General features: G+C 68.5%; 98 protein-coding genes, 1 other RNA gene, 1 pseudogene and 2 riboswitches (2 of these 102 running past the window's edge). Of the genes and pseudogenes, 68 read left to right on the plus strand and 32 right to left on the minus strand.

Features of this window, described 5'->3' with window-relative positions; all coding sequences use genetic code 11:
- The 15 genes from ACIGII_RS01215 to pncB all read left to right on the plus strand — a co-directional run.
- Positions 1-1,620, plus strand: partial view of a S8 family peptidase gene (locus ACIGII_RS01215; RefSeq protein ID WP_399635539.1) — the 3' portion only. It extends 234 nt beyond the left edge of the window; only the last 1,620 of its 1,854 coding nucleotides appear in the window; its start codon lies off the left edge, out of view; the stop codon is at positions 1,618-1,620.
- Positions 1,621-1,738: 118 nt separating this feature from the next.
- On the plus strand, positions 1,739-3,472 hold the full coding sequence (gspE, locus tag ACIGII_RS01220) for a type II secretion system ATPase GspE (RefSeq protein ID WP_399635537.1): 1,734 nt from the start codon (positions 1,739-1,741) through the stop codon (positions 3,470-3,472).
- A gap of 2 nt (positions 3,473-3,474) precedes the next feature.
- Entirely contained in the window at positions 3,475-4,695 is a 1,221-nt protein-coding gene (locus ACIGII_RS01225) for a type II secretion system F family protein (protein ID WP_399635534.1), read from the plus strand.
- 43 nt (positions 4,696-4,738) lie between these two features.
- Positions 4,739-5,173 (plus strand): type II secretion system major pseudopilin GspG, encoded by a 435-nt coding sequence (gene gspG, locus ACIGII_RS01230; protein WP_399635532.1) that lies wholly within the window; start codon positions 4,739-4,741, stop codon positions 5,171-5,173.
- 93 nt (positions 5,174-5,266) lie between these two features.
- Positions 5,267-5,689: a Tfp pilus assembly protein FimT/FimU gene (locus ACIGII_RS01235; RefSeq protein WP_399635775.1), complete on the plus strand. Its 423-nt coding sequence runs from the start codon at positions 5,267-5,269 to the stop codon at positions 5,687-5,689.
- Positions 5,686-6,108 carry a prepilin-type N-terminal cleavage/methylation domain-containing protein gene (locus ACIGII_RS01240; protein ID WP_399635530.1) on the plus strand — a complete coding sequence of 141 codons (423 nt, stop codon included), beginning with the start codon at positions 5,686-5,688 and terminating at the stop codon, positions 6,106-6,108. Before ACIGII_RS01235 ends, ACIGII_RS01240 begins: the two co-directional genes overlap by 4 nt.
- Positions 6,105-6,737: a type II secretion system protein J gene (locus ACIGII_RS01245; protein ID WP_399635528.1), complete on the plus strand. Its 633-nt coding sequence runs from the start codon at positions 6,105-6,107 to the stop codon at positions 6,735-6,737. Before ACIGII_RS01240 ends, ACIGII_RS01245 begins: the two co-directional genes overlap by 4 nt.
- Complete coding sequence (locus tag ACIGII_RS01250) at positions 6,734-7,594, plus strand: general secretion pathway protein GspK (RefSeq protein ID WP_399635524.1); 861 nt, start codon at positions 6,734-6,736, stop codon at positions 7,592-7,594. Before ACIGII_RS01245 ends, ACIGII_RS01250 begins: the two co-directional genes overlap by 4 nt.
- The gene (locus tag ACIGII_RS01255) at positions 7,591-8,763 is read left to right on the plus strand and encodes a PilN domain-containing protein (RefSeq protein WP_399635522.1); all 1,173 of its coding nucleotides are present in this window, start codon (positions 7,591-7,593) and stop codon (positions 8,761-8,763) included. The genes ACIGII_RS01250 and ACIGII_RS01255 overlap by 4 nt, the downstream gene beginning before the upstream one ends.
- Positions 8,738-9,478 (plus strand): type II secretion system protein GspM, encoded by a 741-nt coding sequence (gene gspM / locus ACIGII_RS01260; RefSeq protein ID WP_399635519.1) that lies wholly within the window; start codon positions 8,738-8,740, stop codon positions 9,476-9,478. Before ACIGII_RS01255 ends, gspM begins: the two co-directional genes overlap by 26 nt.
- Positions 9,468-10,286 carry a hypothetical protein gene (locus ACIGII_RS01265; protein ID WP_399635516.1) on the plus strand — a complete coding sequence of 273 codons (819 nt, stop codon included), beginning with the start codon at positions 9,468-9,470 and terminating at the stop codon, positions 10,284-10,286. The genes gspM and ACIGII_RS01265 overlap by 11 nt, the downstream gene beginning before the upstream one ends.
- Positions 10,287-10,295: 9 nt before the next feature.
- Positions 10,296-12,497 (plus strand): type II secretion system secretin GspD, encoded by a 2,202-nt coding sequence (gspD, locus tag ACIGII_RS01270; RefSeq protein WP_399635513.1) that lies wholly within the window; start codon positions 10,296-10,298, stop codon positions 12,495-12,497.
- Between the two features lie 70 nt (positions 12,498-12,567).
- Positions 12,568-13,428 (plus strand): glycosyltransferase family 2 protein, encoded by an 861-nt coding sequence (locus ACIGII_RS01275; protein ID WP_399635510.1) that lies wholly within the window; start codon positions 12,568-12,570, stop codon positions 13,426-13,428.
- On the plus strand, positions 13,425-14,261 hold the full coding sequence (locus ACIGII_RS01280) for a glycosyltransferase family 2 protein (protein ID WP_399635508.1): 837 nt from the start codon (positions 13,425-13,427) through the stop codon (positions 14,259-14,261). Before ACIGII_RS01275 ends, ACIGII_RS01280 begins: the two co-directional genes overlap by 4 nt.
- A gap of 216 nt (positions 14,262-14,477) precedes the next feature.
- A complete protein-coding gene (gene pncB, locus ACIGII_RS01285) occupies positions 14,478-15,653 on the plus strand; it encodes a nicotinate phosphoribosyltransferase (protein WP_399635507.1) in 1,176 nt (391 codons plus the stop codon).
- A gap of 529 nt (positions 15,654-16,182) precedes the next feature.
- Here the strand turns inward: pncB and ACIGII_RS01290 are convergent.
- The gene (locus tag ACIGII_RS01290; RefSeq protein WP_399635504.1) at positions 16,183-17,499 is read right to left on the minus strand and encodes an NCS2 family permease; all 1,317 of its coding nucleotides are present in this window, start codon (positions 17,497-17,499) and stop codon (positions 16,183-16,185) included.
- A gap of 562 nt (positions 17,500-18,061) precedes the next feature.
- On the minus strand, positions 18,062-19,726 hold the full coding sequence (ettA, locus tag ACIGII_RS01295) for an energy-dependent translational throttle protein EttA (RefSeq protein ID WP_399657377.1): 1,665 nt from the start codon (positions 19,724-19,726) through the stop codon (positions 18,062-18,064).
- A gap of 237 nt (positions 19,727-19,963) precedes the next feature.
- On the opposite strand from ettA, the gene ACIGII_RS01300 reads away from it, so the two are divergent.
- On the plus strand, positions 19,964-20,470 hold the full coding sequence (locus ACIGII_RS01300; RefSeq protein WP_399635499.1) for an RcnB family protein: 507 nt from the start codon (positions 19,964-19,966) through the stop codon (positions 20,468-20,470).
- Positions 20,471-20,549: 79 nt separating this feature from the next.
- Here the strand turns inward: ACIGII_RS01300 and ACIGII_RS01305 are convergent, their stop codons facing one another.
- Positions 20,550-24,458, minus strand: coding sequence for an autotransporter domain-containing protein (locus ACIGII_RS01305; protein WP_399635497.1), 3,909 nt, complete (start codon positions 24,456-24,458; stop codon positions 20,550-20,552).
- A gap of 237 nt (positions 24,459-24,695) precedes the next feature.
- Here ACIGII_RS01305 and glyA point away from each other — a divergent pair, with 237 nt between their 5' ends.
- The 4 genes from glyA (at position 24,696) to ribD (ending at position 28,183) form a co-directional block, all read left to right on the plus strand.
- On the plus strand, positions 24,696-25,949 hold the full coding sequence (glyA, locus tag ACIGII_RS01310; protein ID WP_399635495.1) for a serine hydroxymethyltransferase: 1,254 nt from the start codon (positions 24,696-24,698) through the stop codon (positions 25,947-25,949).
- Positions 25,949-26,392, plus strand: a complete 444-nt coding sequence (locus ACIGII_RS01315; RefSeq protein WP_399635492.1) for a hypothetical protein — start codon at positions 25,949-25,951, stop codon at positions 26,390-26,392. Before glyA ends, ACIGII_RS01315 begins: the two co-directional genes overlap by 1 nt.
- A 93-nt stretch (positions 26,393-26,485) precedes the next feature.
- On the plus strand, positions 26,486-27,007 hold the full coding sequence (nrdR, locus tag ACIGII_RS01320; protein ID WP_068849191.1) for a transcriptional regulator NrdR: 522 nt from the start codon (positions 26,486-26,488) through the stop codon (positions 27,005-27,007).
- A gap of 93 nt (positions 27,008-27,100) precedes the next feature.
- Entirely contained in the window at positions 27,101-28,183 is a 1,083-nt protein-coding gene (ribD, locus tag ACIGII_RS01325) for a bifunctional diaminohydroxyphosphoribosylaminopyrimidine deaminase/5-amino-6-(5-phosphoribosylamino)uracil reductase RibD (protein WP_399635490.1), read from the plus strand.
- Between the two features lie 90 nt (positions 28,184-28,273).
- On the opposite strand, the gene ACIGII_RS01330 is transcribed toward ribD, so the two are convergent.
- The 3 genes from ACIGII_RS01330 to ACIGII_RS01340 form a co-directional block, all read right to left on the minus strand.
- Positions 28,274-28,603 carry a helix-turn-helix domain-containing protein gene (locus ACIGII_RS01330; RefSeq protein WP_399635487.1) on the minus strand — a complete coding sequence of 110 codons (330 nt, stop codon included), beginning with the start codon at positions 28,601-28,603 and terminating at the stop codon, positions 28,274-28,276.
- Positions 28,603-28,944, minus strand: a complete 342-nt coding sequence (locus tag ACIGII_RS01335) for a toxin (RefSeq protein ID WP_093536111.1) — start codon at positions 28,942-28,944, stop codon at positions 28,603-28,605. The genes ACIGII_RS01330 and ACIGII_RS01335 overlap by 1 nt, the downstream gene beginning before the upstream one ends.
- A gap of 208 nt (positions 28,945-29,152) precedes the next feature.
- Positions 29,153-29,785, minus strand: coding sequence for an outer membrane beta-barrel protein (locus ACIGII_RS01340; RefSeq protein WP_399635483.1), 633 nt, complete (start codon positions 29,783-29,785; stop codon positions 29,153-29,155).
- 155 nt (positions 29,786-29,940) lie between these two features.
- Positions 29,941-30,085, plus strand: a riboswitch (FMN riboswitch).
- A 76-nt stretch (positions 30,086-30,161) separates the two neighbouring features.
- Here ACIGII_RS01340 and ACIGII_RS01345 point away from each other — a divergent pair.
- From ACIGII_RS01345 to thiL, 5 genes are all read left to right on the plus strand, one after another.
- Positions 30,162-30,773 (plus strand): riboflavin synthase, encoded by a 612-nt coding sequence (locus ACIGII_RS01345; protein WP_399635480.1) that lies wholly within the window; start codon positions 30,162-30,164, stop codon positions 30,771-30,773.
- Positions 30,770-31,885, plus strand: coding sequence for a 3,4-dihydroxy-2-butanone-4-phosphate synthase (gene ribB / locus ACIGII_RS01350; RefSeq protein ID WP_399635478.1), 1,116 nt, complete (start codon positions 30,770-30,772; stop codon positions 31,883-31,885). Before ACIGII_RS01345 ends, ribB begins: the two co-directional genes overlap by 4 nt.
- Positions 31,886-32,033: 148 nt before the next feature.
- A complete protein-coding gene (ribH, locus tag ACIGII_RS01355; RefSeq protein WP_399635475.1) occupies positions 32,034-32,501 on the plus strand; it encodes a 6,7-dimethyl-8-ribityllumazine synthase in 468 nt (155 codons plus the stop codon).
- Positions 32,498-32,977 (plus strand): transcription antitermination factor NusB, encoded by a 480-nt coding sequence (nusB, locus tag ACIGII_RS01360; RefSeq protein ID WP_399635473.1) that lies wholly within the window; start codon positions 32,498-32,500, stop codon positions 32,975-32,977. The genes ribH and nusB overlap by 4 nt, the downstream gene beginning before the upstream one ends.
- Before the next feature lie 20 nt (positions 32,978-32,997).
- On the plus strand, positions 32,998-33,969 hold the full coding sequence (gene thiL, locus ACIGII_RS01365; protein WP_399635471.1) for a thiamine-phosphate kinase: 972 nt from the start codon (positions 32,998-33,000) through the stop codon (positions 33,967-33,969).
- A 7-nt stretch (positions 33,970-33,976) separates the two neighbouring features.
- Here the strand turns inward: thiL and ACIGII_RS01370 are convergent, their stop codons facing one another.
- The 5 genes from ACIGII_RS01370 to ACIGII_RS01390 form a co-directional block, all read right to left on the minus strand.
- Positions 33,977-36,433 carry an autotransporter outer membrane beta-barrel domain-containing protein gene (locus ACIGII_RS01370; protein ID WP_399635468.1) on the minus strand — a complete coding sequence of 819 codons (2,457 nt, stop codon included), beginning with the start codon at positions 36,431-36,433 and terminating at the stop codon, positions 33,977-33,979.
- 35 nt (positions 36,434-36,468) lie between these two features.
- On the minus strand, positions 36,469-38,877 hold the full coding sequence (locus tag ACIGII_RS01375) for an autotransporter outer membrane beta-barrel domain-containing protein (RefSeq protein WP_399635465.1): 2,409 nt from the start codon (positions 38,875-38,877) through the stop codon (positions 36,469-36,471).
- A gap of 230 nt (positions 38,878-39,107) precedes the next feature.
- Complete coding sequence (locus tag ACIGII_RS01380; RefSeq protein WP_399635462.1) at positions 39,108-40,493, minus strand: FAD-binding oxidoreductase; 1,386 nt, start codon at positions 40,491-40,493, stop codon at positions 39,108-39,110.
- Between the two features lie 45 nt (positions 40,494-40,538).
- Entirely contained in the window at positions 40,539-40,916 is a 378-nt protein-coding gene (locus tag ACIGII_RS01385; protein ID WP_399635459.1) for a YraN family protein, read from the minus strand.
- Positions 40,917-40,920: 4 nt separating this feature from the next.
- Positions 40,921-42,642: a penicillin-binding protein activator gene (locus ACIGII_RS01390; protein ID WP_399635457.1), complete on the minus strand. Its 1,722-nt coding sequence runs from the start codon at positions 42,640-42,642 to the stop codon at positions 40,921-40,923.
- A gap of 68 nt (positions 42,643-42,710) precedes the next feature.
- Here ACIGII_RS01390 and rsmI point away from each other — a divergent pair, with 68 nt between their 5' ends.
- On the plus strand, positions 42,711-43,532 hold the full coding sequence (rsmI, locus tag ACIGII_RS01395) for a 16S rRNA (cytidine(1402)-2'-O)-methyltransferase (protein WP_399635454.1): 822 nt from the start codon (positions 42,711-42,713) through the stop codon (positions 43,530-43,532).
- Here the strand turns inward: rsmI and ACIGII_RS01400 are convergent.
- Entirely contained in the window at positions 43,520-44,428 is a 909-nt protein-coding gene (locus tag ACIGII_RS01400) for a hypothetical protein (RefSeq protein WP_399635451.1), read from the minus strand. The genes rsmI and ACIGII_RS01400 overlap by 13 nt on opposite strands.
- 128 nt (positions 44,429-44,556) lie before the next feature.
- Between ACIGII_RS01400 and rnpB the strand changes: the two genes are divergently transcribed.
- Positions 44,557-44,908: RNase P RNA component class A (gene rnpB / locus ACIGII_RS01405), an RNA gene on the plus strand.
- Positions 44,909-44,941: 33 nt separating this feature from the next.
- Here rnpB and ACIGII_RS01410 read toward each other — a convergent pair.
- Positions 44,942-45,442 carry a DM13 domain-containing protein gene (locus ACIGII_RS01410; protein ID WP_399635448.1) on the minus strand — a complete coding sequence of 167 codons (501 nt, stop codon included), beginning with the start codon at positions 45,440-45,442 and terminating at the stop codon, positions 44,942-44,944.
- A 101-nt stretch (positions 45,443-45,543) separates the two neighbouring features.
- Positions 45,544-46,335, minus strand: a complete 792-nt coding sequence (locus ACIGII_RS01415) for an NRDE family protein (protein WP_399635445.1) — start codon at positions 46,333-46,335, stop codon at positions 45,544-45,546.
- Positions 46,336-46,659: 324 nt separating this feature from the next.
- Here ACIGII_RS01415 and ACIGII_RS01420 point away from each other — a divergent pair, with 324 nt between their 5' ends.
- The 15 genes and pseudogenes from ACIGII_RS01420 (at position 46,660) to lpxC (ending at position 63,458) form a co-directional block, all read left to right on the plus strand.
- Positions 46,660-47,106, plus strand: a complete 447-nt coding sequence (locus tag ACIGII_RS01420) for a division/cell wall cluster transcriptional repressor MraZ (protein WP_214905328.1) — start codon at positions 46,660-46,662, stop codon at positions 47,104-47,106.
- 14 nt (positions 47,107-47,120) lie between these two features.
- Positions 47,121-48,089 carry a 16S rRNA (cytosine(1402)-N(4))-methyltransferase RsmH gene (rsmH, locus tag ACIGII_RS01425; RefSeq protein ID WP_399635441.1) on the plus strand — a complete coding sequence of 323 codons (969 nt, stop codon included), beginning with the start codon at positions 47,121-47,123 and terminating at the stop codon, positions 48,087-48,089.
- The gene (gene ftsL, locus ACIGII_RS01430; protein ID WP_068849221.1) at positions 48,086-48,349 is read left to right on the plus strand and encodes a cell division protein FtsL; all 264 of its coding nucleotides are present in this window, start codon (positions 48,086-48,088) and stop codon (positions 48,347-48,349) included. Before rsmH ends, ftsL begins: the two co-directional genes overlap by 4 nt.
- The gene (locus ACIGII_RS01435) at positions 48,346-50,193 is read left to right on the plus strand and encodes a peptidoglycan D,D-transpeptidase FtsI family protein (protein WP_399635439.1); all 1,848 of its coding nucleotides are present in this window, start codon (positions 48,346-48,348) and stop codon (positions 50,191-50,193) included. Before ftsL ends, ACIGII_RS01435 begins: the two co-directional genes overlap by 4 nt.
- The gene (locus ACIGII_RS01440) at positions 50,190-51,668 is read left to right on the plus strand and encodes a UDP-N-acetylmuramoyl-L-alanyl-D-glutamate--2,6-diaminopimelate ligase (protein ID WP_399635437.1); all 1,479 of its coding nucleotides are present in this window, start codon (positions 50,190-50,192) and stop codon (positions 51,666-51,668) included. Before ACIGII_RS01435 ends, ACIGII_RS01440 begins: the two co-directional genes overlap by 4 nt.
- Positions 51,665-53,059 (plus strand): UDP-N-acetylmuramoyl-tripeptide--D-alanyl-D-alanine ligase, encoded by a 1,395-nt coding sequence (murF, locus tag ACIGII_RS01445; protein ID WP_399635435.1) that lies wholly within the window; start codon positions 51,665-51,667, stop codon positions 53,057-53,059. Before ACIGII_RS01440 ends, murF begins: the two co-directional genes overlap by 4 nt.
- On the plus strand, positions 53,049-54,134 hold the full coding sequence (gene mraY / locus ACIGII_RS01450) for a phospho-N-acetylmuramoyl-pentapeptide-transferase (RefSeq protein ID WP_399657380.1): 1,086 nt from the start codon (positions 53,049-53,051) through the stop codon (positions 54,132-54,134). The genes murF and mraY overlap by 11 nt, the downstream gene beginning before the upstream one ends.
- Positions 54,134-55,447 carry a putative lipid II flippase FtsW gene (gene ftsW, locus ACIGII_RS01455; RefSeq protein WP_399635430.1) on the plus strand — a complete coding sequence of 438 codons (1,314 nt, stop codon included), beginning with the start codon at positions 54,134-54,136 and terminating at the stop codon, positions 55,445-55,447. Before mraY ends, ftsW begins: the two co-directional genes overlap by 1 nt.
- A complete protein-coding gene (gene murG / locus ACIGII_RS01460) occupies positions 55,444-56,529 on the plus strand; it encodes an undecaprenyldiphospho-muramoylpentapeptide beta-N-acetylglucosaminyltransferase (protein ID WP_399635429.1) in 1,086 nt (361 codons plus the stop codon). The genes ftsW and murG overlap by 4 nt, the downstream gene beginning before the upstream one ends.
- 22 nt (positions 56,530-56,551) lie before the next feature.
- A complete protein-coding gene (gene murC / locus ACIGII_RS01465) occupies positions 56,552-57,988 on the plus strand; it encodes a UDP-N-acetylmuramate--L-alanine ligase (RefSeq protein WP_399635426.1) in 1,437 nt (478 codons plus the stop codon).
- Positions 57,985-58,968: a D-alanine--D-alanine ligase gene (locus tag ACIGII_RS01470; protein ID WP_399635424.1), complete on the plus strand. Its 984-nt coding sequence runs from the start codon at positions 57,985-57,987 to the stop codon at positions 58,966-58,968. Before murC ends, ACIGII_RS01470 begins: the two co-directional genes overlap by 4 nt.
- Positions 58,965-59,642: pseudogene (locus ACIGII_RS01475) on the plus strand (cell division protein FtsQ/DivIB); the annotation flags it as partial. The gene ACIGII_RS01470 and the pseudogene ACIGII_RS01475, both read left to right, overlap by 4 nt.
- 62 nt (positions 59,643-59,704) lie before the next feature.
- A complete protein-coding gene (gene ftsA, locus ACIGII_RS01480; protein WP_399635422.1) occupies positions 59,705-60,940 on the plus strand; it encodes a cell division protein FtsA in 1,236 nt (411 codons plus the stop codon).
- A 206-nt stretch (positions 60,941-61,146) separates the two neighbouring features.
- The gene (ftsZ, locus tag ACIGII_RS01485; protein ID WP_399635420.1) at positions 61,147-62,373 is read left to right on the plus strand and encodes a cell division protein FtsZ; all 1,227 of its coding nucleotides are present in this window, start codon (positions 61,147-61,149) and stop codon (positions 62,371-62,373) included.
- Between the two features lie 173 nt (positions 62,374-62,546).
- The gene (lpxC, locus tag ACIGII_RS01490) at positions 62,547-63,458 is read left to right on the plus strand and encodes a UDP-3-O-acyl-N-acetylglucosamine deacetylase (RefSeq protein WP_399635417.1); all 912 of its coding nucleotides are present in this window, start codon (positions 62,547-62,549) and stop codon (positions 63,456-63,458) included.
- A gap of 281 nt (positions 63,459-63,739) precedes the next feature.
- Here lpxC and ACIGII_RS01495 read toward each other — a convergent pair whose 3' ends face one another.
- A complete protein-coding gene (locus ACIGII_RS01495) occupies positions 63,740-64,168 on the minus strand; it encodes a DciA family protein (RefSeq protein ID WP_399635415.1) in 429 nt (142 codons plus the stop codon).
- 12 nt (positions 64,169-64,180) lie between these two features.
- On the opposite strand from ACIGII_RS01495, the gene ACIGII_RS01500 reads away from it, so the two are divergent.
- The 3 genes from ACIGII_RS01500 to ACIGII_RS01510 all read left to right on the plus strand — a co-directional run bounded on the left by ACIGII_RS01500 (position 64,181) and on the right by ACIGII_RS01510 (position 68,626).
- Positions 64,181-65,131 (plus strand): M23 family metallopeptidase, encoded by a 951-nt coding sequence (locus ACIGII_RS01500; RefSeq protein WP_399635413.1) that lies wholly within the window; start codon positions 64,181-64,183, stop codon positions 65,129-65,131.
- A gap of 143 nt (positions 65,132-65,274) precedes the next feature.
- Positions 65,275-68,010 (plus strand): preprotein translocase subunit SecA, encoded by a 2,736-nt coding sequence (secA, locus tag ACIGII_RS01505; RefSeq protein ID WP_399635411.1) that lies wholly within the window; start codon positions 65,275-65,277, stop codon positions 68,008-68,010.
- 136 nt (positions 68,011-68,146) lie between these two features.
- On the plus strand, positions 68,147-68,626 hold the full coding sequence (locus ACIGII_RS01510) for a hypothetical protein (protein ID WP_399635409.1): 480 nt from the start codon (positions 68,147-68,149) through the stop codon (positions 68,624-68,626).
- On the opposite strand, the gene ACIGII_RS01515 is transcribed toward ACIGII_RS01510, so the two are convergent.
- Positions 68,569-70,167, minus strand: a complete 1,599-nt coding sequence (locus ACIGII_RS01515; protein ID WP_399635406.1) for an MASE1 domain-containing protein — start codon at positions 70,165-70,167, stop codon at positions 68,569-68,571. The genes ACIGII_RS01510 and ACIGII_RS01515 overlap by 58 nt on opposite strands.
- A gap of 570 nt (positions 70,168-70,737) precedes the next feature.
- On the opposite strand from ACIGII_RS01515, the gene ACIGII_RS01520 reads away from it, so the two are divergent.
- Together ACIGII_RS01520 and ACIGII_RS01525 are read left to right on the plus strand one after the other, a co-directional pair.
- On the plus strand, positions 70,738-74,385 hold the full coding sequence (locus ACIGII_RS01520; protein ID WP_399635404.1) for an autotransporter domain-containing protein: 3,648 nt from the start codon (positions 70,738-70,740) through the stop codon (positions 74,383-74,385).
- 96 nt (positions 74,386-74,481) lie between these two features.
- The gene (locus tag ACIGII_RS01525; protein WP_399635401.1) at positions 74,482-75,435 is read left to right on the plus strand and encodes a Nudix family hydrolase; all 954 of its coding nucleotides are present in this window, start codon (positions 74,482-74,484) and stop codon (positions 75,433-75,435) included.
- 16 nt (positions 75,436-75,451) lie between these two features.
- On the opposite strand, the gene ACIGII_RS01530 is transcribed toward ACIGII_RS01525, so the two are convergent.
- Entirely contained in the window at positions 75,452-76,042 is a 591-nt protein-coding gene (locus ACIGII_RS01530) for a hypothetical protein (protein ID WP_399635399.1), read from the minus strand.
- Positions 76,043-76,095: 53 nt separating this feature from the next.
- A complete protein-coding gene (metF, locus tag ACIGII_RS01535; protein ID WP_399635397.1) occupies positions 76,096-76,923 on the minus strand; it encodes a methylenetetrahydrofolate reductase [NAD(P)H] in 828 nt (275 codons plus the stop codon).
- 120 nt (positions 76,924-77,043) lie between these two features.
- Between metF and ACIGII_RS01540 the strand changes: the two genes are divergently transcribed.
- A complete protein-coding gene (locus ACIGII_RS01540) occupies positions 77,044-77,922 on the plus strand; it encodes a TIGR01777 family oxidoreductase (protein WP_399635395.1) in 879 nt (292 codons plus the stop codon).
- A gap of 64 nt (positions 77,923-77,986) precedes the next feature.
- A complete protein-coding gene (locus ACIGII_RS01545) occupies positions 77,987-78,544 on the plus strand; it encodes a DUF3228 family protein (RefSeq protein ID WP_399635393.1) in 558 nt (185 codons plus the stop codon).
- A 75-nt stretch (positions 78,545-78,619) separates the two neighbouring features.
- Here ACIGII_RS01545 and ybaK read toward each other — a convergent pair whose 3' ends face one another.
- From ybaK to ahcY, 3 genes are all read right to left on the minus strand, one after another.
- Positions 78,620-79,090 carry a Cys-tRNA(Pro) deacylase gene (gene ybaK / locus ACIGII_RS01550; RefSeq protein ID WP_399635772.1) on the minus strand — a complete coding sequence of 157 codons (471 nt, stop codon included), beginning with the start codon at positions 79,088-79,090 and terminating at the stop codon, positions 78,620-78,622.
- A gap of 140 nt (positions 79,091-79,230) precedes the next feature.
- On the minus strand, positions 79,231-79,758 hold the full coding sequence (locus tag ACIGII_RS01555) for a hypothetical protein (protein WP_399635391.1): 528 nt from the start codon (positions 79,756-79,758) through the stop codon (positions 79,231-79,233).
- Positions 79,759-79,920: 162 nt separating this feature from the next.
- The gene (ahcY, locus tag ACIGII_RS01560; RefSeq protein ID WP_399635389.1) at positions 79,921-81,366 is read right to left on the minus strand and encodes an adenosylhomocysteinase; all 1,446 of its coding nucleotides are present in this window, start codon (positions 81,364-81,366) and stop codon (positions 79,921-79,923) included.
- A gap of 32 nt (positions 81,367-81,398) precedes the next feature.
- Positions 81,399-81,486: riboswitch (S-adenosyl-L-homocysteine riboswitch) on the minus strand.
- A 126-nt stretch (positions 81,487-81,612) separates the two neighbouring features.
- Between ahcY and ACIGII_RS01565 the strand changes: the two genes are divergently transcribed.
- Together ACIGII_RS01565 and ppc are read left to right on the plus strand one after the other, a co-directional pair.
- Positions 81,613-84,135, plus strand: a complete 2,523-nt coding sequence (locus ACIGII_RS01565) for a prolyl oligopeptidase family serine peptidase (RefSeq protein WP_399635388.1) — start codon at positions 81,613-81,615, stop codon at positions 84,133-84,135.
- Between the two features lie 124 nt (positions 84,136-84,259).
- Entirely contained in the window at positions 84,260-86,968 is a 2,709-nt protein-coding gene (gene ppc / locus ACIGII_RS01570; RefSeq protein WP_399635386.1) for a phosphoenolpyruvate carboxylase, read from the plus strand.
- 220 nt (positions 86,969-87,188) lie between these two features.
- On the opposite strand, the gene ACIGII_RS01575 is transcribed toward ppc, so the two are convergent.
- From ACIGII_RS01575 to metK, 3 genes are all read right to left on the minus strand, one after another.
- Positions 87,189-87,692 (minus strand): acyl-CoA thioesterase, encoded by a 504-nt coding sequence (locus ACIGII_RS01575; protein ID WP_282247617.1) that lies wholly within the window; start codon positions 87,690-87,692, stop codon positions 87,189-87,191.
- Between the two features lie 16 nt (positions 87,693-87,708).
- The gene (locus ACIGII_RS01580; RefSeq protein ID WP_399635383.1) at positions 87,709-88,929 is read right to left on the minus strand and encodes a hypothetical protein; all 1,221 of its coding nucleotides are present in this window, start codon (positions 88,927-88,929) and stop codon (positions 87,709-87,711) included.
- A gap of 110 nt (positions 88,930-89,039) precedes the next feature.
- The gene (metK, locus tag ACIGII_RS01585; RefSeq protein ID WP_399635381.1) at positions 89,040-90,251 is read right to left on the minus strand and encodes a methionine adenosyltransferase; all 1,212 of its coding nucleotides are present in this window, start codon (positions 90,249-90,251) and stop codon (positions 89,040-89,042) included.
- A 247-nt stretch (positions 90,252-90,498) separates the two neighbouring features.
- On the opposite strand from metK, the gene ACIGII_RS01590 reads away from it, so the two are divergent.
- Positions 90,499-91,542, plus strand: coding sequence for a metal-dependent hydrolase (locus ACIGII_RS01590; RefSeq protein WP_399635378.1), 1,044 nt, complete (start codon positions 90,499-90,501; stop codon positions 91,540-91,542).
- A gap of 82 nt (positions 91,543-91,624) precedes the next feature.
- Here the strand turns inward: ACIGII_RS01590 and ACIGII_RS01595 are convergent, their stop codons facing one another.
- The 4 genes from ACIGII_RS01595 to ACIGII_RS01610 all read right to left on the minus strand — a co-directional run bounded on the left by ACIGII_RS01595 (position 91,625) and on the right by ACIGII_RS01610 (position 95,950).
- On the minus strand, positions 91,625-92,449 hold the full coding sequence (locus ACIGII_RS01595; RefSeq protein ID WP_399635376.1) for a methyltransferase domain-containing protein: 825 nt from the start codon (positions 92,447-92,449) through the stop codon (positions 91,625-91,627).
- A 43-nt stretch (positions 92,450-92,492) separates the two neighbouring features.
- On the minus strand, positions 92,493-93,485 hold the full coding sequence (dusB, locus tag ACIGII_RS01600) for a tRNA dihydrouridine synthase DusB (protein ID WP_399635374.1): 993 nt from the start codon (positions 93,483-93,485) through the stop codon (positions 92,493-92,495).
- Between the two features lie 184 nt (positions 93,486-93,669).
- A complete protein-coding gene (locus ACIGII_RS01605) occupies positions 93,670-94,626 on the minus strand; it encodes a ribokinase (RefSeq protein ID WP_399635372.1) in 957 nt (318 codons plus the stop codon).
- Positions 94,627-94,651: 25 nt separating this feature from the next.
- Positions 94,652-95,950: a NupC/NupG family nucleoside CNT transporter gene (locus ACIGII_RS01610; RefSeq protein WP_399635370.1), complete on the minus strand. Its 1,299-nt coding sequence runs from the start codon at positions 95,948-95,950 to the stop codon at positions 94,652-94,654.
- 212 nt (positions 95,951-96,162) lie between these two features.
- On the opposite strand from ACIGII_RS01610, the gene ACIGII_RS01615 reads away from it, so the two are divergent.
- The 6 genes from ACIGII_RS01615 (at position 96,163) to ACIGII_RS01640 (ending at position 102,382) form a co-directional block, all read left to right on the plus strand.
- Positions 96,163-97,137 carry an aldo/keto reductase gene (locus ACIGII_RS01615; RefSeq protein WP_399635368.1) on the plus strand — a complete coding sequence of 325 codons (975 nt, stop codon included), beginning with the start codon at positions 96,163-96,165 and terminating at the stop codon, positions 97,135-97,137.
- 205 nt (positions 97,138-97,342) lie between these two features.
- Entirely contained in the window at positions 97,343-97,540 is a 198-nt protein-coding gene (gene hemP, locus ACIGII_RS01620) for a hemin uptake protein HemP (RefSeq protein WP_068849295.1), read from the plus strand.
- Between the two features lie 158 nt (positions 97,541-97,698).
- A complete protein-coding gene (locus ACIGII_RS01625; RefSeq protein WP_399635365.1) occupies positions 97,699-99,891 on the plus strand; it encodes a TonB-dependent hemoglobin/transferrin/lactoferrin family receptor in 2,193 nt (730 codons plus the stop codon).
- A 5-nt stretch (positions 99,892-99,896) separates the two neighbouring features.
- A complete protein-coding gene (locus tag ACIGII_RS01630) occupies positions 99,897-100,454 on the plus strand; it encodes a Hemin transport protein (protein ID WP_399635363.1) in 558 nt (185 codons plus the stop codon).
- 107 nt (positions 100,455-100,561) lie between these two features.
- Positions 100,562-101,488, plus strand: coding sequence for a DUF6607 family protein (locus ACIGII_RS01635; RefSeq protein WP_399635770.1), 927 nt, complete (start codon positions 100,562-100,564; stop codon positions 101,486-101,488).
- A gap of 90 nt (positions 101,489-101,578) precedes the next feature.
- Positions 101,579-102,382: a hypothetical protein gene (locus ACIGII_RS01640; RefSeq protein ID WP_399635360.1), complete on the plus strand. Its 804-nt coding sequence runs from the start codon at positions 101,579-101,581 to the stop codon at positions 102,380-102,382.
- An 11-nt stretch (positions 102,383-102,393) separates the two neighbouring features.
- Here the strand turns inward: ACIGII_RS01640 and ACIGII_RS01645 are convergent, their stop codons facing one another.
- The 3 genes from ACIGII_RS01645 to ACIGII_RS01655 form a co-directional block, all read right to left on the minus strand.
- Positions 102,394-102,747, minus strand: a complete 354-nt coding sequence (locus tag ACIGII_RS01645) for a DMT family protein (protein WP_068849300.1) — start codon at positions 102,745-102,747, stop codon at positions 102,394-102,396.
- 103 nt (positions 102,748-102,850) lie between these two features.
- On the minus strand, positions 102,851-105,334 hold the full coding sequence (locus ACIGII_RS01650; RefSeq protein WP_399635357.1) for an ABC transporter permease: 2,484 nt from the start codon (positions 105,332-105,334) through the stop codon (positions 102,851-102,853).
- Complete coding sequence (locus tag ACIGII_RS01655; protein WP_399635355.1) at positions 105,331-105,930, minus strand: ABC transporter ATP-binding protein; 600 nt, start codon at positions 105,928-105,930, stop codon at positions 105,331-105,333. Before ACIGII_RS01655 ends, ACIGII_RS01650 begins: the two co-directional genes overlap by 4 nt.
- Positions 105,931-106,050: 120 nt before the next feature.
- Between ACIGII_RS01655 and ACIGII_RS01660 the strand changes: the two genes are divergently transcribed.
- From ACIGII_RS01660 to ACIGII_RS01670, 3 genes are all read left to right on the plus strand, one after another.
- Positions 106,051-106,704, plus strand: coding sequence for an arylesterase (locus tag ACIGII_RS01660; RefSeq protein ID WP_399635353.1), 654 nt, complete (start codon positions 106,051-106,053; stop codon positions 106,702-106,704).
- Positions 106,705-106,792: 88 nt separating this feature from the next.
- The gene (locus tag ACIGII_RS01665) at positions 106,793-107,506 is read left to right on the plus strand and encodes a response regulator transcription factor (RefSeq protein WP_019182442.1); all 714 of its coding nucleotides are present in this window, start codon (positions 106,793-106,795) and stop codon (positions 107,504-107,506) included.
- A 55-nt stretch (positions 107,507-107,561) separates the two neighbouring features.
- Positions 107,562-108,833: a sensor histidine kinase gene (locus ACIGII_RS01670; protein ID WP_399635350.1), complete on the plus strand. Its 1,272-nt coding sequence runs from the start codon at positions 107,562-107,564 to the stop codon at positions 108,831-108,833.
- Here ACIGII_RS01670 and ACIGII_RS01675 read toward each other — a convergent pair.
- A complete protein-coding gene (locus tag ACIGII_RS01675) occupies positions 108,820-109,569 on the minus strand; it encodes an SGNH/GDSL hydrolase family protein (protein ID WP_399635348.1) in 750 nt (249 codons plus the stop codon). The genes ACIGII_RS01670 and ACIGII_RS01675 overlap by 14 nt on opposite strands.
- Positions 109,570-109,749: 180 nt before the next feature.
- On the opposite strand from ACIGII_RS01675, the gene ACIGII_RS01680 reads away from it, so the two are divergent.
- The 7 genes from ACIGII_RS01680 to ACIGII_RS01710 all read left to right on the plus strand — a co-directional run.
- Positions 109,750-110,130 carry a diacylglycerol kinase gene (locus tag ACIGII_RS01680; RefSeq protein ID WP_399635345.1) on the plus strand — a complete coding sequence of 127 codons (381 nt, stop codon included), beginning with the start codon at positions 109,750-109,752 and terminating at the stop codon, positions 110,128-110,130.
- A 39-nt stretch (positions 110,131-110,169) separates the two neighbouring features.
- Positions 110,170-110,919, plus strand: a complete 750-nt coding sequence (locus tag ACIGII_RS01685; RefSeq protein WP_399635344.1) for a TerC family protein — start codon at positions 110,170-110,172, stop codon at positions 110,917-110,919.
- A 278-nt stretch (positions 110,920-111,197) separates the two neighbouring features.
- Entirely contained in the window at positions 111,198-111,833 is a 636-nt protein-coding gene (locus tag ACIGII_RS01690; RefSeq protein ID WP_145481563.1) for a LemA family protein, read from the plus strand.
- A 10-nt stretch (positions 111,834-111,843) separates the two neighbouring features.
- Positions 111,844-112,734, plus strand: coding sequence for a TPM domain-containing protein (locus tag ACIGII_RS01695; RefSeq protein WP_399635767.1), 891 nt, complete (start codon positions 111,844-111,846; stop codon positions 112,732-112,734).
- The gene (locus tag ACIGII_RS01700; protein ID WP_399635341.1) at positions 112,734-113,219 is read left to right on the plus strand and encodes a TPM domain-containing protein; all 486 of its coding nucleotides are present in this window, start codon (positions 112,734-112,736) and stop codon (positions 113,217-113,219) included. Before ACIGII_RS01695 ends, ACIGII_RS01700 begins: the two co-directional genes overlap by 1 nt.
- A 48-nt stretch (positions 113,220-113,267) precedes the next feature.
- Complete coding sequence (lgt, locus tag ACIGII_RS01705) at positions 113,268-114,164, plus strand: prolipoprotein diacylglyceryl transferase (protein ID WP_399657383.1); 897 nt, start codon at positions 113,268-113,270, stop codon at positions 114,162-114,164.
- Positions 114,161-114,715 carry the 5' portion of a thymidylate synthase gene (locus ACIGII_RS01710; RefSeq protein ID WP_399635336.1) on the plus strand. Its footprint extends 240 nt past the window's final position, so only the first 555 of its 795 coding nucleotides appear in the window; it begins with the start codon at positions 114,161-114,163; its stop codon lies beyond the right edge, outside the window. The genes lgt and ACIGII_RS01710 overlap by 4 nt, the downstream gene beginning before the upstream one ends.

Here is a 114,715-nt window from a genome sequence, read left to right on the forward strand (position 1 = left end):
CTCGGTGGCACCGCCTCGCGTGCGGCCGCGGCCAGCCCGCAGCTGCTGCGCCGGCTCGGTACCGGCGCCGACGTGATCCGCCTGCAGGGCAAACTCAGCCAGGCGCAGCTGCAGACCGTGCTGAAGGAGATCCAGGCCGACCCGTCGGTCCAGTACGCGGCCGCCGACGTCAAGCTGCAGCGCGCCGACCTGCGCGCGAAGGAAACCGCGCAGCTGGTGCCGGACGACCAGTACTACGCGCAGTACCAGTGGCACCTGCACAGCGCCACCGGTGGCGTGAACGCACCGGCTGCGTGGGACGTGGCGCAGGGCGAAGGCGTGGTGGTGGCGGTGCTGGACACCGGCATCCTGCCGCAGCACCCGGATTTCGCCGCCGGCACCCTGCTGGAAGGCTATGACTTCATCAGCGACGCCGAAACCTCGCGTCGTCCGACCGATGAACGCGTGCCCGGCGCGCTGGATTACGGCGATTGGGTCGAGAACGACAACGAGTGCTACGCCGGTTCGCTGGCCGAAGACAGCTCCTGGCACGGCACCCACGTGTCGGGCACGGTCGCCGAAGCGACCAACAACACCATCGGCATGGCCGGGCTTGCCTACAAGGCCAAGGTGCTGCCGGTGCGCGTGCTCGGCAAGTGCGGTGGCTACCTCTCCGACATCGCCGATGCGATCACCTGGGCGTCCGGCGGCACGGTCGCGGGCGTGCCGGCCAATCCGAACCCGGCCGAAGTGATCAACATGAGCCTGGGCGGCGGTGGCGCGTGCGATCCCGCGTACCAGGATGCGATCAATGGCGCGGTGTCGCGTGGCACCACCGTGGTGGTGGCGGCCGGCAACCAGGCCTCCAACGCCTCCGGGTACCGTCCGGCCAGCTGCGCCAACGTGATCGCCGTGGGCGCCACCCGCATCACCGGTGGCATTGCGTCGTACTCCAACTTCGGCGCGGCGGTGGACCTGTCCGGTCCAGGCGGCGGCGGTGGCGTCGACGGCAACCCGGGCGGTTACGTCTGGCAGGCCGGCTACAACGGCCTGACCACGCCGACCTCCGGTGCCTACAGCTACATGGGCATGGGCGGTACCTCGATGGCCTCGCCGCACGTGGCCGCCGTGGCCGCGCTGGTGCAGGGCGCGCTGGCCTCGGCCGGCAAGGACCCGCTGACCCCGGCGCAGCTGGAAACGCTGCTCAAGCAGAGCGCACGCACCTTCCCGGTGACCATCCCGGCGGCCACCCCGATCGGCAGCGGCATCGTCGACGCCAAGGGTGCGCTGGACAAGGCCCTGGAAGAGCCGTGCACGGTCGACTGCGCGCCGGATGCGACGCCGCTGACCAACCGCGTGGCGGTCGGCGGCCTGAGCGGTGCCGGCGGCAGCGAGACCCTGTACAGCTTCGACGCCGCGGCCGGCAAGACGCTGAGCTTCCTCACCTACGGTGGCAGCGGCAACGTGTCGCTGTACGTCAGCGCCGACGCCGAGCCGACCGCGACGGACTTCGATGCGAAGTCCGCACGTCCGGGCAACAGCGAAACCGTGCGGTTCACCGCGCCGGTGGCCGGCACCTACTACATCAAGCTGGTGGGTGAGTCGGCGTACAGCAACGTGAGCATCCAGGCCGTCCAGTAACGGCCGGGAACGTCCTGCGGGAGCCCGTCATGTGACGGGCTCCCGTTTTCCACTGGCCACTACCGCATGTGGCGCCACGGCGAACTGCTAAAGTCTGCGGGTCGCCAGGAGAGCTTTCGTGAATGCGGTAACCCACGATCTTGCTGAAGAGCCGTCCATCGATGCGGAATCCCGCATCGTGGCGTTGTTGCTGCGCAACGGGCGGCTGAAGGAGGCCGACCTGGCCCGTGCACGGCCGTTGCAGCGCGAAGCCGGTGGCAGCCTGCTGCCGCTGCTGGTGCGGTTGGGCCTGGTGTCCGAACGCGACCATGCGCAGGCCTGCGCCGAGGTGCTGGCGCTGCCGCTGCTGGAGGGCAAGGGCGTGCCCGAAGCGCCCCCCGAATCCGTGCTGGACGCGCTGCCGTTGTCGCTGCGCTTCCTCAAGCAATTCCACGCCTGCCCGCTGGCCCTGCACGACGGCGTGCTTGACCTGTGGCTGAGCGATCCGCAGGAACCGTACACCGCCGAGGCGGTACAGCTGGCGATGGCGGCACCGGTGCGCCTGCACGTGGGCCTGCGCTCGGAGATCGACGATGTCATCGAACGTTGGTTCGGCCAGGGCCGCAGCGCGATGGGCGCGATCGTCGAAACCGCCGATGGCGAAGGCAGCGTGGTCGATGACATCGAGCACCTGCGCGACCTGGCCTCCGAAGCGCCGGTGATCCGCCTGGTCAACCTGGTGATCCAACGTGCGGTGGAACTGCGCGCCTCGGACATCCACATCGAACCGTTCGAAAACCGGCTGAAGGTGCGCTATCGCGTCGATGGCGTGCTGATCGAAGGCGAAAGCCCGCCGGCCAACCTCACCGCCGCGGTGATCAGCCGCATCAAGATCATGGCGCGGCTCAACATCGCCGAGCGCCGGCTGCCGCAGGACGGTCGCATCATGCTGCGCGTGCAGGGCAAGGAGCTGGACCTGCGCGTGAGCACCGTGCCTACCGCGCACGGCGAAAGCGTGGTGATGCGCCTGCTCGACCGCGACACCGTGGTGTTCGATTTCCACCGGCTGGGTTTCACCGATGCGTTCCTGCCGCAGTTCCGCAAGGTGCTCGAGCAGCCGCACGGCATCCTGCTGGTCACCGGCCCTACCGGGTCGGGCAAGACCACCACGCTGTACACCGCCCTGAGCCAGCTCAACACCGCCGACGTCAAGATCATCACCGTTGAAGACCCGGTCGAATACCAGATCGAAGGCATCAACCAGATCCAGGCCAAGCCGCAGATCGGGCTGGATTTCGCCAGCGCGCTGCGCAGCATCGTGCGCCAGGACCCGGACATCATCATGATCGGCGAAATGCGCGACCTGGAAACCGCGCGCATCGCGATCCAGTCGGCGCTCACCGGCCACCTGGTGCTGTCCACGCTGCACACCAACAACGCCGCCGGTGGCATCACCCGCCTGCTCGACATGGGCGTGGAAGACTACCTGCTGACCTCCACCATCAACGGCATCCTGGCCCAGCGCCTGGTGCGCCGGCTGGAACCGCAGCATGCGCTGCGCTACCCGGCCTCACCGGAGGAAATCGAACGCTTCGACCTGCGCCGCCTGCAGCCGGAAGGCGAGATCTTCCTGTACCGCGCGCAGCCCTCGGCGCTGGCGCCCACCGGTTACCTGGGGCGCACCACCATCATGGAATTCCTGGTGATGAACGACGAGCTGCGGCGCGCGGTGATGCGCCGCGCCGGCATGGGCGAAGTGGAGCAGATCGCCCATGCCGCCGGCATGCGCACCATGTACGAAGACGGCCTGTCCAAGGCACTGCAGGGCTTCACCACGATTGAAGAAGTGCTGCGCGTGACGGAGGAAAGCTGAGCATGCCGCAGTACCGCTACAAGGCGCTCAACGCACACGGCGAGCTGTTCGATGGCCAGATGGACGCGGCCAGCGAAGCCGACGTGGCCGCGAAGCTGCAGGACCAGGGCCACCTTCCGATGGAAGCGCGGCTGGCCGGCGAAGGCGGCGCCGGCGGGGCGTCGTGGGCCGCGTTGCTGCGGCGCAAGCCGTTCGATGGCGCTGCGCTGGTCCAGTTCACCCAGCAGCTGGCCACCCTGCTCGGCGCCGGGCAGCCGCTGGACCGTGCGCTGGGCATCCTGCTGGAACTGCCGGAAGACGAGCGCAGCCGGCGGGTGATCACCGACATCCGCGACGTGGTGCGCGGCGGCGCGGCGCTGTCCACCGCGCTGGAACGCCAGCACGGGCTGTTCTCGCGGCTGTACATCAACATGGTGCGTGCCGGTGAAGCCGGTGGCAGCCTGCACGATACCCTGCAGCGGCTTTCCGATTACCTGGAACGCAGCCAGGAACTGAAGGGGCGGGTGATCAACGCACTGATCTACCCGGCGATCCTGCTGGCGGTGGTGGGCGGGGCGCTGCTGTTCCTGCTGGGCTACGTGGTGCCGCAGTTCGCGCTGATGTACGAAAGCCTGGACGTGGCGCTGCCCTGGTTCACCCAATGGGTGCTCAACGCCGGGCTGGTGGTGCGCGAGGGCTGGCTGGCGATGATCGTGGTGCCGGCGCTGCTGCTGCTGGTGGCCGACCGCAAGCTGCGCCAGCCCGCCGCGCGGCTGGCGCTGGATGGCTGGCTGCTGCAGCGCCGGGGCATCGGCGGCCTGCTGGCCAAACTGGACACCGCACGCCTGGCGCGCACCCTTGGCACGCTGCTGCGCAATGGCGTGCCGCTGCTGGCCGGGCTGGGCATCGCGCGCAACGTGCTGGGCAACCGCGCGCTGGCCGCCGACGTGGACGTGGCCAGCGACGAGGTCAAGAACGGCAATGGCCTGTCCGCCGCCTTGGCCCGCGGCAAGCGCTTCCCCCGGCTGGCCATGCAGATGATCCAGGTCGGCGAGGAATCCGGCGCGCTGGATGTCATGCTGCTCAAGACTGCCGATACCTTCGAACAGGAAACCGCGCGCGCCATCGACCGCCTGCTGTCGGCGCTGGTGCCGGTGATCACCCTGGTGCTGGCCTCGGTGGTCGGCCTGGTGATCGTGGCCGTGCTGGTGCCACTGTACGACCTGACCAACGCCATCGGCTGACCGCCGTGGCGCACTCCGTTCCGACCTGCTGCAAGGAGCTTCCATGATCCACCGTCGCACCCTGGTCCGCCCGTCGTCGCCCCGTCTCCAGGCGGGCATGAGCCTGCTGGAAATCATCATCGTCATCGTGCTGATCGGTGCGGTGCTCACCCTGGTCGGCAGCCGCGTGCTGGGCGGCGCCGACCGTGGCAAGGCCAACATCGCCAAGTCGCAGGTGCAGACCATGGCCGGCAAGATCGAGAACTACCAGCTCGACACCGGCAAGCTGCCCGCGAAACTCGACGATCTGGTCACCCAGCCCGGCGGCAGCAGCGGCTGGCTGGGCCCGTATGCCAAACCGGCCGAACTCAACGACCCGTGGGGCAACGCGCTGGAATACCGCACCCCCGGTGAAGGCCAGCCGTTCGACCTGATCAGCCTGGGCAAGGATGGCAAGGTCGGTGGCAGCAGCTACGACGCGGACATCAAGTACGAGTAAGCACGCTTGGCACCGTCCGTACCGCCGTGCCGCACCCGGGCCGGTCGCGCCGCGCCGCGACGGCAGCGCGTGGCCGGCGTTTCGCTGCTGGAAATGCTGCTGGTGGTGGCGCTGATCGCGATCATCGGCGCCATCACCGCCACCGCCATGAACGGTGGCATCGACGGCATGCGCCTGCGCAACGCCGGCAAGGAAGTGGCCAGCCAGCTGCGCTACACGCGCACCCAGGCCATTGCGACCGGTGAGCGCCAGCGCTTCCTGATCGACCCGCAGGCGCGCACCTGGGAGGCGGCCAACGGGCGCCACGGCAGCCTGCCGGCAGCGGTCGAGGTGCAGTTCCGCGGCGCCGGCCAGGTCGCCGGCGCCGGCAGCGGCAAGGGCGGCATCGCCTTCCATCCCGACGGCGGCTCCAGTGGCGGCACCATTGAACTGGGCGTGCGCGACGCGGTGTGGCGCATCGACGTGGCCTGGATCACCGGCGAAGTGCGCTCGGGCCCGGTGCGGAGCGCCCCGTGAAGCGCCAGCGCGGCTACTCGCTGCTGGAAGTGATCGTCGCCTTCGCCCTGCTGGCGCTGGCGCTGACCCTGCTGCTGGGCAGCCTGTCCGGCGCTGCACGCCAAGTGCACGACGCCGACCTGCGCAGCCGCGCCACCCTGCACGCGCAGTCGTTGCTGGCCGCTACCGGCATCGAGGCGCCGTTGCAGGTCGGGCATGCGCAGGGCGACTGGGAAGACGGACGTTTCCGCTGGGACCTGCAGGTTGAACCTTACCTCGACGCGCGCACCGCCGCGCTGCAGCCGGCCGCGGCCAAGCCCGCGCCCGGTCCCACCCTGGCCGAGCTGACCCTGCAGGTGCGCTGGGGCGAAGGCGAACGCGAACGCCTGCAGTGGCGGTCGCTGCGGCTGCTGCCGACGACGCCGGAGGCACCGCGATGAGCGCGCGCGCAGCGCGCGGCTTCACCCTGATCGAAGTACTGCTGGCCACGGTGCTGCTGGTGGGCGGACTGGCGCTGGCCTTCGCCACGGTGCGGTCGGCGATGAACATCGCCCAGCGCGGCGAGCGCGTGGCGACGCAGAACGAACGCATGCGGGCCGTGGAAGGGTTCCTGCGCCGGCGCCTGGGCATGGCACTGCCTACCGCCGCCGAGCCGCCGGACCCTACCCGCGAACCGCTGTACTTCCTTGGCGAACCGCAGCGCATGCTGTTCGTGTCGGAACTGCCGGGCTATCTCGGTCGCGGGGGATCGTACGTGCACGAACTGCAGGTCAACCGCAGCGGCAACGCGCTGCGCCTGGAGGTGGCACTGACCCTGGTGCAGAACGGTGAGCGCATTGCCGAGACGCCGCCGCGGCCACCGGAAATGCTGGCCGACGCACTGCGCGAGGTGGCCTTCCGTTATCGTGGTATCGACCCGCGCAGCGGCCAGCTGGGCGAGTGGCAGACGCAGTGGGAAGACACCCGGCGGCTGCCGCTGCTGGTCGAAATCCGCATCGCGCCGCTGCAGGGCCCGGCGTGGCCGCCGATGGTGGCGGCCTTGTCGCAGGCACGCGGAGCACGGCAATGAAGCGTGCGCAGGGTGCGGCGCTGGTGCTGGTGCTGTGGTTGATCGCGCTGCTCACCGCGGTGGTGGGGGCGTTCGCGCTCACCGCCCGCATCGAGCACCTGCAGCAGCGGGTGATCGGTGACGACGCGATCGGCCAGGAACATGCCCGCGCCGGACTGGAGTACGCGCTGTTCCGGCTGCGGCCGTCGGCGCTGCAGCCCGCCTGGCAGGCCGATGGCCGCCGTTACCGCTGGACGTTCGACGAGCGCCGCATCGACCTGCGGGTGGTGGACGAGAACGGCAAGATCAACCTCAACCTGGCCGATACCGCTCTGCTCACCGGGTTCCTGCAGGCGCTGGAGGTGGAACCGGGACGTGCCCGGCAGCTGGCGGGCGCGATTGCCGACTGGCGCGATCCCGACAACCTCACGCAACCCGGGGGTGGCGCCGAGAGCGCCGATTACCAGGCCGCCGGCTTGCCGTATGGCGCGCGCAACGGGCGCTTCGAGACGCTGGGCGAGCTGCAGCGGGTGCTGGGCATGGACGCGGCGCTGTATGAACGGATGGAACCGATGCTGACCCTGTACAGTCGGCAGTCGCGACCGGATCCCCGGTTTGCGGCCGGGCCGGTGTTGACCGCGCTCGGGCTGGACGCCGAACCGCTGCTGGCCGAACGCGAGCGCAGCGCGGAATCCAGCGACGAAAACGTGACCGGCGCGCTTGCCAGTGGCAGCGGCACCTATAGTATCGAGAGCCGCGCGACGGATGCGCGCGGCCGGGTGTCGGTGCTGCGTGCGGTGATCCGCATGGGGGCGGCGGGCACGCCGGGAACGACTTACACGGTACTTCGCTGGGAACAGGGAATGGCAGCTCGATGACGGTGTGGCGGGACAGTCTGGTACAGGCACGGGGTCGACTCGCGCCCGGCGTGGGCAATGGCCTGCGCTGGTGGCGGCGTTCGCTGCTGGCCTGGCTGCCGTTGCGCTGGCAATGGGCGATGGGCTGGTCGCAGTCGCGGCTGCTGCTGTCGCGCCACGCCGGGCAGCTGGTGCTGCGCCGCGACACCGCCGAACAGGTCCAGGCCGTGGCCGAACTGCCGTGGCCGACCGCGCCCGCCGATCTGGACCAGGTGCTGGAGGCGCGCCTGCGGGCGCTGCCGCGGCACTGGGTATTGCCGGCGTCGGCGGTGCTGCGCCGCCCGCTGCGCCTGCCCGCCGCCGCGGCGCCACGGCTGCGCGACGTGGTGGGATTCGAAATCGACCGGCAGACCCCCTTCGACGCCAGCCAGGTGCATTACGACGTCCGCGAACGGGGCACGCTGCCCGACGGCCAGCTGCAGGTGGAGCTGGTGGTGATTCCGCGCCAGGCGCTGGAGCAGTGGGCGCAGGAGGCCGGCGGCTGGGCCGGGCAGCTGGCCGGGGTGGATGCCGACGACGGCAGCGGCCAGCCGCTGGGCGTCAACCTGCTGCCGCCCACCCAGCGGCGGGTCGCACGTGATCCGATGCGGCGCTGGAACCTGCTGCTCGGCAGTGCCGCCGTGGTGCTGCTGGCGCTGGCCGGCACCCAGTTGCTGGACAACCGCCAGGCGGCCGCCGAGCGCCTGCGCGAACAGGTCGACGCGGCCGCGCGCGATGCGCGCCGCGTGGCCGCGCAGCGCCAGCAGCTGCAGGACCTGGTCGACGGCGCCGCGTTCCTGGAAGGCAAGCGCGGCGAGCACGCCAGCAGCGTGGAGCTGTGGAACGAATTGACCCGGTTGCTGCCCGACGGCACCTACCTGGAAAAACTGTCGATCGAAGGCAACACCCTGCAGCTGATCGGACTCAGCCGCGAAGCCTCGCAGCTGGTACCGCTGCTGCAGGACTCGCCGCTGTGGCGCAAGGTCAACCTGACCGGCGTGCTGCAGGCCGACGGCGGCGCGGGCGGCCGCGACCGCTTCACCCTCACCGCCGAGCTGCAGCCACTGCCCGGCGCGCCGGCGCCGGCCAGCCCGGCTGCCGCCACGCCCGCCCCGGAGGTTGCCGATGGCAATGCCGCCGACACGCCGTGACCGCTGGCTGGCGCTGGGCCTGCTGCTGGCGGCGCTGGCGCTGGCCTACCTGCTGCTGGTGCACCCGTGGTTCACCCGCCCGCTGCTGGAGATCAACCGCGGTATCGCCGGGCTGCAGGAGCGCGACCAGCGCGTCCAGGCCCAGCTGCAGCAGCGCACCCAGGTCCAGCAGCGGCTGCAGGAGGTGGAGGCCGCATTGCAGGGCCGCCCGGGCTTCCTGCGCGAAGCCACCGCCGAGTCGGCCGCGGCCGCGCTGTCCAGCCGGCTGCAGGACGCGGTCGCCTCGGCCAGCCCGGGTAACCGCAGCTGCACCATCAGCAACCGCTCGCCGCTGACCGACACCGCGCGCGATGCGCAGTTCCCGCGGGTGGCGCTGCAGGTGCGGTTGCGCTGCGGCGTGCCGGAAATGGCCGCAGTACTCCATACCCTGGAAACCGGCAGCCCGCGCCTGTTCGTCGGCAACCTCAACCTGCTCGCGCAGCGCTTCCAGGCCTCGCCCAATGAAAGCGGCACCGGGCTGGACGTGTCGTTCGAGCTGGTCGGTTACCTCAAACCCGGCGCGGGCGGTGATGCCGCTGCCGTGTCGCTGCCCGCGCCTGCGTCCGCGCCCGAGCCGGCCCCGGCGGGGCTGCAACCGGTCGGTGCGGCGATGGCGGTACCGACCGACCCCGGCAGCGCCGAGCCGGTCGAGGAGGGCCCTGCCATTGAAGATTGAACTGGCGCCCCTGCGCAGCTGGTGGCTGGGCGGCGTGGTCGCCTGGGCGGCCGCGATCTGGATCGCCACGCTGTTCGGCGTGGGCGGACGCATCGCCCCGCTGGACGCGGGCGACCGCCGGCCCCCGCCGCTGCCGAACCTGGCCCCGGCAGCGCCGGAACGGCTGGCGTCGCCCGACGCCTACGCCGCGATCGGCGCACGCCCGCTGTTCGCCGAAGACCGTAAACCGCGGCCGTACCTGTTGGGGGGAAGCGAGGCCGGCAGCGCCAGCAGCGCGGTCACCCTGACCGGGGTGCTGCTGACCTCCGAATTCGGCATGGCCATCCTCACCACCGACCAGAAGCAGTCGCTGCGCCTGCGCCTGAACGGCGAAGCGGTGAACGGCTGGCAGCTGCTGGCGCTGGAACCGCGCAGTGCCACCGTGAGCGGACCGTCGGGGACCCAGACCCTGGAACTGGTGACCTTCAACGGCCAGGGCGGCGAACCGCCGACCGTGCTGGCCAGCAGCGCGGGGGGGCCGCAGGCCAATGGCGTCCGCCCGCCGCCACCGCCGCCGCCACCCGGCACCCCTGCCGCCCGCGTACCGCCGGCGGCAGCGCAGGCGGCGGCCGAAGCCGCCGCCCACGCCGCTGCCAATGCCGCTGCCAATGCTGCCGCCGCCCCGACGGCACAGCCACCCGGGGCACAGGGGCCGAGCGAACAGCAGATGCAGGCCATCCGCGCCCGCATCCAGGCGCGCCGCCAGCAATTGCAGCAACAGCAACAGTCGCAGCAGCCGCCCGCAGGCGGCTCCGGCCAAACCAAATAGAGTGAAAGCATGACATTGCGTCTTTTCTCCCTGTCGTTCGCCGTGGCCCTGCTGGCAGGCTGCGCTTCCGTTCCCGGCCCCGAGGTGCGTCGCGACGCGGTACTCGACGGTCGCCACCAGGTGGTCGCCGGCGATGGCTCGCATGACGGCGTGGAGGCGCAGCCGCTGGGAGGCGACGGCGCCCCGCAGGCGGTGATCCGCCGCGGCAGCGGCACGATGATCAACCGCAGCGCCGCCGCCGCGCCGTCGCCGGCGTTGTCGCAGGCCAGTACCGGCACGGCCACCTTCAACTTCGAAGGCGAATCGGTGCATGCCGTGGTCAAGGCGATCCTGGGCGACATGCTGGGCCAGAACTACGTGATCGCGCCGGGCGTGCAGGGCACGGTGACCCTGGCCACGCCCAAGCCGGTGTCCTCGGCGCAGGCGCTGAACCTGCTTGAAATGGTGCTGGGCTGGAACAACGCACGCATGGTCTACAGCGGCGGTCGCTACAACATCGTGGCCGCCGACCAGGCGTTGGCCGGCACCGTGGCACCGAGCACCGCGCCGGCCGCCAACGCCCGCGGCTTCGAGGTGCGGGTGGTGCCGCTGCAGTACATCTCGGCCACCGAAATGAAGAAGGTGCTGGAGCCTTACGCGCGCCCCAACGCGATCGTCAACGTCGACGGCGGACGCAACGTGATCACCCTGGGCGGCACCCGCGCCGAACTGGAAAACTACCTGCGCACGATCGAGATCTTCGACGTGGACTGGTTGTCGGGCATGTCGGTGGGCGTGTTTCCGATCCAGACCGGCAAGGCCGAACAGGTCGCCGCCGACCTGGAAAAAGTATTCGGCGAAGAGAGCAAGACGCCCAGCGCCGGCATGTTCCGGTTCCTGCCGCTGGAAAACGCCAACGCGGTGCTGGTGATCACCCCGCAGGCGCGCTACCTGGACCAGATCCAGCAGTGGCTGGAGCGCATCGACACCGCCGGCGGCAGCGCCCGGCTGTTTTCCTATGAACTGCGCTACATCAAGGCCAAGGACCTGGCCGAACGCCTGGCCGAAGCCTTCGCCAGCGAGAATGGCCGCGGCGGGCGCAGCGGCGGCGGGTCGCTGGCACCGGGCGCGAACGTGCAGGAACTGGGCAGCCGCGACGGCACCAGCGGCAACAGCTTCACCAACACCGGCGGCAGCAGCGGCACCAACCGCACCGGCGGCATGGGCGAGGGCACGATGAGCCTGCCGCAGCGCCAGCCCGGCAATGCCAGTTTCAACCTGGAAGTGCAGGGCGATTCGGTCGGCGTGTCGGCGGTGGAGGAAACCAACACGCTGCTGGTGCGTTCCACCCCGCAGGCCTGGCGTTCGATCCGCGAGGTCATCGAGAAGCTGGACGTGATGCCGATGCAGGTGCATATCGAGGCGCAGGTGGCCGAAGTGGCGCTCACCGGCGACCTCAGCTACGGCGTGAACTGGTTCTTCGAGCAGGCGGTGGCGACCGGCAAGACCGAAAGCGGCATCGACCTGCCCAGCGCGCTGGGCCGTTCGATCTGGGGCAGCATCTCCGGGCGCGTCGGCGACGGCGGCCTGGGCTGGACCTTCCTCGGCAAGAACGCCGCCGCGGTGGTGACCGCGCTGGACAAGGTGAGCAACCTGCGCCTGCTGCAGACCCCCTCCATCTTCGTGCGCAACAACGCCGAGGCCACGCTCAACGTGGGCACCCAGATTCCGATCAACTCGGTTTCGGTGAACACCGGGGTGGGTGGCGACAACACCTACAGCCAGGTGCAGTACCTGGACACCGGTGTGATCCTGAAGGTGCGCCCGCGCATCACCCGCGACGGCGTGGTGTTCCTGGATATCGTGCAGGAAGTCAGCTCGGCCGGCGCGATCCCGTCAGGCTGCGATGCGACCCGCACCACCTGCAATCCGCCGATCAACACGCGCAAGATCTCCACCGAAGCGGCGGTGCAGAGCGGCGACACCATCATGCTGGCCGGGCTCATCACCAATGACGACGAAACCGGCGCCGACGGCGTGCCCGGCCTGAGCCGGATTCCGGTGCTCGGTGCGTTGTTCGGCAAGAAGACCCAGAAGAGTGGTCGTTCGGAAGTGATCGTGCTGCTGACCCCGACCATCGTGCGCAACGCGCAGGAGTCGCGGAACCTGACCGACGAGTACAGCAACCGCTTCCGCGCGATGGAGCCGTTCCCGGCGCGACCCAGGCGCTGAGCCCGCGCCGGCCGCCACGTCGGCGGCCGCGCCTGCTACGCTGCGGGCAGGACGCCGCGCAGGGGGTGGGATGGGGACGATCGTGTTGCTGCCGATCGGGGTCGACGACAGTGCCCTGGATCGCTGCCTGGCCGCGCTGGATGCCGGCAGCCCGGCCGCGACTCCGGTATGGCTGGCCGACGACGGCCAGGCCGGGCCACGCGCGCAGGCGGTGATCGAACATTGGCTGGCGCACACGCCGCTGCGTGCCGAATACACGCGCCGGGCGCGGGCGATCGGCGAGGTGGCGCACCTGGACGAAATGCTGCGCGCCTGCGAAGGCAGCGACGTGGTGGTGCTGGCGCCGGACGCGGTACCGGCGCCGGGCTGGCTGCAGCAGCTGGAGGCGTGTTTCGCCCGGGATGCGTCGATCGGCTCGGCCACGCCCTGGTGCAACGCGGGTGAGACCGTCGCCTGGCCCCGGCTGGGCGAGATCAACCCGCTGCCCGACGACCTGGAGGCGCTGGCAGAGGCCTGCGCGGCGTTGCCCAGCCTGCACCCTGAACTGCCGTCGGCGGTGACCCACGCGGTGCTGCTGCGCGCCAACGCCAGGCGCAAGGCCGGGGGCCTGGACATGCACAGCTATGCGTCGTGGAATGCCGCGCTGATCGACCTGAGCCTGCGCATGGCCGGGTTGGGATGGCGCAACGTGCTGTGCGAGAACGCCTTCGTTGCGCGCGCGGCCGAAGCGCAGGCGCAGGACGGCGAGATGGAAGCGCTGGGCACGCGCTGGCCGGCGTGGCAGCCGCGGCTGGCCGGGTTCCTGATGGCCGACCCGCTGCTGCAGCTGCGCCAGGACCTGCAGCGACTGCACCAGCGGGCGATAATGCCGCGGTCCCAGGGCGATCTGTTTGCCTCGTCCGCCCCCTCGTCCCCGGAGCCGTCCGTTTGAATCCCTGCATTGCCGTGGTGATCGTGAGCTACCAGAGTGCCAGCACCCTGGATGCCTGCCTGGTGCGGTTGCGCGCCGCCAGCGAGGTCGCCGAGATCCGGGTGGTGGACAACGGTTCGGACGATGGCACGCTGGAGATCGTGCAACGCCACGCCAGCGGTGACCCGCGCGTGCGTTTCATCGCCAATCCGGACAACCCGGGGTTTGCGGCAGCCAACAACCAGGGCGTGGCCGACAGCCATGCGCCGTGGCTGGCGTTCATCAACCCGGACCTGCTGGTGGCGGCCGATACGCTGGCGCAGCTGCGCGCGCGCGGAGAGACGCTGGGCGACTGCGTGCTGGGCGTGGAGCAGGTGGACGAGCAGGGCCAGCCCGATGCGGCGGTACGCCGGCGCGATCCGGACTTCGGCGCGATGCTGCGCCACCCGGGGCAGGGCGCACGCCTGGCGATTCCGGCCGACCCGTCGCAGCCGCTGCAGCGGGTGCCGGCGCTGTCCGGGGCGCTGCTGCTGATGCCGCGCGCGCTGTTCGAGCGCATCGGCGGCTGGGATGCCGGCTACCGGCTGCATGCCGAAGACCTGGACCTGTGCCGGCGCGCGCGGGAAGCCGGTGCGGTAGTGGCGATCGCCAACGACCTGCAGGTGGTGCATGTGCGCGGGGTATCGAGCCGCTCGCGGCCGTTCTTCGTGGAATGGCACAAGCACCGCGGGCTGTGGCGGTATTTCCGCCGGTTCGAGGCGCCCCGGCGCAGCCTGCTGGTGCAGGCGGCGGTCTGGGGTGCGATCTGGGCGCACGCCGCCGCGCAGGTGCCACGGTTGCTGCGTCGGCGCTGAACAGCGTACCCACCAACGGTGGGTACCTACCGGTGTGGATACCCACCAACGGTGGGCACCTGCCGGTGTGGATACCCACCAACGGTGGATAGCTGCCGGGGCTGATACCCACCAACGGGGGCCACCTGGCGGGGGATGCGCGCCGAGGGCGGACGGCATTGCCCGGCAGGTACCGACCGTTGGTCGGTACCTGCGCGCAGGCGCATAATCCGGAACATGATCATCCAATCGCTGCTCGACACCGACCTGTACAAATTCACCATGATGCAGGCGGTGCTGCACCAACACCCCGGCGCGCAGGTGCAGTACCGGTTCAAGTGCCGCACGCCGGGCATCGACCTGGCGGCGTTCATCGATCAGATCAACGACGAAATCGATCATCTGTGCAGCCTGCGCTTCACCCCTGAAGAGCTGGACTACATGCGCGGGCTGCGCTTCGTGAAGCCGGACTTCGCCGACTTCCTGGGCCTGTTCCACCTGGACCGCAAGTACATCGCGCTGCGGCCATCGCAGGCCGTGCCGGGCGAGATCGAGCTGGACATCACCGGCCCGTGGCTGCACACGATCCTGTTCGAAGTGCCGCTGCTGGCGATCATCAACGAGGTCTGGTTCCGCAACACCAGCGCGCCGGATTTCGCCGAGGGCGAGCGGCGCCTGCAGGCCAAGACGGCGCTGCTGCGCGATACGCCGGGCTTCGAGCTGTGCCGCATTGCCGACTATGGCAGCCGCCGCCGCTATTCGCGGGACTGGCATGCACGCATGCTGCCGCTGCTGCGCGAGGCGCTGGGCGAGCAGTTCGTGGGCACCAGCAACGTGCATTTCGCGCGGCTGTACGGCATGACGCCGCACGGCACCATGGCGCACGAGTACCTGCAGGCCTTCCAGGCACTGGGTCCGCGGCTGCGCGATTCGCAGGTGGCGGCCCTGGAGTCGTGGGCGCGCGAGTACCGGGGTGACCTGGGCATCGCGTTGTCGGACGTGGTGGGGCTGGATGCGTTCCTGCGCGATTTCGACATGTACTTCTGCAAGCTGTTCGATGGCGTGCGCCACGATTCGGGTGATCCGTTCACGTGGGGCGACCGCATGCTGGCGCACTTCAAGGAGCGGCGGGTGGATCCGCGCAGCAAGGTGCTGGTCTTCAGCGACGGGCTCAACATCGAAAAGGTGATGCGCCTGTTCGATTACTTCCGGGGTCGCTGCCAGGTGGCGTTCGGGGTGGGCACGCACCTGACCAATGACCTGGGCCCGACGCCGCTGAACATCGTCATCAAGATGGTCCGCTGCAACGGTCAGCCGGTGGCCAAGCTCAGCGATTCACCCGGCAAGAGCATGTGCGACGACCCCGGTTACCTGTCCTACCTCCGCCAGGTATTCGAGTTGCCGCCGGCATGACGCGGGTCACGACCAACGGTCGTGACCTACCGATCAACCCCGGCAGGTCACGACCGTTGGTCGTGACACCCGAACGGTCCAACCCCCGGCAGGTCACGACCGTTGGTCGTGACACCCGGACGGTCCAACCCCGGTAGGTCACGACCGTTGGTCGTGACACCCGAACGGTCCAACCCCGGTAGGTCACGACCGTTGGTCGTGACACCCGGACGGTCCAACCCCCGGCAGGTCACGACCGTTGGTCGTGACACCCGGACGGTCCAACCCCCGGCAGGTCACGACCGTTGGTCGTGACACCCGAACGGTCCACCCCCGGCAGGTCACGACCGTTGGTCGTGACACCCGAACGGTCCACCCCCGGTAGGTCACGACCGTTGGTCGTGACACCCGGACGGTCCACCCCCGGTAGGTCACGACCGTTGGTCGTGACACCCGGACGGTCCAACCCCCGGCAGGTCACGACCGTTGGTCGTGACACCCGAACGGTCCACCCCCGGTAGGTCACGACCGTTGGTCGTGACGCTCTGACTCATTCCAGCGCGTAGCGCAGCACGAACAACCCAGCAACCAGCCACACCGCCGGATGCACGTCGCGCCAGCGCCCGGTACCGGCCTTCAACACGGCATAGGCGATGAAGCCGAACGCCAACCCGTTGGCAATGGAGTAGGTGAACGGCATGGCGAGCGCGCACAAGGCGGCGGGCACCGATTCGGTGAGATCGCTCCAGTCCACGTCGACCAGTTCGCGCAGCATCAACCCGGCGACGAAGAGCAGCGCGGGGGCGGTGGCATAGCCGGGCACCATGCCGGCCAGGGGGGAGAACAGCAGCGCGGCCAGGAACAGGGCGGCGACGACCAGGGCGGTCAGCCCGGTGCGGCCACCGGCCTGCACGCCGGAGGCGCTTTCGGCGAATGCGGTGGTGCTGCTGGTGCCGAGCAGGGAGCCGGCGACGATGGCGGTGCTGTCGGCGAGCAGGGCACGCCCGAAGCGCTTCTGCGCGCCGGGCAGTTTGAGCAGTCCGGCACGCCCGACGACGCCATACAGGGTGCCGGTGGCGTCGAACACTTCGACCAGGACGAACACCAGCACGACCTGCAGCAGGACGGCGATGGGCGCGCCGCCGTCGTGGTGCAGCAGGCCGGGCAGGTCGAGCTGGAGGAAGGTGGGGGCAAGGCTGGGCGGAAGGGAGACGACGCCGTGGTACTGGACGTCGCCGAGCGCCCAGGCGGCGGCGGTGACGGCGAGGATGCCGATCAGGATGGCGCCGCGCACGCGGCGGGCTTCGAGAATGGCGATCAGCAGGAAGCCGGCGAGGGCGAGCAGGGGCGGGGCGGTATTGAGCGGGCCCAAGGCGACCAGGGTGTCGGGGTTGGCGATGATCACGCCGGACTTCTGCAGGGCGATGATGGCGAGGAACAGGCCGATGCCGGCGACGATGGAGGCGCGCAGCGAGGCCGGGATGCCGGCGACGAGCCAGGCGCGCACGCCGGTGAGGGACAGCGCGAGGAAGACCAGGCCGGAAATGAAGACGGCGGCGAGCGCCTGCTGCCACGGCAGGCCGGCGGCGCCGACGACGGTGAAGGCGAAGAAGGCGTTCAAGCCCATGCCTGGCGCCATGCCGACCGGGAAGTTGGCGGCGAAGGCCATCACCATCGAGCCGATGGCGGCGGCCAGGCAGGTGGCGACGAACACGGCGCCCGGATCCATGCCGGTGGTGGACAGGATGTCGGGGTTGACGAAGACGATGTAGGACATCGTCAGGAACGTGGTCAGCCCGGCCAGCAGTTCGGTGCGCACGGTCGTGCCGTGCTGCTGCAGCTGGAACAGGCGTTCAAACAAGTTCATGGTTGGGGTCCATCTGGAAATGTGTTCTTGAAGCAACGGCAACAGCAACAGCAACAGCAACAGCAACAGCCTTCGCCTGGGACATGGCGGGCTGAGGGCCGACGGGTACGGGGGTACGGGACACGCCGTGAACCCATCCATGGGGGCTCGTAGAAAACATCCATGTTTTCTACGGTCCCGTACCCCCGCACCCGCCGTCCCTCCGACACCGCGTCGGTGGCCAATGGACATCCAACGGCAACCGCAACGGCAACGGCAACGACATGCGATGGCAATACGTCGGGGTTGTGTAGGGCCACGCCACGCGTGGCTGCTTTTTCCAACCGCACACGACCCTGTGTGGGGGCGGGCGGCGGGTAGCCCCCGTAGGGACTGTCAAAAACATGGATGTTTTTGACAAGCCCCCATGGATGGGTTCACGGCGTGTCCCGGAGGGGGGCTACCCGCCGCCCGCCCCATCAAGCAAACAACAAAGACGCCGCGCTTCTGACTTTGTTTTTGTTTCCGGGTGACAACCCACAAGCAAAACGGCCGCGCAGAGCGCGGCCGTTTCTTCGTGCTGTTACTTCAGCGCCTTGAAGCGCAGGCGCTTCGGGGCGGCGTCGTCGCCCATGCGGCGGCGCTTGTCTTCTTCGTATTCGCGGTAGTTGCCCTGGAAGAACTCCACGTGCGAGTCGCCTTCGAACGCCAGGATGTGGGTCGCGATGCGATCCAGGAACCAGCGGTCATGCGAAATCACGAAGGTGTTGCCCGGGAACTCCAGCAGCGCATCTTCCAGCGCACGCAGGGTTTCGATGTCCAGATCGTTCGACGGTTCGTCGAGCAGCAGCACGTTGCCACCCTGCAGCAGGGTCTTGGCCATGTGCAGGCGGCCACGCTCACCACCGGACAGCGAACCGACCAGCTTCTGCTGGTCCTGGCCCTTGAAGTTGAAGCGGCCGATGTAAGCGCGCGACTGGATCTCGATGCCGTTGATGTTGAGGATGTCCAGGCCGCCCGCGATTTCCTGGAAGACGTTGTGGTTGCCTTCCAGCGCGTCGCGGCTCTGGTCCACGTACGACAGCTTGACGGTCGGGCCGACCACGATCTCGCCCGAATCCGGCTTTTCCTGGCCGGTGATCATCTTGAACAGGGTCGACTTACCCGCACCGTTGGGACCGATGATGCCCACGATCGCGCCGGCCGGGACCAGGAAGCTCAGCTCGTCGAACAGCAGGCGGTCGCCGAACTTCTTCGAGACGTTCTTGAATTCCATCACCGAATTGCCCAGACGCTCGCCCGGCGGGATGAAGATTTCATTGGTTTCGTTGCGCTTCTGGTAATCCACCGACTGCAGCTCTTCCAGGCGGGCCAGACGCGCCTTGCCCTTGGTGCGGCCACCCTTGGCATTCTGGCGCGACCACTCCAGTTCCTTCTGGATCGCCTTCTGGCGCGACTTCTCCTGGTTGTCTTCCTGCTTCAGGCGCTCGTCCTTCTGCATCAGCCAGTCGGTGTAGTTGCCCTTCCACGGAATGCCGCGGCCGCGGTCCAGTTCCAGGATCCACTCGGCGGCGTTGTCCAGGAAGTAGCGGTCATGGGTGACGGCCACCACGGTGCCGGTGTAGCGCGCCAGGAACTGTTCCAGCCAGTCCACCGACTCGGCGTCGAGGTGGTTGGTCGGTTCGTCGAGCAGCAGCATGTCCGGCTTCTGCAGCAGCAGGCGGCACAGCGCCACGCGGCGCTTTTCACCACCGGACAGCTTGCCCACGATGGCGTCCCACGGCGGCAGGCGCAGCGCGTCGGCGGCCACGTCGAGCTGGTTTTCCAGTGTGTGCGAATCGCCCGCGGCCAGGATCGCCTCCAGGCGCTCCTGTTCCTTGGCCAGCTTGTCGAAATCGGCACCTTCCTCGGCATAGGCCAGGTACACCGCGTCCAGCGCGGCCTGCGCCTGCAGCACTTCGCCCACGCCTTCCTCGACCGCTTCACGCACGGTCTTGGTCGGGTCCAGCTCCGGTTCCTGGGCCAGGTAGCCGACCTTGATGCCCGGCTGCGGGCGGGCTTCGCCTTCGAAATCGGTATCCACGCCGGCCATGATCTTCAGCACCGTCGACTTGCCGGCACCGTTCAGGCCCAGCAGGCCGATCTTGGCGCCCGGGAAGAACGACAGCGAGATGTCCTTGATGATCTGCCGCTTGGGCGGGACCACCTTGCTGACGCGGTTCATGGTGTAGATGTATTGCGAGGACATGAGCTCTCCGAAGGCGCAACCCTGCGCCCGTTCCGGCAGGAACAGGAACAGATGGAAAAAGGATGGGCCCGATTATAGCCGGAAGCGGCCATCGCCGCCGCGACGGCCCGTGGGCAGGGGCTTGCCGGTTCCTGAATGGGCGGTCAAACGCGCGGAACTGGAAACCGTTTCCAGCCGGAAACCGTTCAGATGGCGTCAGCATGATGGAAAGCGTCAACCCACCAAGCGAGGCCAATCATGCGCATGAATCGAATTGTGGTCGGAACCGTGGCCTCGCTGCTCGCCCTGGGCAGCATTGCCCCGGCCTTCGCCGATGACCATCACGGGCGCGGCCACGACCGCCGCGAAGCCCGCGACGACCGCCGGGAACGACGCGACGATCGCCGCGAATGGCGCGATGACCGCCGCGAATGGCGCGATGACCGTCGGGAAGCCCGCGATGATCGCCGCTACCATGACAACCGCCACCATTACCGCCCGGCACCGCCGCGCGTGGTGTACCGCCCGGCGCCGCCGCCGCGCGTGGTCTACCGCCCGGCACCGGGCCCCGGCTATGGCTGGGCCCGCGGCCACCGCTACAACGAGTATTACCGGGGCCCGGTGTACGTGGTCAACGACTACAGCCGCTACTCGGTGCGTCGCCCGCCGCGTGGCCACCACTGGATCCGCGATGATCGCGGCAACCTGCTGCTGGTCGCCATCGCCAGCGGGATCATCGCCGACTTCGTGATCAACAGCCGGTAAGCTCGTCCGCTGACGCGGGACGGTAAACAAAGAAGCGCGCCCGAGGGCGCGCTTCTTCGTTCTACCTTGTACCCGTCGGTCAGAAGGCGACCGACCAGTCCAGCTGTGCACCCACGTCGCGCTGGCCGTCACCGTCACGCCCCTGCATCTGCAGCGAGACACGGCTGTTGGCGCTCGGACTCAGCGCGACGCCCAGCTGGGCCAGCACGCTGCTGCGGGCCAGCGGCGCGCCGGCAATGGTGAAGTCCTGCGACCCCGCCACGAAGCGGGCCGTGGTGGTCGGCAGGCGGTCACCGTCGGCGTACTGCCAGCCGACGCGTGCGGTCAGCACCGCGCGGTCCTGCTGGCCGCCGCTGATGTCCCAGGCCGCCTTCAGCGCGGCCAACCCGGTGCGGTAGTCGGTGCTGGCCGAGGCCAGCTGCAGGGCGCTGTTGCCGCCGCGCTCCTGGCCGCCGTCGCTGTCCAGCCGCACCTGCGCCAGTTCGATTTCCGGGGTCAGCTGCAGGCGCGGACCGCCGAAGGTCCAGCCGGCACGCACGAACGCGGTGGTGCCGGTGGCCTCTTCCCGGACCGCAAGGTCTTCGCTGAAGGTGGTGCCGACCTGCGCGGTGCGGGTGCTGTCGGTGCGGTAGTCGGCACGGGTAACGCCGCCGCGCAGGCTCAGCCCGCTCCAGCGGTAGTGGGCATAAACGCCGTACTCGGTGGCGTCCGTGCTGGCGAGCGCGGTGCGGCCCCGCAGGCGGGTTTCCAGGCGCTGCTGGCCCGCGGCCACGCCCAGTTCCAGCGCCTCGCCGAGCTGCCAGCCGGCACCGGCCATCACCCCGTCCTGGCGGACGCGGGTGGCGGTGCTTTCGGCGCTGCCATCGGTGCGCTGCTGGCCGCCGCTGCCGGCCAGCCACACGCGCACGCCCGGCGCGATGTCGCCGCCGAGCGCGCGACCGTCCAGGTGGCGGTCGATGCCGTCATGCAGGAACCGGTTCTGCATCAGCGCGCCACGGGTGGCGGCATGCACCTCACCGGACAGGCTGTCGAAGGCCGGCACCACTTCGGGCACGGTCAGCCGCACCACGGCGTCGTACACCGCGTTGCCCTCGCCGAGCGCTTCCACGGCCACGGCCACCTGCTGCTGGTTGGTATTGACCACCACGTCCGGGAACGCCAGATCGACGTCGGGCATCGACACATCATTGCGGGCCATGGTCAGGTAGACGTTGTTGGCGTCATAGCTGAGGGTGGGGTCGAGGAACGCGAAATTGCTGCTGGCTCCGGCGAAGGTCCCATCGACGCCGTCGGCGGCGGTCAGCAGGGTGTAGCGGGTCGACGGCTGCCAGTTGCCTTCGGCGGCAACCGCCACCGTGTTGGCCTGGCCCAGGCGGGCGGCGCCGGCCACATCGACGTGGTCGCTGCGACCGTCGGCGGCGACGTCCACCTGGAAAGTGGCGCTGGCGTCGAAGCTGAGATCCCCAGCCAGCGAAAGCTGGCCGATGCTGCCGGCCAGGCGGCTGCCCGGGGCAAGCACGCTGCCGCTGAGCAGGCGCACGCTGCCCAGGCGGCCGGTACCGGCCAGCAGGGCGTTGTCACGCAGTTCGGTCTCGCCGCCCAGGGCGCCCTGGACATCCAGCATCCCGCCGTTGACGACGGTGGTGCCGTTGAACGCGCCGCTGTCGCCGGTCAGGGTGAGGAAGTGCCGCCCCTGGCGCAGGGTGCCTTCGCCGCTGAACTGGCCGGCGTAGGTCAGTACGCGGGTGGTGTCGATCTCGAACGTGCCGGCGCTCTCGATCTCGATGTTGCCGCCGTTGAGGGCATTGCCGGTGACGCGCAGGGTGCCGTCCTCGACCCGGGTCAGGCCGCGGGCGGTACCGCCCACCAGGGTAAGCGTGCCGCCATCGCGCTTGACCAGGGTGCTGCTGCTGTCACCGCTGATACCGGCGCCCAGCGTTGCGCTGGCGCCGCTGGCGACATCCATCGCCACCTCGCCCTGCAGCTGCACCGCATTGTTGATCGCCAGCGTGTCGGCCAGGTCCAGCGCCGTGCCGTCGGCCATGCCCAGCCAGCTGCCGCCCAGCGCGGTGTTGGCGTCCAGGGCGAGCGTGCCTTCGTCGACCAGCAGCGCGCTGTTCCAGCCGGTGCTGTCGCCACGCAGCGACAGCGTGCCGCTGCCGGTCTTGTGCAGCGTGCCCGACCCGGTGAACGCACCCAGCGCGACCAGGCTGCCGTCGACGTCGAAGGTCGACTCGGCGCTCAGCAGCACCGCCGTGTCGACCGACAGCGCGGTGCCGGTGCGCAGGGTACCGCCCGCCATCTCCAGGCGGGCAGTGCCGGCACCGGCGAGCAGGGTGGCGGCGGACGCGCCCGAACCGATCTCGAGTACGGCGTCCTGCCCGACCACCAGCGTGCCGCTGCTGCCGGCCTGGCCGGCCAGGACGATGTCGCCTGCGATCTCGGCGCTGCCGCCATCGGCAAGCGTGACGCGGGCCTGGCCAGCCCCGCCCACGCTCAGTGAATCGCTGACCAGACGCGACCCCGCGCCGGTCACGGTGAGGGTGCCGCCGCCGTTGGCGAGTTCGCCCACGCGCAGGTCACCGAGCACGGCGCTGCCGCCGTTGGCGATCTCCACGGTGGCCAAGCCCGCGTTGCCCAGCACCGCGCCGGCGCTGCTCAGCTGGCCGCCATCGAGCACCTGCAGCGTGCCGTAGCCCACGTTGGCCACCCGCAGGGTGCCGCCGGCAGCGAACTGCGACTCGGCGCCGCTGACGACCAGGACGCCGGTACCGTTGGTGCCGGCGCCCAGGACGACGTCGTCGGTGACCGCCACGGTGCCGCCGTTGTCGACGTCCACCCGGCCCCAGCCGTTGACGCCGAGGGTGAGCGACGCTGCTTCGAGGCGGGAGTCCGCGCCGGTCGCGCGTGCCGTGCCGACACCGCTGGGGGTCATGCCCAGGGTGGTGGCGCCGAAGCTGGCGCTGGCGCCATCGGACACTTCGATGGCGCCCACGCCCGCCCTGCCGACGACGGTCTCGCTGCCGCTCTGCACAAAGCGCGCGTCGGCGCCGGACACGACCAGGTCGCCGCGCGAACGCAGGCTGGCCGACAGGGCCTGGTTGCCCAGGTACAGCGCGCCGCGTACTTCGGCGCTGGCGCCGTCGAGCACCTTCACGGTGCCGGTGCCGTACTCGCCGATGTTGAGCACGTCGGTGTTCACCCAGCGGCTGCCGCTGCCGGAGATTTCGGCCAGGCCGACGCCGGTGCGGGTATTGCCGACGAAACCGGCCAGGCTGGTCATCTGCGCGCCGTCGAACACCTTGATGGTGCCGTTGCCTTCATTGCCGAGCAGCAGGTTGCGCCCGGTGGTGAAGCGCGAGCTCGCGCCACTGACGTTGACCAGGCCCTTGCCGGTGGGGCCCGCGCCGACGTAGGCGTCGGTGCCGATGGCCAGGGTGCCGCCGTTGTCGACGTCGACCTGGCCATTGCCCAGGTGGCCGACGCCGATGGTGGTCAGCGCGGTCCAGGTGGAACCGGCACCGGAGATGGTGATGCGGCCGTCGGCGGTGCCCGCGGTGCCGGCGCGGTCGCCGGTGCCGACGAAGATGGTCGCCGAGGTCAGCTGGCCGCCGCCCACGATCGACAGGTTGCCGCGCGTGGTGTAGCCGACGTGGATGTGGTTGGTGCGCTCACCGGTGGCGGTGATCTCGGCGGTGCGGTTGCCGTCGATATAGGCGGCCACCGATCCGCCGGTCGGCTCACCCGCCTCCCAGTTGCCGGCGTTGGCCCAGCTGTTGTCGACATTGCCGCGGAACTCATTCCAGCCATTGAGGCCGGCGAACGCGGACGGCGCGGCGCAGGCCAGCGCGATGCCGGCCACCAGTGGTGCCAGGCGCGGCGAGCGCCGGTCGATGCGGGCGAGGGTACGCGCGCCGTGGGCGAGCTCGGACACCACCTGCATGCACTTCAGTGCGTGATTGAAGACCACGCGATACACATGATTCACAGCCAACCCCTGTTTTGTGAAAACGATTCCCTGAGGTGGCAATAACGGCCGCTGGCTGAACGTCTTTAGGGTTTCAGATCGACTAATCTGAACAATTCAAGGAACGGCGTCCCAGTTCTGATTTTTGGCCGAATCTGCGTCGGCCGGCCGCGTTGCGCCTTCCGGCACGGGCCAGGTGATGGCGGGCGCCTTACAATGGATGGCTGTCGTTCCCCCTCACCCTGCCTGGAGTAAGCGATGTTCCCGCGTGACGTCCGCATCGAAACCTACGATCCCGAACTGGCCAAGGCCATCGCCGCCGAAACCCAGCGCCAGGAAGACCACGTCGAGCTGATCGCCAGCGAGAACTACACCAGCCCGGCAGTGATGGAAGCGCAGGGCAGCCAGCTGACCAACAAGTACGCCGAAGGCTACCCGGGCAAGCGCTACTACGGCGGCTGCGAATACGTGGACATCGCCGAGCAGCTGGCGATCGATCGCCTGAAGCAGCTGTTCGATGCCGACTACGCCAACGTGCAGCCGCACAGCGGCTCGCAGGCCAACCAGGCGGTGTACTTCGCGCTGCTGCAGCCGGGCGACACCCTCCTGGGCATGAGCCTGGCCCATGGTGGCCACCTGACCCACGGTGCCAAGGTCAACGCCTCGGGCAAGCTGTTCAACGCCGTGCAGTACGGGGTGAACGAGCAGGGCCTGATCGACTATGACGAGGTCGAGCGCCTGGCCCTGGAGCACAAGCCGAAGATGGTCGTGGCCGGCTTCTCGGCCTATTCGCAGGTGGTGGACTGGGCGCGCTTCCGCGCCATCGCCGACAAGGTCGGTGCCTACCTGTTCGTGGACATGGCCCACGTGGCCGGCCTGGTCGCCGCCGGCGTGTATCCCAGCCCGCTGCCGCACGCCCACGTGGTCACCTCGACCACCCACAAGACCCTGCGCGGCCCGCGCGGCGGCATCATCCTTGCCAAGGGCGCCGGCGAAGAGATCGAGAAGAAGCTGCAGTCGATCGTGTTCCCGGGCATCCAGGGCGGCCCGCTGATGCACGTCATCGCCGCCAAGGCCGTGGCCTTCAAGGAAGCCCTGGAACCGGGCTTCAAGGCCTACCAGCAGCAGGTGGTGAAGAACGCCCAGGCGATGGCCACCACCCTGATCGCGCGCGGCTACAAGATCGTCTCCGGCGGTACCGAGAACCACCTGATGCTGGTGGACATGATCGGCAAGGACGTCTCCGGCAAGGACGCGGAAGCGGCCTTGGGCAAGGCCCACATCACGGTCAACAAGAACTCGGTGCCGAATGACCCGCGCTCGCCGTTCGTGACCTCGGGCCTGCGCCTGGGCACCCCGGCGGTGACCACCCGCGGCTATCAGGAAGCGGACTGCGTCGAACTGGCCAACTGGATTGCCGACGTGCTGGACGCCCCGGCCGATGAAGCGGTGATCGCCCGCGTGCGCGATGCGGTCAGCGCGCAGTGCCGCAAGTACCCGGTCTACGGGTAATGGGCGAGACCCTGCAGCGGCGCCTGTACATCGCGCAGGCGCTGCTGCTGGGGTTGCCCGCGCTGGTCGCCGGTGGCGGCGTGGCCGGGCTGGCGTTGTACGTCTTTTTCGACCGCCACGGCTACATGGCCAATCGTGAAGGCCTGTTCCTGCTGGGATGGGCCTTGGCCGGGGTATGTGGCCTGCTGGGCTGGGCCTGGCTGAGCGTGGTCTACCTGCGCAGGGGGCGAACCGCCCTGCGCAGCACCGGCCTGCTGCCGTGGGTGGGGCTGGGGTTGGGCGTGGTGGCCGCGCTGGGCGTGGTCGCACTGGTCGCTTACAACTCGCTTTCCGGCAGCTCGTGGCGGGCGCTGGGCTATCTGCTCGTGGGTCCGCCCCTGCTGGTCTGCAGCGCGCATCTGCTCTGGTTGCGGGCGGTTCCGGCCGCTGCCGGCGAATCCTGATCGACATCGCGATTTGTACGCCGGGGTCTTCTCAGGTACCGTTGCGACGCTGCCGTGACCACGGCATGACGTTTCTCCGATGCAAGGCGTTCCATGTACTGTCCGTTCTGCCAGCATGCCGATACCCGGGTGATCGACTCGCGCGTCTCCGAAGACGGTGCGACGATCCGCCGTCGGCGTGAGTGCGAGGCGTGCAGCGAGCGCTTCAGCACCCTGGAAACCATCGAATTGAAGCTGCCGGCGATCGTGAAGAGCGATGGAAGCCGCGAGCAGTTCGATGCGCGCAAGCTGCGGGTGGGCTTCGACCGCGCGCTGCAGAAGCGCCCCGTGCCCGAAGACAAGATCGAACTGGCGGTGCGCGCGGTGATGCAGCAACTGCGCATGTGCGGCGAGCGTGAGATTCCGTCGATCAAGGTCGGCGAGTTCGTGATGAACGAACTGCGCAAGCTCGACCACGTCGCCTACGTGCGGTTTGCGTCGGTCTATCGCAGCTTCGAGGACGTGGCCGATTTCCGCGAGGAAATCGAGAAGCTCGAACGCGAGCTGCCGTCCAGTACCGAACAGCTGCAGCTGCTGGGCGATGTGATCGCCCTGACCAAGAAAAAGAAGGGGTAGAGCGGACTGTCAGTCCGCTTCTTGCCGAAGCAGCGGACTGACAGTCCGCTCTACCAGTCCGCTCTACCGGGGGTTGGCGTTACCATGCCCGCCATGAGCGATTTTTCCACGCTGGACCACCTGCACATGGCCCGCGCGCTGCGCCTGGCCGAACGCGGCATGTTCACCGCGCGACCCAATCCGATGGTCGGCTGCGTGATCGCACACCGCGATCGGGTGGTCAGCGAGGGCTGGCACCAGCGCACCGGCGGCCCCCATGCCGAAGTGTTCGCACTGCGCCAGGCCGGCGAGGAGGCGCGCGGCGCCACCGCCTACGTCACCCTGGAACCGTGCGCCCACCACGGGCGCACCCCGCCCTGCGCGCTGGCCTTGATCGAGGCCGGCGTGGAACGGGTGGTGGCCGCCATGCGCGACCCGTTCCCCAAGGTCGATGGCGGTGGCTTCGCGCTGCTGCGCGAGGCGGGCATCGAGGTGGCTGAAGGTTTGATGGCGGCGCAGGCGCGTGAGTTGAATCGTGGCTTCCTTTCGCGCGTTGAACGTGGCCGGCCGTGGCTGCGGGTGAAGCTGGCCGCCAGTCTGGACGGGCGCACCGCGATGGCCGATGGCACCTCCAAGTGGATTACCGGCGACGCGGCCCGCACTGACGTGCAGCGCTGGCGCGCACGAGCCGGTGCGATCCTGACCGGGGCCGATACCGTATTGGCCGATGACCCGCAGTTGACCGTGAGGCTGGCCGATACCGAGGTCATGCCGCCGTTGCGGGTGGTGCTCGATACGCGCCTTCGGTCGCTGGAATGCGCGCGGGTGCGCGAGGGTGGGGCGCCGACCCTGTACCTGCACGATGCGTCGGTGAGCCCGCCTGACGCGGCCGATGCCGAATTTGCCAGCGTGCCCAGCCAGGACGGGGGACTGGATCTGGGTGCCGTGTTGGCGCTGTTGGCCGAACGCGGCATCAATGAAGTGCATACCGAAGCCGGGGCCACGCTTTCCGGCGCGCTGCTGGCCGGCGGCTGGGTGGATGAGCTGTTGCTTTACCAGGCGCCCACGCTGCTGGGAGAGCATGGTCGGCCGCTGCTGGGCGGCCTGGGCATTCACGACATGGCGCAGCAGCGACGGCTGCGGGTCGTCGATCAGCGGCAGGTGGGAGCGGATCTGAGGTTGTTGCTGCGCGTGTGAGGCTTCTGCCACGCAGGGCGTGGCACTACGCCTCGTGTAGGCCGGTAGCACCGACCGTTGGTCGGGTGGCGCCGCACGGCGGCGGGCAGATCAGGAGGCGACGTCCGGCTGCAGCGCCTCCAGGTGGCGAACGGTCTGTGGAAACTGTTGCACCAGTCGAATGAGGGTCGATGCCTGCGCGTTGGGACGCGCGCGGCCCTGCTCCCAGTTCTCCAGCGTGCGTGCATTGGTACGCAGGTACATGGCAAACACCGGCCGTGACATGTTCAGCTGTTCACGGATCGCGACCAGCTCTCCCGCATGCAGTGGAGGCAACGGCTGCAGTCGAACCTTGTGCGTGCGCAGCGTGTTCTTCCCCGAGCGCTCGTCCTCCAGCGCGTGCAGCCCTTCGACAAGCTCGGCAAATACGTCGCGTTTCATCATGTGGTCCTCGCCAGAAGTTCGGCCTCAAGCATTCTTTTCAACAGTCTTTTCTGCATCGCGTCCAGGTCGTCCTGGACGCCCTTGCCGTAGAGGGTGAACAGCCAGAACTGCGAACCCGCCGGCCAGTGGAAGTAGATCACCCGTAGTCCGCCGCGCTTGCCACGCTGCCTGCGGTCGTCGGAAAAGCGCAGCTTGCGGAGACCGCCAGTGCCGACGATCACGTCGCCAGCCTCGGGCGCCCGCAGCAGGAACTGCTGAAGCGCGCATAGCCCATCGTTGTCGAGGTAGGCGGCACGGTGGCGCGAGAACGCTGGCATCTCCACGAACACGGCGTGCATAAGTATACGTTATCTGCGTAGGTTTACCAGCCACCTTACCTTGCACGATCACACCAGAAGGGGCACCCGATCACACCTCTTCCCGCGTATTTTTCAAGTATTCGATCAAGTTCCGGAAAGTGATAGGTGGCCACCGCTTGCCAAAAAAAACGGGCCGCTTGCGGGGCCCGTCGATCATGGCGCGGGTTGGCGCTGCCCGATCAGCAACTCAGAAGCTGGCGCGGATGCCGGCCGAATACTGGGTGACGTCGTCGTAGTACTGGACTTCGCCGATCAGGCCCCAGTTGCGGCTGAACTTGACCTGGCCGCCCACGGTGCCGATCCACACGCCGTCCATGTCGCTGCCGTCGATGTACCCGGCCTTCAGCCAGGCTTCGGTGGCACGCGAGGGCTTGCCGCGCAGGCCCAGCGTGCCGCGACCGGCGTTGGTGTGGAACGTTTCGGTGTCGGTGTCCACGCCGTCATCGAACTTCACCTTGTTGTTGATGCGCATCCACGCGAGGTCCGCGGTGAAGTCCAGGCGGTCGGTGAACGGCATGTGGTAGCCGATGCCGGCTTCCGGCTGCTCAATGGTGTTCTTCAGGCGGAACTCGCCGATGCTGTCTTCCAGGTGGTAGGTCTTGGAAGCGGTGCTGTAGCCCGCGAACACGTACACCTGGTCGGCGATCGCGAACGAGCCGCGGATGAAACCGCCGTCCAGCTTCGGGTTGCTGCCGGGATTGCTGATCTGCAGCTGGGTCCAGCCGCCTTCCACGTAGGTGTAGCTCATGGCGTCGGCGGCAGAAGCGGCCATCGGAGCGGTGGCCAGCAGGGCAGCGGCCAGGGCGAGCATCTTGCGCATGGAAAATCCTTGAAAGTGAGGTCCATTTCAGCCTGCCCGGGGCGGGCGGCAGGGCGGCGGTCATCGCCGCGCGGGGCGCATCTTAACAAATTGTTTACAGAAAGCGAGCGCTCAGCCAGCGCTGTTACAATGGCCGCGCCGGTTCGCCGGTATACAAACGTCTTCAGGGCGGGGTGCGATTCCCCACCGGCGGTAGGTGCGCAAGCACGAGCCCGCGAGCGCTTCCGGTGACGCCGGAAGGTCAGCAGATCCGGTCCAACGCCGGAGCCGACGGTATAGTCCGGATGAAAGAAGACGGTGCCACAGGGCCTGCATGGCCCTGCGCCCGCCTGTTTGCCTTGCGGCGTTTTTCGCTCACTTTTCGCGGAGAACGTTAGTGTTTACTGGAATCATCGAAGGCGTGGGCCATGTGGCTGCGCGCGACTCCCTTGGCGGCGATGTCCGCTTCACCTTCCACGTCGGCAGCCTGCCGTTCGAGCACGTGCAGCTCGGCGAAAGCATCGCCATCAACGGCGTGTGCCTGACCGTCATCGCCTTTGATGCGGCCTCGTTCCAGGCCGATGCGTCGACCGAAACCCTGGGCCTGACCACGCTGGGCCAGCTGGCGCCCGGCGCGGTGATCAACCTGGAACGCGCCATGCGCCCCACCGACCGCCTCGGCGGCCACCTGGTCAGCGGCCACGTCGACGGGCTGGGCCAGGTGCTGTCCATCCACGACGACGCGCGCGCCCAGCGCTGGCGTTTCGCCGCACCGGCCGGGCTGCTGCGCTATATCGCCAGGAAGGGCTCGATCTGCGTGGACGGGGTCAGCCTGACCGTCAACGAGGTGGATGACGCCGGCTTCGAGGTCGCGCTGATCCCGCATACCGTGGCCAACACCGCCTTTGCCGCCACCGGCGTGGGCAGTGCGGTCAATCTCGAAATCGACCTGGTCGCCCGTTACGTCGAACGGCTGGTCGCCCCCCAGGTACAGGACACCCGCGCATGAATTTCGCTCCCATCCCCGAGATCCTCGAGGACATCCGCCTGGGTCGCATGGTGGTCATCGTCGATGACGAAGACCGCGAAAACGAAGGCGACCTGATCATGGCCGCCGAGCTGGTCAAGCCGTCGGACATCAACTTCATGGTCACCCACGGCCGTGGCCTGGTGTGCCTGCCGCTGACCCGCGAGCGCGCCGCCGACCTGGGCCTGGCGCCGATGGTGCAGGCCAATACCGCCCAGTTCCAGACCAACTTCACCGTCAGCATCGAGGCCGCCGAGGGCGTCACCACCGGCATTTCAGCGTATGACCGCGCGCACACCATCCGCACCGCGGTGAAACCCGACGCCAGGCCGTCCGACCTGCACCAGCCGGGCCACATCTTCCCGCTGATCGCCCAGCCGGGCGGCGTGCTGACCCGCGCCGGCCACACCGAAGCGGGCGTCGACCTGGCCATGCTGGCCGGGCTGGAACCGGCCGGCGTGCTGGTGGAGATCCTCAATCCGGACGGCAGCATGGCGCGCCGCCCGGAGCTGGAGGTGTTCGCGCGCGAGCACGGCCTGAAGATGGGCTCCATCGCCGACCTGATCGCCTACCGCCTGGCCACCGAAAAGACCGTCGAACGTGTCGACGAGCGCGACATCGATACCGAGTTCGGCCCGTTCAAGCTGGTCACCTACCGCGACCGGATCGCGCATGACCTGCACTTCGCGCTGGTCCGTGGCACCCCGGATACCGAGCCCACCCTGGTCCGGGTACAGGTGGAAAACCCGTTGGCCGACCTGCTGCACTGGCGCCGCGATGACTTCGGCGTGGCCGCCACCGACGCATTGCGGGCCATCGCGGCCGCCGAGCGCGGGGTGATGGTGGTGCTGTCGGCGCCGCGCGACAGCAACAGCCTGCTGGCCCGCCTGCGCCAGCAGCCGCAGCCGGTGGTGCCGGGCAAGGACAAGGACGTCAGCCAATGGCGCCGCAACGGCGCCGGCGCCCAGATCCTGTCCGACCTCGGCCTGGGCAAGCTGCGCGTGCTTGGCACCCCGCGCCGCCAGATCGGCCTGGCCGGTTACGGCCTGGAGATCATCGAAACGGTAGGGAACGCGTCATCGCATGCGCGCTGACGCTTGCCATCACCCACACCCCCGCCGCTTCGCGGCAGCCCCCTGACTCAGGGGGCGTTTCCACCCGACCCGTCCCGAGACATGCCGCCGCGGCCCTATGCGGCCATGCGCTAGAATATTCACCTATCAAAAGGACCCCGCGCCGACCATGAGCCACTACGAAGGCGACCTTCGGACCCCCGAGGCGGCCCGTTTCGCCATCCTTGCCAGCCGCTGGAATGCCCGCATCACCGACGTGCTGGTGGCCGGCGCGCGGCAGAGCCTGGCCGGCAACGGCATCGACGAAACCGCCATCGACGTGATCCGCGTTCCCGGTGCCTGGGAGCTGCCGCTGGTTGCCGCGCGCCTGGCGGCCGCCCATGAACATGCTGCGATCATCGCCCTGGGCTGTGTGATCCGTGGCGACACCCGCCATTACGAACACGTGGCCGATGGCTGCGCCGAGGGCCTGATGCGCGTCCAGCTGGACTTCGGCGTGCCGGTGCTCAATGGCGTGCTGGCGGTCGAGCGTGTCGAGGATGCCGAGGCCCGCGCCGGCGGCAGCCATGGCAACAAGGGTGAGGAAGCCGCACTGACGGCGTTGGAAATGGTCAATCTTCTGGAGCAGTTGCCGTGAACAAGTCAAACCCGGGCAAGCCCTCCGGCAAGCCGGTCCGCCACGATGGCATCGACCCGGTCCACCGCTCGCGCGCGCGCCGTCGTGCCCTGCAGGCCATCTACGCCTGGCAGATCTCCGGCGGCACCGCGCAGTCGGTGATCGCCCAGTTCGCCCACGAGCAGGCCCGCGAAATCGCCGACCTGGCGTATTTCGAGGCGCTGGTGCATGGCGTGCTCGACCACCGCAGGGACCTGGACGAAGCGCTGGAGCCGTTCGTGGATCGCAGCATCGACGAGGTCGACGCGATCGAACGCGCCGCGCTGCGCGTGGCCGCCTATGAACTGCGTTACCGCATCGACGTGCCCTACCGCGTGGTGATCAACGAGGCCATCGAATCGACCAAGCGGTTCGGTTCCGAACACGGCCACACCTACGTCAACGGCGTGCTCGACCGCGCTGCCGTCGAGTGGCGCAAGGCCGAAAGCGGGGGCTGAGCCCCGGCTCGGGCACGCCCATGTCCCTTGCCGAATTTTCCCTGATCGAGCGCATTGCCGCGCGCACCCGTGCCCGCGCCGACGTGGTGCTGGGCATCGGCGACGATGCCGCGCTGCTGCAGCCGGGCGCCGGCGAACAGCTGGTGGTGACCGCCGACACGCTCAACAGCGGTGTGCATTTCCCGGCGGAAACCCCGGCCTATGACATCGGCTGGAAAACCCTGGCGGTCAACCTGTCCGACCTGGCGTCGATGGGCGCGCGCCCGTCGTGGTGCGTGCTGGCGCTGTCGTTGCCCGCTGCCGATCCGGCCTGGGTGGACGCGTTCGCCGACGGTTTCTTCGCGCTGGCCGACGCCCACGACATCGTGCTGATCGGCGGCGATACCACCCGGGGTCCGCTGTCGTTGTCGGTCACGGCGATGGGGCAGGTCGCTGCCGGCAGCGCGCTGCGTCGCGATGGCGCGCAGGTGGGCGACGATGTCTGGGTCAGCGGCACGCTCGGCGATGCCGCGGTGGCGCTGCGGGCGTGGCAGGGCGGTACCCTGGATGTGCGCACGGCGGCCGAGGACGCCCAGGTCGAAGCGCTGCGCCTGCGCCTGGCGCGACCCACGCCGCGCGTCGAACTCGGCCGCGCGCTGCAGGGTGTGGCGCATGCGGCCGTCGACATTTCCGACGGGCTGTTGGCCGACCTGGGCCACATCTGCGAACGCAGCGCGGTGGGGGCCCGTCTCGATCCGGACCGCCTGCCGGTGTCGGCGGCCGCGCGCGCGCGGGTGGGGCTGGCCCACGCGCGCGAGGCGGCCTTGCGCGGCGGCGACGACTACGAACTCTGCTTCACCGCCGCCGCGGCACAGCGCGGCGCCATCGAGGCGGTGGCGCAGCGCCTGGCCCTGCCGTTGACCCGCATCGGCGAGGTGGTGAAGGGGCAGGGTGTCGCCACCGGCAGCGACACCCCGGGGCCGCAGGGCTACGAGCACTTCACCGAGCTCTAGCGCGGAATTACCACCGATACCCGACGCCCAACCGCGCCCCGCGCTCGCGGAACCCGCCCGCGCCCTGCATGTGGCTGACCCCGCCCCACGCCGACACGCCGGAACGCCAGCTCACCTGCGTACCGGCTTCCACCGCGTAGCGGTCACGCGGCGTGCTGCCGTCCAACAGGGCGTCATCGAGGGTGATGCCACCACGGGCACCGTCGCGATACCCGTCCAGCGCCAGGTACGGACGCGCCTGCAAGGTGCCACCCGCGTCCAGCTCGCCCTGCAGGCGCAGCCCCAGGCGCCCGGACAGGCCGTCGTTGCCCAGGCTGCGCACCACCGTGCCGTTGGCCTCGCGATGCAGGTCGACCGCTGCGTCGGTGTAGATCAGCTGCAGTGCAGGCTGCAGGTGCAGTGCCATCGCGCCAAGCTGGCCCAGGTCGATGCGGTAGGCGACCTGCAGCGACGACTGCCACAGCGCGGCGTCGTAGCGTTCGCGGGCCAGGCCTTCGCCGTCGACCCGGTTGCCGAAGCGCGCCCGTTGCAGCGATGCATCCAGCAGCCAGGTGTCGCTGTCCCAACGCGCATACGCCCCCGCCGCACCGCCGGCGACCGTACCACGCGCGCTGTAGCCGGTGATCGAAGACCGCGACCGGGTTTCCGCACGCGCAGCGGTCAGCATCAGGCCGACCCGGCCGCGCCCGGCCGCGAAGCCACCGAGGTCCGCGCCGAGCTGAAGCCGCGAACGGTCCACCTGCTGATCGAGTTGGCCCTCCACCGCGCCGAGGCGACTGTGGGCGGTATCCACCGCCGCCCAGGCGCGGCCCCCGGCACTGCGGTCGACCGCACGCCTGCGTTCGCGCCCGTCATCACGCAGCAGCTGGTGCAGCGCGAACTGGTTGGCCAGGTAGACGCCGGCCTCCGGGCGCAGGATCGGCGGCGGCGCCACCGGGTCGGCAGGATCGACCGGGTCGATGGGATCGACCGGATCCACCGGATCCTCGGGATCGACCGGATTTCCAGGATCAACAGGATTCCCGGGATCAACAGGGTTCCCAGGATCGACCGGATCGACCGGTTCGCACTGCGGCAGGTCCGGATCGATCTCGCACGGGTCCGGTTCGGCCTCGGCTTCAGAGCGCAGGTACCAGCTGCCATCGACGCCCTTGACCAGGAAATACTCGTACTGGCCGCCAACGGCGCGTCCGATCAGATCGAACTGGGCGTTGGACGCGCCCTGGATGTTGATCAGTTCGATCCCCTGCCCGGTCCGGGCACCGGCGCCGCCCACGTTGAGCACGCGCACCCCGGCCTGGCCGCTGGCGTCGCCGGCGATCCGCAGCTGGTCGGTGGCCGAGTGGTCATCGCCCAGCACGGTGTGGAACAGCAGCGTGCCGCCCTGGCCGACAAAGGTGTCGGCCTGCAGCACATTGAAGGCGCTGCCGTCGCCCAGCGCCAGCGTTCCGCTGGCGTCGAGCTGCACCCGGCCGACATGGCTGTCCCCGCTCATCAGCCAGGTGCTGTTGCTGCGGATGGTCGCCGAGCTTACGTTGTCGAAGCGGCCGTGGATGCGTGAATGGTTGGACAGCGTTACATGGAGGGCGCCACCGGCCGCGCTGGGGTCCAGCGCGATGTCGCCGTCCAGCCGCGCGTTGTCGACGCCGAAGGTGACCACCGGGCGACCGGTGCCGCTCGCGTTGTGCACGCGCAGCAGATGGCCGTCGCCCCCGACCAGCGTAGCGCCGTTGCGGATGCGGATGTCGTAGGCGTGACCGGCGTCGAGCACCTCGATGGCGGCACCGCCCCGTGAGGTGATGCTCGCGTTGTCCACGTCGAGCCAGCCATGGTCCCGGCTGCCGTACAGCATCACCCCGACATTGCCGGCGTCGATGACCGACCCGTTGTACAGGTGCACCGTGCCCGCGTCCTGGCGGATGCCGATGCCGTGGGCGTAATGGGCTTGGCCGGGCGTGGCGGCAACGTGGATGCTGGATCCGCTCAGGGCGACGGACGCGTGGCGATCACCATTGATCATCATCACGCCAGTGGTGTTGATCCCGTCCGAGGTTTCGTCGATGCGCAACGTGCTGTTGAACAGATAGGCGGTGGAGGTGTCCCACAGGCGGATGCCCGCGCCACGGATGTGCGAGTTCGCCGCATCCAGCGTCGATCCCTCCCGCAGTTCGATCGCCGAGACCTCGAATGGTGCGAGGTCGACGCGGGCGTTCATCAGAAGCACGGCGCTGCCACTGCGCGCATTGATGCTGTAGGTGTCGCCGCCCTCGACGAACAGCTGTGCACCGTTGCTGAGCTGCCAGCGTTCGCGCGGGTCGCCGTAGACCACCTTGTGTTCTTCGTTGTCCAGCTCACGCGCGGCGAGGGGACCGGTGGCCAGCGCGGTGACCGCCAGCAGGACGCCCGCGGCGAGCGGACGCAGGGAGAGCGCGCGACGCCGGGCGACGCGGTAGATGTTGTTCATCGAATGGATCCTTGGGGGAGGAGGAAAGCGCCGGGTTACCAGCGATAGCGCAGGCGCAGGTGGGCAGTGGATTCGCGGTAGCCACCGTCGCCGCGCAGGTGGCCGACACCGGCCGTGGCCGACACGCCGGTGCGGCCGTCCACGCGCAGGCCTGCATCGAGTCCGTGCCGGGTGCGCGGCGCGTTGGCGTCGAGCGCGTCACCGTCGAACGTCACACCGTCCAGATCGCCTTCGCGGTAAGCGGTACCGGCCAGGTAAGGCTGCAGCCGGGTGCCATCTCCCAGCGCAAGCGTGCCCTGCAGGCGCAGCGCGATACGCGTGGAGAACGCGTCGTCGCCCAGGCTGCGCACCTGCGTGCCATTCGCCTCGCGGTGATCGTCGATCGCTGCGTCGGTATGGAACAGCTGCAGCTCGGGCTGCAGCGCCACGGCCATGCCGGCCAGCGTGCCCAGCTGCATGCGGTAGCCCGCTTCCAGCGACGACTGCCATGCCCTTGCGCGGTAGCGCTCAAGGGCAAGCCCGTCACCCTCGACACGGTTGCCGAAGCGGCCATGCTGCAGCGAGGCATCCAGGTACAGTGCGTCGTTGTCCCAGCTGGCATGGACGCCAGCGGCGCCGCCGGTGACGGTGCCGCGCGCGCTGTAGCCGGTGATGGACGAGCGTGAGCGCGCCTCCGAGCGGACCGCGGTCAGCATCGCGCCGATGCGGCCGCGGCCGGCGGCGAAGGTGCCGATGTCCGTGCCCAGCTGCAGCCGCGAGCGGTCCTGGGTCAGTGCAAGCTGGTCGGATACCGGGCGCAGGCGGGCCTGGGCGGTATCCACCGACGCCCACACCCGTGGCCCGGTGGCGCTGGACCCGGGGGCAGGGCGCTCGCGCCCGCTGTGGCGCAGCAGGTGGTGCACGGCAAACTGGTTGGCGAGGTACGCGCCGGCTTCAGGCCGCAGCAGCGGCGCCGGTACGGGATCGCCCGGCTCGCCGGGATCCACGGGTGCTTCCGGATCCAGCGGCGGGTCGGGATCCGCCGGTTGTTCGGGATCGACCGGTTCATCGGGATCCACCGGATCCGTCGGCGTGCAGCCGGGCAGGCTCGGGTCGACGCTGCAGGGGTTGGTCGGCGGCACCTGCTCGGAGCGCAGGTACCAGCTGCCATCGCCGCCCTTGACCAGGAAATACTCATACTGGCCCCCGATCGCGCGGCCGATCAGATCGAAGTGGGCATGCGAGGCGCCCTGGATATCGATCAGTTCGATGCCGTGCGCGGTCTGCGCACCGGCACCGCCGGCATTCAAGACGCGGACCCCGGCGCGTCCCTCGGCGTCGCCCTGGATCACCAGGCGGTCGGTGGCGGAATGGTCATCGCCCAACGCCGCGTTGAACAGCAGGCTGCCGCCGTCGCCGACGAACCGATCCACGGTGAGGGTATGGAACCCGGCACCGTTGCCCAGCGCCACGCTGCCGCCGGCATCCAGCCGCAGATGGCCGACGTTGCTGTCGCCGGTCAGCTGCCACTGGCTGCCGGTGCCGATCGCCGCCGAGGCGACGTTGAAGAAGCGGCCCTGCAGGCGGGCGTTGTTGCGCAGCGTGACCGCCACGTCGATGTCGGCGTTGGCGTTGTCCACGCGGAGGTTGCCCGCCAGCTGCGCGTCGTCCACGGCGAAGTCGATCGTGCGCTTGCCGTTGTCGGCCCGACCCTGGGCCAGCAGCAGGTTGCCGTCACCGGCGAACAGCTGCGCGCCATTGGCGATCTCGATGCTGTAGTGGCGATCGCTTTCAGCGCGGTAGCGGCTGTCGACGTGGATGGCGGCGCCGCGACCGGAGCGCAGGGTGGCGTTGTCCACGCGCAGGTGCCCGCTTCCTTCGCCCATCAGCGGCATCAACAGCACGCCCACGTTGGCGGCTTCGATATGCGAACCATTGAGGATGTCGACGCGGCCGTGGTCCATGCGCACCCCCAGTCCGGAGGAGTTGTCGGCATTGCCCTCGACATCGCGTACCTCGACACGGGTTGCATCAAGCACGGCGTGCATCAGCCCGGGCGCGGAGCCCGGATAGCCCAGCAGGCTCACCCCGATGCTGGCGCCGCGGAAGTCGGCGCCCAGGTGGGTCATCAGGATGCGACTGTCGCGCAGGATCGCGGTGGAGGCGCCTTCCAGCCATACCCCGCCGCCCACGAAGCGGCTGCCGGAGGCGTTCAGTGACGCGCCGCCATGCAGGCGCACGGTGCTGTCGCTGTAGGCATTGCGGGTGACCTCCGCCCCCGACAGGGTCACCTCGGAGCCACTGAAGGCCTCGATGCCCCGCGAGCGCCCGAGATGCACCACCAGGCGGGCGCCATTGCGCAGGGTCCAGTCTTCGGCGGCATCGTCGGCGCCGACCAGCGCTGATTCGGCATCGAGTTCGCGGGCGCCCAGGTCGCGGGTGGGAAGGGTCAGCAGGGCCAGCATGACGCTGCATGCCAGCGGGCGGAGAGGAAGGGAAGGGCAGCTACGGCGGGGGGTCATTGTTCGGCATTCTGTGGGGGGGGCGGTGGACGTGCAGGCAGCCTCCGTCGCACATGCCGTGGGCATGCGCGGATGGGTATCGGGAGGGGGTGTCCAACGGGCGACAAGGATGGGCAGTCGATAGACGCAGGCCCATGCAAACAATTGCAAACGATCACACTTCTGCAGGGGCCCTACGCGGGCGGCAGGACCTTGCCCGGGTTGAGGACCCCATCCGGATCCAGCGCGTGCTTGATCGCGCGCATCGCGGCCAACGTGGCCGGGGTGAAGGCCTGCGCCATGAAATCGCGCTTGGCCAGCCCGATCCCGTGCTCGCCCGAGAGCGTGCCGCCCAGTGCCAGGGTCAGCGCGAACACCCGGGGCAGTGCGGCATGGGCGCGCGCATTCTCGTCGGCATCGTCGGGGTGATACAGGATATTGACGTGCAGGTTGCCGTTGCCGGCATGGCCGAAGGTGACAATGGTCAGCGCGTATTCCCGGGCCAGCGCCTGCACCCCGGCCACCAGTTCGGGAATGCGCGACACCGGCACCACCACGTCTTCGTTGATCTTGCCCGGGGCGATGCTGCGCAGCGCGGGCGACAGGGCCTTGCGTGCGGCCCACAGTTTTTCGCGTGCGCTGCCTTCCATGGCCACGTCCAGGGCGAGCATGCCGTCGCCTTCTGCAGCGGTGGCCAGGGCCTGCAGCAGATAAGGCAGGGTGTCGTGGTCGCCGTCGGCTTCCACCAGCAGCATGGCGCCGGCGTCCGGAACCTCGGCGCCATTGCGGCGCAGCAGGTCCAGGCTGCGTGCATCCATGAATTCCAGGCGGGTGGGCACCACGGGTTGCCCCATCAGGCGGGACACCGCCGCCGCCGCCGCATCCGCGTCGCGGTACAGCACGCGCAGGCCGGCCTGGGTTACCGGCACCGGAGTGAGTTTCAACGTGGCTTCCACGATCAACGCCAGCGTGCCTTCGCTGCCTACCAGCAGGTGGGTCAGGTCGTAGCCCGTGGCGTCCTTGGTGTAAGCACCACCGCACTGGATGATGTCGCCTGCGCCGGTCACGGCCACCAGTCCCAGCACGTTGTCGCGGCTGGTGCCGTACTTCACCGCGCGTGGCCCCCCGGCATTGCAGGCCAGGTTGCCGCCAATGCTGCAGATGTCCGCGCTGGACGGGTCCGGCGCCCAGAACAGGCCATGTTCGACCAGCGCCTGCTGCAGGTCGCCGTTGAGCACGCCCGGCTCCACCACCGCGCAGCGGTTGCCGGGCTGGATGTCGAGGATGCGGTTCATGCGCGCGAACGACAGCACGATGCTGCCATTCACCGGGACCGCCGCCCCGGTCGTACCGGTGCCGGCGCCACGTGCCACCACCGGCACGCCATGCGCGCGGCAGGCCCGCACCACCTGCACCACCTGGTCGCGGTCGCGCGGCAGGGCCACGCCGCCGGGCAATGCATGCCGCCACGAATTGTCCTGCGCGTGCGCCGCCAACGCGGCGGCGTCGGTGCGCCAGCCCTCCTCACCCAGCAGGCTGAGCAGGGTCGCTGAAAACGCGGCAGGCAAGGTCATGGTCATCACAGGCTCCCGGTAGCGCCGGCCGTGGGCCGGCCTTCCAGATCATCAGACAACACCGCAATCCTCCAGCCGAAACGCATCGCGCAGCCAGTTCAACCGCGGCGGTTCACCACTGGCCTCCACCACATCGAAGCGGCAGGCGCCTTGCGCCAGGTCCGGGTGCGACAGCAGGAACAAGCGGGCCGCCAGCACCAGCTTGCGCCGCTTGCGCAGGTCCACCGACGCCGCACCGCCGCCGTAACGCGCATCGGCGCGGTAGCGCACCTCCACGAACACCGTGGTGCCACCGTCGCGCATCACCAGGTCCAGCTCGCCGCCCCGGTAACGCACGTTGCGGGCGATCGGGCGGAGCCCGGCATTGCGCAGATGCTGAAGCGCGGCGGTTTCCACCGCTGCGCCACGCCGGGCCCGCGCGGTGGGCACGGCCTCAGTTGCTGCTGGCCACCGGCATCGGACGGCCACCGCTGAAGGTCGACCATGCCGGCACCCGCAGCACGTTGCCATTGCTGTCCAGGAACAGGGTGCCGGTGGCACCGGCCAGGCCGCCTTCGTTGGCGACCTTGTCCAGGTAGGCGCTGATCTTCCACGCGTCGAAACCGAAGGCGAACAGGCGACCGGCCGCGCCGCGCGCGGTCGGCAGCATCTGCGCGGCCGTGCTGGCCGACGGCAGGCCGGCCACGCCGCGCACGTTCCAGGCTTCGTTCGGATAGACGATGCCGTCCAGCGCCATGTCTTCTTCCGGTTTGCCGGTGCCCAGGGTGAGCTGCGAGGTGCCAACGCGGGTGGCGCCACCTACGCCGGCCAGCGCCAGCTGCGGCGCCAGTGCGCGTGCCTGCGGTGCCTTGACCGCCAGCAGCACGCCATCCACCGCACCGGCGGCCCGCACCTGCGCGCCAACGTCGCCGACGGCGTCGTTCACGCCCACGGTGGCCACCACCTGGCCCCCGCGCTGGGCGAAGCGTTCGCGGAACGCCGCCGCGGTGCGGCGGCCGTTGTCGTCATTGCTGTGGATCACCAGCACCTTGCTGCGTTCACGGCTGCGCAGGAATTCGGCGGCGATGATGCCGTCGTCCTCCGGGGCCAGCGAGAATCCGGCGCTGCCGGCCGGCGGGCTGCTCTTGCCACGGTTCAGTGCCAGTACCGGCACCGGCAGGTCGCTGCGCCCGAACACCGCGTCCACTTCGTCGCGGCCGAGCGGGCCGACGATGAAGTCCGCACCCGCTGCCACCGCCTTGTCGTAAGCGGCCACGGCGCCGGTCGGGGTGCCGGCGGTGTCGATGAACTGGATGTCCGGACGTTGCCGGCCTTCACCGTAGTAACCGCTGAGCAGGCCGTCGCGCACCGGCTGCGCGGCAGTGGCGAGGCGGCCGCTGAGCGGCAGCAGCACCGCCATCTTAACGGGCGGGCGGTAGCCGTCGGCCATCGCCGGCGGACGCTTGCTGGTGTCGAACTGGGCCACGCCGTCGCGATCGAACGGGCGCGGCAGCGGCAGGCCCCGCGCGATCAGCGCGCGGCCGGCGAAGTTGTAGAGCGGCTCGTTGGCCGGCAGCGCGGCGGCGCGGGTGCGCAGGGTGGCATCGTCGAGGCGGCCGAGCAGGCCGGCGATGGCCTGCTGGTTGTCGGCGCGGGCCTGGCCGCTGAGCGCGGCGTGCGCGCGGGCGCGTTCGGTGGCTGCGCCGACCACGTCGCCGCTGGCCTCCAGCGCCGCGGCGCGCGCCAGCTGCCAGCGCGTGCGCAGCGGCGCGGCAACGGTGTCCGACGATTCCTTCAGGAAGGCCAGCGCCTGTGCCGGCTGCTTGTCGGCCAGGGCCAGCTCGGCGCTGGTCAGGTGGAAGCGCTGCAGGCTGGCGCCGCTGAGCTGGCGCGCGCTGACCTGGGCCAGCAGGGTGCGCGCACGGGCGCTGTCGCCGGCCTGGTGCCACGCGAACGCGGCATCGGCCAGTGCGGCGCTGCGCGCGTTGCCGCGCAGTGTGTTGGCCAGGGCCTCCAGCTGCACGGCTGCGTCACGCGGCTTGCCCTGGTCGATCAGCGCCAGCGCCTGGCTCTGCGCCGGCGACGCCGGGGCGCTGGTCAGGCTGGTCGTGGCGCAGCCGGCAAGCAGCAGCAGCGACAACGACAGGGCGGAGATCCGTGCGGCGGGCTTGTTCATCATCAGGTCCATTCGAGGGTGGCTCGTACACGTTAGGATTCTACCCTTGACCTGTGAGTGCCGTTGCGATGAGTGCTGTCCCCACGCTGTATGTCGTTGCCACCCCGATCGGCAACCTCGCCGACCTGACCCCGCGCGCCCAGGAGGTGCTGCGTTCGGTGGCCGCGATCTGTGCCGAGGACACCCGCCGCAGCGGCCAGCTGCTGGCCCATTTCGGCATCCAGCAGCCGCTGGTGGCCCTGCACGACCACAATGAAGAGGCGCTGGCGCAGCGCATCGTGGCGCGCCTGCAGGCCGGTGAATCGCTGGCCCTGGTCAGTGATGCGGGCACCCCGCTGGTCAGCGACCCGGGTTACCGGCTGGTGCGCGCCGCGCGCGAAGCGGGCATCCGGGTCAGCCCGGTGCCGGGCGCCTGCGCGGCCATCGCCGCGCTCAGCGTGGCCGGCCTGCCCAGCGACCGCTTCACCTTCGAAGGCTTCCTGCCGGCCAAGGGATCGGGTCGCCGCGAGCGCCTGCAGGCGTTGGCAGGGGAAACCCGCACCCTGGTGTTCTACGAATCCTCACACCGCATCGCGGAGTCGCTCGCCGACATGGTGGCCGCTTTTGGCCCGTCCCGGCCGGCGGTGCTGGCGCGGGAACTGACCAAGCTGTTCGAGACCGTGCTTGATGGCGACCTGGCCAGCCTGCTGCAGCAGGTCGAAGCCGACGACAACCAGCGCAAGGGCGAATTCGTGGTGATGGTGCAGGGCGCGGCGGACGACGAAGCGGCAACGCTTGCGCAGGGCCGCCGCCTGTACGCCAGGCTCAGCGAGCACCTGCCGCCCTCGACCGCGGCGAAACTGGCGGCAGAGTTGACCGGCGCCCCGCGCAAGGCCCTCTACGGCAGCTGAAGCCCGGGCGCATGGCCGCTGGCTTCCCTGGAGCGGGACAGGGAGATCAGCCGCTTCACCCGCGGGTCGTGCTGCTTCGCGCGCGCCATGTATTTCCAGGCCGGGTACTCCTTCGCGTAGCCGAAGCGGCGGCTGACCATGGCGGCATGCTGGTAGGCCTCTGCGTTCAAGCTGCGCAGGTGTTCGCGGCAGGCGTTGCGCGCCGCCCGTGCCGAGGGGCTGTCGTCATGTCCCAAGGTCGCGCCGAGCGCGGCGGTGGCCTGCTGCAGGGCGGTGGCGCGGGTGGAGGGCAGCAGCAGGTCCAGCGTCGGCGCGAAATCGCGCGTACCGGCAGCGCCGTCCGGGACGTCGGGGGCGTTGGCAGCAGCCGGTTGGGTCAGCCCCAGCCAGGCACGCACCGAGGGGGGGTGGCAGCCCACATCGCGCAGGACCCTGTCCAGCTGAAGGCGGTGCGGCGTGGACAGTTCGCCCAGGCGCAGCCGGCGCAGCACTTCGGTCAGTCCCGCGTGCTGGATGCGAAGTTTCAGTTTGTCCGGCTGCAGCCGTGCTCCCCGGTCCATGCCGCGCAGCCAGTGGTGCAGGGTGCCGCTGGTGTGTTGGGCCAGTGCAACCCGCAGCCGCGCCAGTTCCCCGATGGTCTCGATGACGCGTTGATGCCCGGACGGGATCGGGTCGCGGGTGGGACGCTGCGCCATCCATTGGCACAGGTAGGCATCTCCTGTCGCGATCCGCTCCATCAGCGCTGTCGAGGAAGGCGGACATGTGCCTGGTCCGGCGGACGGGGCGTTGCTGACGGTGTCCAGGGCAGCGGGAGCGGTGCGGATCGTGCGGGGCGTGACGTCTGTGACGGGGGCACGGAACGACACGGTGGCGGCGGGCGGTGCAGATCGGATCATGCGGACGCTCCAGGGGCGGTGCGGCAAGCGTGGACGCGCTGGCCGGCGGCGACTTCCAGAATTCCGCCGTGTTGACGGGCGGCAGCGTGCTGGTCACCTGCGACGTGCTGTGGGATGATGCCCCTGGCAGAGTCGGCCAGGCAGTCGCGTCATTCCTTCGGGAATGCCGAGGAAAGTCCGGGCTCCGCAGGGCAAGATGCCAGGTAACGCCTGGGCGGCGCGAGCCGACGGAAAGTGCAACAGAAAGATACCGCCTACGTTCCCTCCGGGGAGCCGGTAAGGGTGAAATGGTGCGGTAAGAGCGCACCGCGAGTCTGGCAACAGACCGGCACGGCAAACCCCATCTGGAGCAAGACCAAATAGGGTCCTCATGGCGCGGCCCGCGTCGGGACCGGGTAGGTTGCTTGAGCGCCACGGTGACGTGGCGCCTAGAAGAATGACTGTCCACGACAAAACCCGGCTTATCGGCCGGCTCTGCCGCTCAACCTCCGCAAGCGTGACGACCCACGGTCGTCACCTGCCGGTGGGATCGGCGTGCATGCGGTACTGGGCTGCCGAGATGAACTGCGAGAAGGCTTCGCACCAGACCACCACGGTGGTGTAGGTCTCCACGTCGACGCCGGCCGGGACGTCGAGCAGGAAGCGGTCGAAGGTCTTTACGTCGCCTATCAGCCGGGCGTCCTGCTTGATGCGCAGGAAATCGCTGCGGTTGTCCACGAATTCGCGCACCAGGTACACCTTGTAATCCGGACCGGGCGCCATGCGGCCGTCGAAGGCGATCTGCGTCGGGCTTACGCTGACCTTGCCGTCAGCCCAGTGCACGGGGTCGCTGCCTTTGAGGCTGCGCTCGAAGCGGGCGCGGTGCGCGCTGTCGTCGGCCATGGCCTCGGCCACGCGCGTGACGCTGGGGCCGTCAGGTGCGGTCAGGATCGGCAGCAGGTAGACGCCCGTGCCGAAGCCCACGGCGAGGGTCAGTGCATGGGTGGCGAGGAGCAGGGTCAGTCGGCGGTTCATCAGCAGGTTCCGGTCAGGGCGGCGCAGGTGCGTCGGTACCGGAAAAGAGCGGGCGGGCGCACGGATCGATGCGCGGTGCACGTCGATGCGTGCACTGGCGTTCACCCGGCAGCGGGGTTGGGCTGTGCTGCGGCAGCGCCGACGCTGAGCGCGGTGTCCCCGATGCAGGCGCCCGCGGGGTCGAAGCGGCGTTCGCGGATGAAGCCGTTTCCCTTGGCGTCCAGCGCGATCACGGTGCTGGCCCGGGTGCCGTAGTCGGCGCTGCGGATGAACGCCGGCGACAGCCAGCGTTCGCGCTCCAGGCCGATCCCGGTGTCGGGCAGGCGGCTGTCGTCGGCCCGGGTTTCGTCGGCCAACGCCGCCCACAACGGCGACAGGTCGTCGCGGCCGGCATCGACCCAGGCCTGCAGCGCGGCGTTCAAGGCCAGCGTTTTCGGCCACGGCGCGTCCAGCGGACCGTTGGACATGCCATGGATGCCCGGCCCCAGGGCCTGCCGTCGTAGCGGGTGGTTGCCCAGGAACTGGCAGCTGTCACGGTCGGCGAGCAACAGGTTGAACGGCGCGAAGGCGGCCGCATCGGCGGCCAGCGCGTCGGCGACGTGCGCCGCCGGCGTGGTCGCGCGCAGGTAGTCGGCGACCAGCGCCCCACGCGAGGGGCCGGTCTGCCGGGCCAGGGGATCGCGCACGTTGGTGACCACCGCCATGCGGCCATCGGCACCCACGCCGGCCCAGGTGCCGCCCGAACGCAGGTCGCGCCCGGCCAGCACGCCGTGGTCCGGCGCCGGCCACGCGGACAGCGCGGCGGTCGGACGCTGATGGAACTCGTCGCGGTTGCCGACCATCAGCAACTGCCAGCGGGGGTGGACCTTCCAGGCCAGGGCGAGCAGACACATGCCGCCATTGTGCCGAATCTGCGCAGTGGGAGGTGGGCCGCGACCCGGCGCGGACTGAATGCGGGGCAGGCTTTCACACCCCCTGCACAGGCCTGAACTTCGACCCAATCTCAAAAATTGAGACGAAACAGCAACTTGTGGATAAGCCTTGAACAAGTCTCTAAACATTGCTGCAAGCCCTTGATGTCCAAGGTGATTTCCGCTTCGCAAAACTGTTGACAACCCCATTGCCGCTGCTAAGGTGGGCAACAGAGGAGAAACCGGGTTTTTTGTGGTTTTTCGTGGTTCAATGTTTCATCCAGGCGAAGGAAAGGTGTACGCGTCGTGTTTCAGGGCGAGACGGCCATCACGGTTGACGACAAAGGACGCATGGCGGTTCCCACCGCGCATCGCGACCTGGTCGCGCGCGTGAGCAACAACCGCCTGGTCCTGACCTACAACCCCTTCGAATCCGGCTGCCTGTGGCTGTATGCCGAAGCGGAGTGGGAACGGGTCCGCGACGATGTCATGGCCAAGCCCAACACACAGCGCGTCGTGCGCCTGCTGCAACAGAAGCTGGTCGGTTCGGCCGCGCATCTGGAGCTGGACGGCAACGGTCGCATCAGTATTCCGGCCAGCCACCGCGGTGCCGTTGGCATTGAAAAGAAGGCGGTGTTGCTCGGCATGGGCGACAAATTTGAATTGTGGAGCGAGCAGGCTCATCGCGCATTGATCCAGCAGACCTTGTCTGACGGGGATCTGGGCGATGGGTTGCTCGACCTGAAGTTGTGAGCCGGGGTGCCCGGATGCGCGGAGGCGCGCAGGCCGGTCACCTTCCGGTGTCGCAGTCGCCGGCGGGCCACCTGCCGGTCCTGTACACGCAGGTCCTGGACGGCCTGAGGGTGATCGAAAACGGAACGTATCTCGATGGCACGTTTGGTCGTGGCGGCCACGCCCGCGGCGTGCTCGAGCAACTCGGTCCTGGAGGCCGGCTGCTGGTCATGGACAAGGATCCGGAAGCCATCGCGGTAGCGCAGCGCGATTTCGCGCCGGACCCGCGTGTCTCGATCTTCCGTGGCAGCTTCGCCGACCTGCTGCACTGGACTGCCACCGCCGAGGGCCTGGACGGGGTGCTGTTCGACCTGGGCGTGTCCTCGCCGCAGCTGGACGTGGCCGAGCGTGGTTTCAGCTTCGGCAAGGACGGCCCGCTGGACATGCGCATGGACCCGGACAGCGGTGAAAGCGCCGCGCACTGGCTCAACCGCGTCGAAGAGCGCGAGCTGATGGACGTGCTCTGGACCTATGGCGAAGAACGCCAGGGGCGCCGCATCGCGCGGGCGATCATCGCGCGCCGCGACAAGCAGCCGTTCACCCGCACCGCAGAGCTGGCCGACCTGATCGCGTCGGTGATGCCGCGTGGCAAGGACAAGATCCACCCGGCCACGCGCAGCTTCCAGGCCATCCGCATCCACATCAACCGCGAACTGGCCGACCTCGAAGCCGGGCTCGACGCGGCGATGGCGCGCCTGAAGCCGGGCGGCCGACTGGCGGTGATCAGCTTCCACTCGCTGGAAGATCGCATCGTCAAGCAGTACATGAACCGCCACGCCAAGGCGCCGCCAAGCAACCGCCGCCTGCCCGAGCTGGCCGCGTTCGTGCCGACCCTGGACCTGGTCGGCGGCGCGATCAAGGCCGAGGATGACGAGCTGGCGGTCAACCCGCGCTCGCGCAGCGCGGTGCTGCGCGTGGCCGAAAAGCGTGCGGTGGCCGGATGAGCCGCCTGCTGCTGGTCGTGCTGCTGGCCTGCACCATCGCCTCGGCGATCGGTGTGGTGTTCATGCGCCACCGTCACCGGCAGACCTTCGTCGAACTGTCGCGGGTGGAGCGTGCCCGCGACGAACTGAACATTGAATTCGGCCGCCTGCAGCTGGAGCAGGCAACCCTGGCCGAGGCCACCCGCGTCGACCGCGTGGCGCGCGAGCGGCTGGGCATGAAGTTCCCCGAAGCGGCCGATGTCGTGGTGGTGCGGCCATGAACAAGACCGGCCGCAACCGTACGCGCAACAGCTTCAACCTGCGCCAGCGCCTGAAGTGGGTCGGGCTGGCGCTGGGCCTGTGCTCGGTGTCGCTGGTTGGCCGCGCGGCCTACGTGCAGCTGGTCAACAGCGATTTCTACCAGCGCCAGGGTGAAGCGCGTTACCTGCGCGAACTGCCGATCAATACCTCGCGCGGCATGATCACCGACCGCAATGGCGAGCCGGTGGCGGTGTCGACCCCGGTCGCCTCGATCTGGGTCAATCCGCAGGAGCTGATGCGCACGCCCGACCGCATTCCGGAGCTGGCCACCGCGCTGGGCATGCCGCTGGACGACCTGACCTCCAAGCTGAGCCAGAAGGCCGACAAGGAGTTCATGTACCTGCGCCGCCGGATCAACCCGGACGACGCAGAGAAAGTGGTGGCGCTGAAGATTCCCGGCGTGGCCTCGCAGCGCGAATTCCGCCGCTTCTACCCGCAGGGCGAGGCGATGGCGCACGTGCTGGGCTTCACCAACATCGATGATCGTGGCCAGGAAGGGCTGGAGCTGGCCTTCGACGAATGGCTGCGCGGCAAGGCCGGCGCCAAGCGGGTGATCCGCAACCGCAAGGGCGACACGGTCGAAAGCGACCTGCTGCGCGCGGCCGAGCCGGGCAAGGACCTGACCCTCAGCATCGACCGTCGCATCCAGTTCCTGGCGTTCAAGGAGCTGCGCAACGCGCTGATCGAGAACAAGGCGGCCGGCGGTTCGATGGTGATCATGGACGTGGCGACCGGCGAAGTCCTGGCCATGGTCAACCTGCCGACCTACAACCCCAATGCAGTGGGAGGCGCCGCGCCGGACACCCGCCGCAACCGCGCGGTGACCGACCTGGTCGAGCCCGGCTCGACCATGAAGCCGCTGACCATCGCCTCGGCGCTGCAGTCCGGCGTGGTCACCAAGGACACCACGGTCGACACCAACCCGGGCTACATGGCGATCGGCCGCTATACGATCAAGGACGTGCCGCGCAACAACGGCGTACTCAACGTCACCGGCGTGATCACCCGCAGCTCCAACATCGGCGCGGCCAAGATCGCCGCGAAGATGCCCGACCAGGTGTTCTACGACCACGTGCACAGCTTCGGCTACGGCTCGTCGCCGCACAGTGGCTTCCCCGGCGAATCGGCCGGCGTGTTCCCGCGCCCGGCGCGCTGGAGCGGCTCCTCCAAGACCACCATGTCCTACGGCTACGGCCTGAACGTGACTCCCCTGCAGATCGCCACGGCGTACTCGGCGCTGGGCAACGGCGGCAAGCTGATCGCGCCGACCTTCGTCAAGGGCCAGCGCAACGAAGGCAAGCAGATCATCGACGAAAACGTCGCCCGCGAAGTGGTGGCGATGATGGAAACGGTGGTCACCCAGGGCGGCGCCAAGCAGGCGGCCGTGCTCGGTTACCACGTGGCCGGCAAGACCGGTACCGCGCGCAAGGCCGGCCCGGGTGGGTATGAGCGTGGCCACTACAACGCGCTGTTCGCCGGCGTGGTGCCGGCCAGCAACCCGCGCTTTGCCACCGTCATCGTCATCAACGACCCGCAGGCCGGCAAGTACTACGGCGGGCTGGTCTCGGCGCCGGTGTTCCACAACGTCATGGAAGGCGCGCTGCGCCTGATGGACGTGCCGCCGGACGACATCGATTCCTGGCTGGCCGCGCAGCAGTCGGGAAAGATGGGCCACGCCGCCGCCTCGCTGCCGTCGCCGCCGCCGGCCGAGGCCGTGGTCGCGCCCGACGCCGCCGCCGAATTCGATGCCGCGCTGCCTACCGCGCACGCCACGGTGCCGCCCGCGCAGGGAGGCACGCAATGAGCCAGATGATGTTGCTTTCGCAGTTGCTTCCCGACGTGGTGCTGAGCCACGACCCGTCCATCACCGGCCTGGTGCTCGACAGCCGCGCCGTGCGCCCGGGCAACGCCTTCGTGGCCATCGCCGGCTTCGGCGCGCACGGGCTGGGCTTCGTCGACCAGGCCCGCGCCGCGGGTGCGGGCGCGATCCTGTTCGAGCCACCGGCCCCGGCGGAGCTGCCTGCACCGGCCGACGCCATTGCCGTTCCCGGCCTGCGCGCGCGCATGGGCGGCATGGCCGATCAATTCCACGGCCATCCCTCGCGCGCGATGACCATGGTCGGTGTGACCGGCACCAATGGAAAAACGTCCACCGTGCAGCTGCTGGCCCAGGCCTGGCACCTGCTGGGCACGCCCAGCGGCAGCATCGGCACGCTCGGCGTGGGCCTGTACGGCCACGTGGTGCCGACCGGCTTCACCACGCCGCTGGTGCTGCAGATGCATGAAGTGCTGGCGCAGTTGCGTGACCAGGGCGCCAGGGCCGTGGCCATGGAAGTGAGCTCGCATGCGCTCGACCAAGGCCGCGTGGATGCCGTGCACTACGACGTGGCGGTGTTCACCAACCTCACCCGCGACCATCTCGATTACCACGGCGACATGGCCCAGTACGGCGCGGCCAAGGCCAAGCTGTTCCACCGCGACGGCCTGAAGGCCGCAGTGGTGAACCTGGATGACAGTTTCGGCAGCGAACTGCTGCGCACGGTCGATGCCGGTGTCGCCCGGATAGGGGTCAGCTCGCGCGGTGCGCAGCAGGCCACGCTGCGCGCCGACTCGCTCAAGCTCGACGGCCGTGGCATTGCCTTCGACCTGCTGGTCGATGGTGCACGCCACCCGGTGCAGTCGCCGCTGCTGGGCCGCTTCAACGTGGACAACCTGCTGGCCGTGGCCGGCGTGCTGCACGCGCTGGGCCATGCCCCCGAGGCGATCGCCGCGCTGGTGTCGCAGCTGCAGCCGATCGCCGGGCGCATGAACCGCCTCGGCGGCGAGCGCGGCCTGCCGACCGTGGTGGTCGACTACGCGCATACCCCCGATGCATTGGAGCAGGCCCTGCAGAGCCTGCAGGGCCACCTGCAGGGCAGGCTGTTCTGCGTGTTCGGCTGCGGCGGCGAACGCGACGCGGGCAAGCGCCCGCAGATGGCGGCCATCGCCGAACGCCTGGCCCAGCAGGTGATCGTCACCGACGACAATCCGCGCGGCGAGGATGGCGACGCCATCGTGGCCGACATCCTGGCTGGTTTCACTGCACCCGACGCGGTCACCGTGCAGCGCAACCGCGCGCGCGCGATCGGCCTGGCGGTGAAGCTGGCCGGTCCTGGCGACATCGTGCTGCTGGCCGGCAAGGGCCATGAGCCCTATCAGGAAGTGCGCGGGGTCAGGCACGACTTCGACGACACCCTGGTGGCCGCTGCCGCGCTCAGCGCCAAGGAGGCCATCCTGTGAAGCGCACGCCGCTCTCGCTGATCGCCCATTGGGCCGGGGGTGACATCCATGGCGATGACACCGCCATCGACGCCATCAGCAACGACACCCGCACGTTGGCGCCGGGCAGCCTGTACGTCGCCCTGCGCGGCGAGCGGTTTGACGGGCATGACTTCGCCGCCGACGCGGTGGCCCGCGGGGCCAGCGCGATGCTGGTCGAACGCCTGCTCGAGGTGGCCGTGCCGCAGATCGTGGTCGGCGACAGCGAACATGCGCTGGGCCGCATCGCGGCCGGCATGCAGCGCGACCGCAGCGCGGCGGTGTTCGCCATCACCGGCAGCAACGGCAAGACCAGCGTCAAGAGCCTGCTGCTGGCGATCCTGGAGCAGGTCGCGCGCGAACGTGGCGCGGTGGTGTATGCCAACCCGGGCAACCGCAACAACGAGATCGGCCTGCCGCTGGCGGTGATCGATGCGCCGGAAGACGCCGACTTCGCCATCTACGAGATGGGTGCCGGCAAGCCGGGCGACATCGCCTACCTCACCGACATCGCGCGCCCGCAGTACGCGCTGGTCAACAACATCGCGCCGGCGCACCTGGAGCGGATGGGCAGCCTGCAGGGCGTGGCCAGCACCAAGGGCGCCATCTATGCCGCGCTGCCGGTCGACGGCGTGGCGGTGATCAACGCCGACGACGCCTTTGGCGCGTGGTTCGAACAGCACATCGTCGGCCAGCCGCCGCGCAGCCGCGTGCTGCGCTATGCGCTGGACCACAGTGCGGACGTCACCGCGCAGGCGATCCGACCGACCGCCGAGGGCAGCCAGTTCACCCTGGTCGCGCCCAGCGGTGCGGTCAGCATCGCGCTGGCGCTGCCCGGCCGGCACAACATCAGCAACGCGCTGGCGGCGGCGTCGCTGGCGTTGGCGGCCGGCATCGGCCTGGACAGCATCGCCGCCGGCCTGGCCCGCGCCGAGCCGGTACCCGGACGCCAGATCGCGCACCGCCTGCCCGGTGGCGCGGTGCTGATCGACGACAGCTACAACGCCAACCCCGGTTCGCTGGCCGCCGCCATCGATGCGCTGGCTGCAAGCCCCGACGAAGGCTGGCTGGTGCTGGGCGACATGCGCGAACTGGGTCCAGACGGCGAGGCGCTGCACGCGCAGGCCGGCCGGCGCGCACGCGAGGCGGGGCTCAAGCGCCTGTACACGCTGGGCACGCTGAGCGCGGCCGCATCGCAGGCCTTCGGCGAAGGCGGGCGCCACTTCCAGAGCCACGACGCGCTGGCCGCGGCGCTGGCCGATGAACTGCATGCTGGCTTGCGCTGCCTGGTCAAGGGCTCGCGCGGCAGCGCCATGGACAAGATTGTGAAAGCGCTGCTGGCGCGAGGAGAGGAAACCCCCCATGTTGCTTGAACTGGCCCGATGGCTGCAGCAGTTGGAAAGCCTGTTCGGCTTGTTCGGCTATCTGACCCTGCGTGGCATTCTTGCCGCGCTTACCGCGCTGTTCCTGTCGCTGTGGCTGGGCCCGGCGATGATCCGCAAGCTGGCCCAGTTCAAGGGCGGCCAGCCGATCCGTACCGACGGTCCGCAGACCCACTTCTCCAAGGCCGGCACCCCGACCATGGGCGGTTCGCTGATCCTGCTCACCATCACCCTGTCGGTGCTGCTGTGGGCCGACCTGCGCAACCGCTATGTGTGGGTGGTGCTGGCGGTGATGCTGTGCTTCGGCGCGATCGGCTGGTACGACGACTGGATCAAGATCGTGCGGCGCGACCCGAATGGACTGAAGTCGCGCTGGAAGTACCTGCTGCAGTCGATCTTCGGCCTGGCTGCCGGCCTGTTCCTGTTCTACACCGCCGACGTACCGGCGGCGCTGACCTTCTACATCCCGATGTTCAAGTCGGTGGCGCTGCCGCTGGCCGGGATCAGCTTCGTGGCCATCGCCTACTTCTGGATCGTCGGCTTCTCCAACGCGGTCAACCTGACCGACGGCCTGGACGGCCTGGCGATCATGCCGACCGTGCTGGTGGCCTGCGCACTGGGCGTGTTCGCCTATGCGTCGGGCAACGTGGTGTTCTCCAATTACCTGCAGATCCCGCAGATCCCCGGCGCGGGTGAACTGGTGATCATCTGCGCGGCGATCGCCGGCGCCGGGCTGGGCTTCCTCTGGTTCAATACCTACCCGGCGATGGTGTTCATGGGCGACATCGGTGCGCTGGCGCTCGGTGCGGTGCTGGGCACCATCGCGGTGATCACCCGCCAGGAGCTGGTGCTGGTGATCATGGGCGGCGTGTTCGTGATCGAAACGCTGTCGGTGATGATCCAGGTCGCCTCGTTCACGCGGACCGGCAAGCGCGTGTTCCGCATGGCGCCGATCCACCACCACTTCGAGCTGAAGGGCTGGCCCGAGCCGCGCGTGATCGTGCGCTTCTGGATCATCTCGGTGGTGCTGGTGCTGATCGGCCTGGCCACGTTGAAGGTGCGCTGATGAACGACCTGTCGCGCCAGGCAACCCGCCTTGAAGCCATCGGAGGCCACTTCGACAAGTGGCTGCTGGGCGCGATCATCGCGCTCACCGGGCTGGGCGTGGTGATGGTCGCGTCGAGCTCGATCGCGCTGATGAGCAGCCCGTTCTACTACCTCAACCGCCACCTCATCTTCCTGGCGGTAGGCATCGTGCTGGCGGCCATCGCCATGCGCACCGAGCTGAAGAGCATCGAGCAGTACAACCAGATGCTGCTGCTGGGCTGCTTCGCGCTGCTGGTGGTGGTGTTCATCCCCGGCCTGGGCAGCAGCGTCAACGGCGCGCGGCGCTGGATCAACCTGGGGTTCTCCAAGTTCCAGACCGTCGAAGCGGTGAAGGTGCTGTACATCGTGTGGCTGTCCAGTTACCTGGTGCGCTTCCGCGACGAGGTCAATGCGACCTGGCCGGCGATGCTCAAGCCGCTGGGCGTGGCCGGCGCGCTGGTGGTGCTGCTGCTGCTGCAGCCCGACTTCGGTTCCTCGACCCTGCTGCTGGCGATCACCGCCGGCATGCTGGTGCTGGGCGGGGTGAACCTGCCGCGCATGTCGATGCCGATCGTGTTCGGCCTGGTGGCGATGAGCGCGCTGGCGATCATCGAACCCTACCGCATGCGCCGCATCACCTCGTTCTGGGACCCGTGGGCCGACCAGCAGGGCGACGGCTACCAGCTCTCCAACGCGCTGATGGCGGTGGGCCGCGGCGAATGGACCGGGGTCGGCCTGGGCAACTCGGTGCAGAAGCTGTACTACCTGCCCGAGGCGCACACCGACTTCATCTTTTCGGTCACCGCCGAGGAGCTGGGCTTCGTCGGCACCTGCCTGATCGTGGCGCTGTATGCCCTGCTGGCCGGGCGCGCGTTCTGGATCGGCATGCGCTGCGTGGAAATGAAGCGCCACTTCTCCGGTTACATCGCCTTCGGCATCGGCCTGTGGGTGAGCATGCAGAGCTTCGTCTCGATCGGCGTGAACCTGGGGATCCTGCCGACCAAGGGCCTGACCCTGCCGCTGATCTCCTCGGGCGGCTCGAGCATCCTGATGACCTGCGTGGCGATGGGCCTGCTGCTGCGCGTGTCCTACGAACTGGACCGCGCCGAGCGCCGCCAGGCCGTGCGCATGGGGGCTGCCGACCTGGACGAGGCCGCACCGGTCGCGGCACCGGCCAGCGCCGGCGCCAGCGCCAGCGCCGCGACGCCGGCACCGGCGCATCGGGACAGCGCGCCGCGCGGCACCAGCCGCATGCAGCAGCGCATCGAACCGACCCTGGGGAGGATGGGATGAGCGCCCAGACCTCTCCGCGCCCGGTGCTGATCATGGCCGGTGGTACCGGTGGCCACATCTTCCCCGGCCTGGCCGTGGCCCGGGTACTGCGCGCGCGCGGCATTCCGGTGACCTGGCTGGGCAGCGAAGGCGGCATGGAAACCCGCCTGGTGCCGCAGCACGACCTCCACATCGACACGCTGGCGATCAGCGGCCTGCGCGGCAAGGGCAAGCTGGCCCTGCTGACCGCACCCGGGCGCCTGCTGCGCGCGGTGCGCGCCGCTGGCTTCCTGATCCGCGACCGCAATCCGCGCGCGGTGATCGCCTTCGGCGGCTTCGCCTCGGGTCCGGGCGGCCTGGCCGCGCGCCTGCACGGCCTGCCGCTGCTGGTGCACGAACAGAACCGCGCGCCGGGCCTGACCAACCGCGTGCTGTCGCGCTTTGCGCGGCGCGTGCTGACCGGCTTCCCGGGCAGCTTCGCCCAGCGCGAGGAAGCGGTGGGCAACCCGGTGCGTGCCGAGATCGCCGCGATTTCCGCCCCCGAACAGCGCCTGGCCGACCGCCACGGGCCGCTGCGCCTGCTGGTGCTGGGGGGCAGCCAGGGCGCACGCGCGCTCAACAACGCCGTGCCCAAGGCACTGGCCGCCATTGCCGGCGAGGTCGCCGTCGAGGTGCGCCACCAGAGCGGTGAAAAGCTGCATGCCGAAGCGCTGCAGGCGTACCAGGACGCTGGCGTTGCCGCGCAGGTGCAGCCGTTCATCGCCGACATGGCCGACGCTTTCGGCTGGGCCGACCTGGTGGTGTGCCGTTCCGGCGCGTCGACCCTGGCCGAGCTGTGCGCGGCCGGCGTCGGCAGCGTGCTGGTTCCGTTCGCGGCGGCGGTGGACGACCACCAGACCCGCAATGCCGAATACCTGGTCGAGCGTGGCGCGGCCGTGCTGCTGAAGCAGGACGACGCGCTCGCCCTGCAGCTGCAGCACGTGCTGCGCGACCTGGCCGCCAATCCCGCCCGTCGCATGCAGATGGCGGTTGCCGCGCGTGCGCTGGCCAAGGTCGATGCCGCCGAGCGCATCGCCGACATCATCCTCGAGGAATCCAAATGAACACCGCAACGCGAGGCCGCGCATGATCCGCCGCCTTCACGACACCAATGACCTGGTGCGCGCCTTCCCGCGCGTGCACTTCGTCGGCATCGGCGGCACCGGCATGAGCGGTATTGCCGAAGTGATGCTGACCCTGGGCTATGAGGTGTCCGGTTCGGACAACGCCGACAACGCCGCCACCCGCCGCCTGGCCGGGCTGGGCGCGCGCGTGATGCGCGGCCATTCGGCCGCCAACGTGCTGGGAACCGACTGCGTGGTGGTCTCCAGCGCGATCCGCGAGGACAACCCGGAGCTGATGGAAGCGCGCAGCCAGCGCATTCCGATCATGCCGCGTGCGGCGATGCTGGCCGAACTGATGCGCTTCCGCCGCGGCATCGCCGTGGCCGGCACGCACGGGAAGACCACCACCACCAGCCTGGCCGCCGCGGTGCTGAGCGAGGGCGGGCTGGATCCGACCTTCGTCATCGGCGGGCAGCTGCTGGCGGCCGGCGCCAATGCCAAGCTCGGCAGCGGGCAGTGGCTGGTGGCCGAAGCCGATGAGAGCGATGGCAGCTTCCTGCGCCTGAATCCGCTGGTCTCGGTGATCACCAACATCGACGCCGACCACCTGGAAAACTACGGCAACGATTTCGCCCGGGTGCAGGCGGCGTTCGCCGAATTCCTGCAGCGCCTGCCGTTCTACGGGCTGGCGGTGCTGTGCATCGACGACCCGGAAGTGGCCGCGCTGGCCGCGCAGACCCCGCGCCACGTGATGAGCTACGGCATGAGCGCGCACGCCGACGTGCGTGCCGAAAACGTGGTCCAGGACGGCGCCCGCATGCGCTTTACCCTGCGCCTGCCGCAGGGCACCAGCCAGGACGTGGTGCTGGCCCTGCCGGGCCGCCACAACGTGCTGAACGCCCTGGCCGCGGCCGCAGTGGGCTGGCAGCTGGGCGTGGCTCCGGACGCCATCGCGCGCGCGCTGGAAAGCTTCGCCGGCGTCGGCCGTCGCTTCAACGACCTGGGCGAAGTCACCACCGCCACCGGCGCCAGGGTGCGGGTCATCGACGATTACGGCCACCACCCCAGCGAACTGGAGGCGGTGTTCGCCGCCGCCCGCGGCGGCTGGAGCGACAAGCGCCTGGTCGTGGCCTTCCAGCCGCACCGCTACAGCCGCACGCGCGACCAGTTCGACAAGTTCGCCGCGGTGCTCTCCAGCGTTGACGCGCTGGTGCTGTGCCAGGTGTACCCGGCCGGCGAGGAGCCGATTGCCGGCGCCGATTCGCATGCGCTGGCCCGCGCCATCCGCGCCCGCGGCCGCAGCGAACCGGTGGTGGTGGGCAAGGCCACCGAACTGGCCAGCGTGCTGCCCGATGTGCTCCAGGACGGCGACCTGCTGCTGATGATGGGGGCGGGCGACATTGGCGCGGTGGCCACCCAGCTTGCCGTGGAAGGGTTCAGCAGCGAGGCGCAGGCATGAGCGCGCTGACCTTCCCGCCGCTGCGCACCACCGACCCGGCCGTGTTCGGCCGCGTGGCGGTGCTGCTGGGCGGTACCTCCAGCGAACGCGAGGTGTCGCTGGATTCGGGCCGCAACGTGATCGAGGCGCTGCGCGCGCGCGGGGTCAACGCCACCGCCGTGGACGGCATTCCGGCGCTTGCGCTGGCGCTGGTGGAAAAGCGTTTCGACCGCGTCTTCAACATCCTGCACGGCCACAACGGTGGCGGTGAGGACGGCATCGTGCAGGGGCTGATGGAAGCCTTCGGCGTGCCGTACACCGGTTCGGACGTGCTCGGCTCGGCGCTGGGCATGGACAAGATCCGCACCAAGCAGGTCTGGCTCGCGCTGGGCCTGCCCACGCCGCAGTACCGCAAGGTCACCGCGGAAAACGTGCACGCCAGCGCGGCCGAGCTCGGCCTGCCGGTGGTGGTCAAGCCGGCCAACGAAGGCTCCAGCGTGGGCATCAGCCGGGTCACCGACGACGCCGGCCTGGACGACGCCGTCGCCCTGGCCGCGCGCTACGACGGTCAGCTGCTGATGGAACAGATGGTGGTGGGCGACGAACTGACCGTGGGCATCCTCGGCGACCAGGCGCTGCCGTCGATCCGCATCGTGCCCAAGGGCCAGTGGTACGACTACAACGCCAAGTACATCGCCGATGACACCCAGTACCTGTGCCCGGGCCTGGACGGCGAGGACGAGCTGGAGATCCGCCGCATCGCGCTGGACGCGTTCCGCGCCGCAGGCTGCCGTGGCTGGGGCCGGGTCGATGTGATGCGCGACCGCGCCAGTGGCCGCTTCTACCTGCTCGAGGTCAACACCGCCCCGGGCATGACCAGCCATTCGCTGGTGCCCAAGGCGGCCGGCCAGGCCGGCATCGGCTTCGAGGAGCTGGTCTGGCGCGTGCTGGAGCAGACCCTGCCGGCCGGCTTCGGCAACGTGGAGGCACGCCACGCATGAACGCGGTGCTGCGCATCTTCGTCTGGTTGCTGGCCCTGTCGCTGGTGGCGCTGCCCGTGGTGGCGGTGCTCAACGGCTGGGTCGGTGCCGAACGCTGGCCGTTGGCCAAGCTGCGCGTGCATGGTGAATTCAAGCGGGTTCCGGCCGAGCAGCTGCAGCAGGTGGTGCTGCCGTATGCGAAGTCCGGCTTCTTCGCGGTCAAGCTGCAGGACGCGCAGGACGCGATCGAAACCCTGCCGTGGGTGGAAAGCGCGCAGGTCCGCAAGCAGTGGCCGGACGTGCTGGAAATCACCCTGGTCGAGCACAAGCCGTTCGCGCGCTGGGGCAAGGACCGGCTGCTGTCCGAGCAGGGCAAGCTGTTCGCCACCCCGCAGAAGCTGCAGGACCTGAAGCTGCCCGACCTGGACGGCCCGGATACCCAGACCGAAGAAGTGGTGGCGCTGTACAACGATGCGCGCGCGCTGTTCGCGCCGGCCGGGGTCGACGTGACCCGGGTCAGCATGGACGCACGCGGCAGCTGGTCGCTGCAGCTGAGCAACGGCACCGAAGTGGTGGTCGGCCGCGACGACGCGCGCTCGCGCCTGCAGCGCTTCGTGCGCGTGCTGCCGCAGCTGGCCAACCAGCAGGTGCCGATCGAACGCGCCGACCTCCGCTATACCAATGGTTTCACGCTGAGCTGGGGTACCCCGGCCGCGGCCGCGCCGGCCAATGTGGCGCACAGCACGCAGGACAGGACATGAATCGCAAGGGTGACAAATCACTGATCGTCGGTCTGGACATCGGCACCTCCAAGGTGGTGGCGCTGGTCGGCGAGTACTCGCCGGGCAATCCGATCGAGGTCATCGGCATCGGCTCGCACGAATCGCGCGGCCTCAAGCGCGGCGTGGTGGTGGATATCGAATCGACCGTGCAGTCGATCCAGCGCGCGGTCGAAGAGGCCGAGCTGATGGCCGGCTGCGAGATCCGCTCGGTGTATGCCTCGATCTCCGGCAACCACGTGCAGTGCAAGAATTCGCCCGGGATCGTGCCGATCCGCGACGGTGAAGTGACCTGGGGCGACCTGGACCGCGTGCTGGATGCGGCCAAGGCGGTGGCGATCCCGGCCGACCAGAAGATCCTGCACGCGATTCCGCGCGAATACGTGCTGGACGATTCGCAGGAAGGCATCCGCAACCCGGTCGGCATGACCGGCGTGCGCCTGGAGGTGCATGCGCACCTGGTGGTGTGCGCGCAGTCGGCCGCGGCCAACATCAGCAAGTGCGTGCAGCGCTGCGGCCTGCAGGTGGATGACCTGGTGCTGTCCTCGCTGGCCTCCAGCGTGGCCGTGCTGACCGCCGACGAGCGCGAACTGGGCGTGGTGCTGGTCGACATGGGCGCCGGCACCACCGACCTGGCCGTGTTCGTGCAGGGCGCGATCTGCCACACCGCGTCGCTGCCGATCGCCGGCGACCACGTCACCAACGACATCGCGCACATGCTGCGCACGCCGACCCCGGAAGCCGAGCAGATCAAGGTGCGTTACGCCTGTGCCCTGGCCCAGCTGGCCACCGCCGAGGAAAGCATCCAGGTGCCCAGCGTCGGCGATCGTCCGCCGCGCCGGATGCCGCGGCACGCGCTGGCCCAGGCGGTGCAGGGCCGTTATGAGGAAATCTTCGAAATGGTGCAGGCCGAACTGCGCCGTTCCGGCTTCGAGGAACTGGTGCGCGCCGGCATGGTGCTGACCGGCGGCGCCTCGAAGATGGAAGGCGTGGTCGAACTGGCCGAGGAAATGCTGCAGATGCCGGTGCGCGTGGGCATCCCGCAGCACGTCACCGGGCTGGGCGAAGTGGTCGGCAACCCGGTGCATGCCACCGGCGTAGGCCTGCTGCTGATGGGCAGCCAGATCGAGCATCCACGCCGCCCGTCGCTGCCCACCGGGCGCGCAGGCAGTCTCTTCAACAAGGTAAAGACGTGGTTCCGCGGCGAATTCTGACGCAACGGAATCTGCTTCAACCGGCCCCCTGCTGGTTGCAAGTGCAGTAGAGCCGACGGTCAGTCGGCTGGCTTCAAACCGGCCCCCGCCGGCGCAACAAAAAAAGCAACACACAACCCACACAGCCGCAACGGCAACATGCAGCGCAATGGCAGGACGCCAACGCGCCCATGCCAACCAGAAGCGGATATAACGAGGACACGGACATGGCGCATTTCGAACTGATTGAGAAGATGGCACCCAATGCGGTGATCAAGGTGATCGGCGTGGGCGGCGGCGGCGGCAACGCCGTGGCGCACATGGTCAGCACCAGCGTGGACGGCGTGGAATTCATCACCGCCAACACCGACTCGCAGGCCATCAAGAATTGCGGTGCCAAGCTGCAGCTGCAGCTGGGTACCAATGTCACCAAGGGCCTGGGCGCCGGCGCGAATCCGGAAGTGGGCCGCCAGGCCGCGCTGGAAGACCGCGAGCGCATCATGGACGCCCTGCAGGGTGCGGACATGGTGTTCATCACCGCCGGCATGGGCGGTGGCACCGGGACCGGCGCTGCACCGGTGGTGGCACAGCTGGCCAAGGAGATGGGCATCCTGACCGTGGCCGTGGTCACCAAGCCGTTCCCGTTCGAAGGTCGCCGCCGCATGCAGGTCGCGCTGAAGGGCATCGAGGAACTGAGCCAGCACTGCGACTCGCTGATCACCATCCCGAACGAAAAGCTGATCACCGTGCTGGGCCGCAACGCCACCATGATCCAGGCCTTCCGTGCCGCCAACGACGTCCTCCAGGGCGCCGTGCAGGGCATCGCCGACCTGATCGTGCGCCCGGGCCTGATCAACGTCGACTTCGCCGACGTGCGCACCGTCATGTCCGAAATGGGCCTGGCGATGATGGGTACCGGCACCGCCCGTGGCGATGACCGCGCCCAGGCCGCCGCCGAAGCCGCCATCCAGAACCCGCTGCTGGACGATGTGAACCTGGCCGGTGCCAACGGCATCCTGGTCAACATCACCGCCGGCGCCGACTTCACCATGGCCGAGTTCGACGAGATCGGCCGCACCATCGATGGCTTCGCGTCCGAAGACGCCACCGTGGTGGTCGGTACCGTGCTGGACCCGGACATGCAGGACGAGGTCCGCGTCACCGTGGTGGCCACCGGCCTGAACCGTGCGGTGGCCTCCAAGACCCAGCGTCCGGGCGAGCGCGCGCCGATCAAGCTGGTCCGCAATGCCACCACCGGCCAGCCGGAGTTCGGCGATTTCGACACGGGCGGCGACGCCGTGTCCAAGGCCGTGGGCGGCATGGGCCTGGGCCTGCGTCGTCCCAGCGCCGACACCGTGGCCCCCTCAGCCCCGTCGTCGTCGAGCCCGGCCGCTGCCGAACTGCCCAACGATTACCTGGACATCCCGGCGTTCCTGCGCCGCCAGGCGGACTGAAGGATCGCCGGCCGGGGTCTTGTCCTCCCCGGTAAGCGCCTCCATGTCCCTTGCTGCCGGGCCAGGATGGGCCCGGCAGTCTGCCGCCTCCGGTTCAGAAAGGAGCGGTGGTAGTGCGTGTTATTCTTGTTTGTCACTGTCGCGCTGACTGCGCGCTTCCCCCGGTCGCCCCCATGATTCCCCAACGCACCCTCAAGAACACGATCCGCGCCACCGGCGTTGGCCTGCACAGTGGTGACAAGGTCTACATGACCCTGCGCCCGGCACCGGTCAACCATGGCATCGTGTTCCGGCGCGTGGACCTGGACCCGGTGGTGGAGGTCCCCGCCCGTGCCGACCTGGTCACCGAAGTGACCCTGTGCACCGGGCTGACCTGCAATGACGCCAAGATCCAGACCGTCGAACACCTGATGTCGGCCCTGGCCGGCCTGGGCGTGGACAACATCATCGTGGAGCTGTCCTCGGCCGAACTGCCGATCATGGACGGTTCCTCCGGCCCGTTCGTGTTCCTGCTGCAGTCGGCGGGCATCGCCGAACAGGACGCGCCGAAGCGCTTCATCCGCATTCTCAAGACGGTGGAAGTGACCGACGGCGACAAGGTCGCCCGCTTCGAGCCGTATGAAGGCTACAAGCTCGGTTTCACCATCCAGTTCGATCACCCGATGATCCCGGCCAAGCAGTCGCGCGCCGAGATCGAGTTCTCCACCGCCGCCTATACCCGGGAAATCTCCCGCGCACGCACCTTCGGCTTCATGCGCGACCTGGAATACATGCGCGAGCGCAACCTGGGCCTGGGCGGTTCGATGGACAACGCCATCGTGCTCGACGAATTCCGCGTGCTCAACGACGACGGCCTGCGCTACGCCGACGAGTTCGTGCGCCACAAGATCCTCGATGCGATCGGCGACCTGTATCTGGCCGGCGGCCAGGTGCTGGGGGCCTACGAAGGCTTCAAATCCGGCCACGCGCTCAACAACAAGCTGGTGCGTGCGCTGCTGGCCGATGCCACGGCGTGGGAGTGGGTCAGCTACGAAACCCCGAGCAGCGAGGTTCCGGTCGTGTATGGCGTGCCAGCGTACGCCTAACCAGTTGAATTGAAAGAAAAAACAACGGCGCCCAGGGCGCCGTTGTGCGTTTGGCGGTCGCGGCCGGCGTGATGTTGATGTCAATGAACCGTCTAGGTACCGTCGTCACGTTTTTGTGAACCGGGTCCGGTTTTGGCCTGAATTTAACGATTCTTTAATAAAAGACTAACGACTGGACGGCCCGGCACGGCTACGATGGCCGCCGGCTCCCTGCCAGATTCACATGATCGTGACGACGGCGGGGAAGGGGCGGGATGCCCTGATGCCTGTGCGGCCCTGGGTTACTCCATGTCCTTCAGACAAGCCAACGCGTCGCGTAGCCCTTTGTGCGTGGCGGCTGAAACTGCGTGGGGGCCATTCCTGTTGTCGATCGCTGGGGAGCGTGGAGGAGGGGCAGCCGCAGTTTTGACGGTCACCTTGGTGACCTTCAGCCCGATGGACCGGGCCGCGTCGATCAACTGTGCTTCGGCCAGCCGGACCTTGGCGTGCCACACAGCGGAGTCGACGACAAAAACGAGGTGTTCGCCGTTTACATTCGCCAGCCGGCAACGGGTGGCCAGGGTGGGCGGCAGATGGGGGCGCAACTGACGGTCCAGCGCATCGAGCCACAGGGCACGACGCAGCGGATTGCCGGCTTTGTCACCCATGACTGCATCCAGCGCCGGCTTCGGTGTTGATGCAGGACGGGCACTGGATTTCGGCTCAGACATGAAAACTCACTGATGGCATTCAAAAAGATCGTAATCAAAACGCGTGAAGGACAGGCCAAGACGCCGCTTGCGCGTTTGCGTTTCTACTTCGAGGACAGGCCCCGTGCCCTGCTGGGCAGCGTGCTTGGCCTGGGCTGCCTGATCGGCTTCGGTGCCGGTCTGGGTGGCAGCATGTTCAATGATTCCCGGCTCCACGCCAAGGTCGCCCAGCAGGAGCGCGACCTGGCCAAGGCCCAGCAGGACGCCCAGACCCAGGTCAACGCGCTCGCCGCCCGCATGGGCGAGCTGCAGGCGCAGGCCACCCGGCTCAACGCACTGGGCGAGCGCCTGACCCAGATGGGCAAGCTGGAAGACGGCGAGTTCGACTTCAACGAGACCCCCGGCCTCGGTGAAGGCGAGCCCGGCCCGACCCAGGACATCCCGGTCAACGAGGTCAACGCCGACTTACAGGTGCTGGAGCAGCGCTTCGCTGCTTCAGGCCGCCAGTTGTCGGTGATGGAGTCGCTGCTGTTCGACCACCAGCTGGAGCAGAACGCGGTGCCGGGTCGCATGCCGATCCGCAACACCTACATCACCTCCGGCTTTGGCGGTCGCAGCGACCCGTTCGGTCGCGGTCGCGGCAACCACAAGGGCATGGACTTCCACGCCAAGGTCGGCGACCCGGTGATGTCCGTGGCCGACGGCGTGGTCAGCTTCTCCGGCGTGAAGGGCGGCTACGGCAACGTGGTCGACGTCGACCATGGCAACGGCTACGTGACCCGCTACGCGCACAATTCGCGCCTGGTGGTGAAGGTCGGCGACCTGGTCCGGGCCGGGCAGGAAGTGGCCAAGGCGGGGTCCACCGGCCGTTCCACCGGTGCCCACGTGCACTTCGAGGTCTGGGAACGCGGCCAGGTGGTCAACCCGCGCAAGTTCCTTGGCGATGGCGGCAACACCCCGGTCGGGCGGGTTTCCCGCGGCTGAGGGTGCTTGAAACCACGGGCCCTCGTCCCAAGCTACAATGGGTGTTGCCATAGACAGGGCGCGATGCGCCCTGTTTCGTTTGCGGCGGGCGGCTCCCGAGGGAGCGTCGCCGTTGGGGCGTCTCATTCCAACCGGTTCCTTCAATGATCAACAGCCTGCTTACCCGCGTCTTTGGCAGTCGTAACGAACGCCAGCTGCGCCAGCTCAACCGCATCGTCGCCAAGATCAATGCGCTGGAGCCGGACATCGAAAAGCTCTCCGACGAGCAGCTCAAGGCCAAGACCCCGGAGTTCAAGCAGCGCATCGCTGACGGTGAAGCCTTGGACAAGGTGCTGCCGGAAGCCTTCGCCGTTTGCCGTGAAGCCAGCCGCCGCGTGCTCGGCATGCGCCACTACGACGTCCAGCTGATCGGCGGCATGGTCCTGCACCTGGGCAAGATCGCGGAAATGCGCACCGGCGAAGGCAAGACCCTGGTGGCCACGCTGCCGGTGTACCTGAACGCGCTGGAAGGCAAGGGCGTCCACGTGGTCACCGTGAACGACTACCTGGCCCGCCGCGACTCGGCGCAGATGGGCAAGCTGTACAACTGGCTGGGCATGAGCGTCGGCGTGGTCTACCCGGGCATGCCGCACAGCGACAAGCGCGAGGCCTATGCCAGCGACATCACCTACGGCACCAACAACGAATTCGGCTTCGACTACCTGCGCGACAACATGGCGCTGTCGCGTGCCGACCGTTACCAGCGCGGCCTGCATTACGCCATCGTCGACGAAGTCGACTCGATCCTGATCGACGAAGCGCGTACCCCGCTGATCATCTCCGGCCCGGCCGACGATTCCCCCGAGCTGTACATCCGCGTCAACCGCGTGGTGCCCAGCCTGATCCGCCAGGACGCCGAAGAAGGCGAGGGCGATTTCTGGGTCGACGAGAAGGGCAAGCAGGTGCACCTGTCCGAAGCGGGCATGGAGCACGCCGAGCAGCTGCTGGTCGAGGCCGGCATCCTCAGCGCCGAAACCGAAGGCCTGTACGCCGCCCAGAACCTCACCGTGGTCCACCACCTCAATGCCGCGCTGCGCGCGCATGCCATCTACCAGCGCGACGTGGATTACATCGTGCGCGATGGCGAAGTGGTGATCGTGGACGAATTCACCGGCCGTACCCTGGCCGGCCGCCGCTGGTCCGATGGCCTGCACCAGGCGGTGGAAGCGAAGGAAGGCGTGCCGGTCCAGCGCGAGAACCAGACGCTGGCGAGCATCACCTTCCAGAACCTGTTCCGCATGTACAAGAAGCTGTCCGGCATGACCGGTACGGCCGACACCGAAGCCTACGAATTCCAGAGCATCTACGGCCTGGAAGTGGTGGTCATCCCGACCAACCGCCCGACCATCCGCAAGGACTCGCCGGACCAGGTGTTCCTCAACCGCAACGGCAAGTTCAACGCCGTGCTGGCCGACATCCAGGAATGCAACAAGCGCGGCCAGCCCGTGCTGGTCGGCACCACCTCGATCGAAACCTCGGAAATGCTGTCCGAGCACCTGCGCAAGGCCGGCGTGCACCACGAAGTGCTCAACGCCAAGCAGCATGACCGCGAAGCGACCATCATCGCCAACGCCGGCATGCCCGGTGCGGTGACCATCGCCACCAACATGGCCGGCCGTGGTACCGACATCGTGCTGGGCGGCTCGCACGAAGCGGAGCTGCACGCGCTGGGCGAAGATGCCACCGCCGAGCAGCGCGCCAAGGTCAAGGCCGACTGGCAGGTCCGCCACGACCAGGTCAAGGCCGCCGGCGGCCTGCACATCGTGGGCACCGAACGCCACGAATCGCGCCGTATCGACAACCAGCTGCGTGGCCGTTCCGGCCGCCAGGGCGACCCGGGTTCGTCCCGCTTCTACCTGTCGCTGGAAGACAACCTGATGCGCATCTTCGCCTCGGACTGGGTCCAGAAGGCGATGCGCATGATGGGCATGAAGGAAGACGACGTCATCGAAGACCGCCTGGTCAGCCGCCAGATCGAAAAGGCGCAGCGCAAGGTCGAAGCGCACAACTTCGACATCCGCAAGAACCTGCTGGACTTCGACGACGTCAACAACGACCAGCGCAAGGTGATCTACGCCCAGCGCGATGAGCTGCTGGACGCCGAGTCGGTGAAGGACAACGTCGACGGCATCCGCGGCGATGTGATCTACGACATCGTGGCCCGCTTCGTGCCGCCCAACTCGATCGACGAACAGTGGGACCTGCCGGGCCTGGAAGCCACCCTGGCCTCGGAGCTGGGCGTGCAGATGGACGTCACCGGGCTGGTCAAGCAGCACGAGGAACTCGACGCCGAAGCCATCGCCAACAAGGTGCAGGCCCGCGTGGACGAGCACTTCGAGCAGAAGGAAGCCGGCGTCGGCGAAGAAACCATGCGCGCGCTGGAGAAGCACGTCATGCTCACCGTGCTCGACCAGAGCTGGAAGGAGCACCTGGCGCGCATGGACTACCTGCGCCAGGGCATCTACCTGCGCGGGTATGCGCAGAAGCAGCCCAAGCAGGAATACAAGAAGGAAGCCTTCGAGCTGTTCTCGGAAATGCTGGAGAACGTCAAGCGCGAAGTGGTGACCCTGCTGGCGCGCGTGCGCATCCGCAGCGAAGAAGAAGTGGCGGCGCTGGAAGCAGCCGAACGCCAGCAGGCCGAAGCGCGCCTGCTGCAGTCGCAGTTCCAGCACCAGAACGTGGGCGGCTACGGCGCCGACGAAGAAGCGGCGGACGTGGAAGCCCAGCGCAACGGCGTCGTCGGCCAGGTGACCCGCGAAGAGCCCAAGGTCGGCCGCAACGATCCGTGCCCCTGCGGCAGCGGCAAGAAGTACAAGCACTGCCACGGCCAGTTGAGCTGATCAAAAAAGAACCCCGCGAAAGCGGGGTTTTTTCTTGGGGCGGCGCCTGCGATATTTCGGACGCTGTTCAACGCCTCAGTACATTGCGCTGGCTACAGTGATCTCCGGGTACAACTTTTGAAATCTGGAGGTGGGTGTGGGCCAATTTCAGCGTAGTGCTGCAATAGCTGCGGTGCTGTTCACAGCGATGCCGATACCGGAGGCAGCGGCCGCGGGATCTGAACCGAAGCAGGCGACTGCTGCTTGCTGCCTTGGGGACGACAACACTTCGCAGCTCAAGGGCATCGGCCTGGGCCAGGAGAACCCTTCAGCTCCCGACCTGAGTGTGGATCCAGGGTGGCGGGTTCATGGATTCAAACGCGATGGAATCTCATATTTCCAGGTCAATGACACTATGGGGCGCGTCCAGCTCATCATCGGCACGGTGGATGGCCTGTTCTGGGCATTGCCTGCCGGGGAGACATCAGATCAAGTGGTTCTGCCTCCCCGGCGCGTGGTGGACGTCGACGCCATGGCTCGTTCCGAGGTGTACCGGCATCCAGGATTCACACTTGTGCGCTATCGAAACGGTGGCGGCGCCGTGTGGTCAGTCGAGCAACCAGTAACGGAGCGTTGAACGACGGGTGCGTCCATGAGGACCATGCGGATACGATTGTGGCGGCACTGAACGGTGCCGCCGTAGGCGAGCGCGCGACCAGAAAGCCGATCGATTGCCAATGTTCGGGTTGCTTCGGAAAGGCGATGTCGCGGGTCAAGAAGCGCCACCACCACAACGATGCCGTGGCGGCCCCCCGCGCGGCCGCAACGCGCATTGACGCGAATCTGCGACGACTCATTCTGCAACAACAGAGAAACCGCCTCGGTGAGGGTGCGGTACGTGGCCAGCTGCAGCGGGACTGTCAGCCGGCACGGATCGCCTACAAGTCGAGGTTGGGCGATGCTTCCCGTGTTCGACCATGCCTCGCTGATTCCGCCGACCTGCAGGGCCAGATACAGGCCAACATGCTCCAGCGCTGTCGGGTAGACCATGCTGGCCTGCTCGCGGAACTTGAGTGAGTACAGACTGGAGGTCCGGATCAGGCTGCTGGCAATCTCCCCATGGCCTTGTCGTTTCAACCAGTCGGCTGTTTCGCTGAGGTAGGCGTCAATGCCGTCGCCGATCCGGTTGATCTCCAGCGCGCGGTGCCGAAGATCATTTTCACCCGTCAGGTGCGATGTCTTCGTCAGGGATATGACCTGTCTGCTATGCAAGTCCCGCGTCCTGTAGCGATGGTAGTAGTGACTGATCGTCGAACCCAAGGCGAGCAGCGCAGACCCAGCTACGGCCAGAATGAGCTGAACGGTGAATGTTTCAGCGTCGAAGGACCACGCGATACCGGTGGTGGGCATGGTCAGGCCGACGACAAGGTTTAGTAGCGGAACTCCGAGCACAGCGCCGCGCCACCCGTACAGGCAGGTCAGCACGATGGCAGGAAGTGCCATCGTCAGCTGAAGACTAGGTCGAAGTCCCTCATACGCCGCCGGAAGCTGGATCGCAGACAGGCCAAGGGCAAGCATCAGCAGGAGCAGCCCCGTGGTCGCAATCGGAAGGCGCGGAGCCTGGTTCAGGCGCTGCCGCTGCCGTTGCAGCCATAGCAGCGCCAGTGGCGCCACGGTCAAAATGCCGATGAAGTTTCCAAGGATCTGATGTGCCGCCCTCGTTGGAAGGGGGGTGCTTGAAGCTACCGGCCAAAGCAGCTGGGCGGTTCCAATGTTGATCAATGCAGCGGCGATGGAGGTCGTGGCGGCAAGCATGAGCAGCCTTGTACCTGGTGCTTCGGGAAGCAGGTTCCGATGAAGCCGCACGATCAACGCAACAGTCGGCATCAGAAGGGCCGAGCTGATGATGGCCCATGCCACGCCGTACTTTTCAACCAAGGGATACCGAACCTGTGCAAGGTGGGCATACTCTCCGAGGATCAGATAAGGCCAGAGTCGGGTCGGGAACAGGAGTAATGCGGCAATCCGAAGGCCCGCCAGCAGGTTGAACTGATCAACCGATATCTGGCGCGAGGCCAGGCAGGCCAGCGCATAAAGGGTGGCAAGCAGTAACCCATCTGGGTAGATGCGAACCTGCAGCTTCAACTGAAGTCCATTCTTCCACCAGTTCACCAGCACATTTTGCCTCCTGTTCAGTGCACGACGACATCAGCGGAGATGTGCCTTCGCTCGTCGGTGCGGGGAAGGTATCGGCGGTGGTGAAGGGGTGCAATCGGGTCGGCGAACTTTCGGATTGGGCTGATTTTCGCGTTCTGCTCTCGAAGTGTGGTGGCTATCACCAGGGCGATAGGATGCAATGCCGAACCGGGTGTTGAATGCGATTTTCCATGTTGGGTTTCAGAGCGTTTGTCGCACTGAGCCACTTGGCGCCATCGGCCCGCCACGTGTGGCGATTCAACGTGTCCACTCCGGATCATGCGTCGCATCATCTCGAACGCTGTGCAATCGCATGAAGGTAGTGTTCTGTGATCGGCTTCTCTGATGCAGATCTTTCAGAAAAACCTGACACAGATGCGTGGCGCATTCCCACGCGAGTGTCAGATGCGACCCACGGGTGAAATTACGACAGCACGTTAACGTGTTCGGCGCTGTCGCGAATGCATTGCATTCGGGGCCGCTCGACGCGCATTGCGCTCCGCAGGCTGCGGCAGCGTCGCGTTTCCCCTGAGTCGCCATCCATGGAGTTTCATGAACAGGATTTATCGCCTGGTGTTCAACCGCACCACCGGCATGATGCAGGTTGCATCCGAACTCGCCACATCCCCCTCGTCCACTTCTCCGGCCACCGACAACCGTCGCCGGCGTTCGCCGCTGAGCGCTGCCATGCTGGTTGCGCTTGGCCTGTCGGCCGCATCGTTGCCCACCGCCTTCGCGGCGGTGTATGACTTCAATGCGCCGGATATCGTCAATGATTCGCGTGCTTACGTGGATGGCTTCCGCGTCGGCCCCAACGGCCAGGTGCAGGTCGACGTCCGCGACGGTGGGAAGATCACCTCCAACGGCCTGGTGTCGGTGGGCACGTCGGTGGGCAGCGACGGCAAACTGTACTTCACTGGCCCAACCTCGACGCTGTCCGTGAACAGCGCATCGGTGCGCGTGGGTGAGGCCGGCAAAGGCGAACTGCGTCTGGGCGACGGCGCCGCAGCCACCGTTGCCGGCGGCACCGTGTCGTTCGGATTTGGGGCCGATGGCGTTGGCATCGGGCGGGTGGAAGGTGCAGGCTCCTCGCTCAGCGCGCGCCAGCTGCTGGTGGGCCGCGAAGGGGCAGGCCTGCTCGACATCGTCAATGGCGGTCGCGTCGAAGTGACCCAGCCATGGCCGCTGGCGGGTACCTCCTTCGGCATGAGCATCGGCACTGCCGCTGGTGGCTTGGGCGTGGTCAACGTGAACACCGGCGGCGAGCTGGTCGTCACCGACAACGAGCTGCGGGTCGGCGAGGCCGGGACGGGCACGCTCAACATCGACATTGGCACTGTCAGTGTCGGTCGCAACCTCGTGCTCGGCGCTGCCCAGAACGCAGAAGGCACGGTCAACGTGCGCAATGGCGGTAAGGTCAGCGCACAGCTGCTCAGTGTCGGCGCGGCGCAGGACTCGGGCGGCACGCTCCTGGTCAGTGGCGCCGGTTCCACCGTGGCCGCCGATGAACTGCGCGTTTCCGCAAACGGCAACGGCACGCTGCGCGTTGAAGACGGCGCCGTCGTTGCGGTCGCCGGCAACGTCACCGCCGAGGATGAGCAGGGCCTGCCGAGCAGGCACGCGCGCACCGGCCGCATCGAGGTGTCCGGTGCAGGCTCCGTGCTGAGCGGCGACCGCGTGATCACCAGCACGCATCTGCTGGTCGACAATGGCGGCCAGATCCAGTCCAGCAGCGCCCGTATCAAGGACTCCTACAGCAGCACCGGGACCGCAACCCTCACCGGCACCGGCAGCCGCTGGACCAACCAGAGTGAGATGGACATCCGCACCGGTGTCAACGTGCTCGATGGCGCAGTCATCAACACGGGTACGTTGCTGGTGTCGGGAGGCGCCAACACCGCCACCCTGTTGGGGGAATCGCTGAAAGAACAGACCCGTGTCAGCGGCGCCGGTTCGGCCATCGAGGCCGATGCTGGCATCACCGTAGGCAGCCATCTTGTCGGCGGGCCCTTTGCGGTGCTCAGCGTCGGCAATGGCGGACGCGTTGCAGCGGGTAACGGCGACCTCAGCCTGGGCACCTCCGGTTACCTCGCGATCGGTGGCGGCATGGACACCTGGTCGGTGGCCAACCGTGGGCCGCAGTGGTCCGCAGCCGAAGCGGCCGGTGAGCTGGACGGCGCGAAGATCGTCATGCAGGCCGCCTCCGGTGGCCTGGTGTTCAACCATACCGGCGACGTCACGCTGGCCAACACCCTTGCCAGCGCCACCGGCGCAAGCGGCGCGGTGATCCAGCGTGCCGGCAACAGCACCCTGACGGGCAACCTGGCCGATTTCGGCGGCAGGGTCGCGGTCAGTGGCGGCACCCTGCACATCACCTCTGACATGTACACCGGCCAGGGCTATGCGGGCACCAGTGCGGCCCCGCTGCAGCAGATCGACGTATCCGGCGGCACGCTGGTGCTCGACGGCAGCGCCGGCTTCCGGCAAACCCTCAATTACGGTACCGAAACCAAAGTGGTGCGCAGCTCGAACGTGCTGGTCCAGGGCCCCGGCGTGCTGGCCGGCAACGGCACCGTGGGCGACACCTACGTGGTGGATGGCGGCACCCTGTCGCCGGGTCATGGCGATGTTGGAACGCTTGGCGTGGATGGCGACCTGTACATCAACACCGGCGTGACACACCTGTGGAGCACACGCCGTGACAGCACGTTCTATGACGCGCAACTTCGTGCCAACGGGCAGGCCGACCTGATCTCGGTGACGGGCAAGGCGTACATCGGCAGCAAGGCCAACCTTGCCAACTCAGGCCTTGCGGCCATCCGCATCAACGCGTTGGACCCCTACACCAGCTACCAGCAAGGGCAGAGCTACGTGATCCTGGACGCCGCTGGCGGCATACAGGGCGGGTTCGACAACATCACCACGGACTCGATCTTCATCCGGCCGAAGCTCACCCAGACTGACAACCAGGTGCTGGTGGCGGTCGAGCTCCAGACCTGGACGAACGAGCCGGATCCGGTCGACCCGGGTACCCCAATCGATCCGGTCACGCCCGCCGACCCAGGCACCCCGGTGGATCCGGGGTTCCCGGGCACCCCGGGCGTGACCCCGCCGATCGTGTTCGGCGCCGTGGCCGTCACCGGCAACCAGCGCGCCACGGCAGCGGCGCTGGATTCGCTGCAGCAGTCCGGCGACGCGCTGGCGCTGTACAACGCCCTGCTGATGCTCGATGAGGCCGGTGCGCTGGTTGCCTTCGATGACCTCGGCGGCGAACTGCATGCCAGCAACCGTGCGCTGCTGCTGGATGACCGCTTCCTGCGTGAAGGCATCTCCCAGCGCCTGCGCCCGGCCCCGGACACCAAGCTCAACGGCTCCTCGGCGTGGGTGGCCGGCAGCGGCGCCTCCAAGCGCCAGGACAGCGACGGTACCGCCTCGCGCACCCAGGAAACCCGCCAGGGCCTGATGGCGGGCTACGACTGGACCTTCGGCGACCGCTGGACCGTCGGCGTGGCCGGTGGCCCGGAATCGCTGCGCCAGCAGATCCGCGACCGCAACGCGATCACCGAAGTGGACGCGGTGCACGGTGGCCTGTACGCCGGCTTCCGGGGCGAGCAGGCCTGGATCAACGGCGGCGCCAGCTACGCCGACTACGAGGTGGACACCCGCCGTGAACCGGGTGCCGGCACCGTCTGGGAACAGACCCTGAGCAGCCGGCACGACGCTCATTCGGTCCAGGCCTTTGCTGAAGGGGGGGGGGACATCCCGCTCAGTGCACTGACCCTGAGCCCGTACCTGGCCGTGGCCTACACCCGCCTGTCGAGCGAGGCCGCCACGGAAACCGGCGGCACCGCAGCCCTGTCGGTGGCATCCAGCAAGGATGAGGTCTGGACCACCACGGCCGGCATCCGCGCCGCGTGGGACATCAGCGGTGGCCAGACCGACGGCGCCCGCCTGGAGGCCGGCCTGGCCTGGCAGAACGCGGCCGGCGAACTGCGTGCCGACTCGCGCAACCGCTTCGTGGCCGGCAGTGACAGCTTCACCGTCAGCGGCCTGCCGCTGGCGCGCAATGTGGGCATCGCCGAACTGGGCGTGTCGCTGAACACGTCCGACAACAGCCGCCTGTCGATGTCCGCGCAGGGCCGTGCCGGCGATGGCCAGCGTGAAGTGGGCGCCCAGCTGAACTGGAACGTGGTGTTCTGATCGAACCCACTGCCTGATCCACCCGAAGGGCCCCGCATGGGGCCCTTCGTCTGTCCGGCATTGCGCATGCCCGGGCCGATTGGGCATTCTGGCCGCATGCCATCCCCCAAACGATCGATCCACGTCGTGGCCGGCGTCATCACCGACGCCCGCGGCCGCATCCTGCTCAACCGCCGTACCGAGAACCGCGACATGGCCGGCCTGTGGGAGTTCCCCGGCGGCAAGCGCGAGGGGGGCGAAAGCTCCGAGCAGGCCCTGGTGCGCGAACTGCGCGAGGAGCTGGGGATCGAGGCCGAGGTTGGCGACTGGATCATGGACGTACCGCAGCTCTACCCGGACAAGCACCTGCGCCTGGAAGTGCGGCACATCCGCAGCTGGAAGGGCTCCCCGCGCGGCCGGGAAGGCCAGGCCATCACCTGGGTGGCGCCGGACAAGCTGTCGCGCTATTCGATGCCGCCGGCCGACCTGCCGGTGGTGGCCGCGCTGCGCCACCCGGACCGGTACCTGATCACCCCCGAGCCGGCCGCCGATGATGCCGCCGCGCACCAGGACTGGTACGCGCGCCTGGCCCGCGCGCTGGAGGCGGGCGCACGCCGCGTGCAGCTTCGCACCCCCGGCAGCGCCGCGCGCGTGGCGCTGGCCGAACAGGCCGTGGCACGCCACCGTGGCAGCGTGCAGTGGCTGCTCAACCGCGACATCGAGCTGGCGCGCCGGCTGGGCGTGGGCGTGCACCTGGGCGGCGAGCAGCTGCTGCAGCTGGAAGCGCGGCCGTTGCCGGCCGACCAGCTGGTGGCCGCATCCTGCCACGACCTGGCGCAGCTGCAGGCGGCGCAACGGCTGGGCTGCGACTTCGCCGTGCTCGGCCCGGTCCAGGCCACAGGCAGCCATCCCGATGCCACCCCGATGGGGTGGGACGCATTCGAGGCGCTGCGCGCCCAGGTCTCCCTGCCGATCTACGCGCTGGGCGGGCTGGGGGCCGACGACATCGTGCAGGCCCGCCGGCACGGTGCGCAGGGCGTAGCCGCGATCCGCGCGTACTGGCCCGCCTGAGACGGCGCAGCCGTGGCTACAGCGTGATCCAGAAGCACCCATACTGACGCCGCAGCCCGAATACCGTCCGCGCCGGGGTGGCGGTACTGCCCAGCGTCTGTTCCAGCCGCAAGCCGATCGGGCGCGGCCTGCCCGCCGGCGGCACGGTCGCCTCCACCGCCTCTACCAGCGTGGCGTTCGGATCCACCGGCAACGGCGCAGGCGCGACCGGCACCTCCGGATACACCGGCGCGATATCCACCAGCGGCCGCTGCACCACCGATTCCAGCCGCCCGATGATGTGGTTGGCGGTGGCGTCGGAGACATTGCCCCACAGGTAGATCGACGACAGCCGGTTGACGTCCTGCAGGCTGACCGCGTCGCGGATCTGCCCGGTGAGCTCGCTCAGCCGCCGCGCACACCCGGCGCGGTAGATGCCGGTGTTGCCCACCGACGCGGCGCGCGCCGGCATGCGCGCGGTCGCACCCAGTGCGTCACAGCTGCGGTCGGTGAACACCGTCTCGCCCTGCGCGGTGGTGCAACGGTTCACGCGCTGTGCCTGCGCCTGCGCCCAAGGGGCCCAGCACAGCGTGCACAGCGACAGCAGCAACAGAACGACCGGTCTCATCGCAGCAGGGTAGCGGCGCGGGCGTTATCTGCAAGCGGTGGCCGGCAGGGTGTTCAGCGGCCCAGCAGCTTCAGCACCTGGGTGGTCGGGCGGGCCAGGTTGAGGGTGTAGAAATGCAGCCCCGGTGCGCCGCCGGCGACCAGTCGCTCGCACAGCTGCGCCACCACCTCGGCACCGAACGCGCGCACCGAATCGGCGTCATCGCCATAGGCCTGCATGCGCTTGCCGATCCAGCGCGGGATTTCCGCGCCGCATTGTTCGGAGAAGCGACGCAGCTGGCTGAAATTGGAGATCGGCATGATCCCCGGCACGATCGGCACCTGCACGCCGAGCCGGCGCACCGCGTCGACGAAGCTGAAATACGCGTCGGCGTTGTAGAAGTACTGGGTGATGGCGGCATCGGCACCGGCATCGACCTTGGCCTTGAAGTACTTCAGGTCGCGCAGCGCGTCGTCGGACTGCGGGTGGGTTTCCGGGTAGGCGCCGACCTCGATATGGAAGGCATCGCCATGCTCGGCGCGGATGAAGGCGATCAGCTCGCTGGCATAGCGCAGGTCGCCGGGGTGGCCCATGCCCGACGGCAGGTCGCCGCGCAGCGCGACGATGCGCCGGCAGCCGATGGCCCGGTACAGTTTGAGCAGCTCGCGGATCTCCTCGCGGCTGCCGCCCACGCAGGACAGGTGCGGCGCGGCCTCGAAGCCGTGGTGCTGCTTGAGGTGGCGCACCGTTTCGGAGGTGTAGCTCAGGGTCGAGCCGCCCGCGCCGAAGGTGCAGGAAACGTACTCCGGGACATACGCCTTGAGCCGGGCGGCGGTGCGGTCGAGCTGGGCGCGCTGTTCGTCGGTCTTGGGCGGGTAGAACTCGAAGCTGAGGGCGGTCATGGGCGGCGGCGGCGACGGGTGTGGGACCATCATATCGCTTCATCGCGATGAATGTAAAAGATGGCGCGCGGGGCGTTTACACCCGGGCGGGTAAAGTGGCGTTCCCCACGGAGAGCACGCATGGACATCCTGATCACCGGCGGCACCGGCTTCATCGGCCAGCGCCTGTGCCAGCGGCTGCTGGCGGCCGGGCACCGGGTGACGGTGCTGACCCGCAGCCCGGGCCGATCCGGCCAGGCCGGGGTCCAGTACGTCGGTGTGCTGGGCGATGTCGGCCCGGTCCACGCGGTGGTGAACCTGGCGGGCGAACCGCTGGTGGAAGGCCGCTGGAGCCCGGCGCGCAAGCAGGCCATGCTGGCGTCACGCATTGGCACCACCCAGGCCCTGCTGGACTGGATGCGCGGGTTGCCGACCCGCCCGCAGGTGCTGGTCTCCGGCTCGGCGATCGGCTACTACGGGCCGCGCGACGGCACCGCGCTGGAGGAGAGCGCGTCGCCCGGGCATGACTTCGCCGCGATGCTGTGCCGACACTGGGAGGCCGAGGCCGCCAAGGCAGAGGACCTGGGGGTGCGCACCTGCGTGGTGCGCACCGGCATCGTGCTCGACCGGGACGGTGGTGCGCTGGCGCGGATGCTGCCGCCGTTCCGGCTGGGCCTGGGCGGCCCGATGGGCGACGGCCGGCAGTGGATGAGCTGGATCCACCGGGACGACCTGGTCGGGCTGATCCTGTGGCTGCTGGCCGATCCGGAGGCGCGTGGTGCCTTCAACGGCACCGCGCCCGGGGCGGTCACCAACGCGGCGTTCGCCCGCACCCTGGCTGACGTGCTGGGCCGCCCGGCGTGGGTGCGAACGCCTGCGTTCGCCTTGAAGCTGGGGTTTGGCGAGATGGCCGGCCTGTTGTTGACCGGCCAGAACGTGGTGCCGGCGCGCGCGCTGCAGGAAGGTTATCGGTTCCGCCACCCCACGCTGGACGGTGCGCTGCGCGCGATCCTCGGCTGAGCACGGCACCGGAGCGGCCCGCGCAGCGGTTACCCTGTGCGCCTGTTTTCCAGCCGCGTGCGCCATGTCCATCGTCCTGACCGAATTCGCCCGTCCCCGCCTGTTTCCGCGCATACCGCGCGCCAACACGATCCAGGACTGCAGTGCCGAACAGTTCCAGGCGCACCTGAATGCAAACGCGCCGTTCAAGGTGCTCGATGGCTATGCGCCGTTCTGCAAGCTCCATGTGTACGAGAACTGGACCTCGACGCGCTGCCTGACCGTGCCGGTCACCGACGCCAACCGCCACCAGCTGCGCAGCGCCTACGAGGCGCGCAACCGCGACGAGCTGCCGGTGCTGGTACGCTGGTTCGAAGGCGTGCAGTCGCCGCGCGCGAATTACCTGGTGGTGATCCTGTACAGCGCTGAACAACTGGCGAAGGAAGGCTCGCCGATCGACGCCGACTGGGGCATCGTCGGCTGCATCTACACCGCCGAACCGGAAGAAGTGCCGATGGCGCCGATCACCATGATGCGCAATGCGTTGGGGGTGGAGGAGGGGGGATCCGGTGTGCCGCTCGACCGTGAGGCCTACCAGCGCGCGGTGGCGTTCTGGGAAAGCCACGCGAACTGGCGGCCGTAACCTCACGTCACCGTAGCGCCACGCCCCTCGGTGCCGGGCCTGGTCCAGCACCGCGCGGACACGCATGGCGTGTCCCTACGGCCGGGCGATGTTGGCGACGTGGGCCTGGGTCAACGCCGCCAGATCCCTCGGCGCCAACGCCACCTCCAGCCCCCGTCGGCCGGCGCTGACGTGCATGACCGGCAGCGCCTGCGCGCTGGCATCGATGAAGGTGCGGTGCTTCTTCTTCTGGCCCAGCGGACTGATTCCGCCGACCAGGTAGCCGGTGGCGCGCTGTGCCGCATCCACCGCCGCCATCTCGCACTTTCTACAGCCTGCGGCCTCGGCCAGCGCCTTGAGGTCCAGCGTGCCGCTGACCGGCACGATCGCCACCAGCAGCTCGTGCTTTTCGGTGCTGGCCAGCAGGGTCTTGAACACCACTGCGGGATCGAGCCCGAGCTGCTCCGCCGCTTCGCCGCCATAGGAGCCGGCGTTGGCATCATGGGCGTAGGAAAGTACGTGGTGGGCGATGCCGTGCGTCTTGAGCAGAGTGATGGCCGGGGTCATGGTCATGCAGCTGGCGTGGTCGCACTACCTTAGCGCGGGCGCGATCGCAGAATCTTGACCCGGACTATCGGGGGCGGTTCCAGGAAGCGGTCGATCCTGCTGCTGCCGGCACTGGCGCCGCCAGCAGCAGGCATGCAGCCTCAACCCATGGGCGAGCAATCGACAGAGTCGACTTTCCCGGCCCCGTACTTTGCTTCGGCCTTGGTCTTTGCCAGGCCATCGGCCACGTCACTGCTGCTGGCGGCAACCTCGAAGTACCCCTCCGCCTCGCCCCTGAGCACAGTGCCGTCCGCATCGTGCACGGCACACCGGTAGTCCCTGGTTGCACCTGTCGCCGGGGTAGAGGAAGCCGTTGGCGTCGGATGGGGTGTCGTGGTCGGTGCCGACGTTGCAGTGCTCGATGCTCCTGCCACCGCATCGCATTGGGCCTTGGTCAGCGTGACGCTGTTTTTCTTGTAGCGCGTGGCGGCCGCCAGGGCACCGGCCTCCGCTGCCTTCAGGTCGGCCGCCTTGATGGCGTATTTCCCGTCCGCGTTGGAGCTCGCTTCCGGCGTTTTGCCATCGGCACCTGAAAACACCATGCACCGATAGTCGGCGGCGTGGACAGGGGAGATGTAGGCGGCACCGCACAGCACCAGCAGTGCGGGAAGTACGAACTTGATATTCATGGAAATCTCCGGAATGCACCCAGATATTCCCCCGCGCGCTGATGATCCCGGCGCGGATGTGAGGGCAGGGTGCAGTCCGGGTGAAGCCCGGCTAACAAAAAAACGGGCGCCCGAAGGCGCCCGTGGTATCCGGTAGTGCCGACTGTCAGTCGGCAACCATCATCAGTAGCGGTAATGCTCCGGCTTGAACGGACCATCCACCGGCACGCCGATGTAATCGGCCTGTTCCTTGGTGAGGGTGGTCAGCTTCACGCCGATCTTTTCCAGGTGCAGGCGCGCCACTTCCTCGTCCAGCTTCTTCGGCAGCAGGTACACCTTCTTCTCGTAGCTGTCCTTGTTCGCCCACAGGTCGATCTGCGCCAGGGTCTGGTTGGCGAAGGAGTTGGACATCACGAAGCTCGGGTGGCCGGTGGCGCAGCCCAGGTTCACCAGGCGGCCTTCGGCCAGCAGGAAGATCGCGTTGCCGTTCGGGAACACGTACTTGTCCACCTGCGGCTTGATGTTGATGTGCTGCACGCCCGGGAAGCCGACCAGCGCATCGACCTGGATTTCGTTGTCGAAGTGGCCGATGTTGCAGACGATGGCCTGGTCCTTCATCGCGCTCAGGTGTTCGATGCGGATGATGTCCTTGTTGCCGGTGGTGGTGACGTACAGGTCGGCACGGCCCAGGGTGGATTCGATGGTGTTGACCTCGAAGCCTTCCATCGCCGCCTGCAGGGCGCAGATCGGATCGATTTCGGTCACGACCACGCGCGCGCCGTAGGCACGCAGCGACGCCGCGCAGCCCTTGCCCACGTCACCGTAGCCGCAGACCACGGCGACCTTGCCGGCCAGCATCACGTCCATCGCGCGCTTGAGGCCATCGGCCAGCGACTCGCGGCAGCCGTACAGGTTGTCGAACTTGGACTTGGTGACCGAGTCGTTGACGTTGATCGCCGGGATCAGCAGGGTGCCGGCCTGCGCCAGCTGGTACAGGCGGTGCACGCCGGTGGTGGTTTCTTCGGAAACGCCCTTCCAGTCCTTGACCACGCGGGTCCAGTAGCCCGGACGCTCCTTGGCCACGCGCTTGAGCAGGTCCTTGATGACCTGTTCTTCGTGCGAGGACGCCTTTTCATCGACCCAGGTGCTGCCGTTTTCGAGCTCATAGCCCTTGTGGATCAGCAGGGTGACGTCGCCGCCGTCGTCGACCACCAGCTCCGGGCCGGTCAGGGTGCCGTCGGCCAGGGTGAAGGTCAGCGCGTCCAGCGTGCAGTCCCAGTACTCCTCCAGCGTTTCGCCCTTCCAGGCGAACACCGGGGTGCCCGAGGCGGCGATTGCCGCAGCGGCGTGGTCCTGGGTCGAGAAGATGTTGCAGGAGGCCCAGCGCACGTCGGCGCCGATGTCCTTCAGCGTTTCGATCAGCACGGCGGTCTGGATGGTCATGTGCAGCGAACCGGTCACGCGCACGCCCTTCAGCGGCAGGGTGGCGGCATGCTTGCGGCGGATCGACATCAGGCCCGGCATTTCGTGCTCGGCGATATCCAGTTCCTTGCGGCCCCAGTCGGCCAGCGCGATATCGGCAATCTTGTAATCACCTTCGGTGGAGAAGGTCTTGGCAACAGCGTTCATGCAGAAGCTCCGGTAATGGACGAATGGCTCGTCTTTGCCGGGCGCCGTTGGAACCAGCCCTGCCACCGAGCCTGGCCGTGCGGATCGGGTCCGGCAGCGGTCGCAGCGCCCCTCGGTGGAGGGGATGCCCATTATATCCCGACGCACCGCCCGGGCATGAATCGGTGCCGGCCCCCAACCATCGGCAGGGGGGCAAACCGCGCGCCACTGTTAAGGTCCAAGGTTTGCACAGCATGGGGTGGAACGATGACAGGCAACGACCGTACGCGCCGCGCGCGCTGGAGCAACCGGCTGATCGTGGGCATGGCCCTGCTGGCGGTCGCCCCGGTGGCGCTGGCCGCCGCACCGGTGACCGGCGGCAAGGCGTCCCCGGCGGCGACCGCGCCGGCCGGCCAGGGCTACCAGCTGCCCTCGGCCGCGCTGCAGGCGGTGGCCAATGCGCCGCGTGCGCCCACGCTCAGCCTGTCGCCGCGCCGCGACATCGCCGCCCTGTTGCAGACCCCGCCGCTGCCGTCGATCAACGAGGTGGCCCAGCCCGAACTGAAACTGGCCGGCGTGCGCATCAACCCGGCCACGCATTCGGCCAGCGCCTTCACCTTCGGCAACAAGCTGTGGCTGATGACCGTTGCCGACGGGAAGGAGCGTCAGATCAGCGGCCTGCCGCAGCCGCTGTCGATCGCCTCGCTGGCCTGGTCGCCGGACCAGCGGTACCTGGCGTTCAACCAGGTGCAGGCGGCCAGCGGTGCCAACGAATTGTGGATCGTCGACGTGGCCGACGGCAGCGCGCGGCGGCTGCTGGCCGACCTCAACACGGTGTTCGGCGAGGGCTACAGCTGGCTGCCCGACAGCCGCGGGCTGCTGGTCACTCAGCAGCTGAAGAACCCCGGCCCGGCACCCGCCAGCGGGGGCATCCCCACCGGCCCGGCGATCCAGCAGACCCAGGCTGACGCAGGCGTACGTGCGATCCGGACCTACCAGGACCTGCTGTCCAACGAGGCCGACGCGCGTCAGTTCGACTTTTTTGCCCGCGCGCAGCCGGCCCGGGTCACGCTCGACGGCCAGGTCACCGCGCTGTCCAGCGCCGGCATCTACCTGGACCTGAGCGTGTCGCCGGACGGCCGTCATGTGCTGGCCGAACGCGTGCAGCGTCCGTATTCCTACCAGGTGCCGGTGGAGGATTTCCCGCGCCGGATCGAGGTGCTGTCCAGTGCCGACGGCTCGCTGCAGCACACCCTGGCCGAGCTGCCGCTGGTGGAAGGCCTGCCGACCGGCAACGATGCGGTGCCGGTCGGCGTGCGCAGCGCCAGCTGGCGCGCCGACGCGCCGGCCACGCTGGTCTGGGCCGAAGCCCAGGACGGCGGCGACCCGGCGCGCGCGGCCAAGGTGCGTGACGCGGTACTGATGCAGGCGGCACCGTTCGACACCGCGCCGGTCACGCTGGCGCAGCTGGGCAGCCGCTATGCCGGCATCCAGTGGGGCCGCGGCGACCTGGCGCTGCTCAACGAGTCGTGGTGGAAATCGCGCGTGGTCAAGCAGTGGCGGATCGCGCCGGACCAGCTCGACCAGGCGCCGCAGCTGCTCTCCGAGCGTTCAGCGCAGGACCGCTACAACGATCCCGGCAAGCCGGCGCTGGTGCGCGATGTGAACGGGCGTTCGCGCCTGCAGATCACCGCCGATGGGCGCAGCATCTTCCTGATCGGCCAGGGTGCTTCGCCGGAAGGCGACCGACCGTTCGTGGACCGCTTCGACCTCGAGAGCCGCACTGCCACCCGTCTGTTCCATTCGCAGGCGCCGACCTATTCCCTGCCGCAGGCGCTGCTCGACCAGGAAGGCACCTCGGTGCTGCTCACCCGCGAGTCGCCCGACACGCCGGCCAACTACTTCGTACAGTCGCTGGCCGATGCCACCGCCGCGCCGCGCGCGCTGACCCGCTTCGAGCATCCGCTGCCGCAGCTGCGCGGGGTGAGCAAGGAGCAGATCCGCTACAAGCGCAACGACGGCGTGGACCTGACCGCCACCCTGATGCTGCCGCCGGGGTACAACGCGAAGAAGGACGGCCCGCTGCCGATGCTGATGTGGGCCTACCCGGGCGAGTTCAAGACCGCCGCGGCCGCCAGCCAGGTGACCGATTCGCCGTATCGCTTCAATGCGGTTGGCTACTGGGGCCCGCAGGCGTTCCTGGCCAAGGGCTATGCGGTGCTGGTGAGCCCGTCGATGCCGATCATCGGGGAAGGCGACAAGGAGCCCAACGACACCTACCTGCCGCAGCTGGTCGCCAACGCGGAAGCGGCGGTGGATGAAGTGGTGCGGCGGGGCGTGACCGACCGCGACCACATCGCCATCGGGGGGCATTCGTATGGCGCGTTCATGACCGCGAACCTGCTGGCGCATACGCGGTTGTTCAAGGCCGGCATCGCGCGCAGCGGTGCGTACAACCGCACGCTCACCCCGTTCGGGTTCCAGGCCGAGGAGCGCAACTTCTGGCAGGCGCAGGACGTGTACCTGAAGATGTCGCCGTTCAACTACGCCGACAGGATCAAGGATCCGATCCTCTTCATCCACGGCGGGGACGACAACAACTCCGGCACGTTCCCGATCCAGAGCGAGCGCATGTTCGCGGCGGTGAAAGGGCTGGGCGGTACGGCGCGGCTGGTGATGCTGCCGAACGAATCGCACCACTACCGCGCGCGTGAGTCGCTGATGACCATGCTGGCGGAAAGCGAGCGGTGGTTGGAGCAGACCATCGGGCCGGGCATGAAGATCAAATGATGCCGCGCCGGGCGTTGCCCGGCGGCTGCAACACATGCAATTGAAACCATTTGCGCGGCAGGGATTGCCGCGCAATCTGGGTTAGGCTTGATGCGATTCCGTTCCCGAGGCCAGTGCGTCGCAGATGAACGAGTACCGCAGCAGCATCGTCTTTGCCACCCCCGACATTCCCCTGCGTGACGACGTGCGCCGACTCGGCGCACTGGTCGGCGACCTGCTTGCCGAGCAGGTCTCCACGCAGTTCTTCGATGATGTGGAACAGGTGCGTACCCGCGCCATCGCGCGCCGTGAAAGCGAGGCGCCGCTGTCCGACCTCAACGATGCGTTGACCGGGCTGCCGCCCGAACGCGCCGAAGCGATGGTGCGTGCGTTCAGCACCTACTTCCAGGTGGTCAACATCGCCGAGCGGGTGCACCGCATCCGTCGCCGTCGCGATTACCAGCGCGCCGGCACCGCGCCGCAGCCCGATGGCCTGCAGGATGCACTCCAGCAGCTCAAGGCGCAGGGCGTTACCCTGGAGGAGCTGGCCAGCTGGCTGCCGCGCATCGACATCGAACCGGTGTTCACCGCGCACCCGACCGAAGCGGTGCGCCGCGCCCTGCTGGAAAAAGAACAGCTGATGGTGGCCAGCCTGGTCGACAACCTCGACGGCCAGCGCACCCCGGGCGAGGCCGCGGCCGATGCGGCGCGCTTCCGCATGGCGCTCACCGCGTCCTGGCAGACCACCGATTCCTCGCCGGTACGCCCCACCGTGGACGACGAGCGCGAACACGTCGGCTTCTACCTGGTGCAGGTGCTGTACCGGGTGATTCCGGTGCTGTACGAATCGCTGCAGCAGGCCCTGCTCGATACCTACGGCGGCAGCGTGCCGCTGCCGCGCCTGCTGCGCTTCGGCACCTGGGTGGGCGGCGACATGGACGGCAACCCGAACGTGGATGCCGGCACCATCCGCAGCACGCTGGATGCGCAGCGCCAGGCGGTGCTGGGGCGTTACCAGAAGGACCTGCTGCAGCTGGCCAGCCTGCTCAGCCAGTCCACCGAACGGGTAGCGGTCAGCGACGCGCTGCAGGCCCGGGTGGCGCACTACCAGCAGCTGTTGCCGGGCGTGGTCTCGCGCCCACGCCATGCCGACATGCCCTACCGCCTGCTCAACGACCGCATGCGCGCACGGGTGCAGGCCACGCTGGAGGATGCCGACGGCGCCTACGCCTCGCCGCAGGAACTGGAGGAGGACATCACCCTCATCCTCGACAGCCTGCAGGCGAACAAGGGCGACCACGCCGGTGGGTTCGCGGTGCGCCGGTTGTTGTGGCGGGTGCGTACCTTCGGCTTCCATCTGGCGCGGCTGGATGTCCGCCAGGAATCGAGCGTGCATGGGCGCGCGCTGGCCAGCGTGCTGGATGGCCAGGACGCCTGGGACGCCGCGGACGCGATCACCCGTGCGCACCGCCTGGCGCCGTTTGCCAGCGGCGAACAGGCGCTGCCCGCGAGCACGGAGGAGGGCGGTGAGCGCCTGGACGCGGTGTTCGCCGCGCTGGCCGATGCCCGGCGCCGGCATGGGGCCGACGCCCTGGGCAGCTACATCATCTCGATGGCGCACGACCGCAGCGACGTGCTGGCGGTGCTGGCGCTGGCGCGCCGCGGCGGGCTGGTCGACGACACCGGGGCGGTGCCGCTGGACATCGCCCCGCTGTTTGAAACCGTGGACGACCTGCAGCGCGGCACGGACACGCTGCGCGACCTGCTGGCCGACCCGGTGTACCGCGCCCACCTGGCCGCGCGCGACGACGTGCAGATGGTGATGCTGGGCTATTCGGACAGCGGCAAGGACGGCGGCATCGCCGCGTCGCGCTGGGGCCTGCAGCGCGCCCAGGTGGAGCTGTTGGACCTCGCCGCGGAAAGCGGCATCCGGCTGACCTTCTTCCACGGCCGTGGCGGCTCGATCAGTCGCGGCGGTGGCAAGACCACCGACGCGGTGGACGCGTCGCCGCGCGGCAGCATCGACGGCCGCCTGCGCGTGACCGAACAGGGCGAAGTGATCCACCGCAAGTACGGCATCCGCGCGCTGGCGCTGCGCTCGCTGGAACAGTCCACCGGCGCGGTGCTGCGCTCCAGCCTGCGCCCGCGTGCGCCGGAGCCGCGTGAAGCGCAGTGGCGCCCGGTGATGGATCTCGTGGCAGCGAAGAGTGCCGGGGCGTATCGCGCGTTCGTGGGCCAGCCCGATTTCATGCAGTACTTCCGCCAGGCCACGCCGATCGACGTGATCGAGCGGATGACCCTGGGCTCGCGGCCGTCACGGCGGCTGGGCCAGGATGCGGCGCTGGGCAACCTCCGCGCGATTCCGTGGGTGTTCGCCTGGAGCCAAGCGCGCGCGGTGATTCCGGGCTGGTATGGCGTGGGCAGCGGACTGCAGGCGGCGATCGATGCCGGGCATGCGGAGACGCTGCAGCAGATGGCGCGCGACTGGCCGTTCTTCAGCACCTTCCTGGACGATATCGCGATGGTGCTGTCCAAGGGCGACATCACCATCGCCGAGCAGTTCTCACGCCTGGCCGGTCCGCTGCATGCGCGGTTCTTCCCGCAGATCCAGCGCGAACTGGCGCTCACCGGCAGGCAGATCCTGGCCATCACCGGGCAGGACGGGCTGCTGCAGCACGACCAGCGCCTGGCGCTCTCGATCCGCCTGCGCAACCCCTACATCGACCCGATCAGCGTGCTGCAGGTGGACCTGCTGCGTCGCTGGCGGGAGAGTGGCGGCGAGGATGACGAGGTGCTGCGCGCGCTGGTGGCGTGCGTCAACGGCGTCTCCCAGGGCGTCCAGAACACCGGGTAACGCACGTATCGACCAACGGTCGATACCTACCGGCATTGCGTCGTGGTCAGATACGCCACCGCCGGTAGGTCACGACCGTTGGTCATGACGCCCGCAACGCCCCGGCGGTAGGTCACGACCGTTGGTCGTGACGCCCGCAACGCCCCGGCGGTAGGTCACGACCGTTGGTCGTGACGCCCGCAACGCCCCGCCGGTAGGTCACGACCGTTGGTCGTGACGCTTATTCCGGCGACGGCGGATTGGACGCCAGCAACTCACGCTGGCGCTGCTCCATCTCCGCCCGCAACTGCCGGCGCAGCAACGCGGCGGCCTGGCGGCGGCGCTGGTCGCTCGACTCCAGCTGCAACGGCGGTACCGGGGTCGGCTTGCCATCGTCATCGACGGCTACCATGGTGAAGAAGCAGCTGTTGGCATGGCGCACGCTGCGCTTGAGGATGTCCTCGGCCACCACTTTCACCCCGACTTCCATCGACGAGGTGCCGGTGTAGTTCACCGAGGCCAGGAAAGTGACCAGCTCACCGACCGCGATCGGTTCGCGGAAGGTCACCTGGTCCACCGACAGGGTGACCACGTAGCGACCGGCATAGCGGCTGGCGCAGGCATAGGCGACCTGGTCGAGCAGGCGCAGGATCGCCCCGCCATGGACCTTGCCGGAGAAGTTGGCCATCTCCGGCGACATCAGCACGGTCATGGTCAGCTGGTGGGATTTGATATCGGTAGGCATGGGGAAAGTGTAGCGCTCAGCGTCCCTCCAGCTGCACCAGCAGGTCCTCTGCGGGAAAACCGCGGGTCAGGTAGCGCGGCGGGTGCAGGTGGCGCGGATCGGGTTCCAGCAGGTGGCCGATGATCGGCATTGCCGTCTCCCACGGAACGCGGATGATGCGGGATTCATCTTCTGTGGGAACCACGAGCGCCAGATGGTCCGCGCGGGGCAGGGACGCGTCCACGCCCTGCGCCCAGCTGGCAATCGAGAATACGTCGCTGCCGCTGGCATAGACAAGGAAGCTGGCCACGAACACATTGATGCCCTGGGCCGCATGCACGCGCTCAAGCAGCTGTTTCTGGGCCTGGTAGGCGTCCTGGCGGAACGACAGGCGCAGCCTGTGCTGTTTGGCGCGAAGTTCGGCCGTCGCCGGTTGGCGTACCGTGATGCGGCCTTCGTCATCGTGGCAGAGCAGTTCCGGGGAGATCGCGCGTCCCGCCTTGATCTCCTCCAGCGCGATGTCGAACATCGCGCTTTGTGCCGCCTCGTCGTCTTCCCCGGCGACCATCATCAGGTCGCGCGTGGCCAGCAGAAATACGGGTCGTCCCCCCACCGGCACCCGGTTCACCAGCTCGGGCAGCAGGGCGCGGCTGCTGTCATAGCAATCTGCCCACGCGGCGCGGAACAGGCCCGGGCTGAGCGGGACGAAATCCACCGGGTCGATGTCGCGCAGGTTGCGGCGCGCAATGTCGAGCGCCTCATGCAATGAAACGCCCCATTCCGGCGAAGGGCCCTCCTGCCGGGTCACCATGTGCTCGGCATGATCGATGGCGATCAGCTCCACACACTCCTCGGTGAGCTGACGATACTGCAGGGTGTCGGGGGCGTCCCATCCTTTTTCCGCGAAGGCGTGCAGGCGGATCTGCTCCAGCTGGGAGAGGTTGCGGATGACGGGGCGCAGCAGGGGCCGTAGTTCGTCCCATCCGCCCTGCTGGTCCTGGCCATTGCTGGCGTGCAGGGCGCGCACGAACTGGGCCAGTGCCTGCTGCTGCTTGCCACGCGGTGCATCCACGTAGGCGCGATGTGCGTTGTGCAGGTTGAAGTAGGAGCCCTCACCCACCTGGACCCGGAACAGCTCAGCATCGTAGGTCAGCGGCCGGGTGACACCGCTGCGGCGGGCGGCGTTGATGAAGCGTTCGGCGAATGCGTCGTTGCCGGGGGTGTCCTTGAACCATTTATCCAACAGCGTGGAGAGCATGAGCGAGCGTCCTTGGTCGATTGCGACATGCTCGCTTGGGGAGGCGGTGGTTTGCAATGGGCAAAAAAAAGGGCCGCTTCCGCGGCCCTTCTTCTTGCTTCAGTTTCGTCTTATTTCAGTTTCGCATCGGCGCGCAGGGCGGCAGCGCGGTCGGTCTTCTCCCAGGAGAAGGCCGTGGCGTTGACCGTGTCACCGGCAGCGTTGAGGTAGCTGAAGTCCTTCGGCTTGCGGCCGAAGTGACCGTAGGCCGCCGTCTGCTGGTACATCGGGTGGATCAGGTCGAGCATCTTGATGATGCCGTACGGGCGCAGGTCGAAATGCTTGCGGATCAGCTTTTCGATCTTGTCATCGCTGATCTTGCCGGTGCCGAAGGTGGTGACCGAAATCGAGGTCGGCTCGGCCACGCCGATGGCGTAGGAGACCTGCACTTCGCAACGGTCGGCCAGGCCGGCAGACACGACGTTCTTGGCCACGTAACGGGCCGCATAGGCCGCCGAACGATCGACCTTGGACGGATCCTTGCCCGAGAACGCGCCGCCACCGTGACGGGCCCAGCCGCCGTAGGTGTCGACGATGATCTTGCGGCCGGTCAGGCCGCAGTCGCCCACCGGGCCGCCGATCTCGAACTTGCCGGTCGGGTTGATGTGGAACTTGGTGCCCTTGTGCAGCCACTTGGCCGGCAGCACCGGCTTGATGATCTCTTCGCGGACGGCCTCGATCAGGTCCTTCTGCTTGATCCCCGGGGCATGCTGGGTCGACAGCACCACGGCATCGATGGCGGCCACTTCGCCGTTTTCATAGCGCAGGGTGACCTGGCTCTTGGCGTCCGGGCGCAGCCACGACAGCGGCGAGTTCTTCTTCTTGCGGATCTTGGCCTGCTGCTCGACCAGGCGGTGCGACAGGTGGATCGCGGCCGGCATGAAGCTGTCGGTTTCGTTGGTGGCATAGCCGAACATCAGGCCCTGGTCGCCAGCGCCCATTTCTTCGGGCTTCTTGCGGTCCACGCCCTGGGCGATGTGCGGCGACTGCTTGCCGATCAGGTTCAGCACGCCACAGGTGGCGCCGTCGAAGCCGACGTCGGAGCTGTCGTAGCCGATGTCCAGGATCACCTTGCGGGTCAGCGCTTCCAGGTCGATCCAGGCGGAGGTGGTGATTTCACCGGCCACGATCGCCACGCCGGTCTTGACCATGGTTTCGCAGGCCACGCGGGCACGCTGGTCCTGGGCAAGGATCGCGTCCAGCACCGCATCGGAGATCTGGTCGGCAATCTTGTCCGGATGGCCTTCGGAGACCGATTCGGAGGTGAACAGGTAGCTGGACATCAGGCGTAATATCCTTTGATTCGGATGGAAAGATGGGCGCGAATGATACACGGCAAGTCGCGCCATTGCATTGTGGCCCAGCGGGGGTTGCCCGTGGTTAAGCCGGCGTGCCCACCGGCAAGGCCCGCCGCACGGCGATTCCCCCCCAGCGTCGCGGCCCAGCGTTCCACCAGCGTGACAACGCCGCCCAACCCGCGCGATATGCCCCTGCGCCCGTAAACCCGCTTGCGTCCCGTACCATCGCCCCATGGATTCCCTAAGCCAGATCGTCCTCGGCGGCGCCGTAGCCGCCGCCATCGCCCCCGCCGGCCACCGCCGTGCCGCCCTGCTTGCCGGCGCCGCGCTGGGCACCCTGCCGGACCTGGATGCCCTGCTGCTGGCCTTCACCGCCACCGACCCGGTGGCATTGATGACCGAGCACCGCAGCTACAGCCACTCGCTTCTCGTGCTGCCGTGGGTGGCGCTGCTGGTCTGGTGGGTCTTCAAACGCTTCGGCCACGGCCGGGTAGCCCAGTCGCCCGCACGCTGGTTCTGGGCGATCCTGCTGGCGCTGATCACCCACCCCCTGCTGGACGCGTTTACCGTGTACGGCACCCAGCTGTGGTGGCCGTTCACGCCCCCACCGACCATGTGGTCCAGCGTCTTCATCATCGACCCGCTGTACACCGTGTGGCTGCTGCTCGGCTGCATCGTGGCGTGGTTCGCGCGCAGCCGGCCGCTGGCGCAGAAGGCGCTGCTGGCGGGGCTGGTGCTGAGTACCGGGTACCTGGGCTGGTCACTGCTGGCCAAGCAGCAGGTCGACCGCGAGGCGGACCGCGCACTGGCGGCGTTGGGGCTGGGCGATGCGCCGCGCTTTTCGGTGGCCACCCCGTTCAACACGTTGCTGTGGCAGGTGGTGGCGATGACGCCGGGCGGGTATGTGATCGGCGAACGCTCGGTGGTCGCCGACCACGGCCCGATGACCTTCCGCGGCTACCCATCCAACGTGCAGGCGTTGCGCCAGGCCGCGCACGTTCCGGCCGTTGCCCGATTGAACTGGTTCAACCGTGGCTTCATGCGTGCGCAGGTGGTCGATGGCCGGCTGCAGCTGAGCGACCTGCGCATGGGGCTGGAACCGGACTACACCTTCACCTTCGCGGTGGCGCGCGCCGACGGCGGGCGCTGGGTGGCGATCCCCCCCGAGCAGCTGCGCCCGGCATACGACGGCGAGCAGGGCCGGGCCCGCGCCAAGCGCCGCCTCGGGGCGCTGTGGCAACGCATCTGGCACGCCCCGCAGACGCCGGACCGGTAAGTAGAGCCGACTGTCAGTCGGCTGCCGGCGACCAGCCGACTGACAGTCGGCTCTACCGCCGTCAGCAGTACCCGCCATTTTTTCAGTACACCGTGGCGCGTGCCTGCACGAACGAGAAGAAGAACACGGCGTTCGGGTCGTTCTGCACCAGGCTGAACTCGCGGCGCATGCCGTCCACCGTTTCCTGGTCGACCAGGCCCGCCTCCAGCAGCGGGTCGGCGGCCGACAGCAGCACCTGCTCCCAGAACGCGATCATGGTCTTGCGCCGGGCCGGGTCGCGGTTGTCCAGGTGGATGGTCTTGATCTCGGTCTGCACGTCGCGGAAGCCCCCGGCCAGCAGCAGGTTGCCCAGCTTGGCGCCGACGAAGGGGTCGCCGCCGTGGTCGTACTGGAAGTCGTTGAAGGCCATCCAGTAGCGCCAGATATGCGGCGAATACGGATCGAGCAGGAACGAGGCGTTCATCACTTCGGTGACGTACACCGGCGAACCCGGCACCAGCACGCGGCGCACTTCGCTGAGCACGCGGGCCGGGGAGGGCACGTGTTCAAGCACCCAGCACAGGAAGGCGGAATCGAAGTCGCGGGCGCCGAAGGGCAGGTTGCCGGCGTCGGCCTGCAGCAGGGTGTATCGCTCGCTGCACCAGGGGGTCTTCTCCAGGTTGCGGCGGGCGGTGGCCAGCTGGGCGTCGCTGAGGTCGACTCCGGTGACATGCAGGTCGGGGAAGCGGCGCAGCAGGATCTCGGTCTGCGCGCCGACGCCGCTGCCGACTTCGAGCAGGCGCCTGGCGCCGCTGTAGTCGATGGCGTTGAAGATGGTCGGCTCCAGCAACCGGGCCTGGGTGACCAGGCGGTGCTGTTCGGTGTCGGAGAAGCCGTGCAGGTAAGTGGGGGCGGCAATCGGGGTCATGGCGGCGGTCGCGTGGCGCCGGGCGGGGCCCGGCCAGGGAGGATCAGGCAGCGGAGGACAGCGGTTCGCCGGCGGCCAGTGCGGTGAAATAGTCGGTGGTCAGCGCGATCTGGGCGGCAGCATCGTCGGCGCGGTTGACCACGGCACGGAAGGCGGCATTCTCCGGCCGGTCCTTGGCGTACCAGCCCAGGTGCTTGCGGGCGATGCGCACGCCCTGCGGTTCGCCGTAGAAGGCGTGCAGGGCATGCAGGTGGCCAAGCAGGAGGTCGCGCACTTCGTCCAGCGACGGCGGCGGCAGCAGGCTGCCGGTGGCCAGGTAGTGGGCCACTTCGCGGAAGATCCACGGGCGGCCCTGTGCGGCGCGACCGATCATCACCGCGTCCACGCCGGTGTGTGCCAGTACGTGCGCGGCCTTCTGCGGCGAATCGATGTCGCCGTTGGCGATCACGGGAATGCGCAGGGCGGCCTTGATCGCGGCGATGGTCTCGTACTCGGCGCTGCCGGTGTAATGCTGGTCGCGGGTACGGCCGTGAACGGCGAGGGCGGCGATGCCGCTGTCTTCGGCGATGTGGGCGATGCGGGGGCCGTTGCGGTGGTCGCAGTCCCAGCCGGTGCGGATCTTGAGGGTAACGGGCACATCGACGGCGCCAACGACGGCGCCGAGGATGCGCGCCACCAGGTCCTCGTCACGCATCAGCGCCGAGCCGGCCCACGCGTTGCAGACCTTCTTGGCCGGGCAGCCCATGTTGATGTCGATGATCTGGGCGCCATGGTCGACGTTGTAGCGGGCGGCATCGGCGAGCTGCCGGGGTTCGGTGCCGGCGATCTGCACGCTGATGGGGTCGGGTTCGCCGGCGTGGTCCATGCGGTGGATGGACTTGCGGGTGGTCCAGAAGCGCGGATCGGAGATGGTCATCTCCGAGGCGGCCAGTCCCGCGCCCAGCCATTTGCACAGCAGCCGGAACGGCTTGTCGGTGACGCCGGCCATGGGGGCCAGCACCACGTTGGGCTGGATGGTGTAGGGACCAATCTGCATGCGGCCATTGTAGTGCCGGCCCAGGGCCGGCAACCACGCAATCCGCGGTGATCCCGCCCCATGTTCAGGCCGATCCGGAAGGCCCTGATGCCGTACCGGCATGAGCAGATGCTTGACGGTTGCTTCCAGCGCCCCCGCGGCTACGCGATGGTAGGCGGTTCAAACCAGAACCGGCCCCGCGGATTTACACGTCCGCCGGCGTGAAATGCGGCATCGCCACGGCGGCACCTTCCTTTTCGGTGGAGCGGCCGGCGAACTGGTTGGCGAAGCGGACGTGGCGCGAGAAGGCGGCGTCGGGGTCCTGGGCCAGCGAGGCAACCAGGGCGCCATTGAAGGCATCGCCGGCGCCGGTGGTGTCCATCACCTGGACCTGTTCGGCGCCCACGCGGTAATACGGCTGGGTGTCGCCACGCAGGGTTTCCTCGGCGTGCGAGACGAACACACCCACCGCGCCGAGGGTGACCACCACGGTACCGTTGCCGACCAGCTTGCGGCACAGGGCGTGCAGGCTGGCACCGTCGAGGGCGGCGACGTCGTCGGCGTCCACGCGCTCGCCGACGTGGCGGCCAAGCAGGGCGGCGAACTCGGTTTCGTTGGGGGTGAGGATGTCGGCCAGCTTGAGCAGGCCGATGCTGGACGGGGCGTCGGCCGGGGCGGCATTGAGCACGGTGGTGACGCCGGCCTCGCGGGCGATGGCCAGGGCCGCTTCGATGGTTTCCACCGGCGATTCAAGCTGCGCCAGGACGACCTTGGCGCCGGTCAGCAGCGCGCGCTGCTGGTCGACGTAGCCGGTGCTGAGCGCGGCGTTGGCGCCGGGGCCGATCACGATGGTGTTGCGGCCACGGCTGTCGACATAGATGCCACCGGTGCCGGTTGGTTCGCTGCTGGCTTCGGCGGTGAGGGCGAAGCCGTCCTGTTCGGCCAGGCCACGCGCCATGGCGCCACCGGCGTCATCGCCGAGGGCGCACAGGAAGGTGGTCGGGGCGCCGGCGCGGCGGGCGGCCACGGCCTGGTTGAAGCCCTTGCCACCCGGGCCGGTGCTGTAGCGGCCGGCGATGGTCGCACCCGGGGCCGGGAGCGACTCACAACGCCAGACATGATCCACGTTGAAGGAACCGACAACGACGACACTGCTACTCATAAAGTTTGTTTCTCTAAAACGGATATCAGCTGAAATGCGTCAGCACGCCGGCGATGGTCGCCGTCATGAAGGTGGCGATGGTACCGCCGAGCACGGCGCGCAGGCCGAACCTGGCCAGGTCGTGGCGACGTTCCGGGGCCAATCCACCAATACCACCGATCTGGATGGCGATCGAGCTGAAGTTGGCGAAACCGCACAGGGCGTAGGTGGCGATCAGGCGGCCTTCGGCCGACAGCGACACGCCGGGCACCTGGCCGTTGACGATTTCCGACAGCTTGGAATACGCCACGAACTCGTTGATGACCACCTTCTGGCCGATCAGCGAACCCACCGTGGTGGCATCGGCCCACGGGGTACCGATCACCCAGGCGATCGGGGCCAGCAGGTAGCCGAAGATGGTCGACAGGTCGGTCGGGCGGCCCAGGGCAGCCTGCAGGCCGGTCACTTCGCCCAGCCAGGTCAGCGGGGCATTGAGCAGGGCGATCAGGGCGATGAAGGCCAGCAGCATGGCGCCGATGTTCAGCGCCAGCTTGAGGCCGTCGCCGGCGCCGGCGGCGGCCGCGTCGATGATGTTGCTGGAGGTCTTCTCCACTTCCATCTTGACGGTGCCACGGGTCAGCGGGGTGCCGGTTTCGGGCACCAGCAGCTTGGCCACCACCAGGGTGGCCGGGGCGGCCATGATGCTGGCGGCCAGCAGGTGCTTGGCGTAGAAGGCCTGCTGCACCGGGTCGCTGCCGCCCAGCATGCCCACGTAGGCGGCCAGCACGCCGCCGGCGATGTGCGCCATGCCGCCGATCATCATGGTGATCAGCTCGGACTGGGTCATCCGGGCGATGTACGGGCGCACGGTCAGCGGTGCTTCGGTCTGGCCGATGAACACGCTGGCGCAGACGCTGGTGGTTTCCGCGCCGGACACGCGCATCACCTTGGTGATCGCCCAGGCCATGCCGCGCACGATCATCTGCATCACGTTGAGGTGGTACATGACCCCCATCAGCGCGGAGAAGAAGATGATGGTGGGCAGCACCTGGAAGGCGAAGATGAAGCCGAACCGGCTGGTATCCATCAGGCTGCCGAAGATGAAGCCGGAGCCTTCGTTGACGAAGCTCAGGATCTTGACGAAGCCCTTGCCGAGCGCATCGAACACGTCGCGGCCGCCGGGGACCAGCAGGACCAGCGCGGCGAACGCGATCTGCAGGGCGATACCGGTGACCACCAGGCGCCAGTCGACGGCGCGCTTGTTGTTGGAGAACAGCCAGGCGATGCCGATCAGCACTGCCAACCCAAAGAGGCCGAAGCCAATCCTGCCCAAACCTTCGACCATGAGACTCCCCTGGGGCGCCGCGAAAAACGGGAAGCCTAGAGCAGCGGCAGGGGCGGAGCAAGGAAAAGCAGCGTGCAGGGGGCGATTGGCCGCGATCGGGCAAGCAACGACAAGGGGCGCGCTGGCCGCGGCTACACTGGTGGGCCGCGTCCGGGCCACGCTCCGGCGCACCGCAACGCGTTCAGCTTTCCCCTTTTCCGCAGGAGAATCACATGCACTACCGTCGCCTTGGCTCGTCCGGCCTGAAGCTGTCGGCCCTGTCGTTCGGCGCCTGGGTCACCTTCGGCGACCAGATCGGGCGTGACGAGGCCCGCAACCTGGTCGCCTGCGCCTGGGACCATGGCATCACCTTCTTCGACAACGCCGAAGGCTACGCGCGCGGCCGCGCCGAGCAGGTGATGGGCGATGTCATCGCCGACCTGCGCCTGCCGCGCGACGGGGTTTGCGTATCCAGCAAGGTGTTCTTCGGTTCGGTCGAGGACCCGCGGCCCACCCAGCACGGGTTGTCGCGCAAGCATGTGACCGACGCCTGCCACGCGGCGCTCAAGCGCCTGCGGGTGGACTATCTGGACCTGTATTACTGCCACCGCCCGGACCAGGACACGCCGATCGGTGAGACGGTACGGGCGATGGACACCCTGATCCGGCAGGGCAAGGTGCTGTACTGGGGCACCTCGGAATGGTCGGCGGCGCAGATCCAGGAAGCGGTCGACTTCGCCCGCGCGCACAACCTGCACCTGCCGACGATGGAACAGCCGCAGTACAACCTGCTGCACCGCGGGCGGGTCGAGCGGGAATACGCGCCGCTGTATGCCGACCCCGGCCTGGGTACCACGATCTTCTCGCCGTTGGCATCGGGCCTGCTCAGTGGCAAGTACAACGGCGGCTTCGACCCGGCGTCGCGGCTGGGCCAGGGCCAGATGGGCTGGCTCAAGGACATGGTGCTGGGCGATCCGGCCGAGCAGCGGCTGCACAAGGTGCGTACCTTCACCGCGCTGGCCGCCGAACTCGGCCATGCGCCGGCACCGCTGGCCATCGCCTGGTGCCTGCGCAACCCCAACGTCTCCAGCGTGATCCTCGGCGCCAGCCGGGTCGGCCAGCTGGAGCAGAACCTGGGCGCGCTGCAGGTGCTCGAGCAGGTCGCGGACGCCGACTGGACCCGCATCGAAGCCGTCTTCGCCCCCTGACAGACGTCCCGTAGCCCCACGCCCTGCGTGGCTTCCCGGTGCCCGATCGCCCCGGACCGCCACGCAGGGCGTGGCTCTATCCATAGGCTGCGTCAATCGAATATTGGAAATCGATCATCAATTCCATCAATGAATATGAGAATGGTTGTTGATTGTAAATTGAGAATCATTATCATTTGACTCGTCCCTCGCACGAGTCCAGACAATGAACACTCAAGCTGCTGTACTGCTGCGCCCCGAAACGCTGACCCTGCGCGACCGCCCGGTCCGTGCCGTCCCGGCCGAAGAAGTGATCGACAGCGAGGCCCTGCTGAAGGGGCGCCGCGAGATCCTGATCCAGCACGGCGACCGCTTCTATCGCCTGCGCCATACCAGCAACGACAAGCTGATCCTCACCAAGTAACGGCCCGCCTCCCCCACGGGATGCACCCGCGCGGCCGTACGGGTGCACCGCCGGCCGCCGCCTGACCGCTCTCTCCCCCTCGGCACGTCGCCTGCGACCTCACGGTCCCGGCGTCTGTCGGGGGTCTCCTTCCGCGTCCAGCGAACTCTGTCCACCCCATGACCCGTCCGACCGTTCTGAGCCTTGCCGTGTGGCTGGCGCTGCCGCTTGCCGCCCACGCCGCCCCCGCCAGCCCCGACGCCGCCGATGCGCGCGACTTCGACCGCGTGCAGGTCACTGCCACCCGCACCGAACGCGCGCTCAGCGACGTGGCCGCCACGGTCGATGTGATCGACCGCGAGCAGCTGGATGACCACCTGGTCCGCGACATCAAGGACCTCGTCCGCTACGAACCGGGTATCTCGGTGACCCGCAGCCCGGCGCGCTTCGGCCTGGGGGGATTCCGCATCCGCGGCCTGGACGGCAACCGCGTCCTGGTCCAGACCGACGGCATCGCCATGCCGAAGGCGTTCAGCATCGGCAGCTTCTCCGACGCCAACCGCAACTTCACCGACCTGGAAACGCTGAAGCGGGTCGAGATCGTGCGCGGCCCGGCCAGTGCGCTGTATGGCTCGGACGCCCTCGGCGGGGTGGTCGCGTTCGTCACCAAGGATCCGGCGGACTACCTCGAACACGGCAAGGACGCCTACGTCGGCCTGAAGTTCGGCTACGACGGCGACTGGAACGGACTGCTCGGCAGCGCCACCACGGCCTTCGGTGGCGATCGCTGGAGCGGCATGGTGAACGTCAACCATCGCCAGGGCCAGGAAACCGAAAGCATGGGCGAGGTGCGCAGCAGCGACCGCACCCGCACCGCCGCCAACCCGCAGGAGCGTGACGGTCGCAGCGTGCTGGGCAAGCTGGTGTACGCGCCCAGCGACGACCAGCGTTTCCGCCTCACCGTGGAAGGCAACGAAGACCGCGTGGACACCGACGTGCTGTCGGCCATCGACCACACCACCACCACCGGCATGCAGGCGCGCGACCACCAGACCCGGGCGCGGGTGTCGTTCGCCCACGAAATGGACACTCTCGCGGCCGGCTTCGCCGACAGCCTGTCCTGGCAGCTGTACCGGCAGGACAGCGAAACCACCCAGCGCACCGACGAACAGCGCGCCAACCGCAGCACCCGCCACCGCGAATTCAACTTCGACCAGCGTGTGTACGGCCTGCAGGCGGCATTCCACAAGGCGCTGCAGACCGGTGCGGTCGACCACGCGCTGACCTATGGTGTCGATGGCACCTGGACCGAAACACGGCAGAAGCGCGACGGCTACCAGGTCCTCGCCAATGGCCAGACCAGCACCACGATCCTGCCCGATGCCTTCCCGGTACGCGATTTCCCGATCAGCAGGACCACCGAGCTTGGCCTGTACGCGCAGGACGAGATGCAGTTCGCCGACGGCCGCTTCTCGCTGGTGCCGGGCGTGCGCGTGGACCACTACGAACTGCGCCCGGATGTCGACGCGATCTTCGCGGCCGACAACCCGGGCATGCCGGTGTCCGACCTGACCAAAACCAGCGTGTCGCCGAAGCTGGGCATGGTCTGGCGCTTTGCCGACGACTGGTCGCTGTTTGCCGGCTACGCGCACGGCTTCCGCTCGCCGCCGTACAACGACGTCAACCTCGGCTTCACCAACGTGATGTTCGGCTACACCGCCATTCCCAACCCGGACCTCAAGCCGGAAACCAGCGATGGCCTGGAACTGGGCGTGCGCTTCATCGCGCCGGCGGCGTACGTGAGCCTGAGCGGCTACTACAACGACTACAAGGACTTCATCGAATCGCAGCGCCAGGTCGGGATCAACCCGCAGGGTCTGATCGTGTTCCAGTCGCAGAACATCGCCGATGCCGAGATCTACGGCGCCGAACTCAAGGCCGGGGTCGATTTCGGCCAGCTCAGCAGCACCCTGGACGGCTGGTCGATGAACGGCGCGGTGGCCTGGTCGCGTGGCCAGGACAAGACCGAAGACGTGCCGCTGGAATCGATCGATCCGCTGCGTGGCACGCTGGGCATCGCCTTCGATCGCGACGGCTGGGGCGTGGAACTGCTGGGCACCTTCGCCAGGCGCAAGGACCGCATGGCCAGCGCCACTGCGTTCCGTCCGGCCGGCTACGGCGTGCTGGACCTGGTGGCGCACTGGGAGTTCGCGCCGGGTGCGAAGTTCAACGTCGGCGTGTTCAACCTGGGCGACCGCACGTACATCGATTACGCATCGATCACCTCCGCGCTGGCCAGCAACAGCACCGTGATCGACCGTTACACCAACCCTGGCCGGAACCTGTCGGCCAGCCTTGCCGTGAGCTGGTAGCCACCATGAGCCGAGCCCTTTCCGCATTGCGATCCACCGACCGGTACCTGCGCCCCGGCCAGCTGCCTTCCCCGGAACAGCTGGCGGCCGTGGGCACGGTGCTGTGCCTGTACCGTCCCGAGAGCAGCGAGCTGGGCGGCTGGAAGCATGCCGTGTCCGCGCACGCCTGCCAGGGCATGGACAGTGAGGGCATCCGCGAAAGCCTGTGCTTCGTCGATGCGCGCGGCCGCTGCTGCTGGCGGCTGTACCTGCTGCCCGACAGCGATTTCCTGGCCTGGGACCGGCTGGTGTCGGCCTTCCCCGCGCGTCCTGAGCCGAGCAACGACGGTGGCGTGGCCGAGCGCCTGTGGCGACGCCTGGCCACGCGCCTGGGCGGTGAACCCTGGCGGATGTGCGCGTTGCGCCTGCACGCCGGCGACGGCCAGGGACTGGCCGCCAGCGTCGCCTCGCTGTCGGCGCTGGGCGCCACCGCCGCGCGCCGCATCGCGCGGGTCGAGGGCGCCGACGGCGAGCTGTGGATCGACGACGCCAACGTGGCCCCGCTCCTCCACCTTTCCTCCTGAAGGCAGCACCATCGATGAACGTGAATTCCGTAGCGACACGCCACGCGTGTTCCGCGATATCCGCAGGCACCCCGCAGGACACGCATGGCGTGTGGCTACGAGCGCAGGTGGGCCTGGTAGCGTTGCTGCTTGCCAGCAGCGGCATCGCCCACGCCCAACCCGTCGACCTGCAGCGCGACCACGCCAGCATCCTGGCCATGAAGGGCGAACACATCGTCGACTTCGCCTTCGACGAAACCGTGCTGCTCAAGCCCGGCTATGAGCGTGCGCCGGCGGTGCGCAGCGGTGGCAATGAAGTGGTGATCGTGGTCGAGGACAGCCCGCAGCGCATCGTGCTGCAGCACCTGCTGGTGGACGGCAAAAGCGGCCACGTGACCAAGCACTGGCGGCAGGACTGGGTGTACCAGGCACCGAGCCGCTTCGAGTTCAGCGCCGACCAGACCTGGCAGGTGCGCGCGATCGACCCGGCGGTGAATGCCGGCGCCTGGACCCAGTGCGTGTATGAAGTCAGCGATGCACCGCGCTACTGCGGTACCGGCAGGTGGGAGTACCGCAACGGCGTGGCCACCTGGACCAGCGACGTGAGCTGGCGGCCGCTGCCGCGCCGGGAGTACACCCGCCGCAGCGACTACAACGCGCTGGCGGTGGTGAACCGGCACACGCTGACGCCCAACGGCTGGACCCACGAACAGTTCAACACCAAGGTCCTGCGCGGGGCCGACGGCCGCCAGCAGGAGATCGCGCGCGAGTTTGGCTTCAACGACTACACCCGCACCACCGACGTCGACTTCACCTCGGCGTACGACTACTGGACCGCCACCACCGAGTACTGGGCCAGGGTCCGCGCGCGCTGGAACGGCTTCCTCGGCCAGGCTCCGGGCGTACACCTCAAGACGAAGCTCGACGGCATGGCGATGATCATCCCGCTGTTCACCCAGGCCCAGGACATCCAGGACGGAAAGACGGTCGCGGACGCGCAGATCGACGCGGTGTTCCAGCAATGGGTGGAACGCGCGCCGGCGGACACCCGGTGAAGTAGCCGGGAGGAGTGATGGATTCCTGGTGGTTTTTTCCGCACGCCAGGCAGCTACTGGAAGGACCTGCAGACCGAGGTCCTTCCTGCCATGCATTTTCCGAACCTGCTCACCGCCCTGGTCGGCGGCGCCGCCGCATTCCATGGCACGCGCGCCGCGCCGGTCGAGACCTCCCGCAGCGGGGCGCCCCTTCCGTTGAGCGGGATCGGCAACACCGCACTGCCGCCGGGTCTGGCGACCTCGTTGCAGCGCAATTACGCCGCCTGCCAGCAGCTCATCGAGGGCAATCCGCGCATGTTCGGTGCCTTGAGCGACACCGGCGCGCAATCCCTGTGCGTCGCCCAGGCCGGACTCGACGCCGGTTTCGGGCGTGCGCTGCAGGCACGACCCAGCGAAATTGCGCTGCTGCGGGAGGGCCTGCACCGCCTTGCAGGCAGCCGCTCACGCAATCCCCTGGCCGCGCCGGCAACGGCGGAACACCCGCTGCAGGACCTGCGCTGGATCAACTTCCAGGACTACCGGCACAGCGCCTCGACCCGCTACGCCGACCAGCTCGAACGCCAGGTTGCGGTGCTGCGCGCGCATATCCCGCCGGCCCAGCGCGGCTCGCTGGATGACGCGCGCCACGCCTCGCAGGCCAAGGCGTGCCGCCAGGCGTGGAAACGGCAGCTGCCGGTCTGGGTGCGTACCGAAATCGCCGAACGCAGCACCCTGGTGACCATGCGCGAAGTGGGCCATCCCGAATCGATCAGCCGCGCGCAGGCCGACGCCCTGCGTGCGGACCTGGCGCAGATGCGGTTTGGGCGTACCGCCATGAAGCAGCGCATGCACGAAGATGCACTGGTGGCGCTGGTCGAGGGGTCAGCCGTGCACCGGTCGGACACTCCCGGGTGAGCGCTGCGCGCTCACTCCTTGAACATCAGGAACGCGGCAACCACGATCAGGCCGAACGCGGCGTAGTGGTTCCACTTCAACGGCTGGTCCAGGTAGAACGCGGAAAACACCGCGAACACCACCAGGGTGATCACTTCCTGCATGCCCTTCAGCTGGGGCGCGGAGTACACCGCGCTGCCCAGGCGGTTGCCCGGCACCTGCAGGCAGTATTCGAAGAAGGCGATGCCCCAGCTGACCAGGATCACCATCATCAACGGCGCGCTCTTGTACTTGAGGTGGCCATACCAGGCGAAGGTCATGAAGATGTTGCTGCCCAGCAGCAGCAACACGGGGTAGAGGTAGGCGGTGAACGACGTGCCGGGCATCAGGGGGTCTCGAGGGCGTGGGAAGCGCAATGGTAGCCCCGGCCGTTGGCCGGTCCACGTGATGCCTGCCGCCCCGCGGGCCGGCCAAGGGCCGGCGCTGCCGTCAGGCTTCCCTCAGGGCGAGCGCCGGCGGGGTATGCAGGATCCGCCGCGTGCCCCACCAGCCGGCCAGCATGCTCAGGGCCACGCCCAGTGCGCCCCCGACCAGCAGCGGTGCCCACGGCGGGGTGAGCTGCAGGTCGAACACCTGGCGGGCGACCACGCTGCCCAGCAGTGCCGCCGTACCCACCGCCAGCAGCGAGGACAGCAGCCCCAGTGCACCGAACTCCACCAACACCGCGCCGCGCAGCTGGGTGCGGGTGGCGCCCAGGGTGCGCAGCACCGCGCTGTCGTAACGGCGCTCGCCGGCGGTGGCCTGCAGCGCGGCCAGCAGCACCAGCACCCCGGCCAGCAGGCTGAAGCCCATCACCAGCTGCACCGCCTGGGTGACCCGGTCCACCACCTCGCGCACCCGCTGCAGGATGCTGTCGATATCCAGCAGGGAAATGTTCGGGTAGTCGCGGGTCAGGCTGGCCAGCGCCGGGGCCTGCGCGCGCGGCAGGTGGAAGGCGGTGATCAGGTTGTACGGCGCATCGCCGACCGCGCCCTCGTTGAGCAACAGGAAGAAGTTGACCCGGAACGAGTCCCAGTCGGCCTTGCGGATGCTGGTCACGGTGAAGGTGCGCTCCTGTTCGCCCATCTGCAGGGTCACCGTGTCGCCGAGCTGCAGGCCGTAGCGCTCCGACCATCCCTGTTCGATCGATGCCTCCGCGCCCGTGCTCCCCGGTGCCCAGTAACGCCCGCTGAGCAGGGTATTGGCGGGTGGGAAATCGTGCCGCCAGGAAAAGTTGACCGGGCGGTTGCCGTCGTCATCGCCATTGCTGTTGTCCTCGCGCGCCTGCCGCTGCGGTGGCTTGCCGTTGACCGCCAGCAGCCGCCCGGTACTGAACGGCTCGATCCCCGGCGCTTGCACGCCCAGCCCTGACAGCGCGTCCAGCACGGCCTGGCGTTGTTCGGGCTGGATGTTCATCAGGAAGTAGTTGGGGGTGTCGCTGGGCAGGCGGTCGCGCCACTGCGCCAGCAACCCGGGACCCATCACCGACAGCAGCAGCAGGGCGCACAGCGACAGCGACAGCCCCACCAGCTGCATCACCGCCAGCCCACGACGGCGGGTCAGTGCGGCCAGTCCCAGTTTCCAGCGCCCGCGCAGGCGCGGTTGCACGCCGCGCAGCAGCCACAGCAGCGCCGCACCGGCGGCCCCGGCCAGCAGCGCCAGCGCCGCCAGCCCGCCCAGCACCCAGGCTGCCAGCCGCACATCGCCGGTGGCCTGTACGGTCAGGGCCACGGTGGCCACCAGCGCAGCGGCATAGACCAGCATCGAACTCGGCGGCAGGGTGGCGAAGCTGCGGTTGAGCACGCGCATCGGCGGCACTTTGCGCAGCCGCAGCAGCGGCGGCAGCCCGAACCCCAGCAGCAGCACCAGGCCGATGCCGGCACCGCTCAGCGCCGGCGTCGCCTGCGGCAACGGCAGCCGGCCCGGAATCAATCCGCCCAGCGCCTGCACCAACCCGGCCTGTGCGGCCATGCCCAGCCCGATCCCGACCAGGCAGGCCGGGATGGCCAGCAGCACCAGCTGCAGCGCCATGGCGGTGAGGATGTCGCGATTGCGCGCGCCCAGGCAGCGCAGCACCGCCACCTGGTCGATCCGGCGCAGCGCGAAGCGGTTGGCGGCCAGCGCGGTGGCCACGCCGGCCAGCAGTACCGCCAGCAGCGCGGCCAGCGACAGGAAGCGGCCGGCCAGGTCGAACGCGCCGCGTACGCCACGCTGGGCATCGGCAATGCCGACGATGCGCAGGCCCTTGGCGCGCGGCTGCAGCCAGCCGCGGAAATCGGCAATGGCCCCGGCACTGCCGGCAAACATCATCCGGTACGAGGCGCGGCTGCCCGGGCCGAGCAGGCCGGCGCGGTCCACGTCCACGCGGTTCACCAGCAGCGGCGGCGACAGCTGCATCAGCTCGCCGGAGGTATCCGGTTCGGCCTGCAGCACGCGGGTCACGGTGAGCGTGCCGGCGCCGAATTCGAGGGCGTCGCCCACCTTCAGCCCCAGCGCCTGCATCAGGCGCGGGTCGGCATAGGCCTCGCCTGCCGCCGGGGTGCCGGCCACTTCGCCGGCGCCGCCCGGGGCGCGGCTGACCCGCAGTTCGCCGCGCAGCGGATAACCGTCGCTGACCGCCTTGATGTTGGCCATCTGGCTTTCATCGCCATGGAACAGCACGCTGGGGAAGCTGACCATGCGGGTGCTGGCCAGCCCACGCGCGCGCGCCTCGTCGGCGAAGGCCTGTGGCACGTCCTCGCGGCCGCCCAGGCCAAGGTCGCCCCCGAGCATTTCCGCCGCGCTGCTGGTCAGCGCCAACGTGACCCGGTTGACCAGCGTGCCCACCGCCGTCATCACCGCCACGCCCAGCACCAGCGCGGCGAATACGGTGAGCAGGTCGCCGGCGAGAAATTCCCGGCGCAGCGCACGCCCGGCATGGCGCAGCACGTTCATGCGGTGATTCCGGCGGCATCGACCAGGCGGCCGCCGTCGAGCCGGTAGATACGCTCGCAGCGCTGGGCCAGGCGCAGGTCATGGGTCACCAGTACCAGCGTGGTATCGCTGGTGGCGTTGAGCGCGAACAGCAGGTCGCTGATCTGCTGCCCGGTGGCCTGGTCCAGGCTGCCGGTGGGTTCGTCGGCGAACAGGATGCGCGGCCGTGCCACGAAGGCACGCGCCAGCGCCACGCGCTGCTGCTCGCCACCGGACAGCTGGCGCGGGTAATGCCGCGCACGGTGGGCCAGACCGACCTGTGCGAGCACCTCGCGGACCCGCGCGGGGTCTTCACGCCCGGCCAGTTCCAGCGGCAGTGCGATGTTTTCTTCAGCGGTCAGCGCGGGCAGCAGGTGGAAGCTCTGGAACACGAAGCCGACCTCGCGTGCGCGCAGCTGGGCGCGGGCTTCCTCGTCCAGCGCACCCAGCGTGGCCCCGGCCAGGACGATGTCGCCCCGGCTGGGCAGGTCGAGTCCGGCCAGCAGCCCGAGCAGGGTGGTCTTGCCCGAACCGGAGGCGCCGACGATGGCCACGCTCTCGCCTTCATGGACGGTCATGTCGATGTTGTCCAGTATGTGGACTTCACCCTCCGGGCCACGCGCGGATTTGCCCACCTGGTGGGCGGCGATGGCGACGGGCGCGCTGCGGGGGGACAGGCTGTCGATGAGGAGTCTCCAATGTACCGAGCAAAATGGGCGGGCCGCGTGGCCCAGACGTTCTGGCTGCTGGCAGGGTTGCTGCTGTTGCCTGCGCTGGCGAGTGCCAAAGGGGGTGCCGACACCCGGCATGCGGTGCTGGTGGTCGGCGACAGCCTCAGTGCCGCCCACAATATCCCGGCCACATCGGGCTGGGTGAACCTGCTTCAGCAACGGGTTAACCAGCAGATCACGCCGGCCCCGGCGGTCATCAATGCCAGCATCAGCGGCGAGACCACCGCCGGGGCGCTGACCCGGCTGCCGGCGCTGCTGCAGAAACACCGCCCGTCGGTGGTGGTGATCGAACTGGGCGGCAATGACGCGCTGCGTGGGCTCACCCCGGCACAGCTGCGCGGCAACCTGGAAAAGATGATCGTGGCCAGCCAGAAGGCCGGCGCCAACGTGCTGCTGCTGGGCATCGACGTGCCGCCCAATTACGGCCCGGCCTACCGCGACCGGCTGCGCCAGACCTATGCGGGGCTGGCCGCCCAGTACAAGGTGCCGCTGCTCCCGTTCCTGCTGGACGGGGTGGCGCTGAAGCCCGGTCTGATGCAGTCGGACGGGCTGCATCCCACCGCAGCCGCGCAGCCGCGGGTGCTGGAGAACGTCTGGCCATTGCTGAAACCGCTGCTGTGATGAATATTTCAGCGGGGTGTGAGCGGCTTCACATCGCGTCTACCGACGATCCGGCATGTTTCACAAAGCTGAAGAAAGAGGGACTCCCATGCGTCAGACAAAGGAAACCTCCGGCCTGGTGCTGGTGGTCGAAGACAACCGCAATATCTCCGAGATGATCGGTGAATACCTGGAAGGCCGCGGGTTCGAGGTCGACTATGCCCAAGATGGGCTGGACGGCTACCGGCTTGCCGCCGAAAACAGTTACGACGTGGTGGTGCTGGACCTGATGCTGCCGCGCCTGGACGGCATCGAAGTCTGTCGCCGGCTGCGCAATGACGCCCGCAAGTCCACGCCGGTGCTGATGCTGACCGCGCGCGACACGCTGGATGACAAGCTCACCGGGCTTGGCTTCGGCGCCGACGATTACCTGACCAAGCCGTTTGCGATCCAGGAACTGGAAGCCCGCCTGCGCGCGCTGATCCGCCGCGAACGTCGCCAGGTGGGGTCGGAAGTGCTGAAGGTCGCCGACCTGGTGCTGGATCCGGTCAGCATGCGCGCCACGCGTGCCGGCACGGAACTGCAGCTGTCGCCGATCGGCCTGCGCCTGCTCACCATCCTGATGCGCGAATCGCCGCGCGTGGTGACCCGCCAGGAAATCGAACGCGAAATCTGGGGCAATGGCCTGCCGGACTCGGACACGCTGCGCAGCCACCTGTACAACCTGCGCAAGATCATCGACAAGCCGTTCGACCGTCCGCTGCTGCACACCGTGCAGAGCGCCGGCTACCGTATTGCCGATATCGCCCAGCCCATGAGCTGATGCGACACGATGCCCCGGCGCACGCCGGGGCATCCGAACCGCCCTGGACGTCGTAATGCCGCACGGTCTGCCGCGCAAGATCCGCATCGTTTTCATCCTGCAGGCCGTACTTGCCAGCCTGGGCATCCTGCTGGGCGCGTGGCTGGTGTCGCTGGTGATCAAGCACAGCCTGGTCAGCAGCGCGCTGCAGGAAGAGGCGACGTATTTCTGGGACCTGCACGCGGCATCGCCGGTGCAACCGCCGCCGAACACGCGCAACATCCGCGGCTACCTGCTGGAAGCGGGGCAGTCGCCGCTGAGCCTGCCGGCCAACCTGCGCGCCCTGGAGCCGGGTTTCCACGAACTGAAGGCCGATGACCAGCTGGTGCTGGTCGACGCGCGTCCGGAAGGTCGCCTGTACCTGGTGTTCCTGCGCTCGCGCGCGGAGATGCTGGCGTTCTGGTTCGGCATCGTGCCGGTGCTGCTGACCCTGCTGGCGGTGTACGGCGCCTCGTGGGTCACCTATCGCGCGTCCAAGCGGCTGGTCTCGCCGGTGAACTGGCTGGCACGCCGCGTGTCGCGCTGGAACCCGGGCCACCCGGAAGCGGCCGACCTGGCACCGGACAAACTGCCGGCCGACATGCAGGGCGAAACCCGGCAGCTGGCGGCCGCGCTGCACCAGCTGGCCACGCGGGTGACCGCGCACGTGGCGCGCGAGCGCAACTTCACCCGCGATGCCAGCCATGAACTGCGTACGCCGCTTACCGTGATCCGGGTGGCCAGCGACATGGCGCTGGGCGACCAGGACATGACCCCGCGCCTGCGCCGGGGCCTGAATCGCATCCAGCGCGCCGGGCGCGACATGGAAGCGGTGATCGACGCGTTCCTGATCCTGGCGCGCGAAGCCGACGTGGAACCGCAGATCGAGCTGTTCGACGTCAACGACATCGTCCGCTATGAAGTGGAAAACGCACGCGAGCTGCTGGCCGGTCGCCCGGTCGAGATCCACGTGCACAGCGAGGCGCCGGTACAGCTGCATGCGCCGCCACGGGTGCTGCAGGTGGTGGTCAGCAACCTGCTGCGCAATGCCTGCAGCTACACCGACGAAGGCCGCATCGACGTGGACGTGCTGGACGACCGGGTGGTGGTACGCGACACCGGCATCGGCATGTCGGCCGAAGCGCTGTCGCGCGCGTTCGAACCGTTCTACCGCGCCGAGCCCAGCCGCCCGCAGGGCACCGGCCTGGGCCTGTCGATCGTGCGCCGGCTGTGCGACCGCTTCGGCTGGAAGATCGCACTGACCAGTGACCCCGGCGTCGGCACCCAGGCCACGATCATCTACCGCTGACGCGCAACGCGGACGGCTTCACCGCATCACACTGCACCTTCGGTGCCAATGCCTTGCGCCAGATGGCATATCCCTCCGGCTTCATATGCAGCATGTCCTCGCGGAACAGGGCGGCGCGCGGCTGGCCATCCTTGCCCAGCATCGGCGTGTAGACGTCGGTGAACCCGGTGTTGGGCAGCTTCGCCAGCGCGGCCTGGATCAGCCCGTTGGCTTCGCGCACCGCCGGCAGCAGCTGCGCGCGCGACGGGCTGGGTTTGATCGAAATGACCTCGACGGATGTCTTCGGCAGGTCGCGGTGCACGCGCTGCACGAAGGCGACCACGTCGTCGCGGACCTGCGTGGGCGTGCGGCCGCTGTTGAGGTCGTTGTCGCCGGCGTAGAAGAACACCTTGCACGGCGCATACGGAATCACGATCTGGTCCGCGTACCAGGTGCTGTCGCGGACTTCGGAGCCGCCAAAGCCGCGGTTGAACACCTTCTGCCCGGGGAAGTCGGTGGCCAGGGTGTCCCACATGCGGATGGAGGAGCTGCCGATGAATTCGATGCCGCCGCGCGGCGGCGGATTGGCCGCGTCCGCCTTGGCGAAGGCGGCCATGTCGCCGCCCCAGGCCACGTTCGATACCTGTTCCGGAACCTGCGGCGGCGGTGCGGCCGGCGCGGATTCCAGGGCCAGCGCGGGCAGGCTGGCGGTCAGCGCCAGGGCGAGCAGCAGGGGACGGGTGACGCGATGGGACATGCGGAACTCCTTGCAGGGTGCCGGACCATCTTAGAGCCCCCGGCGTCCGCTGCCGGGGGCCGGACTGTGCCGGATATGGCAAAATGGAGGATTCACGCCCTGTCCATGCGCTGCCCATGACCCTTTGCCGTGCCCTGCACCTGCCTCCGTGCCACGCTTTCCGCCGTGGAGCGTGCCTGCGTGGCTGACGAATTCGGGCACCTGCCGCGCGGCCCAAGGCGCATCTTCAAGGCCGCGGTATGGTCGTGGCAGGGACTGCGGGCGGCGTGGCTGCACGAATCCTCGTTCCGCCTGGAGGTCTACCTGCTGGTGGTGCTGGCCCCGCTGGCGCTGTGGCTGGGCCAGAGCCCGGTCGAGCGCGCGCTGATGATCGGCTCGATGCTGCTGGTGCTGGCCATGGAACTTGCCAACTCGGCGATCGAGGCGGTGATCGAGCGTTACGGCGCCGAATTCCACGAACTGGCCGGCCGCGCCAAGGACATGGGCTCGGCGGCGGTGTTCGTGCTGATGATGAATGTGCTGGTGTGCTGGGTCCTGGTACTGGCGCCGCGAATCTTCTGACGCGCCTGGCGCGTCATTTCCCCCTGTAAGGATGTCTCCATGTTCCTCGACCTGCTGTCCGATCCCAACGTCTGGCTGACCCTGTTGACCCTGAGCGCACTGGAAATCGTGCTCGGCATCGACAATCTGGTGTTCATCTCCATTGCGGTCAGCAAGCTGCCCGAGGAACGCCGCCCGTTCGCGCGCAAGCTGGGCATCGCGGTCGCCTGCATCACCCGCATCCTGCTGCTGGTGTCGCTGGCCTATCTGGCGCACATGCAGGCCAACCTGTTCACCGTGGCGGGGATGGGCATTTCCATCCGTGACCTGGTGCTGATCGTGGGCGGGCTGTTCCTGATCATCAAGGGCGGCATGGAAATCCGCGAGCTTATCACCGGCGGCGAAGACGAGGACCCGACCACCACCAAGGCGTCGGCGGTGTTCGGCCTGGTGATCGCGCAGATCGCCATCATCGACATCGTGTTCTCGCTGGACTCGGTGATCACCGCGGTGGGCATTGCCGAGCACGTACCGGTGATGGTGGCGGCGATCCTGCTGTCGGTGGCGGTGATGCTGCTGGCGGCCAACCCGCTGGGCCGCTTCATCGACGCCAACCCGACCGTGAAGATGCTGGCGCTGGCCTTCATCCTGCTGATCGGCGCGGTGTTGATCCTGGATGGCCTGGACGTGCACGTGCCCAAGCCGTACATCTACGCCGCGATGGGGTTCTCGGTGCTGGTGGAGTGGCTGAACCTGCTGATGCGCCGCCGCGCCGTGGCCCACCACGTGCCGGGCGCCGGCAATTGGTGAAACCCGTACCGACCAACGGTCGGTACCTACCGGGGGCGGAATTACCCGGCGATGGGCGAAGCCGACCTGGGTTGGTTTCGCCCGTACCGACCAAGGGTCGGTACCTACCGGGGGGCGGAGTCATCCGGCGATGGGGGCGAACCGATCGACGCGGCAAGGGTGCGCGGACCCACCGGGTAGGTGACGACCGTTGGTCGTCACGCCCGGACACCCTAACGGGGAATTAACCCCTATTCATGCCATTCTCCGGCCGCGTCCATCCCGATCCGGAGCCGGCCATGCGTATCTCTCCCCGACTGATCCTGCTGGCCCTGCTGGCCAGCCTGTTGTCCGGTTGTGGCTACAACTCGATCCAGCAGAAGGACGAGCAGGTAAAAGCCGGCTGGGCCGAAGTGCTCAACCAGTACAAGCGCCGCGCCGACCTGATCCCGAACCTGGTACAGACCGTCCAGGGCTATGCCGATCAGGAACGGCAGGTGCTGACCGACGTCACCAACGCCCGTGCGCGGGTCGGCCAGGTCAATGTGAATGCCGACGACGCCGAATCGCTGAAGCAGTTCCAGCAGGCGCAGGGCGAACTCAGCGGGGCGCTGTCGCGATTGCTGGTGGTCACCGAGAACTACCCGAACCTGAAGTCCGACCAGGGCTTCCGCGACCTGCAGGCGCAGCTGGAGGGCACCGAGAACCGCATCACCGTGGCCCGCGGGCGCTACATCCAGCAGGTGCAGGACTACAACACCTACATCCGCTCGTTCCCGCAGCTGATCACCGCCAAGATCTTCGGCTACAAGGAAAAGCCGAACTTCACGGTCGAGAACGAAGCGCAGATCTCGCAGCCGCCAGCGGTGAAGTTCGGTGCGCAGCCGGCGGCCCCGGCGCCCGCGCCGCAGCCGCAGCAGGCCCCGGCGCAGTAACGCGGTGAACATCCGCCTGCTGCTGCGCGCGTTGCTGCTGCTGGGACTGTGCCTGGCCGGGCCCGCATGGGCGCAGGCCGAAGCGGCAATTCCGCCGATGAGCTCGCCGGTGGTGGACACCACCGGCACCCTGGATGCCACGCAGAAGCAGGCGCTGGAAGCGCAGGCGCTGGCCCTGCAGCAGCGCAAGGGCAGCCAGCTGCAGATCCTGATGGTGGCCAGCACCCAGCCCGAGACCATCGAGCAGTTCACCCAGCGGGTGTTCGAGCAGTGGCAGGTCGGGCGCAAGGGCGTGGATGACGGCGTACTGGTGGTGGTGGCCAAGGACGACCGCAAGGTGCGTATCGAACCCGGCTACGGGCTGGAAGGCGCCATTCCCGATGCCATCGCCAACCGCGTCATCCAGGAATACCTAGCCCCGCACTTCCGCAGCGGCGACTATGCCGGTGGGCTCGCCGACGGCACCGCCGCGCTGGTCAAGCTGATCGACGGCGAGGAACTGCCCGCACCGGTCAGCGCCAACCCGGCACCACGCGGCAGCGGCAGCGAGGGTTTCAGCATCGCCCTGGTGATCGGCTTCTTCGTCGGCACCTTCGCCCGTACCCTGCTGGGCGGACTGCCGCGCCCGCTGCGCGCGCTGCTGGGCGGCGGCGGTGCGGCCGTGGCCGCGTTCCTGTTCACCTCACTGTTGCTGGCCAGTGGCCTGGCCGGGCTGATCGGCCTGTTCCTCGGTGCGTCCTCCGGCCGTGCCGGCCGCTTCGCCCGCAACAGCGGCTGGGGCGGCGGCGGCTTCGGTGGCGGCAGTTGGGGCGGCGGTGGGGGTGGCGGCTTCGGCGGTGGTGGTGGCTGGGGCGGTGGCGGCGGGCGTTCCGGAGGCGGCGGCGCCTCGGGAGGCTGGTGATGCGCATCTGGCGCCATCTGTTCGCTCCCTCGCTGCACCGCGCCTTCAGCGAAGACCGGCTGCGGGCGATCACCGACGCGATCGCCGCCGGCGAGCGTCGCCACGGCGGCCAGGTCATGTTCGCGGTGGAAGCCGACCTGCCGTGGCTGGCCCTGTGGCAGGGCGTCACGCCGCGCCAGCGCGCCGAGCAGGCCTTTGCCCAGCTGCGCACCTGGGATACCGAGCAGAACAACGGTGTGCTGGTCTACCTGCTGCTGGCCGACCACGCCATCGAACTGGTGGCCGACCGCGGCCTCCGCGGCAAGGTCGGCGAGGCGCAGTGGCAGGCGGTGTGCGCGCACATGCAGCAGCAGCTGCGCGACGGCGCCCTGCAGGATGCGGTGCTGCTGGCCATTGAAGAGGTCTCGGCGATACTGGCCGGGCACTATCCGCCCGGGTCCGGGTCGAAGGACGACGCCCTTCCGGACAGCCCCCAGCTACTTTGAGGTCGGCGGGCGGTCGTAGAATAGCCGCTTACCTGCAAGGCGCCGCCCATGATCTATTTCCACGATATCGACCCCATCGCCCTTTCGCTTGGGCCGGTCAAGGTGCACTGGTACGGCATCATGTACCTGCTCGGCTTCATGGCCGCCTGGTGGCTGGGGCGCCGGCGGATCGCGGCGGGGCGCCTGCCGGGAGTGGATGCCAATGGCTTCTCCGACCTGCTGTTCTACGCCATGCTCGGCGTGGTGGTGGGCGGCCGCGTGGGCTACATGCTGTTCTATGCCACCGCCGAATTCCTGCACAACCCGCTGCTGCTGTTCAAGGTATGGGACGGCGGCATGAGCTTCCACGGTGGCCTGCTGGGCGTGTTGTTCGCCTCGTGGTACAGGTCGCGCAAGCACCGCCTGCACCTGGGCGACACCATCGACTTCATGGCGCCGCTGGTTCCGCTGGGCCTGGGCTTCGGCCGCATCGGCAACTTCATCGGCGCCGAGCTGTGGGGCAAGTACACCGACGGCACCTGGGGCGTGGTGTTTCCCTCCGGCCTGCCGTCACCGCTGAACCAGCTGGACATGCCGGCGCTGCGGGAGCAGTTCGCCACCGGCGCGCTCAATCAGTTCGCCCGTCACCCCTCGCAGTTGTACGAAGCGCTGCTGGAAGGGCTGGTGATGTTCGTGGTGCTGTGGGCGGTGTCGGCCACCCCGCGCCACCGTTACCTGGTCTCGGGCCTGTTCGCGCTGATGTATGGCGTGTTCCGCTTCGCGGTGGAATTCGTGCGCATGCCCGACAACGGCGTGTACCTGGCCTTTGACTGGTTCACCCGCGGCCAGCTGCTGAGCCTGCCGCTGGTGGTGCTGGGCCTGGTGCTGCTCGCCCTGTCGCGCCGCGCGCCGGTGCTGCAGCCGGTGCTGCCGGTCACCCCCGCCACGGCCGGGGGCAAGGCATGAAAGCCTACCTGGACCTGCTCGAGCATGTGCTTGAACACGGCACGGAAAAATCGGACCGCACCGGCACCGGCACGCGCAGCGTGTTCGGCTGGCAGATGCGCTTCAACCTCAACGACGGTTTCCCGTTGGTCACCACCAAGAAGCTGCACCTGCGCTCGATCATCCACGAGCTGCTGTGGTTCCTGAAGGGCGACACCAACATCGGCTACCTGCAGGACAACCAGGTGCGGATCTGGGACGAATGGGCCGACGCGAACGGCGACCTCGGCCCGGTCTACGGCAAGCAGTGGCGCAGCTGGGCCACCGCCGACGGCGGCAGCATCGACCAGATGCAGTGGCTGGTGGACGAGATCAAGCGCAATCCGGATTCGCGCCGGCTGGTGGTGAGCGCCTGGAACGTCGGTGAACTTTCGCAGATGGCGCTGATGCCCTGCCACAACCTGTTCCAGTTCTACGTGGTGGACGGCAAGCTGAGCTGCCAGCTGTACCAGCGCAGCGGCGACATCTTCCTGGGCGTGCCGTTCAACATCGCCAGCTACGCGCTGCTGACC

This window comes from Stenotrophomonas sp. NPDC077420, assembly GCF_044543385.1.
Classification (GTDB): domain Bacteria; phylum Pseudomonadota; class Gammaproteobacteria; order Xanthomonadales; family Xanthomonadaceae; genus Stenotrophomonas.

Coding starts and splice junctions, on each gene's coding strand:
- ACIGII_RS01225 (WP_399635534.1), top strand. CDS start 3,475: ATGCCGCAGTACCGCTACAAGGCGCTCAACGCACACGGCGAGCTGTTC.
- gspG (WP_399635532.1), top strand. CDS start 4,739: ATGATCCACCGTCGCACCCTGGTCCGCCCGTCGTCGCCCCGTCTCCAG.
- ACIGII_RS01235 (WP_399635775.1), top strand. CDS start 5,267: ATGCTGCTGGTGGTGGCGCTGATCGCGATCATCGGCGCCATCACCGCC.
- ACIGII_RS01245 (WP_399635528.1), top strand. CDS start 6,105: ATGAGCGCGCGCGCAGCGCGCGGCTTCACCCTGATCGAAGTACTGCTG.
- ACIGII_RS01250 (WP_399635524.1), top strand. CDS start 6,734: ATGAAGCGTGCGCAGGGTGCGGCGCTGGTGCTGGTGCTGTGGTTGATC.
- ACIGII_RS01255 (WP_399635522.1), top strand. CDS start 7,591: ATGACGGTGTGGCGGGACAGTCTGGTACAGGCACGGGGTCGACTCGCG.
- gspM (WP_399635519.1), top strand. CDS start 8,738: ATGGCAATGCCGCCGACACGCCGTGACCGCTGGCTGGCGCTGGGCCTG.
- gspD (WP_399635513.1), top strand. CDS start 10,296: ATGACATTGCGTCTTTTCTCCCTGTCGTTCGCCGTGGCCCTGCTGGCA.
- ACIGII_RS01275 (WP_399635510.1), top strand. CDS start 12,568: ATGGGGACGATCGTGTTGCTGCCGATCGGGGTCGACGACAGTGCCCTG.
- pncB (WP_399635507.1), top strand. CDS start 14,478: ATGATCATCCAATCGCTGCTCGACACCGACCTGTACAAATTCACCATG.
- ACIGII_RS01290 (WP_399635504.1), bottom strand. CDS start 17,499: ATGAACTTGTTTGAACGCCTGTTCCAGCTGCAGCAGCACGGCACGACC.
- ettA (WP_399657377.1), bottom strand. CDS start 19,726: ATGTCCTCGCAATACATCTACACCATGAACCGCGTCAGCAAGGTGGTC.
- ACIGII_RS01300 (WP_399635499.1), top strand. CDS start 19,964: ATGCGCATGAATCGAATTGTGGTCGGAACCGTGGCCTCGCTGCTCGCC.
- glyA (WP_399635495.1), top strand. CDS start 24,696: ATGTTCCCGCGTGACGTCCGCATCGAAACCTACGATCCCGAACTGGCC.
- ACIGII_RS01315 (WP_399635492.1), top strand. CDS start 25,949: ATGGGCGAGACCCTGCAGCGGCGCCTGTACATCGCGCAGGCGCTGCTG.
- nrdR (WP_068849191.1), top strand. CDS start 26,486: ATGTACTGTCCGTTCTGCCAGCATGCCGATACCCGGGTGATCGACTCG.
- ribD (WP_399635490.1), top strand. CDS start 27,101: ATGAGCGATTTTTCCACGCTGGACCACCTGCACATGGCCCGCGCGCTG.
- ACIGII_RS01330 (WP_399635487.1), bottom strand. CDS start 28,603: ATGAAACGCGACGTATTTGCCGAGCTTGTCGAAGGGCTGCACGCGCTG.
- ACIGII_RS01335 (WP_093536111.1), bottom strand. CDS start 28,944: ATGCACGCCGTGTTCGTGGAGATGCCAGCGTTCTCGCGCCACCGTGCC.
- ACIGII_RS01340 (WP_399635483.1), bottom strand. CDS start 29,785: ATGCGCAAGATGCTCGCCCTGGCCGCTGCCCTGCTGGCCACCGCTCCG.
- ribB (WP_399635478.1), top strand. CDS start 30,770: ATGAATTTCGCTCCCATCCCCGAGATCCTCGAGGACATCCGCCTGGGT.
- ribH (WP_399635475.1), top strand. CDS start 32,034: ATGAGCCACTACGAAGGCGACCTTCGGACCCCCGAGGCGGCCCGTTTC.
- thiL (WP_399635471.1), top strand. CDS start 32,998: ATGTCCCTTGCCGAATTTTCCCTGATCGAGCGCATTGCCGCGCGCACC.
- ACIGII_RS01370 (WP_399635468.1), bottom strand. CDS start 36,433: ATGAACAACATCTACCGCGTCGCCCGGCGTCGCGCGCTCTCCCTGCGT.
- ACIGII_RS01375 (WP_399635465.1), bottom strand. CDS start 38,877: ATGCTGGCCCTGCTGACCCTTCCCACCCGCGACCTGGGCGCCCGCGAA.
- ACIGII_RS01380 (WP_399635462.1), bottom strand. CDS start 40,493: ATGACCATGACCTTGCCTGCCGCGTTTTCAGCGACCCTGCTCAGCCTG.
- ACIGII_RS01390 (WP_399635457.1), bottom strand. CDS start 42,642: ATGAACAAGCCCGCCGCACGGATCTCCGCCCTGTCGTTGTCGCTGCTG.
- rsmI (WP_399635454.1), top strand. CDS start 42,711: ATGAGTGCTGTCCCCACGCTGTATGTCGTTGCCACCCCGATCGGCAAC.
- ACIGII_RS01400 (WP_399635451.1), bottom strand. CDS start 44,428: ATGATCCGATCTGCACCGCCCGCCGCCACCGTGTCGTTCCGTGCCCCC.
- ACIGII_RS01410 (WP_399635448.1), bottom strand. CDS start 45,442: ATGAACCGCCGACTGACCCTGCTCCTCGCCACCCATGCACTGACCCTC.
- ACIGII_RS01415 (WP_399635445.1), bottom strand. CDS start 46,335: ATGTGTCTGCTCGCCCTGGCCTGGAAGGTCCACCCCCGCTGGCAGTTG.
- rsmH (WP_399635441.1), top strand. CDS start 47,121: ATGCGCGGAGGCGCGCAGGCCGGTCACCTTCCGGTGTCGCAGTCGCCG.
- ftsL (WP_068849221.1), top strand. CDS start 48,086: ATGAGCCGCCTGCTGCTGGTCGTGCTGCTGGCCTGCACCATCGCCTCG.
- ACIGII_RS01435 (WP_399635439.1), top strand. CDS start 48,346: ATGAACAAGACCGGCCGCAACCGTACGCGCAACAGCTTCAACCTGCGC.
- ACIGII_RS01440 (WP_399635437.1), top strand. CDS start 50,190: ATGAGCCAGATGATGTTGCTTTCGCAGTTGCTTCCCGACGTGGTGCTG.
- mraY (WP_399657380.1), top strand. CDS start 53,049: ATGTTGCTTGAACTGGCCCGATGGCTGCAGCAGTTGGAAAGCCTGTTC.
- ftsW (WP_399635430.1), top strand. CDS start 54,134: ATGAACGACCTGTCGCGCCAGGCAACCCGCCTTGAAGCCATCGGAGGC.
- murG (WP_399635429.1), top strand. CDS start 55,444: ATGAGCGCCCAGACCTCTCCGCGCCCGGTGCTGATCATGGCCGGTGGT.
- murC (WP_399635426.1), top strand. CDS start 56,552: ATGATCCGCCGCCTTCACGACACCAATGACCTGGTGCGCGCCTTCCCG.
- ACIGII_RS01470 (WP_399635424.1), top strand. CDS start 57,985: ATGAGCGCGCTGACCTTCCCGCCGCTGCGCACCACCGACCCGGCCGTG.
- ftsA (WP_399635422.1), top strand. CDS start 59,705: ATGAATCGCAAGGGTGACAAATCACTGATCGTCGGTCTGGACATCGGC.
- ftsZ (WP_399635420.1), top strand. CDS start 61,147: ATGGCGCATTTCGAACTGATTGAGAAGATGGCACCCAATGCGGTGATC.
- lpxC (WP_399635417.1), top strand. CDS start 62,547: ATGATTCCCCAACGCACCCTCAAGAACACGATCCGCGCCACCGGCGTT.
- ACIGII_RS01495 (WP_399635415.1), bottom strand. CDS start 64,168: ATGTCTGAGCCGAAATCCAGTGCCCGTCCTGCATCAACACCGAAGCCG.
- ACIGII_RS01500 (WP_399635413.1), top strand. CDS start 64,181: ATGGCATTCAAAAAGATCGTAATCAAAACGCGTGAAGGACAGGCCAAG.
- secA (WP_399635411.1), top strand. CDS start 65,275: ATGATCAACAGCCTGCTTACCCGCGTCTTTGGCAGTCGTAACGAACGC.
- ACIGII_RS01520 (WP_399635404.1), top strand. CDS start 70,738: ATGAACAGGATTTATCGCCTGGTGTTCAACCGCACCACCGGCATGATG.
- ACIGII_RS01525 (WP_399635401.1), top strand. CDS start 74,482: ATGCCATCCCCCAAACGATCGATCCACGTCGTGGCCGGCGTCATCACC.
- ACIGII_RS01530 (WP_399635399.1), bottom strand. CDS start 76,042: ATGAGACCGGTCGTTCTGTTGCTGCTGTCGCTGTGCACGCTGTGCTGG.
- metF (WP_399635397.1), bottom strand. CDS start 76,923: ATGACCGCCCTCAGCTTCGAGTTCTACCCGCCCAAGACCGACGAACAG.
- ACIGII_RS01540 (WP_399635395.1), top strand. CDS start 77,044: ATGGACATCCTGATCACCGGCGGCACCGGCTTCATCGGCCAGCGCCTG.
- ACIGII_RS01545 (WP_399635393.1), top strand. CDS start 77,987: ATGTCCATCGTCCTGACCGAATTCGCCCGTCCCCGCCTGTTTCCGCGC.
- ybaK (WP_399635772.1), bottom strand. CDS start 79,090: ATGACCCCGGCCATCACTCTGCTCAAGACGCACGGCATCGCCCACCAC.
- ACIGII_RS01555 (WP_399635391.1), bottom strand. CDS start 79,758: ATGAATATCAAGTTCGTACTTCCCGCACTGCTGGTGCTGTGCGGTGCC.
- ahcY (WP_399635389.1), bottom strand. CDS start 81,366: ATGAACGCTGTTGCCAAGACCTTCTCCACCGAAGGTGATTACAAGATT.
- ACIGII_RS01565 (WP_399635388.1), top strand. CDS start 81,613: ATGACAGGCAACGACCGTACGCGCCGCGCGCGCTGGAGCAACCGGCTG.
- ppc (WP_399635386.1), top strand. CDS start 84,260: ATGAACGAGTACCGCAGCAGCATCGTCTTTGCCACCCCCGACATTCCC.
- ACIGII_RS01575 (WP_282247617.1), bottom strand. CDS start 87,692: ATGCCTACCGATATCAAATCCCACCAGCTGACCATGACCGTGCTGATG.
- ACIGII_RS01580 (WP_399635383.1), bottom strand. CDS start 88,929: ATGCTCTCCACGCTGTTGGATAAATGGTTCAAGGACACCCCCGGCAAC.
- metK (WP_399635381.1), bottom strand. CDS start 90,251: ATGTCCAGCTACCTGTTCACCTCCGAATCGGTCTCCGAAGGCCATCCG.
- ACIGII_RS01590 (WP_399635378.1), top strand. CDS start 90,499: ATGGATTCCCTAAGCCAGATCGTCCTCGGCGGCGCCGTAGCCGCCGCC.
- ACIGII_RS01595 (WP_399635376.1), bottom strand. CDS start 92,449: ATGACCCCGATTGCCGCCCCCACTTACCTGCACGGCTTCTCCGACACC.
- dusB (WP_399635374.1), bottom strand. CDS start 93,485: ATGCAGATTGGTCCCTACACCATCCAGCCCAACGTGGTGCTGGCCCCC.
- ACIGII_RS01605 (WP_399635372.1), bottom strand. CDS start 94,626: ATGAGTAGCAGTGTCGTCGTTGTCGGTTCCTTCAACGTGGATCATGTC.
- ACIGII_RS01610 (WP_399635370.1), bottom strand. CDS start 95,950: ATGGTCGAAGGTTTGGGCAGGATTGGCTTCGGCCTCTTTGGGTTGGCA.
- ACIGII_RS01615 (WP_399635368.1), top strand. CDS start 96,163: ATGCACTACCGTCGCCTTGGCTCGTCCGGCCTGAAGCTGTCGGCCCTG.
- hemP (WP_068849295.1), top strand. CDS start 97,343: ATGAACACTCAAGCTGCTGTACTGCTGCGCCCCGAAACGCTGACCCTG.
- ACIGII_RS01625 (WP_399635365.1), top strand. CDS start 97,699: ATGACCCGTCCGACCGTTCTGAGCCTTGCCGTGTGGCTGGCGCTGCCG.
- ACIGII_RS01630 (WP_399635363.1), top strand. CDS start 99,897: ATGAGCCGAGCCCTTTCCGCATTGCGATCCACCGACCGGTACCTGCGC.
- ACIGII_RS01640 (WP_399635360.1), top strand. CDS start 101,579: ATGCATTTTCCGAACCTGCTCACCGCCCTGGTCGGCGGCGCCGCCGCA.
- ACIGII_RS01645 (WP_068849300.1), bottom strand. CDS start 102,747: ATGCCCGGCACGTCGTTCACCGCCTACCTCTACCCCGTGTTGCTGCTG.
- ACIGII_RS01650 (WP_399635357.1), bottom strand. CDS start 105,334: ATGAACGTGCTGCGCCATGCCGGGCGTGCGCTGCGCCGGGAATTTCTC.
- ACIGII_RS01655 (WP_399635355.1), bottom strand. CDS start 105,930: ATGACCGTCCATGAAGGCGAGAGCGTGGCCATCGTCGGCGCCTCCGGT.
- ACIGII_RS01660 (WP_399635353.1), top strand. CDS start 106,051: ATGTACCGAGCAAAATGGGCGGGCCGCGTGGCCCAGACGTTCTGGCTG.
- ACIGII_RS01665 (WP_019182442.1), top strand. CDS start 106,793: ATGCGTCAGACAAAGGAAACCTCCGGCCTGGTGCTGGTGGTCGAAGAC.
- ACIGII_RS01670 (WP_399635350.1), top strand. CDS start 107,562: ATGCCGCACGGTCTGCCGCGCAAGATCCGCATCGTTTTCATCCTGCAG.
- ACIGII_RS01675 (WP_399635348.1), bottom strand. CDS start 109,569: ATGTCCCATCGCGTCACCCGTCCCCTGCTGCTCGCCCTGGCGCTGACC.
- ACIGII_RS01685 (WP_399635344.1), top strand. CDS start 110,170: ATGTTCCTCGACCTGCTGTCCGATCCCAACGTCTGGCTGACCCTGTTG.
- ACIGII_RS01690 (WP_145481563.1), top strand. CDS start 111,198: ATGCGTATCTCTCCCCGACTGATCCTGCTGGCCCTGCTGGCCAGCCTG.
- ACIGII_RS01700 (WP_399635341.1), top strand. CDS start 112,734: ATGCGCATCTGGCGCCATCTGTTCGCTCCCTCGCTGCACCGCGCCTTC.
- lgt (WP_399657383.1), top strand. CDS start 113,268: ATGATCTATTTCCACGATATCGACCCCATCGCCCTTTCGCTTGGGCCG.